We start from the raw sequence: 115,343 nt of genomic DNA, 5'->3' as shown, positions 1-115,343 counted from the left end.
TCGAGGCGGTCTACGCGGCCCGTTTCGGCGAGGGCTCCGGATACCGCGAGGCCGGTGTCCAGGTCATCACCTACCGGGTGCACGGCACGGGGATCCTGCCCTTCGCCCCGAGCATCCCGCACGCCCCCGGTCCCGACGGAAGCTCGTGCGAGGTGGCGATCAGCGGGCGGCGTCCCGTCCTGCTCGACCTGGAGCGCGGCCGGGAGGACACCACGATCTACGACTACCGGCGGCTGCGCGCCGGACACGTGCTGACCGGCCCGGCGATCGTCGAGGTACCGACCACCACCGTCGTCGTCCCGGCCGGGACGACGGCCCGGGTCGACCACCTCGGCAACCTCGTCATCGACCTGGCCTGACGGCCTGGAGGCAAACCCCATGACCCCACCACTCCAGATCACCGGTGCCTCGACGTTCAACAGCCGCCCGATCGCACCGGACGAGCTGCGCCGGAGCATCCCGCCCTCGCTGCCGCTCCACGACGTCCCGCCGGAGGCCGGGGACGAGATCGGCCCCCTGACCTACGAGGTGATCCGCCACCGGATCTGGGCGATCACCGAGGAGATGGGCGACACGCTCAAGCGCATGTCGGGCTCGATCTCGGTCACCGAGGTCAACGACTTCGACTTCACCATCTGCGACGAGATCGGGCAGGAGGTGCAGGTCGGCCTGTACAACACCGGCCTCGTCGCGTCCATGGACCTCGCCATCTACTGGACGCTCCTGCACCGCAGCGAAAGTCCGGGCATCGAGGAAGGCGACATGTTCCTCTGCAACGACCCTTGGGTCGGTGGGGGACTGCACCAGAACGACGTCGCCATCCTCGCGCCGGTCTTCCACGAGGGGAAGCTCTTCGCCTGGACGACGGCGATCTGCCACGTGGACGATCTCGGCGGCAGCGCGCCCGGCTCGTTCTCGCCGACGGCCACCGACGTCTTCTCCGAGTCGCTGCCCACCCCGCCGGTCAAGATCGTCCGCGGCCACCGGCTGCAGCAGGACGTCGTCGATCTCTACCTGCGGCGGTCCCGGGTCCCGGAGATGGTGGGGCTCGACCTGCGCGCCAAGATCGGTGCCAACAACATCGCCCGCGAACGGCTCCTCGCGCTCCTCGACCGCTACGGCGCGGACCAGGTCAAGGCCGTGATGAAGCGGATGATGGACGACGCCGAGCGCCGCCTGCGCGGCAAGCTGAAGGCGCTCCCGGACGGCACCTGGTCCAGCGTCGGCTACCAGGAGCAGTCCCAGCTCGGGGACCGCGGCATGCACAAGATCGTGCTGACCATGACCAAGCGCGATGACCATCTGACCTTCGACTTCACCGGCACCGATCCGCAGACCGGCATGATCAACTGTCCCTACTCCGGCATGCGCGCCGGCGTCATGTTCGCCCTGCTGCCGATCCTGGCCGGCGACATTCCGTGGGCGGCCGGGGGGCTCATGCGCTGCTTCGACATCATCAGCGAGGAAGGCACGATCAACAACGCCACCTTCCCCGCCGCTGTCGCGAAGGCACCGGTCGGTCCGGCCTGGGCGTCGTCGAACCTCGTCGCGGACTGCCTCGCGCGGATGCTCGACACCGACGAGGAGCAGCGGCCGCGCGTCCAGTCGGTGTGCGCCGGAACCTACGACGGGTGCGGCCTGATGGGCGTCGACGCGGAGGGGCGGCCGTTCTTCGGCGGCTTCGCCGACTCGATGGCCTCGGGCTACGGGGCGCAGGTCGACGCCGACGGCGTCGACACCGGCGGCCTGTTCGTGATCCCGATGGGCCGCGCGCCGGACGTGGAGATGACCGAGTTCACCCAGCCGCTGCTGTACCTGTGGCGGCGGGAGGAGCCCGACACCGGCGGGCCGGGACGGCGGCGCGGCGGCGTCAGCGGCTCGATCTGCGCCGTCCCGCACGGGGTCGGCGGGCCGATGCTGGCGATGTTCACCGGGGCGAGCAAGGCGGCGTCGATGAGCCCCGGCCTGGCCGGCGGATACCCGGGCGGGACCCAGCTCGACATCGTCGTGCACGAGAGCCGCGCGCACGAGGCCATGCGCGCCGGCGAGATCCCGCAGAGCCTCGACGCGCTCGCCGGCACCCGGCAGATCGTCCAGGCCCACGACGAGGTACCGGTCGAGCCCGCCGCCGCCATCTACCTGCAGTGGGCCGGCGGCGGCGGGTACGGCGACCCGCTGCGCCGGGAACCGGCCTCGGTCGCCGCCGACCTCGCCGCCGGGAAGATCTCGGCCACCGCCGCGCGCGAGGTGTACGGGGTGGTCCTGGACGAGTCGTCGCTGGAGGCGGACCAACCCGCGACGGCGGCGCGGCGGGCCGAGCTGATCGAGCGGCGCCGGGCCGGCGCGGGATCCCCGGACCGCAAGGCGCGGACGTGCGGCGTCCAGGGAACACGTGCCCTGGACGACAACATCGCGCTGCTACCGGCCGGGAGCGGTGAGCCCGAACGGCTGTGCTGCCGGCACTGCGGCGAACTGCTCGGCGACCGCGACGGCGACCACCTGTCCCGGCTGCCGCGGCAGGTCACCGGACCCGAAGGCGCGGGTCCCGGCGCCTGGCCGGACGCGTCGACGTACGTCGACGACGAGGTCGTGTTCCGCCAGGTCTACTGCCCCGGCTGTTTCACCGCGCTGCTGACCCAGGTCGTGCCCGCGGGGCACCCCCTCTCCGACTGAACGGCGACCACCTACCCGTGTGCGGAGGAATCCGATGACCATCGCTGAGCCGTCCACCCCGTCCACTCCGTCCAGTTCCTCAGCCGGCGATGTCGTGCCGTACCCGGAGGAGTTCGCGCGGCGCTACCGGGAGGCCGGATACTGGCGGGCGCTCACGCTCGCCGAAGAGCTGCACGAGACCGCCGAGCGCTTCGCCGACCACGAGGCGGTCAGCTCCGGCACCGCCCGGCTCACCTACCGCGAGCTCGACCGGGCGGCCGACCGGTTCGCGGTCGCCCTGCGGCGCCTCGGCCTGCGGCCCGGCGATCCGGTGATCTTCCAGCTCGGCAACGAGGTCGGCACGGTCGTGGCCTACTTCGGCGTGCTCCGCGCCGGGCTGGTGCCGATCTGCAGCCTCGCGCAGCACCGGTCCAGGGAGATCGGCTACCTCATCCAGCACACCGGGGCCCGGCTCCATCTCGTCGAGCATCGCTTCCGCGGCCACGACCTGCCGGGCTTCGCCGCCGAGATGGCCGCCGGGAACCCGTCGATCCAGGCCGTCATCGTCTTCGGCGGTCCGGGCCTGGAGGGCCAGCACAGCTACGAGGAGCTGGTCGAGGCGGTGGACGCCGACGAGGCCGCGGCGACCGTGCGCACCTGGCGGATCGACCCCGAGTCGGTCGGTGTCTTCCAGCTGTCCGGCGGCACCACCGGCGTGCCGAAGCTGATCCCGAGGCTGCACTGCGAATACGCCTACAACGCCAGGGCCTGGGCCGAGACCTGGGGCTTCGGGCCGGGCACGGTCGCCCTCCAGGCGACCCCGATCATGCACAACGCCGGCATCACCTGCGCGGTGAACGCCGTGCTGCTGAGCGGCGGGCGGCTGGCGCTCGCACCGCGCGCACGCCTGGAGGACATGACGCGGATCATCGCCGAGGAGGGCGTGACCGACACGCTCATGGGCACCGGGCTGGCCACCGAGATCAGCGAGCATCCGGGCCTCGCCGGCATGGAGTTCGGGTCGGTCCGGCGGATGTTCTTCGCGCCGTCGATCCCGTCGCTCGCGCGGCAGGCCGAGGAGCTGTTCGGCTGCCCGATGGTGCCGCTGTACGGCACCGGCGAGGGCATCTTCCTCACGGCGGCCGAGTCCGAGCCCGAGGAGGCCCGGCACGGCACGTGCGGCCGTCCCCTCTCGCCCGGGGACGAGGTGCGGCTGCTGCGTCCGGGCACCGAGGAGGAGGTCCCGGTCGGCGAGATCGGCGAGCTCACCGCGCGCGGCCCGTACACGATCCGCGGCTACTACCGGGCCGCCGAGCGCAACCGGACGGCGTTCACGAGCGACGGGTTCTACCGGACGGGCGACCTGGCCCGGGCGCACCTCATCGACGGCACCCTGTACTACTCGCACGAGGGCCGGATCACCGACAACATCAGCCGCGGCGGCGAGAAGATCCACGCCGACGAGCTGGAGGCGCTGCTGGTCGAGCATCCGGCCGTCGCGGAGGTCGCGGTCGTCGGCATGCCGGACCGGATCCTCGGCGAGCGCGTGTGCGCGTTCGTCGTGCTCTCGGCGGGCGCGGCCGCTCCCACGGTGGCGGACTTCGCCGAACTGCTGCTGGCGAAGGGGCTGGCGAAGTTCAAGCTGCCCGAGCGGGTCGAGGTGATCCAGGACTTCCCGCGCACCGACGTCGGCAAGATCTCCAAGAAGGATCTGCGCGAGCTCATCGCCAGGCGGCTGCAGGAGGAGCAGGCCCAGACCGGCTAGGGCGGCCTCTTGAGCCGGCCGCGCCCGGCCGGCGGGGTCACGCCTGTTCGACAATTTGACGCTTACGTAGAATAATCGACAAGCACGACGAGAGGGGAGCGCAGTGACCGGAACGCTGCAGACACGGCTCCGCGGAGTCGACCACGCGGCATACGTCACCACCGACGCGGCGGGGACGATCCGCTTCTACCGCGACGTGATGGGGCTCGGAACGCCGCACATCATCACCGCGAAGGGCTGGGGCCCGAAGGACCACCCGGACTTCGTGCACTTCTTCTTCGACATCGGCGACGGCGACCGGCTCGCGTTCTTCTACTACTTCGGCGTCGACCCCGATCCCGCGATGCCCCGCCCTGACTACCACCTGGCGATCCACGTCCGCACCGAGCAGGACCTGCTCGACTGGCGCGCGCGGTTCGAGGAGCACGGGATCCGCGTCATCGCGCAGATCGCCCACGAGACCATCGAGTCGATCTACGTACGCGACCCCAACGGCATGATCTTCGAGGTCACCCGGCCGTTGCGCGAGCTGGACGAGCGTGACGAGCACGACGCCCGGCTGTCGCTCGAAGCGCTGCTCGACGTGCTCGGCGAGGACGACCCGACGCTGGAGAAGGTCTGGCGCCGCAAGGCCGAACTCATCGAGAAGGACCACGAGAACGGAAACGAGAACGAGAACAAGGACGAGAAGGCCGAGGGCTGACATGACCGCGCTCTACGTACTCGACGTACCCGAGTTCGCCCCGCTGGCCGACGCCGCGACGGCCGAAACCCCGATCACCCGCACGCGGGTGGGCCCCTACCTCAAGGTGGCGGCGGACGGCGAGATCGTGATCGGCCGCGCCGCCACGAGCTTCCGCGACGCCGTCTGGTTCAGCGTGCTCGGCGGCGGCTACGACGGCGACCTACTGCGCTACGACGCGGACGAGATCCGCATCGCGCCCGCACACCGATGACGGCATCGGCTCCGGCATCGGCGACGGCGTCCCGCCGCCCGGTGCTCAACGGCGACTGGTACCCGAGCACGCCGCCCGCGCACGCCACGCAGAGCAGCCACGTGCTGTTCACCGCGGACGGCGCGGCCGTGACCGGCACCCTGTACGAGGTCCCGGGCGCCCGGACGGTCGTCACGATCATGCATCCGAGAGCGGACGCGTCCCGGCACTACCTGATCCCGTCGCTGCTGGACCGCGGGTTCTCGGTGTGGACGCAGCTCGGCCGGGCCGGTGGGGGAGACCTGCGGCTCGTGCACGAGAACGCGCTGCTCGACATCGCCGCCGGCATGGCCTTCCTCCGGGAGCGGGACTACCGGCACATCGTGTGCCTGGCGAACTCCGGCGGGGCGAGCCTGTACACGTTCTACCTGGACCAGGCCGCGCGGGAACCCTCTGAACGGATCGCCGTGACGCCGGGCGGGCGCCCGGTCGGGCTTCCCGGCGCCGACCTGCCCGGGGTGGACGGCATCGTCTACGTCGCTCCGCACCCCGGTCAGGGGGCGCTGCTGCTCGAATGCGTCGACCCGTCCGTCACCGACGAGAGCGACCCGCTCTCGGTCGACGGTTCGCTGGACCTCTTCGACCCGGCCAACGGGTTCGCTCCGCCCCCGGAGAGTTCCCGCTACGACCCGTCGTTCCTCCAGCGGTACCGCGAGGCGCAGCGCGCGCGGGTCGCCCGCATCGACGCATACGCCCGGGAGTGCATCGCCCGCCGTCAGGAGGCCAGGGCCCGCTTCAAGAAGGGCGGCACGGCGGCCGACGAGCGGCTCGGCACCCATCAGCCCGTCGTGCTCGTCCACCGGACGGACGCCGACCCGAGGACGGTCGACCTGAGTTTGGACCCGTCCGACCGCCGCTACGGCTCGGTCTGGGGACGCCGACCGCACGTGACCAACTACGGGCTGCTCGGCTTCGGCCGGATGACCACGCCCGAGGCATGGCTGTCGACGTGGTCCGGCCTGTCCAGCAACGCGGACATGGCCCGGACGGCGCCGGCCGTGACCTGCCCGGCCCTCGTCGTCGAGTACACCGGCGACAACTGCGTCTTCCCGAGCCAGACCAAGCGGATCGTGGACGACCTCGGCTCGCGCGACAAGACCCACGTGCGCGTGCGCGCCGACCACTTCGGGCAGCCGATCGGCCCCGGGATCGCCTTCGAGAAGGCCGACCCGATCGTGTGCGAGTGGCTCTCGGCCCGCTTCGCCACCTGACCACCGACGAACTCTGGAGACCCCTGTGACCACGCTTGACGGCCGTGTCGTCATCATCACCGGCGCCGGGCGCGGCCTGGGCCGGGCCCACGCCCTGCTGGCCGGCGAGCTCGGCGCGCGCGTCGTCGTGAACGACCTGGGCGCCGACCTGCGCGGCGAGGGCGCCGACCCCTCGCCCGCGGCCGAGGTCGCCGCGCTGATCCGCGCCCGCGGCGGCGAGGCGGTGCTCAGCGGCCACGACGTCGCCGACTGGGCGCAGGCCGGAGAGCTGATCGAGCTCGCGCTGGACACCTACGGCCGCCTCGACGCGCTGGTCAACAACGCGGGGATCCTGCGCGACCGGACGCTGGCCGCGCTCAGCGAGGCCGAATGGGACGCGGTCGTCCGCGTGCATCTCAAGGGACACGCCGCCCCCACCCATCACGCGCTCGCCTACTGGCGGCGGCGGGCGAAGGGCGGTGAGGTGGCGGACGCGAGCGTCGTGCACACCACGTCCATCGCGGGATTCGCCGGGAACGTCGGCCAGGCCAACTACGCCGCCGCCAAGCTGGGCGTCCTCGCGCTGTCGAGGTGCGTCTCGCTGGAAGGCGGGCGGTACGGCGTGCGGTCCAACGCGGTGTCCCCAGGGGCGAGGACCCGGATCACGGCGGGCATCGACGATGACGCCGCCCCGGCCGAGGGCTTCGACGCCGCCGCGCCGGAGAACGTCTCCCCGCTGATCTGCTGGCTGGCATCGGCCGGCTGCCCGGCGGACGGCCAGGTGTTCCACTGCTCGGGCGGCGAGGTCGCCGTGGTGTCGATGCCGCGCGTCACGTCCCGGGTCCGGGCCGAGGGGCGCTGGACCGTCGAGGCCCTGGCCGCCGAGCTGCCGGGGCACCTGCTGACCCCGCCGGACATCGACCACTACGCCGGCCCGGTGAGCCTGCCATGAGGACCCTCTACCACGGCGCGCAGATCTTCGACGGGACCGGCCCCGCCCCCGGTGCGGGCGACGTCGTCGTCGAGGACGGAAGGATCATCGCCGTCGGCGCCGGGCTCGACGGCGACACGGGCGTCGACCTGACCGGGCACGCGCTGCTCCCCGGCCTGATCGACTGCCACGTCCACGTCATGGTCAGCGAGTACGACGTGCTGCGGCAGCTGGAGGCGCCGCACTCGCTCCAGTACTACTCGGCCGCCCGCAACCTGGGGCTGCTGCTCGACTGCGGGCTCACGACCGTGCGGGACGCCGCCGGCGCCGACCTCGGCACCAAACGGGCCGTCGACCTCGGCCTGGTGCGCGGTCCAAGGCTGCGGATCGCCGTCACCATGCTGAGCCAGACCGGCGGTCACGCCGACCCGTGGCTGCCGTCGGGACACTGCGTCCCCGTCCTTCCGGGGAGCCCGGCGCTGCCCGGCGGGGTGGTCGACGGCGTCGACCAGATGCGCGTCCGGGTGCGCGAGCTGGTCCGGGCCGGCGCCGACTGGGTGAAGGTCGCGGCTTCGGGGGGCGTCATGTCCCCGGGCACCGACCCCCGGCGCCCGCAGTTCAGCCCCGAGGAGCTGCGGACGGCCGTCACCGAGGCGTCGGTGGCCGGGCTCGGCGTGATGGCGCACGCCCAGGCCACGGCGGGCGTCCGCAACGCGGTGCTGGCCGGGGTGCGGTCCGTCGAGCACGGCATCTACCTCGACGACGACGTCGTCTCGATGATGCTGGAGCGCGGCACGGTGCTGGTCCCGACGCTGACCGCGCCCTACAGCGTGCTCCACGCCGCCCAGAACGGCGCCGCGGTCGGCGAGTCGGCGCTGCTGAAGGTCCAGGAGGTGATCGAGGCGCACCGCGACTCGTTCCGCCGGGCCGTCGCCGCCGGGGTGCCGGTCGCCATGGGCACGGACGCCATCGGCTACCCCCACGGCCGGAACCTGGAGGAGCTCGCGCTGATGCGGGACGGCGGGATGCCGCCCGCCGAGGTCCTGGTGTCGGCCACCGCGACCGCCGCGTCCCTCCTGGGGATGCGCGACGAGCTCGGGACCCTGGAACCCGGCAAGCGGGCCGATCTGGTGGTGGTCCAAGGCGACCCGCTGGAGCTGGACACGCTGCGGGAACGGGTGCGGGCGGTCGTCAAGGACGGAGTGCTCGCCGCCGGGCGCCTGCCCGGCGACGAAGCCTGACCAGACAGACCTGACCAGACAGACCTGACCAGTGAGACCTGATCAGTGAGGGAGGACAACGTGAGCAGGAAGGCATGGGGCCGGCGTCCCGTGTACGTGGCCGGGGTCGCCGAGACGGCGCTCGGCGAGGTCCACGACCAGACCGAGCTGTCGATGTTCGCCCTCGCCGCGCGCGAGGCGCTCGCCGAGGCCGGCCTGGCGCTCCGCGACGTCGACGGCGTCTTCGTCAACTACATGGGCGAAGAGGGGTCGGTGCGGGTCGGGGAGTATCTCGGGATCACCGCGCCGCGGTACGCCGACTCCTCCGACCTCGGCGGCGCGGCGTTCGAGGCGTTCGTCCACCACGCGATGCTGGCCGTGTCGGAGGGACGCTGCGAGGTGGCCCTGATCGGCTTCGCGTCCAGGCAGCGGACGCGCAGGCAGCGGACGATTGCCGGCAACGCGGACTCGGCCGATCTGGGCGCGCAGTTCGAGGCCCCCTTCGGGCTCCCGGCGCCCATCGGCCACTACGCGATGATGGCCGCCCGGCACATGCACCGGTACGGCACGAAGCCGGAGCACCTCGCCGAGGTGGCGGTCGCGGCGCGCGCCTGGGCCCGGCGCAACCCCAAGGCGTGGTCCCGCGCCCCCCTCACGATCGACGACGTGCTCGCCTCGCGGATGATCTCCACCCCGCTGCGCCGGAACGACTGCTGCCTGGTCACCGACGGGGGCGCCGCCGTGGTCGTCACGCACGAGGCCCGGGCCCGCGACGCCGCCAAGCGGGCCGTCAAGGTGCTCGGCGCCGGCGAGAGCCACACCCACTGGCACCTGGCGTCGATGCCGGATCTCACCGCCTCCGCCGGTGTGGTGTCCGGACGCGAGGCGTTCGGCATGGCCGGGATCACCGCCGCCGACGTGGACGTGCTCGAACCGTACGACTCGTTCACCATCACAGTGCTGATGGCGCTGGAAGATCTCGGGTTCTGCGCCAAGGGGGAGGCGGGAGCGTTCGTCGAAGGCGGGGCCCTCGCACCCGGAGGGCGGCTTCCGGCGCTGACGTCCGGCGGCGGCCTGTCCTACAACCATCCGGGTGCCCTCGGCGCGCTGCTGCTGGTCGAGGCGGTCCGGCAGCTGCGCGGCGAGGCCGGAGACCGGCAGGTGGCGGGCGCGGAGATCGCGGTGGCGCACGGCGTGGGCGGCTACAACTCGACCGCCTCCACGGTGGTGCTGGCCCGATGAGCGACGACGAGACCTACGGCGATCCACTCACCGCCCCCTTCTGGGACGGCTGCCGCCAAGGTGAGCTGCGCGTCCAGCAGTGCGCGGCGTGCGGAGCGCACCAGTTCTACCCGCGCCCGTTCTGCCTCTCCTGCGACGGCTCCGACGTGCGCTGGGTCGCCACCGCCGGGACGGGTGCCGTCCATTCGCTGACCGAGGTGCACGTCCGCGTCCTGGAGGGGCTCGACCCGCCGTACCTGGTGGCGGTGATCGAGCTCACCGAGGGGCCCCGCCTGGTCAGCAACATCGTCGGCGGCGCGGCGGCCATCGGGGACCGGGTCCGGGTGGCCTGGCGCGACCGCCGCGACGCCCCGCCCCTCCCCGTCTTCACGACGATTCCGAAAACCGGTGAAAGGCAGGGCCCATGACCGCTCGGACCGGGCGCGCGACGCCCTACCGGCTCGGTCTCATCGTCCCGAGCTCGAACACGACGATGGAGACCGAGATCCCCGCGATGCTCGCACGGCGCCGGTCCCTCGTCCCGGACGAGGAGTTCACCGTCCATTCGAGCCGGATGCGCATGCGGCACGTCACGGCCGAGGAACTCCGGCGGATGGACGCCGACGGCGGCCGGTGCGTGGCGGAGCTGTCCGACGCCCGCTGCGACGCCTACGCCTACGCGTGCCTGGTGGCGATCATGGCGCGGGGCGGCGGCCACCACCGCCGTGCCGAACACGACCTGGCCGAGACGGCCGCCGGGAACGGCTCGCCGGCCCCCGTCATCTCCAGCGCCGGCGCGCTCGTGTCGGCGCTGGGCGTGCTCGGGGCGAAGACGGTCGCGATGGTGACGCCCTACGTCGACTCGCTGACCGGGCTGGTCCGCGACTACCTCGCGGCGGAGGGCATCGCGGTGCGGGACGCGCTGAGCCTCGGTGTCGCGGACAACCTCGCGGTGGGCCGGCTGGACCCGAGGGACCTGGTCGGCCACTACCGGAAGCTCGACCTGACCGGCTGTGACGCGCTCGTCCTGTCCGCCTGCGTGCAGATGCCGTCCCTGCCGGTCGTCCAGCGGATCGAGGACAGCTGCGGCCTCCCCGTCGTGACGGCCGCCACCGCGACGGTGCACCGGCTGCTGACCGGGCTCGGGCTGCGTCCCGTCGTGCCCGGCGCCGGGCGCCTGCTCGGCGGGACGTGACCGCACGCGCCGGGCGGGACGGGCGCACTCGAAGCTCACGAATGGAGAAGAGTTGTCAACGAAAAGCATGGCCTGTCTCGGCGGAGGCCCGGCGGGCCTGTTCTTCGCGCGCCTCGTCCGCCTCATGGATCCGACCTGGGACGTGACCGTCTACGAGCGGAACCCGGCCGACGCGACGGTGGGGTTCGGCATCGGCCTCGGCGATCGCACGATGGCGAATCTCGCCGAAGTCGACCCGGGCACCCACCGCCGCCTCGCCGCGGCCGGGGTCCCCGGCCACGGGATGGAGCTGCGGCATCGCGGGACCACCATCCGCTGGGGCGAGCAGGGCGGCACGGCGATCGCGCGGCAGGCGCTGCTCACGACGCTGCGCGAGCAGGCCGCCGACGCCGGAGCCCGCATCGTCTTCGACCGGCGGATGCGGCTGGCCGAGGTGGAGTCCGCGACCGTGGTCGTCGGCGCAGACGGCGCGCACAGCGGTACGCGCGGCGCGCTGGCCGGCCGGTTCGACGTCCGCGAGGGTTCCGGCAGCGCCATGTACATCTGGCTCGGGGCGAACCTCGATCTCGACGCGATGACGTTCAGCTTCGTGGAGAACGAGCACGGGTCCTGGGCGGCGCACGCCTACCCCTACGCGCCCGGCCTCGCGACGTTCCTGGTCGAGACGGACGAGCGCAGCTGGCGCAACGCGGGCCTGGACGCATTCGACGCGGCCGCCGCAGCGCCCGGTGCCAGCGACGAGGCAAGCCGGCGTTACCTGGAACAGGTGTTCGCCGCCGACCTCGGCGGGGCACGGCTGCAGGCGAACAACTCGCGCTGGGCCCGGTTCCGCACCATCCGGTGCGGGCGCTGGAGCGCGGGCAACGTCGTCCTCATCGGGGACGCCGCGCACACCGCCCACTTCTCGGTCGGGTCGGGCACCACCCTGGCCATGGACGACGCCATCACCCTGGCGACCGAACTCACCTCGCAGCCCCGTCCCGAAGCGGCCTTCCAGCGGTACGAGGAGCGGCGGCGCCCGATCGTCGAGCGGCTCCAGATGCGGGCCGATGCCAGCCGGCTGTGGTGGGAGACCATGAGCCAGCGCCTCGACCGCGACGCCGCCGACCTCGCCTTCCACTACCTGACCCGCACCGGCGCGCTGTCCTTCGACCGCGTCCGGGTCGCCTTTCCCGACCTCGCGCGGACGGTCCGCGCGGGTTTCGACGACGCGGTCGCGGCGGCGACCGGAATCGCCGACCGCGCCGACGACCCGCTGTGCAGCCCCGTCCGCGTCCGCGACGACGTCCTGCCCAGCCGGCTGGTCGTCACCAGGCCGCCGCTCCGGGTCGGCCCGGAGCGCGACGGTGACGCCAAGCTCACGTTCTTCGGCGGCCTGGCGCTCTGCGGCGCCGCCGCGGTCATCGCCGACCTGACCGGTCCGGAGACCGAATTCGACGCCGGGACGTGGCGGGAGGTCAACGGGCGCGTGTCCGCCCTGACACCGGCCATGCTCGGGGTGCGGATCGCCGCCGGCGACCAGGCGGCGCACGACAAGGCCGTCGCGGCCGGGTTCCGGCTCATCGAGTTCGATCTCTCCGGTTCCCCGGCCGCCGATCCGGGCTCGCTGCGCCGCCTCGCCGACGCCGTCAGAGTGCTCCGCAAGGACAGCGCGCTCCTGCGCCTGGTCGCCCTGGACCTGGGCCGGCCCCGGACGACGCCGTACCGAGCGGGCGTCGAAGCGCTCCTCGACGGACTGGCACACCTCGCCGGCGCCGGGCTGGACATCGTCCGCCTCCAGGCGGCCGCACCCGAGGCCACGGAACAGATAGCGACTATGCAACTGGCCGAACAGGTGCGCCGCGCGACGGGCCTGCGCGTCCTCGTCGGCGGTTCCGCGTTCAGTGGAGAACAGCTGCGCACCGAGGTCCTCGCGGGCCGGATCGATCTCGCCGAATCCTGGCCGGCGCCGCTGCCTCGACTCGGGACTCTTTGACCGCACCTTTACTAGCAGGAGCGTCCGGGCCACTTAGAGTGAGCAGGGAAGAAAATGGGAAAGGCGCACTCGTGCGATCCTATAAAGCTCCGCTCGAACCGGCGCAAACGAGACGACCTCCGCGGGAGAATCTTCCGTCCCGGGGGCTGCCACTTGATCGAGGTGTCCGGGAGTCGATGGAGGCTCGCTTCGGACACGACTTCAGGCAAGTGCGCGTACACGCCGATCGTGATGGCGCGACGCAGACGCTTCACCATGGAGTGAGGGCCTTCACAAGCGGTGACGATATTTTGTTCGCCCCTGGCCGCTACGCCCCGCACACGGCGGAAGGGACGGCGCTGCTTGCTCATGAGCTGGCTCATGTCGTGCAGCAACGGCGTACCGGCGGCCCTCCCGGCGCGGAACACGAGGCCGAAGCCTGGAGAGCGGCACGAGCGGTTGTTCGAGGCACAAGCCCAACGGTGCTGCTTGGGAGCACGCCGGGGGCGGTGCAGCATGCGGATCCTCCGGGTAAGGACCCGCTCAAAGCCGTAATCGACGATCCGTCGCTACCCACCGGGGAATTCGGTGGGCAGCCTGGCGAACTGAGTGCGATCGGTAAGGCGGGCGAGCGCCACCACTTCGTCGAAACCGAGGCCGCCCTGAAACGCGAAGGCTACACAGAGATCTACTTCATGGGAAACTTCAAGGGCTGGGTGAAAAAGGCCTTCCCGCACAAGAAGCAAGGTCCCGAGGTGGTCGCGATCCATCCGGATCGCAGGCGCATACTGGTGGAAGACTTCACGGCCGGTCCGTGGAGCACGGCGGAGATGAAATCAGGCGATCCCCGGCGGCTTCCCCAGGACGTGCCCGCGTCGCCGCGCGCGGAGCCGCCCACACAGAAAATAGCGCACCTGGAGAAGACGGTGGATTACGGGCACCAGGTCGCACGGAACCTTCCATCCGAACTAAAAGACTACGAGGTCGTCGCCAGGGACCGTTACTGGAGGACGGATAAGCCGAAACTGTCGGTCGAAGTCAAGATCAAACCGTTGGGTCCGGTGAGACCGCCAGGGCCGACCGGTGCGGGCCTGGGCGGGAAGCCGAGCATCAAGCCGGGCGGTACGCCCGGACTCGGTCTCGTCGGGCCGAAGGCTCCTGAGCCACCGACCGGGGTTCGCGCCGGCGCCGGTGCCCGCGCCGCGGGTCTGGGTGTAAGACTCCTTGCGGCCGCAGCCGAAATGATCATCCTGTTCGCCGTCCAGCTCGCGGTCGAGTGGCTGAAAGGGAAGATCGAGCAGGCGCTCATGGAAAGAGATATGGAGGCGCACCGCGCCAAGATCGAGGCGCAGTTGCAGTCGCTGGATTCCAAGATTACGAGCCTGCGCACGAGCAGCGACGTCTACGCCCGGATTACCATGGACGTCCAGTACAAGTCGACCATGGGAATCGCCAGTGAGGGCGGCGCCGTTGGGGCTTATTATGCCGTGAACTACGAGCGGACCACGTTTCTGGGAATCGACGTGTCCGGGCGGCGTGAGCCGACTGTTACCGCTGCGCCCACGGACGAGGATCTCAGCCGTAACACGGTACGCGAGCACAACGTCATCTCGTACTCGGTGCTGATCGACGACGCGTTCTCCAAGGGACGAGCGGTAGCCCAGCAAGAACGAGCACGCGAGTTGGCACGGATGCAGCGCGCCAGACGCCCCTCGCCTAGCGAGCAGCCAAGCGCCCCAGACCCTGCACTCCTCGCGCCGCCTGGCACGAAGAGTCAGAACAAAGCGTTCACCCCGCTACCCGGCGCTCCGGGGCAGTCTCCATACGACCATGCCATGGCCCTGGTGGCCCGGGCGCGGACCGCTACCGATGCGCTCCGGACACGAGGCGAGGAACTGGAGCGACGGGTGCATTCGAACTCGCCCCCAACACCGGCGGAGCGTGCTTCTTTCCTGGACGACGAAAAGGAATGGCGCCTTACCATCACCTATCTCTGGGAGCATTACAAGGACAATCCCCCAGATGTGGCAAGAGGAGCATTCGACGAGCTTCTCCACAGCGATAAGTACGGCGGCAGGCTTGCACAGATTCGCATCCACTTCGGCGGTCCCTCAGCCCCCGGCGGCTCGGTATAGGACCGCCACTTGTGTCATCGCGGCGACGTCGCCGGGAGCCGGACGCGCAGCCACGTCATTCCGGTGAGGTCGAGCCAGACCGCGTCCGGAGTGCGGACCAGCCGCAGGACGACGTTGTCGCATCCTGAGCACCGGGCGACCATCCCGGGCGCGCGCTCGTAGACCATCAGCGTGGCGATCGGGCCGGTGAGCCCGCAGTTCACGCAGCGGCCCTCGGCGGCCGTGACGTCGACGGCGAACAGCTCGCCCAGCGGGCCGGCGAGCGCGTTGCCGTCCACATGGCCGGGGGAGTCCTGTCGATGGAGCCGGGTCATGGCGATCAGCCTCCGCTCAGCCGAACCGTTCGGTCTTGATCCGCCGCGGGTCGTGGCCGCGGGCGAGCAGCAGGTCGGCGGCCGCCTCCACGAAGCCGGTCGGCCCGCAGACGAAGCAGTCGCGGCCGGCGTCCGCCGGGTCGAGGTCGGCCGCGCTGAGCCGTCCGGGCGGGCGCGGCCAGCCGTCCGGAGTGCCGCGCGTGTAGATGCAGGTCACGTCCAGGCCGGGGTCGGGACGCCGCAGTTCCTCGGCGAAGTACACCTCGGACGGCGTCCGGACGGAATAGAGCAGCGTGAACGGCGTCCCGTCCCCCGACAGCCGGCGGGCGCGGATCATGGCCATCAGCGGCGCGATGCCGGACCCGCCCGCGACGAGCAGGACGGGGCGTCCCGTCCCAGGCCGCCAGACGAACCAGCCGCCGACCGGGCCGCGCACCTCCACCGGGTCGCCGACGCCGAGGACGTCGGTCAGATAGGGGGACACCTCCCCGTCGGCTATCCGCTGGACGGCCAGTTCCACCCGGTCGGGAGCGGAAAGCGAATAGCTCCGCTGCGCGGTGTAGCCGTCCTCGGCGGTGAGCCGCACGTCGACGTGCTGACCGGCCAGATGCCCCGGCCAATCCGGCACGTCGAAGAGCAGCGTGCGCGCCGTCTCGGTCTCCCGGCGCGTCTCGGCCAGCCGAGCCACGCGCCACGTCAGTCGCCCTGGTACCGCTGCTCGCGCCATGGATCCCCGTAGTCGTGGTAGCCGGCGGTCTCCCAGAAACCCGGCTCGTTCTCCCTGAGCAGCGTGATTCCGCGCACCCATTTCGCCGACTTCCAGAAGTACAGGTGCGGCACCAGCAGCCGCGCCGGACCGCCGTGTTCGGGTGCCAGTTCCTCGCCGTCATAGCGGTGGACGACCCACGCCCGCCCGTCCAGCAGGTCCTCAAGCGGAAGATTGGTGGTGTAGCCGCCGTAGGAATGCGCGAGCGCGTAGTCGGCTTCGGTTTCGACATCGGCCAGCAGGACGTCCAGCGACACCCCTTCCCATTCGGTGCCCAGCTTGGACCATTTGGTGACGCAATGGATGTCCACCCGCGGTGTCTCGGACGGCAGCTCCAGGAATTCACGCCACGTCCAGCGGTGCTCCCGCCCGGATTCGGTCGTGACGGTGAATTCCCATTCGTCCTCCGAGATCCGCGGAGTCGGGCCCGCCGACAGGACCGGGAAGTCGTCGGTCAGGTACTGTCCCGGCGGCAGGTCGCCGGCGGACTCCCGCCGCCGCCCGTGGAAGCCGGGCGAAACAATCCCCATCGCAACATTCCTCTCGCCGAGCGAAGCGGACCACTGTTGCGTCCCCGCCGACAGCGGAGTGACGCGGAACCACCGCCCATGAGGCACCAAAAGATTCATTACGGACGGACGGCCGGGCCACCCCGCCGGCAGCGGACCAGAGACGGGCTCAGGATTTCTGCATCGGCCGGAACGCCGCCCGCACTTCACTGGAGAAGAGGTCAGGCTCCTCCCAAGCGGGGAAGTGGCCGCCGCGGCCGACCTCGTTGAAATAGGCGAGGCCGGGATAGACCGTCTCGACCCAGCTGCGCGGGGCGGCCCAGAGCTCGCCGGGGAACGTGGTGAAACCGACCGGAACCGAGACCGGCGGAGGAGCCTGACCGGACGCATGGGCCCGCCCGAACTCCCAGTACCACCGGGCGGCCGAGGCGCCGGTGCCCGTCAGCCAGTACAGCGCGATGTCATCGACGATGCTGTCGCGGGTGAGGCCGCCCACCGGCCGCCCGTCGACGAACGCGCTGGAGAACTTGTAGTAGCTGTCGGTGTCGTGGTCGAGCATCCAGGCCGCCAGCCCGACAGGGGAATCCAGCAGGGAGTAGCCGATCGTCTGCGGGCGCGTGGACTGCTCCAGGAAATAGCCGAAGCCGTCCGTCATGAACGCGGTGACCGCTTCGTGCGCCGCGCGTTCCTGTTCGGACTCCGCCGGTAGCCGGTCCTTGAGCCCGAGCGCCGCGCCGAGCAGGTTGACGTGGATCCCGGCCAGCCCCGGGGGCCCCTGGCGGCCCATCGCGTCCGTGACGTCGGCGCCCACGTCCCCTCCCTGGGCGACGTAGCGCGTGTACCCGAGGCGGTCCATCAGCTCCGCCCACGCGCGGGCGATGCGGCCGGAGTCCCAGCCGAGCTCGGCCGGCTCGCCCGAGAAGCCGTAGCCGGGTAAGGACGGCAGCACCAGGTGGAAGGCGTCCTCGGCCCGTCCGCCGTGCGCGGTCGGGTCGGTGAGCGGGCCGGCGACCTCCAGCAGCTCGACGATCGAGCCCGGCCAGCCGTGCGTCATGATCAGCGGCAGCGCGTTCTCGTGCCGCGACCGCACATGGACGAAGTGGATCTCGACGCCGTCGATGCGGGTCGTGTACTGCGGCAGGGCGTTGAGCCTGGCCTCGAACGCGCGCCAGTCGTAGCCGGTCGTCCAATAGCGGGCTAATTCCTGGACCACCGCCAGCTGCACGCCCTGGGAGCGATCGGTCACCAGCTCCCGGCTGGGCCAGCGCGCGTCTGTGATCCGGCGCCGCATATCGGCGATCGCTTCCTCCGGAATATCGAGCCGGAAGGGACGGATTTCGTTAACGTCGGGCATGTTCTCCACCTGCCGGGTCGAATTGACCGGCACCGGGGCGCCGGCGGGGGCGCCCGCTTGATACCCGTATGACCTGGATGGACACCGACCGGGCGTGGAGTTGGCCTGTCATGGTCATACCGTGAGCGCAGGCATACATTCGGCCCCGGCTCGTTTCAGAACCGGTAGCCTCCATTTGGGGTTACCGGACAAAACACGCCCGGGGATTGCCGCCAGGGCGTCAGGGAGCACCGTGGATTTGCCAGGCTCGTTGCTGGATTTCGATGTGCTCGGACCGGCGCAGCGCGTCGAGGATCTCCCGCCATTGCGGGGCCCACTCGGTCTGCGGCCCGGCGATCTGGACGAGTGCGAGAGCCAGCAGTTCGTCCGTCAGGTAGCCGCGCGCTTGCAACCGGCGGGCGGCGGGGAACAGCAGCGCGGGGCGGGGCCTGCCGTCCCGCCGGGAATGGAGCGGCCGGCTGATCTCCCCGTCCGCGATCTGTACCGCGAGCACCGGGCTGTCGCGCATCATGTCCGCGAGGTCCACCAGGTCGTCGGCGACGTCGGCTTCCGCCGACAGCACACGCGCCCTCATCCGGGCCGCCCCCGCGAGGTGAACGGGATGTCCCGCGAGCAGGTCGGCGGCGCTGCGGGCGAGCTGTTCGCGCCAGCGCACACGGTCCATCCCATCCGACAGCGCCTCGGCGATCTCGGTGACACGGCTGTGGACGCGAGCGTCCAGCGGAGCGGCGACCAGGCGTTCCAGGACGCCGAGGACCTCGTCGCGGATCCGGCCCGTCCGCAGCAGGCCGAGCAGGACCGCCATCTCGGTGCGCGCCGGCGCGGTGGGATCACCGGCCGTGGCGAGGATCTCGTCGACCCCGCCCTCGTACCAGTAGACCCAAGCCCCGAACGCCTTGGCGCCCCGGAACCGCACGCCCGGTCCGTCGGCCGCGCCGAGCAGCCGCCGGACCAGGGCGGCGTAAGCGGGACGGTACGCGGGCGGGTAGTCCTCGGCCCGCGTCTGGAACAGGGTGCGCAGCATCTGCTCGCTCGCGTACGGGCCGGCCGCGGCGTTCAGCGCCTCCAACGCGCCGGGCGCCTCCGGCATGCGGCTGAGCGCGACGGCCACGGCGACCCGCACGTCCTTGTGCAGTTCTGTGTCGTCCCAGGCGCGCAGGAGCGTGTCGGCGGCGCCGGGCGGGCGGTGATGTTCGAGCAGGCGTGCCGCCTGTTTGCGTGCGGTCACCTTGCTTTCCGGCCCTGTCAACGTGGCCGCCAGTTCGGGGCCGAGCCGCGACGGCGGGACCGCCTCGGCGCACCGGGCCAGCGCCGCCACGGCCACCCGGGACGCGGGGCCGCGCGCCTGTGCGAGCAGGATCGCCAGGGATTTGTCCGGCTCGTCGGCTCGGGCGAGCGCGTCCAGCGCCGCCTCGGCCAGCATGATCTGGTCGCTTTCCGCCCAGGACGAAAGCGCGCCCAGACCGCCGGGCAGGCGCCCCAGGGAACCGAGAGCGGCCGTTCTCGTCGCGATGGGCCGCGACTCGTCGTGGACGGCGTCGATCAGCCGTTGCCGCACGCGGTCACGCTGGGACGGCGTCCAGCGGCCCGCCTCCCGGCCGGTGATCTCCGGGATCCAGTCCGGCTGGTCCAGGAGCCGCCCGAGGAGATCTGTGCGGTGCCTGGACACCACGCTCCAGACCCGGGGCAGCTCCACCGTTGATGGGTCGGCCTCCAGCAGGTCGAGGGCACGGTGCTCGCGATCGGCGGCCGGCCACAGCCGGGTGGCGGCGTGTGCGAGCAGCCTGGGGGCCTGGAGGGCGGCCGCGCGCAGGTCGCCCTGGAGCTCGTCCAACCGCCACGCCCTGCGTCCCAGCGAGCAGGCCAGCCCGATGGCCAGGGTGAAGTCCTCGCGGTCACGGGCCGCGCGCAGGTGTGGGCGCAACGCCTCGTACAGCGCGACCTCCTGCCCGCAGCGCAGAATGCGATCGAGCCGCTGGCCCTGGCTGCGCCTGGGACGCCGACGCCTCTCGCGCCGGGAGCGGGCCCTGGGTTGTGCCTCGGTTTGGATGATCAGCGCTGCGCCGCCGAAGCGTGCCACGAGCTTCTCGTACACGCCGATCGCCCAGCCGACCAGCGCGGGCACCGACGCGGGGTCGTGGTCGCGCAGCACCTGTGCCGCCAGCGCGCGCAGCGCCCGCCCCGTAGCCGCCGAGGTGTCCCTCGCCTCGGCCACCGAGACCGCCAGCTCCTCCAGCGGCGCGGCGAAGGCGTCGTCGAACAGCCGCACCGGCCGCACGGCGGCCACGGCGGTGAGGAACGACTCGCGCAGCGGGTCCTGCTCGTTGACGGTGCGACGGGTCAGGTCGGTGACCACGCCGAGCAGGGTCGCCGAGTCGCCGGTGCGGGCGGCGCACGCCACCAGGAGGGCGCGGGCCAGACCGCGCCGCCTCGGATCGCCGCCCAGCGCGGCCTCGGCGAGCCGCCCGGCCGCCTCCTCGTACGGCAGGTGCCCGGTCAGTTTCAGCGGGATCTCGGGATCGTCGAGGTGGGACCGCGACGAATGCCACACGCCGGCGTGCCAGTCCAGCATCCGCCGCGCCTCGGCCGCGGCCCGGTCCGGGGGCAGCAGGCCCAGCAGGTGCATCGCGTTGATCCCCCGGAACCGCCCGCCCGCGCGTTCGGCGGCCGCGTCGAAGGCCTCGACCCGCCGCCGCCCCGGAGGCAGCTCACCGAGGAAGTCCGCCAGGTAGTTGGGGTCGGACGGCGCCGCGGCCAGGACGTCCTCCTCAGGCCAGGAGCGCAGGCGCGCCTGGGGCAGGTGGTACCGCGCCCACCAGCGCGCCCCCTCCAGCGCCGCCCGCAGCACACGGGCGGCACGCGCGGCGTCCACCTGGAAGAACGCCGAAAGGCACGCGGCCGGGAGCTCGAAGGCGCACTCGGCGATCCGATGCCGCTCGAACAGGGCCAGCGCTCGCTCAGGGGCGGCGAGCGACGCCGCCGCGATGGCGGTACGACGGCGGCGCCACCACGGGAAGGGGTAGTGCACATCGGCCAGTTCACCGTCGGCGAGATCAATGAACGGCCCGGGGTGACGACCGGCCAGGGCCCGCCAGGCCGTGACGGCATGACTCAGCTCCGGCAGCCGGCGCGCGACCGTCGGTGCGGTGCAGGCCGACAGGAGCGCGGCGGCGTCCCGGTCGCCCCAGCGGGCCCGCACTTCCGGCAGGAGCCGGTCGGCGAGGGCCGCGCGGCGGCTGTGCAGCAGCGTTCGGTACAACGCCCGCCGCAGGTCGGCCGGAGCGTCGTCCAGGACCGCCGCCACCGCCTCGTCCGGCACCGGCAACGTCCGCACGGCCCGCAACGCCGCCCGGCGCAGCCCCATGTCGGGCCCGGCCAGCATCCGCTGGAGGTACGCGATGTCGCGGGCCGCCATCGCCATGTGCAGCGCGGTCCGGCGTTCGTAGGCGCCTCGCGACGACAGTTCAGTGAGCATGGCGGCCAGCTCGGGCGTTCCGGCCAGCCGCCGAGCATGCAACGCCAGCTGACGCATGCGCTGCAAATACGAGAGTGGTTCGACGTCTGCCAGCAGCCGCGAAACGGCGGCGGGTTCGGCGGCCGGTTCCCGGCCCTGCCCGCGGGAACTCAACGGCCCGGGCGGTGACCGCCCCTTCTGTGAGTCATCATGCCGAAGATCATGACGGATCCACCAACCACGCGGCAAGCCCTATATATCCGCCCGACTCGGCCGCACTAGACGAGGATGCTGCCGGGCTGGGTGGGGGTGGGAGTGGGATGGCCGCTCGGTCCTGGTCCGAGCGTGGCGGGAACGAGACGGTGACGGCGGTGAACCGCGTGGGCGCCGGGAGGTGCTCAGGTGAGACGGGCGGCGCGCAGCATGAGGTAGTCGCGTTCGGGACGGCTTGCGGTCGTCCGGGCCGCGCGCAGGTAGCTTTCGCGTGCCGCGACCCTGTCCCCGGCCTGGTCGAGGAGGTGGGCGCGGACCGCTTCGAGGCGATGGGTGTGTGCCATCCGGTCGTCGCCGTCGAGCGTGCCGAGGAGTGCCAGTCCGGCGCTGGGGCCGTGCACCATCGCGAGCGCGACGGCGCGGCTCAGCGTGACGAGCGGTCCGGGCGCGATGTGTTCCAGGACGTCGTAGAGGGCGAGGATTTGCGGCCAGTCGGTGTCGTCTGCGGTCGCGGCCTCGTCGTGTAGAGCGGCGATGGCGGCCTGGATCTGGTACGGGCCGACCGGCCCGGTCCCCAACGTCCGGGTCACCAGTGCGGCGCCCTCGGTGATCGCGGACGCATCCCACAGGTCGCGTCGTTGCTCGGCCAGGGGCACGATCGCGCCGGCGGCGTCGGTGCGGGCGGCTCGGCGGGCGTCGACGAGCAGCATCAGCGCGAGGAGTCCGGCGACCTCGCCCTCGGCGGGCAGCAGCCGATGCAGCAGGCGGGTCAACCGGATCGCCTCAACGGTGAGGTCGGTGCGGTGCAGGACGGGTCCGGCGCTGGCGGCGTAGCCCTCGTTGAAGATCAGGTAGATCACGTGGAGGACGACATCAAGGCGCGCCTTCCGCTGGTTTGCGGCGGGCAGCTCGAAGCGGGCCCCCCAACGCGTGGATGCGCTGCTTGGCCCGGACGATGCGCTTCGCGATTGCCGTCTCCGGCATGAGGAACGCGGCGGCGATCTCGGCGGTGGTCAGCCCGCCGACGGCGCGCAGCGTCAGGGCGAGCTGGGACGAGGGTGACAGGTCAGGGTGGCAGCAGAGGAACAGCAGGACGAGCGTGTCGTCGACGTCCGCCGTCGCCGTCGCCGTCGCCGTCGCCGCCGTCCCGGTCGGCGCGAGCGCGGCGGATTCCAGTTCGCGTCGCCGCCGGGCGGTGTCGCGCCGCCAGAAGTCGACCAGTCTCCTGGACGCGACGGTCAGCAGCCATGCGTGCGGCTGATCTGGTACGCCGTCGGCCGGCCAGCGCTGGGCCGCCGCGAGCAACGCCTCCTGCAGCGCGTCCTCACACGCATCGAACTGCCCGTGCCGGCGGACCAGCGTGCCGAGGACCCGCGGCGCGAGTTCGCGCAGCAGGTCCCCGACGGGCTGGTCATTCACCGTCGATCACGAGTCGGCCGGCCGGTGGTCCATGAGGCGGCGGACCTCCATCGGGAACTCGATGTAGGCGACCGCCCGCGATGCGATCTCCACGGCCCGCTCCTCGCTCACGTCGACGATCCAGAAGCCCGCCAGGGACTCCTTCACCTCGGCGAACGGCCCGTCCGTCGGCAGCGGCGCGCCGTTGTGGAAGCGCACCGTGGTCGCCTGGGCCGGGTCGACGAGCGCGTCACCGGCCACCAGCTCGCCGTTCTCGCGAAGCTCGCCATCGATGTCCATCATGAGCTTCTGCATGCCGCTGATCCACTCCGGAGACCGGTCCGCAAGCGTCTCACCGATCCCACCGAACATCATGATCATGTACTTCATGCCGCGTCCTCTCCGTCCGGCGCCCGCATCCGGGGCTCGGCTCTTGGTCGAAGCCGGCATCCTGATTTGGACGTCCGGAGCAGAACTTCCTTTTCAGCGGTCGCCCGGCGCGGTTGTGTGTCTCGATTACGAGGCCCCGCCGACGCGTCCACGACAGGGTGAAGGACGGATTGATCGGCGTGCCCGACCGCGCTCAGCGTCAGGCTACGCCGCCTCGGCGGCATCACCGTGGCACTGGCCGGTCGAGCCGCGCCCTTGTCCGCAACACGCTGGATATCGGCCGGCGAGGTGTCGCCGACGTCGATCCACGTGAAGACTACGGAAAGCGATCAGCTGCCAGAGCCATGACCGGCAACTGGGCAACATCGTTCTGCTGGGAAGCGGTCACGCCGCCCAGGTGCTGGCTCCGCGTCAGGTGTCCCGGGTCGTCACCGAGATCCGCGATCGTTCCGATCTGTTGCCTACGGCCGAAATCGGCCGATCATGCTGGGCCGGCATTGGGTTAGCCTGCGGCTGAGACGCCGTTGCGGCTTCCGCACCATCCGCTGCCGGGGGATGGGCGGCGACGCGCAGTTCAGCAGGTCGCGACCTGTCGTCCCGCTCTGCCGCGCCGTCCGGTCATGATCTTCGAGGCGGGTGCGATGCGGCTGAATCGGCAGGATCGACGCCCGGGCGTGGTGGAGGCTTCGTGAAGGCCGTCGTTTACGAACGGTATGGGGGCCTCGACGTTCTGCGGGTCGAAGACGTCCCCGTGCCGTCGCCCGCCGCCGGGCAGGTGCTGGTGAAGGTCGCGGCGACGTCGGTCAATCTCAGCGACTGGGAAGGCTTGCGTGGCTCGCCGTTCTATGCGCGCGTGGGTGGCTTGCGAGCGCCGCGCCGCCCGATCTTGGGCTCGGACATCGCCGGCTGGGTCGAGGCCGTCGGCACCGGCGTCACCCGTTTCCAGCCCGGTGACGAGGTCTACGGAGACAACCTCATGCTCAAGGGAGGGTTCGCCCAGTACGCGGTCGCGCCCGAGTCGGCACTCGCCGTCAAGCCCGCCGGACTGACGTTCGCCGAGGCGTCGACCATTCCGCAGGCCGGTGCGATCGCCGTGCAGGGCACGGCACGCGCCGCGGACGGACGCCGGGTGCTGATCAATGGTGGCGGCGGGGGCACGGGTTCGTTCGCCATCCAGCTGGCCAAACGACTCGGTGCGCACGTGACCGCTGTCGACAACGGCCGCAAGCTCGAGTTCATGCGGTCGCTGGGGGCCGATGCCGTGATCGACTACCAGCGCGACGACTTCACCCGCGATCGCGAGCCGTACGACCTCATCTTGGACCTCGTCGCTCATCGGTCGGTGTTCGCCTATCGTCGAGCGCTCGCTCCGGGCGGCCGGTACCGGTGCGCGGGCGGGTCGGTACGGGCGCTGCTGCGCGTGCTCACGATCGGCGCAATGGCCGGGCGGGTCACCCGCCGCCGGTTGGGGGTGCTCGTCGTCAAGGAAGGTCCGTCCCACTTCGAGCCGCTGACTCGATTGTGCGTCGCCGGTGACGTGAACATTCATATCGATCGCACTTTCGTGCTTGACCAGGCACCACAAGCCCTCGCTCACGTCGGTGAGGGACGGGCCCTCGGCAAGGTCGTAGTCACCCCGCACTGACGGCCGGGGGATGAGAACAAAACGCGAATCGGACTCGCCCTCACGTGCGCAACCGCACAAACTCGCGGCACACCCGATCTGCCACGGGCCACGTACTCCTACCCCGAGAAGAGCGCGACACCGACCAGCCACAAGGCCCTGCCGCACCGCTGCCAACTGCGGGGGGCCGCATGCGGGACAGGCGAATATTCGCTGGGTGAAACACAGGCGCGCTGGCACAGTGCTCGTGTGGACGACTACGTGGCGATCAACAGGGCCAACTGGGACGAACGGGCCCCGGCACATGCCGATTCCCCCGACTACGGATTCGACCGCTTCATCGACGACCCGGGGCACCTCAGTGGCGTCGTCCGGTTCGACCGTCCCCGGCTGGGCGATCTGACCGGGCTGCGTGCCGTGCACTTGCAATGCCACATCGGCACCGACACCGTATCCCTGGCGCGCTTGGGCGCCACGATGAGCGGCCTGGACTTCTCCCCGGCCGCACTGCACCAGGCGCGGCGACTGGCCACCGGCACGGGAAACACCATCGACTTCCGCCAGGCCGAGGTCTACGACGCCGTCGAGGTCTTCGGCCGCGAGAGTTTCGACCTGGTCTACACCGGGATCGGCGCCCTGATCTGGCTGCCGGACGTGGCGCGCTGGGCCCGCGTAGTCGCCGACCTACTCCGACCGGGCGGCCGCCTGTTCATCCGCGAGGGCCACCCCATGCTGTTCGCGCTGGACGAGACCACAAGCCCGCCCTGCCTGCGCTACCCCTACTTCGAAACCACCGAGCCGCTGATCTTCGACGAGCCCGGAACCTACGTGGAAACCAAGACCGAGTTCACCCACGGACTCACCCACGAATGGAACCACGGCCTCGGCGAGACCATCACCGCGCTACTCGATGCCGGGATGCGGCTGACCGGCCTGACCGAACACGACAGCGTCCCCTGGCAGGCCCTGCCCGGACACATGACCATGGACGAGACCGGCGAATGGCGCCTGACCCACCACCCCGAAAGCCTGGCCGCCAGCTACACCCTCCAAGCAGTCAAGCAATAGCCCCCGAAAGACTCACCCAGCATGCCCACAACGCCCTCTTCTGCCGCTGAGCTGGCCATTTGACCTGTTAATAATTGCCGCGCGTAGGCGTGCGTGCCGGGCATGAAGCTCAGCTGGCGCTCCTGGTCTCGGCAGCAGCGGGTACGGCATCGAGTTTCAGGACCTGGAGTATTTCTTGGTGGAAGTGGTCGATGGCTGTGTCGATGCTGCGAACGAAGCCGGCTTCTTCGGTGCCGCGTTTGGTTCCCAGCCCGGTCGCGAGGGTCAGGCGAAAGGTGTCGATTTGTGGCGTGTCCTCGGGGATGAGAAGGCCGGGCTCGGTGAGGAGGTTTTTCAGCAGGTCGCAGGGGCCGGTCTTTTGTTTGGGGGCGAGCGCTTCGATGCGGAGTTCGGCCGGGGCGTTGTTCAGCTGGCGTAGCAGCCATTGGACGCGGGTCAGGGGACGGGCGCGGGCTGCGGCGGGGACTTCGACCGTGGTTTCGATCTGCCCGGTGCGCAGGTCGGCTTCGAGGAGGACCGGGCCGCCCGCGTTGGGGATCCGGATTTCGGCGCTCATGCGACCGGACTCCACCAGGGAGGTCACGGTCTGCAGGCGCCGCACCGAGGCGTCCCCGTCGCGGCGTTTGCGGAGGACGGGGGCGATGGCCAAGCCCGTCTCACCGCTCAGGCGCAGACAAAGTTGCCGGATCAGTTTCTCCCAGCTCTCGGCCACCTGCATCGCGCGCCGGTCACCCAGACGCAATGTGCCGGCGGTGACGGCATTGCGCACCGGGACCCAGGCGGCGCCCATGTCGCGGAAGCCCTGGCAGCCGGCGTTGTCCTGACGCAGATAGTGCAGCAACTCGCTCAGTAGCCAGGCGTGAACAGGGTTGGCCACGCCGTCGTGGAGGCAGAGCATCTCAGCCTCGTGCGCGACCTCGGCCCACGACAGGTGGCGCAGAGCGACCTTGCGCAACAGCTTCTTATCGACCTTCAAGGGATGCTCGTTGTCCAAGGCCAGGTCGTTGGACAACGTGATCACAGTTTCGTAGCCGTGCCGGGCCGCCACCCCCAGATAGGCCTCGACCTGGTCGGCCTTGAGAGGGTTGCCGCCGGTCTTGGTCTCGATCAGCGCGGTCCAGATCCGGCCGGCCCTGGCCACACGCAGGACCCCGTCGGGGCGGACCTTACCGTCGCCGTGCTTGAAGGAAGCTTCGGCGAAGGTCTGGATGGTCCCGGCCGGGGCGTTGAAGCGGGCCGTCAGCCGGCGGCCGAACTCCGGCACCTGCGCCATCACCGACAGCAGTGTGGCGGTCGCACGCACTTCGCGTTCCTGGTCGTTGCGCAGGCCGGTGACGGGGAACAGCCGGGCATGCTGCCAGGACGGATGCTCGGCCAGATTGACCTTGACCGCCTTGGGCACGGTCGTCTTCTTCTTGGACGTCCGGACACGTTTCGGACGGTCACCGTTCTTGGCGGGCGCTGAACCGACAGGCGGGCTTGTGATGACAGGAGGTGGAGGTCCCGGCTCGTCTGGATCGGGTATTACGGACGGCTGTGAAGAGACCCGGCTGTCTTCCTCCTCGTCAGTGTCGTCGACACTAATACCGAAGTCGGCAGCCAAACCCGCGAGCCCGGACGTGTAGCCCTGACCCACTGCCCGGAACTTCCAGGAGTCGCCCCTGCGGTACAGCTCTCCGAAAATGAACGCGGTCTCGGTGTCGGCGTCGTTGATGTCGAAAGTCAGCAGCACCTCTCCGTTACCGTCGGAGACGGCGAGCCGTAGATCGTCCAGCGCTCCGAACGTCGCGCCCGCGTAGCGGCTGGCGGCGATGACCACCCGTTGCACCTCGGGTCGCATCGCGTCCAGGTCGACCAGGATACGGTCCTCGCTGCCGGTGGCCGTGGGCGTCTTACCCAGCAGGCGCACTGATTCGTCGGCGGTGGCGAGTTGGTTGTAGAAGACGAAGTCCGCATCGCTGCCGACCTTGCCATCGGCGTCGACCAAGAGCACGGAAACATCGGCCTCGCCTTCACCAGAAGGGTCGATCCAGCTCAGCGCCACAGTGAACGGCCCCGTCGCCGTGGTCAGGCCGGACAGGTCAATGTTGGCGCCCTTGGCCATCTGATGCACTGCGTTCGCTCCTCTACTCGCACCTGATCTTGTGCGCACAGCCGGGAGCTCTGACAGCCGTAGATTCGTGCAACCACGTAGGGCCATCATTTGCATGCGCAGTGCCAGCGTACGCCGATCACCTGCCGTAACATCCCGGCTCGTCGCCCGGGGCCACACTCGGCCACGCATCGAGACTCGGCAGGCCAAGCTGGATCCACGCCTCAGAAGGAAGGAGAAACGCGCGAATAAACCACGGCAATGGGCTGGTCCGAGCTCACCCCATCACGGTTGGGTTCCGCCGGACCGGCAGCTGGATTACCCGAAACGCGCTGGTCGCAGAGCGTTCTCCTGGGATATTCATGATCAACCAAAGAGGTCGAGCCTGCGCCGAGCTCTCAAGCCGCGAGCGCCATGCGGCCAGGGCGGGCTGAGGTCAATCATCGAACTCGAAGCCGCCGCCTGCGGGCAGTCTGCTGGTTCCGGCCCTCGACCCTGCCGCGGCGGCTTTCGGTGCTGGTCGGCTTCTACCGGACCTCCATGATCGACGGGCTACCCGGGAACTCACCCGCTGACCATGTCCGACGCCCCAATTTGCGCCCGAAGCACCCACGCGCGGGTTGTCACAACTGTGGTTCGAGGTAATGCTGTCGGCCGCGCCTTGGCCAACCCAACGACTTCGCCCCAGTCGCGATGCTCGGTCTGTGCGACCTGTGGATCCTTGAAGCCATCCGCGTCGGCATCACCGACCTGGCGGAGGAACACGGCCGCCGCGTCCATGGGCTCCCGTGATGTCTATTCGTTCAGCCAACCGCGGAGCCCTCGAACCCGACGTTGCCACCAATGCCCTTGTCCGAGGGGGTCAGCACCGTTTGAACTCATGAACACGCGGAGCTGGTCGAAAGTCTGGATCGGTACAGGTTCTTCCGCAGGTTGCTGTTCCAAGCGATTCGCTATCTCCTGCCAGATATCTTTGAACGGGGAACGTCCGAGTTGAGTTCGCATCCCGTCTGCCCAGATGCGCCAGGTTGCATCGCTGATCCAGCCCGACTCCCGCAGGTCCAACTCGTCCTCGCAGAGAAGCAGGTAGGCGAAGATGGCTTTCCCGTCGTTCTCGGAGAGGGGCGAGGTTGCCCGTCCGTACAGTATGTCGAGCGAGAAGTGATCCATGATGTCCCAGTAGCGCTTGACGTAGAAGTCCTCGAACACACGAATGCGTTGGCGCTGACTCTGCCGGAGCCCTACCACCGCGAGGAATACGCCGACTGCTGTCACCGTGGCTGCGATACTTGCGATCATAAGGTGAGAGTAGCGACCAAGGCCACTCGCGTGCTCCCATCCGGTCGATCCGTGTAGGGAGTCGGCTGCTGTAACGCGGGACATGGTCTATCGAGCGCTGCGAATGGCGGTGCGGCTGGCAGCCTCGAGCGACTGGTCGCCTGAATCCTAATGCCACCAGAAAGCCGGACTCAGCGTGCATTACATCACCCGCGGCGGGGGACGCGAGGCTTCGGCTGGGGCCACAGCTACTCGCCTATGTCGAACCGGCTGATTCTCAGATCGCGTGATGTGCCCCCAGATTTAGCGGCATCTGGATGGTCGGAATGAGTGAAGTCTTTCTATTCGATCGGGACCCCTCGACCTGGGTCCGGTTGACCATGCGCGGGTACGCCAGGCCACATCTGGTTGTACCTGGATCCGTATCTAGGGCGGGTGCAGTGTCGGTGGCGCAGGTGCAGGCGCTGTTCGCCGCGATCATCCGCCAGCACCAGGGGCTGGGGGCACCGGTGAGCGCGTCCACGTTGAGTCGGATCCGGGCCACGTCGCGGGTGGCGCTCAACCCATCCGCCATAGCCGATGAGCGGACGTCAGGACTTCCCATGCCCAGGGAACGGGCCGCCGACCGTACAAACATGCTCATCTGCCGCTGAGTGAGCGATGACGGTCACTCCGGCGCGATCATCCCACCGACCGTCGTGCGGGAGCATCGGCCCGGTTGGTTGGTGAGCCCGAACATCGTCCGGCTCCGCCGCTCCCGCGGCAAGGGGGCCTGGTGCTGCCGGAGTACCTCTTCCACCACCTGTGCACTTATTAGACGCCGACGGCAGTCGTCCGGCCGCTCGGCGAAGGCGCGGTCATCGTGCGTCCAGTCGGCTCGTTCGCCAACGCTTCGAGCCTCGAGAGCGCGGACCTGAGGGCGGCCGTGGATGAAGCGGTCACCCGGGCGGGTTGGTAGCGCGCGTTCCTATGTTTCTTGTCGCCGGCGCGCACCCGCCCCCACGGGCTGGTGAGGGCGGGGCCGAATTCGGTGTCGGTGTCCTCGGCCAGGCGGCTTGTTCGGCCGAGTTCGGTGATGGTGCGGCCGATGGCTGCGCTCCACCTGGTCTAGAACCGCGGTCGGCGCGCACCCAGGCTTGGGGTGGGCCTGGGTGCGCGTTCGGCTAGGGGGTAATGAGTGCGGCGGCCGCTTTGGCGGTTTCCGGGTGGGCGCGCAACAGCGAGCCGACCTCGGGTGAGGATGCGGTTGTCGTGGTTTCCGCTGGGTTCGGCCAGGACGGGTCGTGGCCCAGCAGGATCGCTATCGCGGAAACGGGCTCATGGTGCGTGGCCAGGAACGTTGCTATCGCCGTGTTGGTCGGGGTTGCTCGCTCGGGAGATTTCGGGGAAGGAGTCCAGGGGGGTGTCCAGGCGTCCACGGCCGGGAGGGTGGCTGGGAAAGTGCGGTCGGCCTCGCGGATCAGGACGGGGAGCATCTCCGCGGCCTGGTCCTTGAGCGTGGTGATCAGCCTGGGCAGCCAGGGCAGCAGGATCGTGTCGGGCAGGCGGCCGAATGCCTTGGACAGCAGCTCCACGACCAGCGGGGAGAGCGTCGGGACGGCGTCCAGGGCCTGCACGAAGCCGCTCAGGTACTGCGGGAACGCACCGACCAGCATGGGGTTGTCCAGCAGTTCGTCGCAGCGCCGACGCAGGTCGGCGAGCGGGAGCAGGCCCAGCTGGGACTCGGCCGCCCACAGCAGGGCGACCTTGGCCGGGTCCTCGGGATGGGACTGCTTGACCGCCAGTTCCAGCTGGGTGTGGTCGCACCCCAGCGAGATCGCCAGGCTTTCCAGGCTGACCAGGAAGCCCAGCATCGCCGCGACCTGCCGTACGCCGGTGTCGTCGTCGGTGAACGCCGTGGGCAGCAGCGTGCAGTAGTGGGCGTAGCCGGTGGTCACGAAGTCCTCGCACCAGCGGGGAAGAGCCGGTTCCGTCGCCCGGTAGTGGGTGAGGAGCCGGCGGACGCGGCGCAGGACTTCGGGGGCGTCGTCCACGGTGCGTTCGGACGAGAGCAGTTCGACCGCGCGGGCGCCGAGCTCGTTCGTGAAGCGGCGGCTGCGCAGGTAGAGGAGGGATTCCTCGACCGCTTCCAGTGCCGTGGCGGCCGTCGCCTTCGGGTTGTGGACGGATTTGCGCAGGCGCTGCTCCAGGACCTGCTCGACGGTGACGCCCTCGTAGCCGAGTTCGACGAGGTAGCGCTGGTTGCGGCCGATCGCCAGGTCCCAGCTCTCCTGGATCGGGCGTTCGCCCAGGCGGCGCGAGCCCATGATCGGGCGGACGGCGTCGTCGGGCAGGAGGCGGCGCAGGACCCACAGAAGGTCGGAGCAGGGTTCGAGGTCGGGCTCGGTCGCGAAGTCGAGCAGGGCCCGCTGGATCTGGCGTTTGTCCAGGGCGAGGCCCAGCGGACGGAGCCGGTCGAAGACGTCCTTCGCCAGCGGCGGGAGCGCCTCGTAGCCGACCTGGCCGATCCGGTCGCCGCCGAGCAGGATCTCGCACAGCCGCCGGACGTCGCGGCGGCCCGGCACCGAGTCCTTCTCGATACAGGTGATCGCCGCGTCCTGGAAGTCGTACGGAGTGGGACGGGCGCGCCCCCGCAACCCGGCCAGCAGGATCGACGTCTCGAACACCGCGATCGCGTCGGCCGTGCTGGACAGGTAGCCGTTGCGGCGCGCCAGCCGGACGATGTCCACGCACCAGCCGAGCAGCTCGGCCTCGTCCAGGCCGTCCGGCGCGGGCGCGTTCGACAGGAACCCGCTCAGCCGGTCGGCCACCGGAGCCGAGGGGGCGAGCGCCGGTGGCTTCGGCGCGGCGGTCTTGCGCGTGCCGCGCTGCCCCGCCAGGCGGAACGGCTTGACCCGCGTACGCTTGAGCGCCTTTTCCCAGGTCGTCGCGGCGACCGACACCGAGCCCGGCGCCAGCCCGAACTGCGCCTCGATCGCCGAGTGGCTGGACGGGATCAGCCCGTACTGCCACCGGGTCGCGGTGCGCGGCGCGATGTCGAAGCTCGCCGTGGACCGGAGCCCGAACTGCTCCACGCGGCTGGCGGCGTGGAAGGCGCCGCACACGTGCAGGCAGCGGGACGGGTCGGCGCCGGACGAGGCGAGGTGCTCGCGGATCCGCGTCCACATGTACCGCTCGCGGTCCTCGTCGCTGGTCAGGCGCCGGTCGCCGCCGGGCCGCAGCCGCCGGAACAGGCTGCCGATCAGCACCATGACCTGCCGGTAGGTGTCGTAGTCGGCGCCGGTCAGCGGCTGCTCGACGTACTGGTCCCACCATTCGGACCAGTGCCGCACCTTGCCGTGCCGCAGCAGATGCTCCTCCAGCTCGGCGAATCCGGGACGCAGATCGCCGATCTCGATCCCGACCGCGTCACCGTGCAGGGCGCCGTCCTCTTCGTCCTCACCCGCTCGGACGGGCGACTCGTCGGGACGGTCCAGGGGTTCCCACTGGAAGACGTGGTCGGACGAACGGTCGACCAGCACCAGCTCCACGTCCGGAGTGTCGAGGGCGTAGGCGATCGCCTGGTACTCGGCCGACGCCTCGGTGATCGGCGCGACCACGCTCAGCGGCGCCTGGTCCTGCGGGAAGCCGTCCAGTTCGGACGCGAACGCCTGCAACGCCACGGGCAGCCGGCAGTTGCGCAGCTCGTCCAGCAGGGGACGCAGGTCTTCGCACAGCTCCAGGTAGATCACCTGCGGCTGTTTTTCCCGTAGCCGCCGCGCCATCGCCAGCGCCGAGGCGGGCGAGTGATGGCAGACCGGGAAGATCTCCAGCTCCTCGCGCAGGGCCCGGTCGACGTCGTCCACCAGCCCGGCGAGAATGTCCGGCAGCCCGCGCGGCCCACCGGCGAACTCCTCGGCGGCCCCCAGCAACTGCTCCCGCAACGCCCCGAACGGCCCGGTCGAGGCCGCGCCGGCGGCCCGGGTGGTCACGGCGTCCGCCACGTTCTCGACGGATCCGACTTCGCTCACGCCTGCCCCGCTTTCCTCTTGGCGGCCCTGCTCGCGTCGCTCTCGGCCACGACGGGCTTGGTCACGACGGGCTTGGTCATGACGGGCTTGGTCATGACGGGCCTGGTCACGACAGCTTCGCGATCGCTTCGCGGCCGCCTTCCAGGAAGCCCTCCCAGGGGCCGCCCTCGTCCTTGCGGCCACGGGGCTCGACCACGCCGTGCCAGAACTTGTTGAGGATGGCCAGATCTTCGGGGGAGCGGCGGGCGAGCGATCCGACGAGGGAGCTCGCCAGGGTCTCGGCCTTCAGGGCCTGGTCGCCGAAGAACTGGCTGTGCAGGATCGCGTCCTCCAGCACGCCGATCTGCTCGGCCGTGGACAGCGCCGACTCCAGTTTCTCGTCGTCGGTGGTGGCCGACGCGGACGCGGCGCGCAGGTCGGCGAAGCTTTGCAGCAGGATGTCCAGCAGCGTCGGCGGGACGTCCAGCTCGATCGAGTGCCGCCGCATCAGCTCGGCCGTGCGGAACCGGACGATCTCCGCCTCGCTCTTCTTGTTGGTCACCACCGGGATGCGGACGAAGTTGAACCGCCGCTTCAGCGCCGACGACAGGTCGTTGACGCCCCGGTCCCGGCTGTTGGCCGTCGCGATGATCGAGAAACCGGGTTTGGCGAAGGCGATGTTGTCATCGTCCAGCTCCGGGATCGAGACGTACTTCTCCGACAGGATCGAGATCAGGGCGTCCTGGACGTCACTGGTGGAGCGGGTCAGCTCCTCGAACCGGCCGATCACGCCCCGCTCCATCGCGGTCATGATCGGGGACGGGATCAGCGACTCCCGGGACTGCCCCTTGGCGATCACCATCGAGACGTTCCACGAGTACTTGATGTGGTCTTCGGTCGTGCCGGCCGTGCCCTGGACGACCAGGGTGGAGTTGCGGGAGATCGCGGCGGACAGCAGCTCGGCCAGCCAGCTCTTGCCGGTGCCGGGGTCGCCGATCAGCAGCAGGCCGCGGTCGGACGCCAGTGTCACGATGGCGCGCTCGACGAAGCTCCGGTCCCCGAACCACTTCTGGGCGATCTCGCGGTCGAGGCCGTCCGAGCGCTCGGACCCGAGCACGAACAGCCGCACCATCCGGGGGCTGAGCCGCCAGGCGAACGGCTTGGGACCGTCGTCGACCGACTCCAGGTAGTCGAGCTCCTCGGCGTACTTGACCTCGGCGGGCGCGCGCAGCAGTTCGTCGGACATCGCTCTCCTCGTCTCTCGGGACGTCGGGCAGATCTGGCAGATCAGGCTTCCCGGTGCGGCGGCGTTCTCCGGCAGGTCGGGTTTCCGGATGCGGCCGCGTTCTCGGGCGGTCAGAGTTCTGGCAAGGCGGGTTCTTGCTCGGGACGGTTCTTGTCTGGAGGCGCGAGCGCCAGCTCAGGGGCCCGGCCACCAACGGCGGAGGTCACAGGAGGAAGTTCTTCAGCTCGTCCACCAGCTTCTGGATGCGGCCGGAGATCACCGGGGTGCCGAGCCGCTTGAAGCGCTCCCGGAACCACGGGTTCACGATCTGGGTGCCCGAGCTGGTCACCGACCCGACCGGGATGAACTTCACCCCCGACCGGTGCACCGCCTCGATCCCCTCGAACAGTGGCTGCGAGGCCTCGAACTCGTAGAAATCCGAGATCCACGCCATCACCGTGTTGCGCGGATCGGTGATCTTCGGGCGGGCCATGTTCATCGCCACGGGCCCGTCGTTGCCACCGCCGAGTTTGGTGCGCAGCAGCACCTCGAAGGGGTCGTGGACCCACGGCGTCAGGTCCAGCGCACGCGTGTCGTAGGCGATCAGGTGGACGTCCACCTTCGGCAGCCCGGCGAATATCGACGCCAGGATCGTGCAGTTCACCATCGAGTCGACCATCGAGCCCGACTGGTCCACCACCACGATCATCTTCGCGGGCGTGGTGCGCTTGGCGGTCTGCTTGTAGAACAGCCGGTCGACGTACAGCCGCTCGTCCTCGGGGCTCCAGTTGGTGAGGTTCTTCCAGATCGTGCGGTCGATGTCGAGGTTGCGGAACACTCGCTTGGGCGGGACGGAGCGGTCGATGGTCCCCGACGAGGACTTCTCCACCTGCGTGCGCAGCACCTGGGCGACCTCGTCGACATACCGGCGGATCAGCGACTTGGCGTTGGCCAGCGCCACCCCCGACAGGTTGGCCTTGTCCCGCAGCAACTGCTCGATCAGCGACATGCTCGGCGTGAGCTTGCTCGCCAGCTTCGGATCGGCCAGCACCTCGCGCAACGCCATCCGCTTGACGAGGTCACCCTCCATCTCCGACAGGGTCCCCGCGAATTCCTGGGCGCCCTCCTCGCCGAGCGCCGCCTTCAGACAGGAGGCGTCCTTCTGCCAGGCCGCGAGCTGGGTCGCCGTCACGTTGCCGTTGCCGTTGCAGGGCGCGAACACGTTGAGCAGCAACTTCGACACCAGCGCGGCCCGCCGCACCTGCATGGCGGAGCCACCGGAGTCGTCCGCGGGCGCCATCAGGCCGTCGAACTCCGGCTCCAGCTCGGGGAACCGCTGGAGGACGTTGTCCATCGAGACGCCCGGGTCGAGCAGCGCCGGAGGCAACCCGAGATCGTCGACGATCGCGACACTGGCCGATTCGAGCGCGGGCTGCTCGTCGGGCGCGAACAGCCGCGCCATCAGCCGCCAGTAGAGCACCTGCCGCCGATTCGCATCCGGCCCTTGCGCAGCCACGGACGCGCCCTCGACGCCCTCCGCCCCGGCCGCGCCGTCGGTCTGCGCCACCGGCGCGCCGACCCCGTGTGTCTCGGCCTCACTGCCGGCCTGTGGCCCATTCTGCAGCTCGGTCACTTCCGCAGCAGCCTTCCCGCGCGTTCGCGCAGCACGGCCACGGCGTCACCGGCACGGGCCTCAGCCTTCACGGCCTTCGGATCCGTCGGGCCGAGCGCCCAATCCCCTGTGTGCGCCTCGACCGGCTTCTTCTTGACCGTGGCCTGGAGCGCGAGGGGCTGCAGCAGCCACCGGCCGCCGTCCCAGCGCACCAGTCCGATGCAGGCCGTGGACGCCTTCACCAGCGATGGTGTGATCGGTCCGCACGCCGGCAGCCGACCGCTGTCGATCTCCAGAGTCGTCCCGTCCATCGAGACGGCGCCGTCGTCGCACCGATATCCCTCCAGCAGCACCGGCTCGGCGATGCGCACCGGATGCCGATCCAGCGGCGGGACGGAGGGAGCGGTCGCCTCGCCCAGCTGGACCCGGGCCGTGGTGAACGGGTCGGCGGCCTCTCCGGCCTGCGCCGCGTCCTCTCGCCAGAGCAGGTCGCCGCCGGCGGTCAGCGGCATGTCCACCACGTCCAGGACGCGCCGTTCGGCCAGCGCCGCCAGGAGCACGGGATAGGCGTGGAGCAGCCGCCACACCGCTGGACCGACGATCGTGTCGACCTTCGCCGCCGCCACACCAGTCCGCACCAGCCGCGCTTCGCCGCCGTCCGCGGGCTCCAGCACCCCGTGGACCTGCACCTGGACGGCCGTTCCGTGCTCGTGGACGTCCACGCCCAGCACCAGTAGCCGCCCCGACACCGGCTCCGCGCCGCCGCCCGTCCACGATCCGGCGCGGGCGAGCAGGATGGCCCGCGTCCACAGGTCGGCCCAGCGCCGCTCGGGTACGCGCTCCATGGTCGCGACCGGGCAGGACGCACGCAGCTCCGAGGCCAGACCGTCGAGCAACACCGCGAGCCGCCGCAGCGACGGTTCGCCCCACAGCCCCTCGATCGTCTGACCGGCCGCCGAGACCAGGTCGTGGTCGACGCCGCGCCACCCGGCGATCGCCAGCTCGTGCAGCCACGATCGCGCCCCGGCCAGCAGATTCTCCGGCGCCGTACCGGCACCCGGCTTGTCGGCGCGCTCATCCCAGGGCGACCTCGACCTGCCCAGTGCGCTGTCGAGGCGTTCCAGCAGGGCGTCGTGGACGGCGCCGAGCAGCGCGGCCCGTCCGCCCGCCAGCGCCGCGAGCCGGTCATCGCCGATCGACCCGGCGACCACCTTCTCGGCCGCCTCGCCCACCGGCCCGCCGAGCGGCGAGCCGGCCAGCGCGCCCGCGAACGCCGACAGCGCCGCCGCCTGCCGGTCGCCCATCCGTCCCAGGCCGCCGGTGAGCGAGCCGTCGAACCCGGCCACCAGGTCGAGCGCCTCATCGACGGCCTCGGGCGCGCCGCCGACCAGTTCCCGCAACTGCACCGCGAGCATCAGCCCACCGCCCCCGCCGCGGGGAACCAGTGCAGCTCGGGAACCGGCTCGGTGCTTTCCGGTACCTCCAGATAGGCGAGATGCCGCAGGAACCGGCTGAACACCGCCGCCGCGGGCGCCGGATCCTTGTGGGTGTTCAGGCAGTCGATGAGGTCTTTGCCCTCGCCGACCTCGACGCGCAGGTAGCGGGCGACCCGTTCCTGCCCGTACTGGCGGATGCCCTCCGCCACCAGCGCGTCGAGGTGCTTGCACAGATAGAGATCGGTCAGCCCGCCGCACGGCCGGTTGTTGTTGGTGCTGCAGCTGTTGCCGTGCGTTCCGGCCGTGATGGACGAGACGTACACGCGGGACGCGTCAGACCCGCTCGACACCACGCCCTGCAACCGACCGTCCGCCAGTTCGACGAACGGCACCTTCGCAAGCTTCCGTGCCTGGACGGGCGGCACCACCCTCACGGTGCTGCGCCGCTCCCACGAGCCGTCGTCCTCGTCCAAGACCCACGACCTCCAATCGGCCATCCCGATGATGCGCTCGATGATGTCGACCGCCACCGACAGAATCCGCCGTCCACCCGTCATGGATCTTGACCCGATCAGCCGAAGAACGCGCGAAGGCCAACGAGCAGCAGGTCAGCGGCCTCCACCGCCGAGGCGCTGTCCGAGCTACGCACACCCGGCTCAGACCCAGCGATAGTGACTGCGGACAACTGGCTGCGCCGCCGCGAACGCAAGAAGAAGCGCAAGCGCGGCCGTAGACAGCAGCTAGCGGACGGTCGTGGGAGCATCCGGCCCGGCAGATTGGGCACCCGCAACTGCGCTACGCCCGGCAACGGCCCGGATAGCCGCCACGTTCTGCCCCCACGTTGCTAGGGGAATGCGCATTCCAGAGCCACATGGCTCCCTCGCCCATGACCCACCACACGGAAGGCAATAACAGAAGACCTATTCGCGCGTCGGCCCGTGTCCGACGCAGGTTCGGGCATGCCTTGGCTCAGACTGTGACGCCGTCGAATGGCTAACGAAGCACATGGCCTTTGGGGCGGGTCCCAGCGGGGCCACAGGCGGGCCCCATGCAAGATCAATGGGGATCCCGGATGCGGGTGTTGGTGCTGGTGGGGGCGGTGCGCCGTCAGGGACTTGAACCCCGAACCCGCGGATTAAGAGTCCGCTGCTCTGCCAATTGAGCTAACGGCGCGTGTCGGTGGGCCTCCGGCCCTCGCGACAGGAAGAACAGTATCAGGAGCTGTGGACCTGTGCGAATCGGTTTAGTCCCGGGCGGGGAGGACGCTGACCATGCCGCGCCAGAGGGCTATGGCGGTCGCGCGGGAGCTGACGCCGAGCTTGGAGTAGATGCGGTTGACGTGGTTCTTGACCGTCTTCTCGCTGAGGAAGAGCTGGCGTGCGATCTCCCCGTTGGAGCGTCCGGTGGCGATGAGGTCCATGACCTCGGACTCGCGGGCGGAGAGGCCGAGGGACGTGCGGGAGGCGTCGCGGACGCCGCGTATCAGGTCGGGGACGGTGAAGGAGCCGGGGACGAGGTGGCCGCAGGCGCCGGCGCGGAGGGCGTCCTGGACGGCGGGGTCGTCCACACCGGCGAGGACGAACACGCGGGACGTGTGGCTGAGGGGGCTGGCGTGCCGGGCGGCGGCGGCGTCCAGGAGGACGATGTCGGGGCGCAGTCGTTCGGCCAGCGAGAGGGCCGCGGCGGGGTCGGAGGTCTCGGCGACGACGCTGAGCTCATCGCTGGCGTCGAGCAGGGTGGTCACGTCGGCCCGGACCTGAGGGTCTCCGTCCACTACGAGGACGCGCAGCGGGGCCGTTTCATCGACACTCATCCGATGCCCTTGGGGTGTCGTTGGCATGTATAGGGTCGGAGCATAACGGGCCGATCATCCTGAGTCGACGCGTTGTCAATGACCAAGCCCGAGAGGCGTGTCCACCGTGAGGGGTTGTGTGGCATGTCCGTAGCCGATGGGTCTACCCGCCAAGGCGGTCTGACCGGCATCGGCTACCAGGGGCATGATCTTGTGTCCTTTCTCGAACGGCTCTCCATGGACGGCGTGTCGTTGCTGGTGGACGTTCGGCTCAACCCGATCTCACGCAAGCGCGGATTCAGCAAGCGGGCCTTGGCGGAGGCACTGGAGTCCGTGGGGATCGCCTACGAGCACGCTCAGCCGCTCGGCAACCCGAGAGAGAACCGTGCGGGCTTCGGAGGTCTGCCTGGCGAGGTCCAAGAAGCCAGGCGGCGCTTCGCTGAGGAGCTGGCGGCACCGGCCGCGCGTGAGTGGCTGACGGCCATCGCCGACTGGGCCACTGAGCGCAGAGTCGCACTGCTCTGCTTCGAGGCCGATCAGGAGCGCTGCCACCGCGACGTGATCGCCGCTGAGGTTCATCGCCTGAACCCCAGGGCTTCCAGAGCCCGGCGCTGAGGACTTCGCACATCGACGCTTGGACGTGGTCGATGATGAACGGCCTGCGCTTGGCCACCGACCCGCCTTCCGTTCGGGCCGGACGGGATCAAGCAGCGGCCGGTGGAGCCGGATCCGCCTGTGCGGTATCCGGTCGCTCCGGATGCCCGCGACGCACACGGTTTCGCCGTGCCCTGCCCGGCGTTGGAGTCGCTGGGCAGGGCCCTTGATCTGTGCACTGGGTTGTCCGCGGGGCACTCATGTGCGCGCAGGGGTGGGCCAGCGTCAGCGGATCATCTTGGCCTGTGGCTTCCTGGCCGGTCCGTGTTTCTCTGCGGATTCGACCTGGTCGTTTGGGCGGCGGTGTTTCCTGGGGTCCAGGAGAGGACGTCTATGGCGCCGTTGCTGCCGTAGGTGCCTAGGCCGCTGATCTTCTTGGCGAAGATGTAGTTGTGGACGGTGGTGATGGGCACGAACCAGGCCTGGTCGAGGACGGTTTTGTTCAGGTTCTGGGCGGCGGTCTTCTGGCGGTCGGCGGGGGCCGCGGCGAGGCCGGTGAAGGCGCCGGCTATTTCGGGGCTCCGGCTTTGGTAGGGGTTGAGCGGTGACGCGGCCCCGGCGAAGTTGAACAGGGCGCTGGCGAACATCGGGTTGGCGAGGCGGAACGTGGTGGCCCCGTACTTGCGGGAGCCGAGTTCGGCGACGTATTTGTTCAGGTCGTTGCCGACGTTGGTGATGGTGGCGCGGACGCCGACCTTGGCGAGCTGGGCGACGATGGCCTGGGAGACCACGTTGAGTCCGAAGGTCGACAGGTCGACGATCTTCAGGTCGAAGCCGTCCGGGTAGCCGGCGTCGGCCAGCATCTTCTTGGCCTTGGCGGGGTCGTAGGGGTAGGTCTTCTCGAGTGCGGGGTCGTGGCCGTCGGTGCCTTGCGGCGCGAGCTGGCCGGTGGGGTCGTAGCCGGTGCCGAGGGCCTTGGCGAGGGCGTTGCGGTCGATCGCGTGGTTGAGCGCCTGCCGGACCTTCTGCTCGCCGAGGGCGGGGACGGTCTTGCCGTCCCGGTCCAGGAGGTAGAGGGAGATGACGCCGGGGTCTCCGCTGAGGACGGTGGCGCCCATGCCCTTGGCCTGGGAGCTCAGGGTCGCGGTGGCGTTCAGGTCGACGTCGATCTGGCCGCTGTTCAGGGCCTGGAGGGCGGAGTTCGGGTCGCTGATGACCTTGATGACGACCTTGTCCCAGCGCTGGGCGGACGGGTCGTGGTAGTTCCGGTTCTTGACGAGGGTGTAGTGGTCGCCGGCGACGGTGGCGGAGGTGTCGAGGGTGTAGGGGCCGGCGCCGAACGTCCTGGTGGTGAGCTGCCCGGGGTTCTTCAGCCCGGCGGGGCTGATGACGTCGCCCCAGTTGACGAGCTGGCTGAACACGTAGGGCAGCATCGGGTTCGGGGAGGACAGGTCGACGCGGACGGTCTGCTCGCCGGTCGCCTTCGCGCCGGTGATGCCGGTGAGGAACGGGCTCATCGAGCCGGGGGTCTTCAGGTAGTAGTTGATGGTGGCGGCGACGGCGGCGGGGTCGACGGCCGTGCCGTCGGCGAACTTCACGCCGGGGCGGAGGGTCAGCTCGAATCTCGTGTTGCCCTTGCCGACGTACTTCCAGGACGTGGCGAGCGCTGGAGCGAAGGTCCCGTCGGACTTCGCGCGGATCAGGGGTTCGTACGTCAGCCAGTGCACGATGCCCTGGGCGCCGGAGCCGTTCTGGCCGGGGTTGAGGCTTTCGGGCGGTGCGGGCAGCGCGACGGTGAGGGTGCGGTCGGTGGGGGTGCCGCCGGCCGATGAGCATGCGGTGAGGCCGAGGGCGGCGATGGCGAGTGCCGAGACGGCGCGTTTCATGGCGTGGTCCTTTCGGGGGTCCGCAGTTCCCGCCGCAGCCTTCTGCGGCGGGCCTGTTCCTGCGGGTCGGCGACGGGTGCGGCGGCCAGCAGCGCCTGGGTGTAGGGGTGGGTGGGGTTCTCGCAGATCTCGGTGACGTCGCCGGTCTCGACCAGGCGTCCTCGGCGGAGGACGGCGACGCGGTCGGCGAGGTGGCGGACGACGGCGAGGTCGTGGGTGATGAACAGGTAGGCCAGGTCGTGGCCGGCCTTGAGGTCGGTGAGCAGGTTGAGCACCTGCGCCTGGACGGACAGGTCCAGCGCGCTGGCCGCCTCGTCGCAGATGATGAGCCGGGGCTCGGGCATCAGCGCGCGTGCGATGGCGATGCGCTGGAGTTGCCCACCGGAGAACTGGCTCGGGTAGCGGGCGGCGGCCGATCCGTCCAGGCCGACCGCTTCGAGCTTCTCCCTGACCCGGGCCGCGTCGTGCTTGCCGGGGAGCGTCTCGGCGACGGTCTGCCCGATCGTCCTGCTGGGGTTGAACGACAGGTACGGGTTCTGGAAGACGACCTGGACGTGCCGGGCGAGTTCGCGGCGCGACAGCAGGCCGATGTCGCGGCCGTCCAGCCGGATCGTGCCTTCGCTGACCGGTACCAGCCGCAGGATGGCCCGGCCGAGCGTCGTCTTGCCGGATCCGGACTCGCCGACCAGGCCGACGGTCTCGCCGGGGCGGATGTCGAGCGATACCTCCGACAGCGCGGGCGTGGCACGCAGCCGCCGCCGTCCGGCGTAGCGGACGCTGACGCCGCTCACCTCGATGAGTGGTTCGGGCATCGGTCAGCCTCCGGGGGTGGGGTGCAGGCACCGGTAGGCGGCGGCCCCGTCCGGGGTCAGCGGCACCGGCGCCGCGGCGCAGTCGGTTTCGGCGCGGAGGCAGCGGGACGCGAAACGGCAGCCGTCCGGCCGGTGTCCCGGTGCGGGGACGGAGCCGGGCAGGACGGGCAGGTGCCGCCCGGGGGTCCCGGCGGTGGGGTCGGCGGACAGGAGCGCGCCGGTGTAGGGGTGGCGCGGGCCGGTGAAGATCCGGTCGACGGTGGTCTGCTCGACGACCTGGCCCGCGTACATGACCACGGCGCGGTCGCAGGAGTCGGCGACGACGCCCCAGTCGTGGGTCACCAGGACGAGCCCCATCCCGGTGTTCTCGCGCAGGTCGCGCAGCAGGTCGAGGATCTCGGCCTGGACGGTGACGTCCAGGGCCGTGGTCGGTTCGTCCGCGATGAGCAGGGCGGGTTCGCCGGCCAGCGCGCGGGCGATCGAGACGCGCTGCGCCATCCCGCCGGACAGTTCGTGCGGGTACTGGCGCATGACCGCGCCGGCGCGCGGTAGCCGTACCCGCTCCAGCAGTTCTGCGGCCCGGCGGCGGGCGGCGCGGCGGCTCAGGCCGGTGTGGTGCCGGACGACCTCGCTGAGCTGGGCGCCGACGGTGAACAGCGGGTCGAGACCGGCGACCGGGTCCTGCCCGATGTAGGCGATGGCGTTCCCGCGCAGCCGCTCCATCTCGCGCTCGGTCAGGGCGAGGAGGTCCCGGCCGTCGAAGCGCAGGGCGGAGGCGGTGACGGTCCCGCCCGCGGGCAGCAGCCGCATCAGCCCGGACACCGCCATGGTCTTGCCGCAGCCGGACTCGCCGACGAGCCCCACCGCCTCGCCCGGCTGGACGTCGAAGCTCACGTCCTCGACGATCGTCAGCGGGCCTGCCGCGTCGTGGAGCCGCACCGACAGGCCCCGGACCGACAGCAGGGCGTCTCCGTCCGGCTGCCGGGTTTCCGCTTCCGGCTTTCCCGTGGAGACGCGGGTCCGCATCCGCCGCCACGACAGCGGTTCGGCGGACGTGCGGTCGGCGGCGGCGTCCCGGACGGCGTCGCCGAGGACACCGAGCGCGAGCGCGGTCAGCACGATCACGCCGCCGGCCGGCACCAGCATCCAGGTCTGGCGGAAGATCGCCTGGGACGCCTCGGCGATGAGCCCGCCCCAGCTCGGCCGTGGCGGCTGCACGCCGAGGCCGAGGTAGCCGAGGGACGTCTCGACCAGCAGCGCCGCACCGGCGATCAGCGAGGTGATCGAGATCGCGGGGCCCGCGACGCGGGGCAGCACGTGCCGCCACAGGATCTGCGGGGCGGACAGGCCGGCGACGCGTGCGGCGATGACGTACGGCTCGTCCCGGACGTCCCGGGTCCCGGCCCGGACGACGCGGGTGAGGCCCGCCGAGCTGAGGAACCCCAGCGTCACCATCGCGGCCGACTCGTTGTGGCTGAAGATCGCCAGGATGGCCAGCAGGATCACCACGGACGGCACCGACAGCAGCAGGTCGCAGAACCGCATGACGATCCGGTCGACGACCCCCTGACCGTACCCGGCGACCAGCCCGAACAGCATGCCGAGGACGGCGTAGACGGCGACCGCCTCGGCCACCACGAGCAGGCTGACCCGGCCGCCGTGCAGGATGCGGCTGAGCAGGTCGCGTCCGAGCTGGTCCGTGCCGAGCCAGTGGTCCGGCGTGGGTCCGCTGTAGACGGCGGTCAGGTCCTGCTCCTGCGGATCGTAAGGCGCGACCAGGCCCGCCAGTGCGCAGGCGAGGACGATCAGCACGAGCCACCCGGCGGTCAGGTATCCGGCGGGACGGCGCAGCACGCGGGAGATCACGAGGCCACCGCCCTCGGCATGAGCCGGCCGGACACGAGGTCGGTCAGCAGGTTGACCACCACGACCAGGACCGTGAAGTACAGGACGACGCCCTGCAGGACCGGAAGGTCGTGCTGTGCCGTCGCGGACACGGCGAGCGGGCCCAGGCCGGGCAGCGCGAACAGCTGCTCGACGACGATGGAGCCGCCGAGCATCCCGATCAGCACGACGCCGAAGACGTTGACGACGGGCAGCGCCGCGTTCTTCGCCGCGTGCCTGAAGATGATCGACCGGGCGGGCAGGCCGTTGGCGCGGAGCGCGCGGATGTAGGGGCGGCCGAGGACGTCCACCAGCGCGCCCCGGACCTGCTTGGCGATCATCGCGATCCCGCCCACCGCCAGGCACACGGCCGGAAGGACCAGGGACCGCGCCCAATCACCCGGCGACTGGACGAAGGGCACGTACCCGGTGACCGGGAACAGGCCGAGATTCACCGCGAACACGACCACGAGCACCAGGCCGAACCATGGCTGCGGCACGCTCATCCCGATCACGGACGCGCCGTCCAGGAGCCGCCCGACGATGCCGCCGAACAGCGCGCCGGCCATACCGACGGCGACGCCCGCGACGGCTATCACCAGGGCCGCCCCGACGAGCAGGCAGAGGCTGACGCCCAGCCGCGCGTTCAGCGCGGACGCCACTGGCTCCCCGGTGAACAGCGAGTTCCCGAGGTCGCCGCGGACCGCGCGCGCCAGCCACGACCAGTACTGCTCGGTCAGCGGACGGTCGAGGCCGAGCTGCTCCCTGACCTGCCGGTAGGCGGCGGGGTCGGTGTTGGTGCCGAGGATCGTCCGGGCGGCGTCGCCCGGCGTCAGCCATGACAGCGTGAACGTCAGCGCCGACAGGACGAGCAGGAGCGGGACCGACCAGAGCAGCCGCCCGCCGATCATGCGCAGCACGGCCGTCACCCGTCCCGTCCGGCGGACCGCGCGGACACGGCGGACACGGCGGGCACGGCGGACACAGCGGGCGCGGCGGGCAGCGAGACGGTCGTGTCCGGCAGCAGGACGGCCTGCGCCGGGGCCGCCGACTCGTCCGCCCGGACGAGCGTGAGCCCGACGCGGAGCCGGTCCCCTCCCGCGAGCCGCAGATGCACCGGGTAGATCTCCACGTGCAGCGTGACGGGGACACCGGGTTCGACCGGGTCGGCGTGGGTGTGCGCGTGCCAGGGCACGACGATGCCGCCGGCCTCGTCGCGGGCGCTCCGGCCGTCGTCCACGGCGCGGTGGGACGCGCGGAGCCGGCCCTCGGTGACCGGGACGACCTGCCCGTCCGGGCGGACGATCGACAGCCGCGCGTGCGCGTCGAAGTCCTCGCAGCCGCCCTCTCCGTCGTCCGCGCGCACGACCGCCCGCAGCCCGACCGGGCCGAGAAGCCGCGCCGGCGCCTCCGCCGCGGGAAGCTCGAACACCGTGGTCTCGCCCCACATGCGCATGCCGGACTCGGTGACCAGGTCGACCATCGGATCGACGTTCGACGGCGGCGGCATCGGCGTCGCCGCCAGCGCCGGAACGATCGGAACCGGGAGTTCCGCCTCGGCGGGGCGCCACCGGAACCAGGCGATGTCACCGGCCTCCGGGAAGTCGCCGCGGGTCTCCCAGCCGTCGGTGCCGACGCACGACAGCCGCACGTTGGACCCTTCGGCGGACGGGTCGGGGCCTTCGCCGCGCAGCCAGTGGTTCAGCCACGCGGCGAGTTCGCCGCGCTGCTCGTCCGACAGGAACGGATCGTGGCTCCAGGGGCCGACGACGAGCCGCTTGGGGCAGGTCACCTGCTGGAACCCGCGGACGGTGCCGCGCAGGAAGTAGTCGTACCAGCCGCCGAGGAACAGCGCCGGAACCTCGATCGCGGACAGGTCCGGGGTGCTGCGGTGGAAAACGTCGCCGTCGAAGTCCTCGCCGACGATCTCGCCGTAGAAGTTCCGCAGGCCGCGCCGCCGCGTCTCGGCCCGCTGCGACGCCAGGAAGGCGCGGGCACCCCATGCGGTGTGGGACGGGATGCCGCCGCGTTTCCACATGTCGCGGTAGAAGTCGATGGGCGCGATCCAGGGCGCGATGCAGCGCAGGCTTTCGGGGCGGCGCGCGGCGATGAGCAGCTGGTTGAGGCCCGAGTACGAGCCGCCGATCAGCGCGGTCCGGCCGTCGCAGAACGGCTGACTGGCCGCCCATGCGAGCAGCTCCACCCCGTCGTCCACCTCGCGGGGCGCGAGGATCCCGTGGTAGGGGCCGGACGAGCCGCCGATCCCGCGCACGTCCGCGATGAGCACCTCGTACCCCTCGCGGATCGGGACCTGGAGCAGTTCCGCGTGCATGAGGGCTTCCTTGCGGTACGGCGTCATGACGACGACCGCCGGGGCCGGACCGCCGCCGGAGGCCGCGTACCGCAGCACCGACAGGGTCGCCCCGTCGCTCATCGGCACGTCGACGTGCTCCGGGCTTGGCATCGGGAAGTTGATCGAGGGCATGGTGAACTCCTCGCATGGCCCCTGGAACGGGCAGGTGGGAATGGCGCCGTGACCCTCAGGGCGGGTGGCGCCGGGAATGGCGTGAGGTCAGGTGTCGAGCGGAACGGATGCGGGCGGCGGCCGTCCGGAAGAACGGCGGCCGGTCAGAAGAACCAGGATTGGGGCTGGTGGCCGCGTCCGGTGAAATCACCGAAACGGCCGCCGAGGAAGGCCAGCGGCGGGCCGTCCCGGTCGCAGGTGCGCCGCACGGCACCGAACACGACGACATGGTCGCCCGCTTCGACACGGCGATCGACGGTGCATTCCAGGTGTGCGAGCGCGTCCGGGACGACCGGGACGTCGTGCTCGCCGTAGGTCAGCGGCAGGCCGGCGAAGTGGTCCTCGCCGCGTCCGGCGAACCGCAGCGCGATGGGCTCCTGGCGGGCGGCGAGGATCGAGACGGCGAACCGTCCGGACTCGGCGACCGCGACGGCGGTGCGGGCGTGCGCGCCGAAGCAGACCAGCAGCAGTGGCGGCTCCAGGGAGACCGAGGTCAGCGAGTTGACGGTCATCCCGTGCGGGTCGCCGCGCCCGTCCAGCGTGGTGATGACGGCGACCCCGGTGGCGAAGCGTCCCATCACCCGGCGCATCGTCGCCGGATCTGCGGCACGGCCCATCGGACCGGCGATAGCGGACATGGCGTTTCCTCGGTTTCAGAGGCGGTAGCGGACTTCGAAGGTGAGGCAGCCGCCGTCGCTGCGCCACGGCCCGTGCTCCATGCCGGGCGGGCGGCAGGCGTACATCCCGGCGGTGAACGTCTCCCCGAGCCGCAGGTCGGTCATCGAGCCTTCGAGGATGTAGACCTCCTCCCAGAAGTCATGCGCCTGGACGCCGTTCGGCGTGGTGTCGGTGCCGGGCTCGAAGCGCAGCATCCGGGTCGCGACACCGGACGCGGCGTCCGCCGCGAGGATCCGCTCGGTGAGCTGCGGGACGTCCCCCTCGCACGGCGTGAAGCCGATCTGGCCGGCGGGGAAGAACTCGTGCTCGGGCTTGGCCATGTCCTTCCTCCCTTTCAGGCGGCGGTGTCGGTGTAGGCGGCGAGGAAGGCGTCCACGTCGGCGATGGCGCGGTCGTAGCCGAAGTTGCGGTACGCGTAGCCCTTCGCGACGAACGGCGCACCGGCGTAGAACATCTCGTACTGGTGGTGGCGGCCCGCGAACTCCGATCCGATCGCGTCCCAGACGAGCTTGAACAGCTTCACCCGTTCGACGGCCGGGACGCCGGGCGACTGCACGTACCGGTCGATGTCCGCGCGCGTCTCCGGGTCGTGCAGGTCGGCGACGCTGGACGGCAGTTGCAGCACCCCGCCGCCCGCCAGGTCGCGCAGGATCGCCAGGACGCGCGGGTACAGCTCGGCCTGCAGCCCCATCGCCCCGTAGACGGCGCGGGCGTCCGGCCGCCACATCCCGTTCGCGTCCGGCGCGGCCCGGTACTCGGCCGCGTACACCGCCGACTCGACCAGCGACGCCAGCCCGGCCAGCTCGCCGAGCTTCTCCTGCACGCCCGGGATCCGGCCGACCCCGTTGACGTCGGCGACCTTCCCGGCGAGCCCGGCGATGAAGCGCAGCTTCACCGTGAACCGGATCTGCGCCTGCCAGTTGCCCAGGACGTGCGCGCCCGTCGCGAAGAACTGGCGCCGCAGGCCGTCCACGTCCCGGTCGACGAAGACCCGCTCCCAGGGGACGAACACGTCGTCCAGGACGACGAGGGCGTCGGTCTCGTCGTAGCGCGTGGACAGCGGGTAGTCGTAGGGTGCGCCGGCCGTCGCGTACGGGCGGCGGCAGTACAGCTTCAGGCCCTCGGCGGAGACGGGCACGGTGAACCCGACCGCGAAGTCCCGGTCGTCCGGGGTCAGCGGCTTGATGCACGAGATGAAGATCTCGTCGGCGACGGCCGCGCCGGTGGCGAGCATCTGCGCGCCGCGCACCACGATGCCGTCCGGCCGCTCCTCCACCACGCCCGCCTGGACGAACTCGCCCTCCCAGGCGTGCGCCGTCGTCGCCCGCGACACCTGCGGCGGGATGATCGCGTACGAGACGTAGAGGCTCTTCTCCAGCAGCCGCCGGTGGTAGCCGGTCACGCTGCCCGACAGGTCGCGGCGCTCGGTGACGAACGACTCCGGCGACGAGGCGAACGCCGCGAGGAACGACCCGACGTGGTCCGGGCTGCGGCCGACCCAGCCGTGGGTGTGCCGCGCCCACGTCTCGATCGCGTGCCGCCGGGCGGCCAGGTCGTCGCGGCTGCGCGGGATCGTGAACACCAGGTTCGCCTCCGCGCCCGTCTCCGGCGCGTGGGCGGTCATCTTGGCGGCCGGGTCGGCGGCCAGGTCGAACAGCTCCGCCATCGTCGCGGCGATCGGCGCGAAGGCGGGGTGGACGGTCACGTCGGCGACGCGCTCGCCGTCCAGGTGGACGTGGCGCGCGTCCTTCAGCGCGGTGAGGTAGTCGGCTCCGGTGCGCATCACTGCGCCCTCCGTTCGGTCTCGTAGTCACAGGACAGGGTGGTGCCTCCGGCGGTGAGCGAGAGCCGCCACCGCCGGCCGGGCACGAACCCGCCGTTGAGCAGCGGCAGCGTCCCGGCGAAGATCACCAGGTCGCCGTCCAGGTGGCCGAACGCGTCGGCGAGCCGCACCAGCAGGTCGGTCGGCGTGCGCAGCTCGGTGAGCGAGCCGGACTGGTAGGGGCGTCCATCCACACGGCACTCGACGCGGATGCCGTCCCAGGTGTCGTCGGCGGGCAGTTCCACGAACCGGTCGCCGACGGGTTTCGGGCAGGCGGCCTTCGCGGCGGCGACGTCGGTGCGTTCGATGTCGCGGTCGGTGTGGTCGGAGCCGACACCGAGGTAGTGCCGCCCGGCGTGCCGGACCAGGACCGGCTCCACCTCGCCGGAGGTGTTCCCGCCGGCCACCGTGATCGTGGGCCGGCTGGTCAGCAGCCCCGGATCGAGCGGGTAGAACGCGGGAACGGTCGCGGGCTCCGGGACGCCGATCGCCGCCAGCTCCTCGATGTGCGCGCGGATCGCGGCCTCGTCGCGTCCGGTGTACCCGGCGACGATCAGATGCTCGGGCGCGCAGCGCAGCTCGCCGTCGCCGACCCGCAATGTCAGCTCGCTCATGTCAGGGCCGCCTGAGCGACACGCACGGGCCGCCGATCGCTCAGGACGGGGAACTCCGCCCGAGTCCGCGCGACCACACCCGGGTCGACCTCGCAGTACAGGATCTCCTCGACGTCGCCCGCCTCCGCCAGGACCGTCCCCCACGGATCGGTCACGCGAGACGCGCCGCCGAGAGCCACGTCCCCCTGCACCCCGGCCGCGTTGCAGGCCAGAACCAGGACCTGCTGCTCGACCGCACGGGCCTCGGTGAACAGCCGCCAGTGCGCACGGCGCCGCGCGGGCCACGCGGCCGGGACCGCCACCGCCTCCGCGCCCGCGTCCACCAGCGCCCGCCAGACCTCGGGGAAGCGCAGGTCATAGCAGGTAGTAGCGCCCATCGGCCCGAGCGGGGACGCGACCGTGCCGACCGTCTCACCGGGCGTCAGCAACTCCGCCTCTCGGGACCGGTACCCGAACACATGGATCTTCCGGTACGTGTGGACGACCGTCCCGGACGGGTCGATCAGCACGGCGGTGTTGTGCAGTCTCCCTCCAGCGGACCGTTCCAAGACGCTCCCGAGATGCAGGAAGCCCCCCAGCTCGCGGGCCCACTCCCGGCCGGCCTCGACGGTGTCGCCGTCCAGCGGCTCGGCCAGCTCCGCGTACCGGTCGAACGCGAAGTAACCCGGAACCCACAGCTCGGGCAGCAGCACCAGATCGGCGCCGCGGGCGTCCGCGACCATCCGCCCGACCCGCTCCATGCGCCGCGCGGGCGGTTCCGACGCGGGGCTCTCGACCTGGACGAGCGCGACGCGGGTCATCGCCCGTCCCAGTTCGCCACCGAGGGCAGGCGCAGCACACTGAGCGTCCCGTCCAGGTGCGCGGCGAGCGCCCGCGCCGCGCGCAGCGGATCACCCGACCGGATCGCCTCCACGATCGCGCCGTGCTCGGCGAGCACGACCCGCGCCCGGTCCTCGGCCGCCGCGATGGCCCGCAGCCCCATCCGGACCTGCCGGTCGCGCAGCGACTCGTAGAACTCCGCCAGCACCGGGTTGCCCGCCGTCCGGACGATCGCACGGTGGAACGCCCGGTCGCACTCGATGAACGCGACGGGATCGTCCAGCAGCCCCTCCTGGCGGCCGACGAGCTCGGCCAGCTCGGGCGCCAGCCCATCCGCCAGCGGGGCGGCCCGGCGCACGCACCAGTCCTCGACCAGCTCGCGGGCCTGCATGACCGCCTCGATCTCGGCGTCCGACACCGGCGGGACGAACGCGCCCTTCTTCGGCATGATCTTCAGGAAGCCCTCGGTCTCCAGCCGGAGCAGCGCCTCCCGCACCGGAGTCCGCGACATCCCCGTCGCCTCGCACACCTCCGCCTCGGTGAGGAACGTCCCCTCCTGCCGCGGCAGCGACCCGATATGCCGTTTCAGCCACCGGTACGTGGTGTCCTGCGCGCTCTCTCGACGCCCTTGTGTCCGACTCATAGGCGTAATGTATACAACACGCCTACATGGAGGCAAGGGCATCTTTCCGCAGCACATGCGGGCAACGACGCCTCCGCCAAAGCGGTCCTCGCGCGTCACCCCACCCGATGGATACTCGGGCCTGCGGTTCGGCTCGATGGGGGAGTGGGCTCACTCCCCGGGGGGAGGATGCGGCGGGGCGGCCGTCGTGATGATGTCGGCATGACCACGATCTGTGCCCCCCGGTACGCCGCTCGAACGGAGACCTGGCCTGTTACGGCTGTGACCTGGGCGGTTGGGGCGTTCATCGCCCTCGTCGCCGTGCTGGTCGCGAGCAAGCCGCTGCGCGGTGAGAGTTTCGGCGGCACCGACGGTGTGATCGTGCTCGCCTGCGGGCTGCGCGCCCTGACCGTCGCGATGGCGCAGGCGACGATTCGCCCGTGGGGGCGCCGGGTGCCCGGCTGGCTGCTGCTCGGCGGCCTGGCGGGCGCGGCAGGCCTCCAGGTCTTCTACCCGCTCGCCGAACTGGTGCTCAAGCTGGCGGTCGTGGCGGGCTTGCTGGAGGAGACCGGTCTGGGCGCGACCCACACCGACGCCACGGCCTGGTTCAACCTGGTGATGACCATGCTGATCTGAGGCGTCCCCGGCGCGTTGCTGGCCCGGATCGCGGTGCGGTACCGCAGCCGGGCGGGCGTGTCGTTGCGCTGGGTCTTCCTGGGGGTCATCGGCGGCGTGGCCTTCCTCCTGGGGCTCGGCCTCCTGATCGGCTGACGCCTTCTACCATGAGGAATCACTCGTCTAGGGAAGGTACGACCTGGATGGGCCTGGACTTTGAGCATCGTCCGTCCGGCTCGCCGTTCATCGAGCGGGTGTGGCGGAGCCGCAGCCATGACGTCGACCGGATGACGTCGATCGCGACCTCGCGTTGGAACCTGGTGTTCTGGGAGCAGTCCGGTCAGGTCGGTGTGGCCGTCCAGGGCCCGGAGTCCAGAGCCGGTACCGCCCCGGTCCCCGAGGACGCCACGTTCCTCGGCATCGGCTTCTCGCTCGGCACGACGATGCCGCATCTTCCGATCAACCGGCTCGTCGACGGCTTCGTCGAGCTCCCTGATGCGACGCGCAGATCGTTCTGGCTGAAGGGCTCGTCCTGGCACCTTCCCGGCTACGACAACGCCGAGGAGTTCGTGCGGCGGATGGTGCGCGAGGATGTGCTGGTCCGCGACCCGGTCGTCGCCGCGGTGCTCGATGGACGGTCGCCGAAGGTGTCCGAGCGCACCATTCAGCGGCGCTTCATCGCGATGACCGGGCTGTCCCGCGGCGCCGTCCGGCAGATCGAGCGTGCCAGACATGCCGCCGTCCTGATCCAGGACGGGTTGCCGTTCTCCGAAGTGGTCCACCGGCTCGGATACTTCGACCAGCCGCACCTGGCGCGGTCGCTGACCCGCTACATAGGGCGGACCGCCACCTGGTTGCGCGAGCGTCCCCAGGGGGAGCCGCTGTCGATTCTGTACAAGACCGGAACGAGCATGCCCGCTAACTTTCCAGGTCAGCCCATCGGTTGACACCGCCCGCGCTCGTCCGGGCAACAGGAAGGTCATCATCGTGCGGAAGATCGTCAGCTACTCGTTCATCTCGGCGGACGGTGTCGTCGAAGACCCTTCGGTGTTCGTCCACGACTTCGACGAGGTCATGAGAGAGCACCTCGGGACCGTCATCGGCACCCAGGACACCGTGCTGCTCGGCCGCCGAGGCTACGACTACTGGGCCCCCTACTGGCCGACCGCGAGCGAGGAGCCGTTCGCGAGCTTCATCAACGGCGTGCGGAAGGTGGTGGTCACCTCCAAGCCGCTGGAGACGCCGTGGGCCGGAGCCGAGGTCCTCGCCGGCGACCCCCGGGCACCCCTCGCGGAGCGGCTCGCACCGATCCGGAGCGCCCCAGGCGGCGACATCGGTGTCCATGGCAGCATCACCTTGGCCCAGTCCCTCCTGGCCGAAGGGCTCGTGGACGAGTTGCGGCTGGTGATGACGCCGTACCTCGCCGGCGCGGGCCGACGCCTGTTCGACGGCGCACCGGCAGGAGCGCTGGAACTCGTAGGGTCGAGAAACACCCCGACCGGCACCGTGCTCCTCCACTACCGGATCCGCCACTAGCCGGAGCGGTACCCCAGAGAGTGCCGCGCCCCGTCCAGGTACGGGACGAGGTCTGGGCACGCCATTACCCACCTCACCCCCTGAACGACCCCATCACGCGAGCGACGACGCGGTCCCGCGTGCGCCGACGCCCGGCAGCAGAAACCGCCCGACCCGGCCTCCGAAAATCTGTAGTGGGCGCGGTAGATATTCGCGCGGATGTGGGGTAGTGTTCCTGTCATCGACGAGGAACAAGTCCATGAGACGTGGCAGATGACGAACTGCCCGGTGAAGTGGATGGCGCAGGCCGGGCGTGCCGGGGTCAACGCAGTGCAAGGGACTCCGGCAGCCGGTCGCGCGCCCGGCGGCCAACGGGCCGCCGACAGCAAGAGTGCAAGTGAAGGAAAGAACGCAGGTAGGAGAACACGGAAGGAGGGCCTCGGCACCGTCGGGATCGCCCGCAGCGGGCTCCAGTCACGCCGCGCGGGAACCGCAGCCACAGATCCGATCGTGGCTCGCGGTCATGCATCCGCGATCCCCGCGCCCCTCGCCCCAGGCGGGTGGTGCGCACGACAACCGGCCTTCGCGCCGGACAGATGGTGTTGTACCTCAATGGCCCCGGCGCCCGCGGTTTGGCGCCGGGGCCCCGTCATGTTCCCACCCCGCACACCAAGCCCTGAAACGGGCATAGCGCAGTACGGAAGGTCTTGTGAACCCAACCCGGCCGGCTCAGACCGGCAGTCACACCGAACACCAGGATCCGCAGCCCACGCCAACCGGCGCAGCGCCAGGTACCCCTAGCGGTGCCGGGGCCCCGTCCGACAACGCGCGCGCCGAGGCCCCCGACGACGGGCTCGACCACGACCTGGAAGACAAGCTGGACGACGAGGACTACGCCGCCTACAGCATGGGTCGCGCCGCCGATATCCTCGGCGTCACCCCCGCGTTCCTGCGCAGCCTGGACACCGCGAGATTGTTCGTCCCGCAACGCTCGTCCGGTGGCCACCGCCGCTACTCGCGCTACCAGCTGCGCCTGGCCCAGCGCGCCCGCGACCTGGTCAACCAGGGCACCGCCTTGGACGCCGCCTGCCGCATCATCATCCTGGAAGACCAGCTCGCCGAGGCGCAGCGCATCAACGCCCAACTCCAGCAGCGCGGCGACTCACCACCTGCCTGACATCACTCCCAGATCGCGCCCAGAACCGGGCATCCGGGAGCGGGAACCGACGCAAGACACAGAGAAGCCCTGGTCATCCTTGCGGTGACCAGGGCTTTCGCTTGGGGTGAGTGAGGGGACTTGAACCCCCGACATCTTGGACCACAACCAAGTGCTCTGCCAGCTGAGCTACACCCACCGTGGCCGGGATCGTTGTCCGGCTCTCAGTAGTGTAGCGGCTCCGGGCGGGTGGGTCAGCCGGAGGCGACCCTGGCGGCGACGGCGCGGGCGGTTTCGGAGTCGGGGCCCGGCTGGGGGACGAAGACGGCGGCGCGGTAGTAGCGCAGTTCCTGGATGCTCTCGGTGATGTCGGCGAGGGCCCGGTGGCCGCCCTTCTTCTCGGGGCTGGCGAAGTAGACGCGCGGGTACCAGCGGCGGGCGAGTTCCTTGATGGACGACACGTCCACCATGCGGTAGTGGAGGTGGGCGTCGAGGGCCGGCATGTCGCGGGCGAGGAACGAGCGGTCGGTGGCGATGGAGTTGCCGCAGAGGGGCGCCCGGTTGGCCTCTTTGACATGGGACCGGACGTACTTGAGGACGGTGTCCTCCGCCTCGGCGAGGGTGACGCCGGACGGCAGTGCTTCGAGCAGGCCGGATGTGGTGTGCATATCTCGGACGACCTGCGTCATCTGGGCCAGCGACTCCGGCGGGGGCTTGATCACCACGTCGACGCCCTCGTCGAGGATGTTGAGTTCGCTGTCGGTGACCAGTGCGGCTATCTCGATGAGCGCGTCGTCGCGCAGGTCGAGGCCCGTCATCTCGCAATCCACCCAGACTAGCCTTGTGTCCGTCATGTGCCCTCTCACCTGCGGAGATCCTCTGGAACCTCGACCGAAACCCCGAGGAAATTCCAGCGGATTCCAAGCCTGTCGCAGCCGTGCCGTGGCACGGCCGACTCCACCATCAGGCCAGGTTACGCCAGGTCGAGGCAACTTCTTCCATAGAGCAACGGCCCATATCGGCGAGGCGGCAGGAGTTCACCGAGGACTGGCGGCGCGGTCGGCTATGTGGTGCGGGACGGGAATGCCTGGGCGTAGGGCCGGGTCAGGGGACGGTTCACCGAACGTCTGGTGGACTGGGACGACGCCCGCCCACACGTCGAGTGCGTAGTCCTCGTCCTCGTCGCCTGGGCCACCCTGGCGGATTTTGACGGACGCCTCGTCCAGGGAGAGGGCCAGTACGGAGACGGCGGCCATTTCCTTGCGGGTGGGCTTTCGTGCCACGTCCCATTGGCCGGGGCTGAGGTTCTCTGTGATGGCGCGCAGGCCGGCCAGTTTCTCGTCCGGGTCGTCCACGAGGCGGGGCGTGCCGTAGATGACGGCGCTGCGGTAGTTGATGGAGTGATGGAAAAGGGACCGCGCGATGACGATTCCGTCGAGGTGGGTGACGGTGACGCAGACGTCCTGGGACGGACCCGCCCGGAGGCTGCTCGCGCCGGTGGAGCCGTGGACGTAGAGGGTGTCGTCCAGGCGGCCGTAGCCGGTGGGGATGACGCGCGGGGAGCCGTCCACGATGACGCCGAGGTGGCAGATCATGCCGTCGTCCAGGACGCGGTAGAGCGCGGAGCGGTCGCCGGCGGCGCGCTCGGGGAGCCTGCCGACGCGGGTACGGGCGGTCGGTGAGAGTTGCGTCATGGCGTTTACGCTAGGAAGAGAGTGGCCTGGTCGGTAGGGCCACTTGACGCGGATAGCGGGAGACCACTTGTCGATCGACCTGCCCCTCGCCGTCGACCGGGGCAAGAGCGAGCCGCTGAGCGCGCAGCTGGTCGGCCAGCTCCGCGCGGCGATGGGGGAGGGACGGCTGGCCGCGGGCGAGCGGCTTCCCGCCAGCCGGGCGCTGGCCGGGCTGCTCGGGGTGAGCCGGACGGTGGTGACGGAGGCGTACGAGCAGCTGTACGCGGAGGGCTGGCTGGAAGGCCGCCATGGGTCGGGCACCTTCGTGACGGAGGGCGTCGCCGCGCCGCGCCTGCCGAAGCCGCAGCCGGCTGCGCCGCGGACGGTGCACCGGACGGCGGCCCCGCACGAGATCGACCTGCGGCCCGGGCTGCCGTGGGTCGGGGCGCTCGACACCCCCGCGTGGCGGCGGGCGTGGCGGCTGGCGTCCGGGATGGCGCCCCAGCAGCGCCAGGACCCGCACGGCTTGCCGGGGCTGCGCGTCGCGCTGGCCGACTACATCAGGCGCAGCCGTGGCGTGGCGTGTCCGGTGGACGGGCTGCTCGTCACGCGGGGCGCGACGAACGGGCTGGATCTGCTGGCGGCGACCGTCCTGCGGCCCGGTGACCGGGTCGGGGTGGAGGAGCCCGGGTACCGGCGCGCGGGGGCCGTTCTGGCGGGACGCGGCGCCGAGCTGGTGCCCTGCCCGGTCGACGAGCACGGGCTCATCGTCGAGGGCCTTCCCGAGGATCTGCGCCTCGTCTACACGACGCCGTCGCACCAGTTCCCGATGGGCGGCGTCCTGCCCGTCCCGCGCCGGCAGGCCCTTCTCGCGTGGGCGCGGCGCGCGGGGGCGATCGTCGCCGAGGACGACTACGACGGCGAGTTCCGCTACGACGTCGCGCCGCTGCCCGCGCTCTACGGGCTCGACCCGGAACTCGTCGTCTACCTCGGCACGACCACCAAGATCCTCACCGCGGACATGGGGGTCGGCTGGCTGGTGGCCCGTCCCGGCCTGGTCGGGGAGATCGCGCGGCGCCGCACGGAGCTGAACGACCGGACGGCCGTCGTCCCGCAGGACGCGCTCCGGCTGCTGCTCGAACGCGGCGACCTCGACCGGCACGTGCGGCGGATGCGCGGGGAGTACGCGCGCCGGCGGGACGTGGTCGTCCGGACGCTGGACGGGCTGCCCCTGCGCGGCGACACGGCCGGGCTGCACCTCGTTGTGGACGTCCCGGCGCCGCTGGCCGGACGGGTCGTCCGCGAGGCCGCGGGACGGGGCGTTCTGGTGGAAACGCTGGAACGCCACCACACGGGCCCGCAGCGGGCGTCCGGGCTGGTCATCGGGTACGGCTCGGCGGCCGGGCCGGCGGAGCTCCGCAAGGCGTGCGAGATCGTCCACGAACTGGTGCGGGAAGGGCGCCGAGCGGAGCTTGACGATTGATCGGCGGTGGGCGGGGCTGGAGGGCGGCCGGTAGGAGCGCTCGCGCCGGTGGTTGCGGGGCCGGGGGCCGGTGGCGGCGGGTTGTCAGTTGGACATGGCGGATTGGGCTACCGGGACCGGCTCGGAGGCCGGGGGCAGCCGCCCCGGAGGCTGCGGGTCGTTCTGTGGCGGGCGGCCGGGCTCGGGCGGGCGCGCGCTCCGGGGCATGAGCCGGGGGGCGGGCGTGGCGTCCGTGCGGGGCGCGTCCGTGCGGGGCGCGCCGGGCCGGGACACGGCGTCCGGCAGGGGCGCGGAGTCAGGGAGGGGCGTGCGGGGCTTCGGGATGGGGGCGACCGGGGTTTCCGGTCCGGTGATGCGGCGGATGTCGATGCCGCCCGGGTCGGGACGGTCGACGAGCGGGACCTGGGACGCCCCGTAGTGCCCGCCGCGCGCCCAGTCCTTGCGGCTGCGGTGCGCGTGGTAGGACTGCGGCGACGGCAGCGGGGGACCGGCGGGCCAGCGCCGCGCGACGCCCCACGCGTCCAGCCACTGGACGATCGCGTCCAGGCCGGTGAGCAGCGCCCCGGTGAACGGCGCCCGGGACTGGCCGACCACCATGATCTGCAGGCAGACGCGGCCTTCGCGGCCGACCCGTCCGCCGAGCAGCCGGGCGGCGCGGGTGGCGGGCAGGAGCTGGACGATCTCGCCGGTGCCGGGGTGCCACACCAGGTGCGGCGGCCGATCCTCCTTGATCAGGTCCGCGGCCACCGAGCGGGCGGAGACGGTCCGCGGATCATGCTCGCCGGCGCACCAGACGACGCGGGGCGCCCCTCCTCGCAAAGCTCCGCCGTCCTGTCGCGCCGGCATGCGGCCGGCTCCCGGCAGCCATGCGTCTGCCACAGTGCGTCCCCCCAATCGGGCGGCCTAGTCCCGAATGGTCTAGTCCATTACGTCTGCCCGGCAGGACGTTCGTAGTCCAACCCGCCGCCATGGGCCGGATATGACGGCTATTGACCTCCGTGCCGGGTAGAGCCCGCTCTGCTCGGGTGTCGTCGCAGATGCGTACCCCACGTGTCCCTCGAATCCACCTGACGTCCTCTTTTTCCTGTGAGAGTCTCGCCAAATCGCCCGGCCGATTGTGGCCGTCCCAATGTTTGTGCAGGTCAGAGCGAACTCTGGAGGCCAGGTGAAGCCTTCCTGGAAGTCGGCCGGAAGTGGCCGGAGGATCAGGGCCCGCGGGGAAGCGGCCGGGCGCCGGTTCACAGCCGGACCGAGCCGCGTTCTAATAGGTCGTCATGAGCGTTGACGCAGAGCAGGCGGGCCGGCCGCCGTCCGAGGTCCCCGGGATCGACGTCCCCCGGCTCGCCGGCTGGCTGGCCCGTGAGCTGCCCGGATCGGGACGCATCGCGGCGATCGACCTGATCGCGGGCGGCCGCTCCAACCTCACCTACGCGATCACCCTGGATGGCGGCCGCCGCATCGTGCTGCGCAGGCCGCCGCTCGGGCACGTCCAGCCGACCGCCCACGACATGCGCCGCGAATACCGGGTGCTGTCCGCGCTCAGCGGCGAGGCGGCTCTCGGCGGCGGGACGGCTGTGCGGGCGCCGGTGCGGGTGCCGGTGCCCAGGACGCTGGCGTTCTGCGACGACGAGGACGTCATCGGCGCGCGCTTCTACCTCATGGACCACGTTGAAGGCCGCGTCCTGCGCAGCCGCGAGGACGCCGCCGACATCACCCCGGAGCAGGCCGCCGGTCTCAGCGAGGCGCTCGCCGGGGCGCTCGCGGCGATCCACACCGTCGATGTGACGGCGGCCGGGCTGGCCGACTTCGGACGGCCGAGCGGCTACATGGCGCGCCAGCTCGCCCGCTGGAGGCGGCAGTGGGACGGCTCGCAGGAGGCAATCCGCGCCACCGGAACCGTTCGCGACCTGCCTGAATACGACCGGCTCGGGGTGCGGCTCGCCGAGCGGCTACCCGCGGAGGCCCCGCCCGGCCGCGCCGGGGACACCGGCGAGGGGCGGCCGCGGCTCGTCCACGGCGACTTCCGGCTCGACAACGCGCTCGTCCGGCTGGAGCCGCGGCCCGAGATCGCGGCCGTGGTCGACTGGGAGATGTCGACGCTCGGCGACCCGCTGTCCGACCTCGGGCTCACGCTCGTCTACTGGACGGAGGCCGCCGACGCCGACGAGCTCCCGGTCGGCGCCAAGATCACCACGGCGCCCGGGTTCTACAGCCGCCGCGAGTTCACCGGCCGGTACGCGGCGCTGACCGGCTTCGACCTCGCCGACCTCGACTTCTATGTGGCGTTCGCGTGCTTCAAACTCGCCGTCATCCTGGAGGGCATCCACGCCCGCTACCTGCAGAAGGCGACCGTCGGCGAGGGCTTCGACCAGATCGGCGACGGCGTCCCGGTGCTCCTGCGGCGAGCCCACCGCACCCTCGACACCGGCTCGATCTGACCGGAACGGCCGGAACGCCGTTGGACGAACGCCTGACGGACCTACCGCCTGCCGCCGATCGGCAAGGACGCCGCAGGGCGCGCATCCGCACTCCCAAGCGGATGCGCGCCCGCGGCACTCCGGAAAGGTCGAGGCCGTCAGCAGTACGAGACGGAGGCGGAACCGCCCGGCGAGAACGAGACCGAGCCGGTCCGCCTTCCGCCGAGGCAGAGGAAGTTCGTCCGGCTCACGGTCACGGAGGTGGACTGGCCGGCCGACAGATGGCCGGCGCCGCCCGCGCTCAGATCGCCGCGCGTGCCCGTCACCCGCCAGTTCACCACGCCTCCGACGGCGGTGATGCGGACGGTGCACGAGTCCCTGCCGCCCATGTTGCAGCCCGACACCGACAGGTGGCCCGGGCTCGGCGGATCGGGGGTGTCGTTGTCCGGGGGACGCGGCGGCTTGGTGGTCGGGGACTTCGACGGCGACTTGGACGGGGACTTCGACGGCGACTTGCTCGGTGACGCCGAGGTGTCCGTCGGGGTCGGTCCGGTCGGCGCCGCCGGACCGGTGCCAGTGCTGGATCCGCCGCCCGGTACCGCCGGGTCGCTCGCCGACGCGTTCGTCTTGTCGCCGCCGCCGAGCCACGACATCGCGCCGACGAACAGCACCACGGCGCCGATGGCCACGGCGACCGCGGCGATGATCGGGGCGCGGCGGCGCGGGGCCCGGTCGCGGGCGCGGGCGGGCGACGGCTCGTAGGGGAGCGGCCAGCCGTACTCGTCGAACGGCTCCGTCCAGGCGGCGATGGCGCGGCGGTTCCCGGCGCGGTCCTCGGCGGTCGCGGCGGTCAGCACGTCCAGCCGCAACTCGGCGGGGATCGCCGCGATCGGCAGCACGGACAGCAGCCGGTCGGTCGGCAGCGGCGGCGTCTCGCGCTCGCCGCACACCGGGCAGCTCGCCACATGCCGGACCAGCGACGCCGACGCCTGCGGCGACAGCGGCCACGACTCGGTCAGCGCCGAGACGCTGGGGCAGTCCTTCCAGTGGTTCTGCGCGATGAGGGACGCGTGCAGAGCGGTCGCGAGGTCCTCGCGGGACTTCTCAACGAGCGCGAGCGTCTCCTCCAGCGGCATGCCGAAGATGCCGGACAGGTCGACCTCGTCCAGCTCGTGCCGGACCGACAGGTCGATCGCCTCGCGCTGCCGCCCGTTGAGCGCGGCGAGGGCGCTGTGCGCGAGCAGCCTGCGCTCCTCGCGCCGGGCGAGCTGGTCGTCGGTGAGGTCGTCGTCGGCCTCCGGCGCCTCCTGCCCGGTGTGCCGGTTCGGGCTGTCGCGGCGGCGCATGCACTCCTTGCGGGCGATCGAGTACAGCCAGCCGCGCAGCCGGTCCGGCTCGGTGAGCCGGTCGATGTGCTCCCGGGCGGCGATGACGACGTTGCGCAGTGCGCCCGCCGCCTCGACGCGGTCGCGGAGCAGCCCATGGCAGTAGTCGTAGAGGAACGGCGCGTAGGTGTCGTAGACCTCGGTCAGCGCGATGACGTCCCCGGCTCGCAGCGAGTTCGCGAGCCTGAGGTCGTCGTCCCGCCCGGGCCCTGGCTCACCGGCCACGGGAATCCTCCCAGTCGAATTCGGTGTTCTTGATCATGCTTCCGTGAGCGGCGACGCCCGCCGGCCCGCTCCGGGTGCCTGATCTTGCCACCAAGTTGCTGAGATTTCTCCCCTATGAACGGATTTCAGTGACGGCAGCGGTACACCCCGTGGCCGTCTGGCCTAGTGGGCAGGGCTCTCACGCCACATAATGTGATCTACGTCACGTTTAGTCCCAGCGTCCTCCGCCGCCACCCCCGCCATCCGTCTCCGGGCATTCCAGCTCGACCGTCGCCGTCCCCCCGGGGAAGAAGCTGATCGTGCCGGTTCCACCGGGTGGATTACAGGTGCCGGTGACAGTGACCCAATCTGTTGCGCCGCTGCGGAGCGTCCCGCCGCCCGAGGCGCTGACCCCCGACGCACTCGTGACCCCCCACGTGACCTGGCCGCCCACGGCACGCACCGGCAATCGACAGCCGCCGTCGCCAGGGCCTCGGATCGTGCAGCTACCGACCTCGAGTCGTCCGTTTCTGGGCCTGGTGCGGGTGGGCGTGGGGGTGGGGGTCCGGCGCGTGCGGGTCGGGGTTGGGGTCGCGCTGGTAGGGGTCGGGGTCGGGGTGTCGCTCTCGGTGGGCGTCGGGGAGTCCGACGGGTCCCCGGAATCGGTCGGGAGGGCCGAGTCGTTTGTGGACGCCGATGGGCCGCCGGGCTTGCCCTGGGCGCTCGTCCCCTCGCCGGGGTCGGACATGACGTAGAAGGCGCTCGCCACGACGAGGACCACGGCCGCGACGGCGGCGAGTACCGGCCAGAGCGTGCGCGGGGTGCTCTTGCGTGCCGTGGGGGGCGGGGCGGTGCGTTCGATGCTGACGGGCCAGCCCCAGGTGTCGAACGGCTCGGCCCGGTGCGCGATCGCGGCGAGGTCTGGGGCGAGGGCCGGGTCCGTCGCGGTGGCCATGACGAGGCCGCGCAGGTCGGTCGGCATCGTCGCGACGGGCAGCACCTGCAGGTACCGGGCCGCCGAGATCGTCCGGTCGCGCCGCGCGATGCAGGTCGGGCACGTGTCGATGTGGTGGACGAGCTGCCGGACGATCGGCGGCGGCAGCGGCCACCCGCCGTCGTCGGCGAGCGCGGCGACGCTGGGGCAGTCGCGCCCGTTGCGGGCGATGGACGCCGCGGCGAGCGCGTCCTCCAGGCGGGCGCGGGCCTCGCCGGTCAGGTCCGTGGCGGCCTCGGCGTCGATGTCGAGCACGCCGCCGATCTCCACGACGTCCAGGCCGTGCCGGAGCATGAGGTCGAGCGACTCGCGTTCGCGCCCGCGCAGCCCGGACATGGCGCCGTGGACGAACTGGCGGGCCTCCTGCCGCTGTGCCAGCTCGGCGTCGTTCAGGAAGCCCTCCTCGACCTCGGGCGCCTCGCGGCGCTCGGCGGGCCGGTGCGGGTCGCGCAGCCGCCGCATGCATTCGTTCCGGACGAGCGCGTACAGCCAGCCGCGGAAGCGGTCCGGCTCGCGGACGAGGGGAACGTGCGCGTAGGCGGCGATGAGCGCGTCGTGCAGCGCGCCCGCCGCCTGGTCCTGGTCGCGCAGCAGAGCGTGACAGTAGTCGTACAGGCGTGCCGCGTAACGATCCATGACCTGGATGAGGGCGCTTGGATCGCCTGCGGCCAGCGACCGCGCCAGGCGCTCGTCGTCGGCGCGGTCGAGAGTGGGCCATCCGGACACAAGGTCCTCCTGCGGGTTCAGTCAGAATCCTCGTCCGCATCATGAGGGACGGATTTTGAAGATCTGATGGGGAGCGAATGCGCTCTCCCTGCCCTGGCCTTCCGCCTAGCGGCTTCGGGAGCCGTTCCAGCCGGCTTGCCAGGGAGGTCGCACCCGCCGGCCCCGCCGGGAATGAGGTCGGCTCACTCATCCTGGACGCGGGCCAGGGGGAAAGCGGGTCGGAGGCCCGACGGCCCCGCTCCCCGTCGGGCCTCCACTTGAATTGACGAGCGACACCCGCGCGCGGTTGACACGGATCGAAGGAAAAAAATCCAGAACTACCTGGCGCAATCGCATGATCACTACTGATCACCGAATGGCGATGGGCGGCTGCGGTCAGCCGGATGGGACCGGCCGCAAGGATCGGCGGATCGGATCAGCGGATGGCGATCATTGGATGCGGCGGGACAGCATCTTCAGGAAGATCTTCTGAATCTCTTCCGGCGTCGTCGCGATCTGGACGCTGCCGTTCGTCACCCGCGCGATCTGCTCCAGCTCGTTGCGGTCCACGCCCCGGCCGAACCCGATCATGTTGACCTGGATCGGCTTGTTCGGGTCCTGCATGTTCTTGAGCTGGTTCAGCGCCACTTGCAGCGTGGGGCCGCCGGGGTCGTCGTTCTTCCCGTCCGTCAGCAGCAGGATGGAGTTGCCGAACTCCGGCTTGTAGGTCCTGTTCATCCCGCTGTAGGCGGCGAGCAGCGTCCGGTAGAGGCCGGTGTCGCCGTCCGGCTTCGGCCGCATCTGCTGGAGCGTGGACAGGAACCGCCCGCGCCGCGTCGTGGACCCGATCCGCTCGTTGAGCGGGCCGATCGGGATCATCTCCTTGTACGGCTTGTCGCCGTTCATGTTCGTCGAGAACAGCCACTGGCCGAGTTCGGTGTCGTCCGACATCATGCTCAGCCCGCCCTGCGAGACCTGCGCGATGGCCTGCAGCCGGTTGCGGTTCGGGCCGACCTGCTCGGCCATCGAGCCGGACACGTCGATCAGCACGAGCATGCGCAGCCCGAGCGTCAGCTTCGACCACGCCTGCATGACCTGCGCCACCTCGGCGCTCTTCGGCGCGGGCAGCTGCCGCGGCCGGGCGGGGCTGACGCCGGTCTTCTGGTCGAAGCCGTTCGGCGCCTTGCCGTCCGGGGTGCGGAACCCCGCCGCGTGGACGTCGCGGCGCGTGGCCTCGGTGCCCATCGCCTTCTCCAGCAGGCGGGCGCCCTCCTGCTTGGCGGCGTCCGTGCTGGTGACGGTGAACGGGTAGTCCATCGACAGCGTGCCTTCGAGCGGGTACAGCGCGACCGCCGGCTCCTCCGGCCCGGTCCTGTTGTACTTCCACAGCGCCTGCTCGGACGACAGCGAGATCGGCTGCTTGCCGCTGCGGCCCTTGCGGAAGTGCGTGAACTCGGTGGGCACGTCCGGGACGGTGCTCTCCCGGACGGTCCGGACGATGCCGGTGAAGATCGAGTCCCGGTTCGGGTCGTTGGCCAGCAGCGTGCTGGTGATCATCAGCGAGCCCATGCCCGCCGCGTTCTTCAGCGGGTCCGGCACGACCAGCCGCACCGAGCCCGCCGGGATCATCTGGTTCTTGGTCACCGCGCCGCCCGCGACACCGCCCGCGGCCTTGAGCAGGTTGTCCCAGGACGGGCTCGCGGTGATGCCCTGCTGCTTCAGGTTCGCCGCCAGCGACTGCGGCAGCCCGACGACGATCGGGCTCGTCGCGACCGACGTCCTCGTCTTGGCGGACGCCGCTTCGCCCTGCTCGCCGCCCGCGCCGCCGCTGGACTGCGCCAGCGACACCCACAGCGAGGAGTCGGGGATCCACACGTCCGGACGCTCGTTGGACGGGCTCGCCACGCCCTGCCCGGACAGCAGCGTCGACACCGACGACGGCTCGGCCTTCTTCACGGTGGCCACGACGCATTTGCCGCCGGCCTTCTGCTTGGAGTCGTTGAACCGCCCGGCGGCCTTCTCCACGACCGGCGCGATGTCGGGCGCCACCGCGACGGTCAGGTTCATCGCCTGGTCGCCGGTGCAGCCGGTGCCGCTCTCCGCGAACGCGTACACGCCGACGCCCAGCAGCAGCGCCAGGCCCACCGCCCCGGCCATCGGCCCGATCAGCGCGGACGCGCTCCGCTTGCGCCTGCGCCCGCCGTACTCGTAGCCGCCCGAATCGCTGCCGTAACCGCCGGATTCGCCGTAACCGCCCGATCCGCCGACGTAGCCGCCCGATCCGCCGGACACGCCATAGTCACCGGAGCCGCCGTAGTCGCCCGAGACGCCGTAGTCACTCGATCCGCCGCCGTAACCGCCGACGTCATCGCCATAACCCCCGGATCCGCCGGGGCCGCCGGATCCGCCGCCGAAGAATCCCGCCCGGCCTCCCTCGGCGCTGCGGGCGGAGTCGTATTCGCTGTATCCGGTCCCGGCGAGCGGGGAGGGGCTGCCGGACGGCGGTCCCTGCCGGCTCCCGGCGGCCGGTTCATCGAAGCCGTAGTCGCCGCCGCCCCCGGACCCGTAGCCGCCACCGCTCCCCGAGCCGTAGCCGCCGCCTCCTGGGCCGTAGCCACCGGCCTCTGCCGGGGTGCCGCCATAGCCGCCGGGCCTGTAGGTGGGCTGCTCGCCCGACTGGCGCGGCGTGAACCATTCCGGCGTCTCGCCCGAGGCCCCGGGCGCCCCGGGCACGGCGGGCGGAGGCCCCGCCGGGTTTCCGGTCGGGGGTCCCTGCGGGTGTCCGGGCGGCTGGCCGCCGATGGGGCGGCCCTGGCTGTCCCGCGACCCGAACCAGTCGCCGGACCCGTCGTTGGCCGGGCCGAAGACGGGCGTGGACGGGTCGTACCCGCCCTCGCCCGCCCCCTCGGGGAAGTCATTGCCATGACGTCCGCTCATGCCCTGCCCTCGATTCACCAGAAACCCACCGATGTTCCCCGGCACTGTAGTAGTACGAACTAGAGGTTACAAAGAACTCAAAAGTGATAATGACGCAGGTCATGCGCGTATGTCTCATCGCTGTCGGAGTCGCCCACGGCCGTCACGCGCAGCGAGCACGGCGCTACACCCGCCCCCTCGATCGCCTGCGGCGCAACGCCTCCGGGACCTGCCGTTCGTCCAGTTCCGGCCTGGTGTCGGGCGCCCGCCCCGCCGCGTCCCTCGGGTCCGCCGCGGCGGCACGGAGAGAACCGTCACAGCCGCCGCCGGAATCATGGAGAAGATCCACCCGGACCGAACCAGATTCCGGCAAATTCTCGCGATCTTGATCGTTTCGTGCCGTCCCGCAACGGCTCCCCGGCTCCCCGGTCCCGCATATTCGACCCTGGGAGTTGATGCATGTCGAGAAACCGGTGACGCGCGCCGGAGGCGGCGCGGCGCGCGTCCGTTCCCGGCTTTTCTCGATCACCGGCCGCCGTTCTCCCGCCCGAGGAGGCCGCTCGGGAACGGTGCATACCAAGGTCATCACGCTGCCGCTTCTAACAGGGGAGATGCGGGGGGCGGACAGGCCGGGTCCATTGCGCCGACAGGCCGCGTCCTTCGCGTCCGGCCCGCTGCGGGAGACTTGGGGGATGGCCAGCCTGGTTCCCGTCTCCGACCCCGCAGACCCGCGCCTCGCCGACTACGTGCGGCTCCGCGACGTGAACCTCCGCAAGAGCCTGGAGGCCGAGCACGGCCTGTTCGTCGCCGAGGGTGAGAAGGTGATCCGCCGCGCGGTCGCCGCCGGGCACCCCGTCCGGTCCCTGCTGATGGCCCGCCGCTGGTTCGAGCCGCTCGCCGACGTCCTCGACGGCCTGGACGCCCCCGTCTACGTCGCCGACGACGCCACCATGGAATCGGTCACCGGCTTCCAGGTCCACCGCGGCGCCCTGGCGTCCCTCGAACGGCTCCCGCTCCCCACCGTGGACGACGTCGTCGCCGGCGCACGCCGCATCATCGTCTGCGAGGACATCGTCGACCACACCAACATCGGCGCCATCTTCAGATGCGCGGCGGCCCTCGGCGTCGACGCCGCCGTGCTGGCGCCGCGCTGCGCCGACCCGCTCTACCGCCGCTCGGTCAAGGTCTCCATGGGCGCGGTGTTCGCGCTCCCGTACGCCCGCATGACCGACTGGCACAACGGGCTCTCGACACTGCGCGAACACGGGTTCCGGCTACTGGCCCTGACCCCCGCGCCCGACGCGCTGCCCATAGACGACGTGCCCATCGGCGATGTGAGAACGGCCGAACGCAGGGCGCTGCTGCTGGGGTCCGAGGGGGACGGGCTGTCGTCCCGCTGGCTGCACGAGGCCGACCATCGCGTCCGCATCCCGATGAGCGAGGCCGCACTGGACCGCGGCGTCGACTCGCTCAACGTCGTGGCGGCCGCCGCGATCGCCTGCTACGGCCTCACGCGCTGATCAATCGCTGATCAGTCGCCGATCAGTCGCCGGTCACTTGCCGAAGCTGCCGCGGCGGGGCCGCCGGTGCTCGCCCTTCGTCCGCTTCGGGGCCGCGGCCGACATGCGCTTGCGGCCCAGCCGCGCCTGCGTCAGCAGCAGCGAGAACGCCACCATCAGCGCGGCCAGCCACGCGATCTGCGTGCTCGCCATCCGCTCGAACGTGAGATCCTGCGCGACGGGCGCCTTGTTGCCCTGCAACCGGCTCTCCGGCGTCGCGACCTGCCCCGGCGCCACCGACGGGTTCGGCGCGTTCGGGCTCGTGATCGGAGGCAGCGCCACCTGCGGGTTCCGCGGATCGAACGAGGAGTTCGGCGCCGGCGGGATGACCCCGCCCGTCGTCCCGGAACCGGACGAACCGCTGCTACTGGAGCCGCTGGAACCACCGGAACCGCTGCTGTTGCTCCCGCCTCCGGACGACGAGGTCGCCGGCTTGGATGACTTCGTCGGCTTCGTCGGCTTCTTTGTGCCCTGGGTAGGCTTGCCCGACCCTGGGCTCGACGTCCCCGGCGAGGGCGAGGTGGGGCCCGGGGAGACCTTGGCGAACGTGATGATCGCGTCCCTGGACTGCTCGATCGGCTCATCGTTCACCGTGGCGGTGACCGTGATCGTGACCTTCAGCTTCACCGGGTCCTTGATCTCGCGGTTCTCAAGGGAGATGACGGTCTCGGCGACCCGTAGCTTGCCGTCCGTGAGCAGGATGCACGCCACAGGCTCCGCGTCGCAGCCCTTCGTGACCTTCGGGCTGCCGGCGTTGTCCGGCGCCGCCAGCACGACCTTGCTGATCTTGAGTTCTGTCGGCGTGCCGTTCTCGACATCGGCGCTGGTGGTAACGGTGACGGTCTGGTCCGCGAGGGGAGTGGTGGTGCTGGGCTGGACCGTCACGTTCAAGGTCGCTTCCCCGGGCGCACCGGCGACGGCGGTCGCGCCGCCGGCGGCGACCACGGCGGCCGCGCCGAGTCCGATGATGGTGGGTATGACCGCTGATCGGCAGATCACTGCCGCAGCACCTCCGTTGCGTCGCCGTTGAGCGCATGTGTCATCGCTTCGAGGGATCGCCTCGGGACACAAGCGAACACGGAACTATGCCGCAAATCAACCCCATCCGAAATCATGTGAACTCTTCACGAACGTCTTCAACTTCCGATCTGGGGGCCCAGGTCTGCCAGATTCCCAGGTCGATGCGGTCCAGCCCGAGACTTTCGGCGACCGGGGCCCGTCCCCCTGAATATTCGACCCGCAGCCAGGTTTCGTGTTCGCCCACAACGACGAAGCGTTCACCGCGCCAACGGCACGTCGTCCGGACGTAGCGGAGGTCCTCGATCTCGGACGCCGGGACGACGCGGCGGTACCGGCCGGGACGCAGCTCCTCGAACCCGTCCGTCGGGGCGGGCGCGTACAGCCTGACCTCGCCGTCCGCGCCGGGCGCCGCCTCGAAGTCGCGGCCGAGCCAGCGTGCGACGTATCCGTCCCTGATCACTGCGCGGCCTCCGTCCGCCCGCCGGACGCGTCCCGTCCGCCCGCCGCGTCGGCGCTCGCGTCGGGCCGGAGCCAGGCGAGCCGGTCGGGGTCGTACATGGCCACGAACCGCTCGGAGCGGTCGCCGGCGAGGTAGTACATTTCCGCCCCGAACGGGAGCCGGACGCTGTCCACCTTGTATTCGCGGATCGAACCGGCGCTGCCGGGCGCGAAGCCGCCGCCCGTGAACGGCGGACGTTCGATGACCCATCCGGCGTCGCCCCACGCGGACAGCTCTTCCTCGTCCCGCCCGCCGAACGGGATGCGGTACAGGGCGGGACAGTAGGCGGGCCACCGGATGACGTACACGCCTTCGTCGGCGGGGGAGAACGGCGACCCCTCGTACAGGAGACCCAGCGCCTCGTACAGCTGGACGGGAGCCTGCAGTTCGCCCACGTCGCTCGTCAGGTGGACGAAGCCGCCCACCCGGTCGTAGCCCTGCTCCAGGTACCAGGCGACATGCCCGTGCGGCACGACCTTCTGCATGATGGACGGCGCCGCACCGCGATCGTCGAGATCGGGCACAGGCATCGGCTCGGGCCGCGGCTCCAGCTCGGGTCGCGACACCGGCTCCGGCCGCGACACCGGCTCCGGCCGCGACACGGGCTCGGGCCGCGACACGGGCTCGGGCCGCGACGCGGGCTCGGGCCGCGGTGCCGGTTCGGTCTGCTGTTCCAGGTGGGCGGCCTGCGGTTCCGGTTCGGGCAGTGCCTCTGGTTCGGGCAGTGGTTCCGGTTCGGGGCGCGGCCGGGGCGCGGTCTGCCGGACGGGCGGCACCTCGGGCCGCGCCGGGACGAGCCCGACCCGCGCCGCCCACTCGCTCAGCTCCCGCACCTGGTCGCCGCGCAGCGACGCGCCGATGCGCGTGCCCGGGTTGAGCAGCATCGCCCACCCGTCCTGCGGCCACGCGCCGATCAGCTCCCGGAAGTCGGCGTACACGAACCGCGACTCCGGCAGCACCTCGCGAAGGCGCACCAGCGAGGTGAACACCTGCACCGCCGCCTCGGTGCGCAGCGCCGCGTCCCACCGGAACTCGCGCTGCACCGGCGTGACCTCCAGCGGCGCGTCCGCCGGGATCGGGACCAGCACGTTCGCGTTCAGCAGCACCCGCAGGAACGCGTCGGAGTCGCCGGTGGCCGCCGCCTCGAACAGCTCCTGGTCGATCCGGTTCCCGGCCTCGAACTCGGGCTCGGGTTCGGGAACGGCCCGCAACGGCCGTCCACCCGGCACCGTCTCCTCGGGCCCGGGGGCGTCCTCCTCGCCGGGAAGGTTCGGGACGCCGGCCGCTTCCGCATGTTCCGCGACCGCCTCCGCCGTCGGCTCCGGATGCTGCGCGGCTTCCGGTGTTTCCTGGACGTCCGGCAGGGGGCGACCGTCGCCGTCCCCGGTCGACGGTTCCGGAGAAGCGTGCACATCTCCGGGATCGACCGGCGGCGGCGCCGGGGCGACGGCGTGCCTGCCCGTCGCCTCGTTCGTGTCCGCGATCTCGGACGGGGCCGCGTGGCCTTCCACCGCTCCGCCCGGCCCGGCGACGGCGCCCGCGCTCTGCGGATCCGGCGCGCTCAGCACGGTTTCAGCAGGTTGAGGGGCCGCAGGCGGCGGGACAGGGGCGCTGGGCTGCGAGGCCTCGTCAATGGCTTCGGGCGGTCCGGCGTGCCGGCCGCGCGGACGATCCGGCACCGGATCGGCGGCGAAGCCCTCGCCAGGGCTTTGCGCGGCCGGTGCTTCGGGCTCGGCGGAGACGGCGGGGACGGGCGGCGCGACGGGCACGGCCGGCGTCTCCGGCGGCGGGGGCGTGGCCGCGGACGGAGGCGTCGCCGCGGTGTCCGGCCCGCGCAGCGAACGGACCTGGTCGCCGGGCATGGTCGCGTCGATGGGGGTGCCGGGGTTGAGGACGAGCGTCCACCCGGTGTCCGGCCAGGCGGCGACCATGTCGGCGAGGCTCGGCATGACGAACCTGGACGAGCCGATGGCCTCGTTCATCCACTTCAGCGACGTGAAGATCTGGATGGACGTGCGCCCGTGGACGGGCACGGGCCGCCACGGGAACCCGGGGTCACCGGGGTCGATGCCCCACGGGGTTTCGGGATCGGCGGACACGAGGACCTGCGCGTTCAGCAGGATCGAGAAGAAGGTGTCGGTGTCGCGGCGGCGGGCGGCGTCGAAGAGGCGCTGCTCGATGTCGTTCTGCGGGTCGAAGCCGTCGGTCATGCGCTGCGCGGCGCGCTGGTCGGCCCAGGTCGCGAGGCCGGGCAGCTGCTGGGCGAGGATGGTGCCGCCGGCGGGGGAGCCGGAGTTGATGGCGAGCAGCCACTCGTGGTTCGGCCAGTAGCGCAGCGCGACGGTGAACGGCAGCTTGATGTACTCGGTGCCGGTCCCGGCGGCGTGGGCGGCCTCGATGAGCCGTTCCGGGGACGTGAAGACGGGCACCACGGTGGAGCCGTCCACCTCCCGCGTCTGCCAGGGGAAGCCGGGACGGCCCGGACGCAGCGTGTAGTCGGTGTCGTCCGGGACGGGGAGCAGCACGTCCGTGGCGGCCAGGGTCTGCAGGAAGAGATCGTGGTCGTTGGTGGCCGCGGCGCGGAGCAGATCGCGTTCAACGTCGTTGGCGGGCTGGAACTCCTGCCGGGACGACTCGACGGCCGACTCGGCGGCCAGACCCGGCTCCGCTTCCCGGGCCGGTTCGCGGGCCGGTTCGCGGGCCGGCTCAGGGGACGCTGCTTGGGCCGATTCGCGGGGTAGGCCGCGATGCTGGTCGTGGAGCTCCTCCCAGGGCGCGGACGCGCGGCCGACCTGCGGCGGGCGCCCGTCGCCCCCGGCGACCTGGCGGACGAACCAGGCCGGCAGCCGCGCCTCGATGGGCAGGACGGCCGGAACGCCCTGGGCCGGGACGTCGACGGCGAGCCACCAGCGGTCGTCCGGCCACGACTCGGCGATCTCGCCGAACCTGAGCGTCATGAAGTGCTGGTAGGACGGGCCGAGGCAGGTGCGCATCGCCGACGCCGAGGTGTAGACGAGCACGTGGACCCGGCCGTCCTCCTCCTGCGTCGGCCAGGACGGCTGCGTCTCGTTGGCGAGGACGCCGTCCACCACGTCCGGCGGGACGGGGACGACGAGCTCGCTCTCCGCGAGGATCCGGAAGTAACTCTCCTGGTCTCCGGCTCGTACGGTCTCCTGCAGCCGGTGTTCGAGATCCGACGTGGGTCGCCACGCGTCGGCCACGGTCGCCACCCCCTGTTTCCTCCGTGCTCGTCCCCGCGCGACTGCCTACGCTACATGGGCGAACAGGACCAAAGAGCATCATCACTCGGCAGCGCCGGAGTTTGCGCAGTTCAGCGAACCGCCGCCCGGCGGGTGCCCGCACCCGGCGGGCCGCCGGCTCAGCGGGCCGCCAGCTCGGCGAGGGCGGTGAGGAGGCGGTCGATGTGCTCCTCGCTCGTCCCGATGCCGAGGCTGGCGCGGACGGCGGTGTCCCGGCCCGCCGTGCAGTCCCCGTCGTCTCGGCCCAGCAGGTGACCGACGAAGGGGTGGGCGCAGAACTTTCCGTCCCGGACGCCGATGCCGTATTCCTCGGACAGGGTAAGCGCCACGTCCCGCGCGTTCCAGCCGTCCACGACGAACGACACGATCCCGACCCGCGGCGCCCGGTCGCCCCACAGGTTCAGCTCGCGGACGGACGGCAGTGCCGCCAGCCCCGACCGCAGCCGCTTCACCAGCGCCTCCTCGCGTGCGGCGAGCGAGTCCCAGGCGTCCGACAGGGTTTCGCAGGCGGCGGCGAGCGCGATGACGCCCAGCACGTTCGGGGACCCGGCCTCGTGCCGCTGCTCGGCGGACGCCGCCCACCGGGTCGTCCGCCCGACGGACGCGCTGGCGCCGCCGCCCTTCAGGTAGGGGCCGGCGGCGCGGAGCCAGTCGGCGCGCCCGGCGAGCACGCCCGCGCCGAACGGCGCGTACAGCTTGTGCCCGGAGAATGCGACGTAGTCGAGCCCCAGCGCCGTCATGTCGATCGGCCGGTGCGGGACGAGCTGCGCGGCGTCCACCGCGATGCGGGCGCCGTTGCGGCGGGCGACCTGCGCGAGCTCCTCGATCGGCCACAGCTCGCCGGTGACGTTGGACGCGGCGGTGACGACCAGCAGCCGCGCCCCGACGGGGGACTCGCGCAGCGCCCGGTCGGCGGCGGAGATCGCCTCGGCCGGGGTGGCGGGCGCGGGCAGCCGCACGGCCCGCCGCCACGGCAGCAGGCTCGCGTGATGCTCGGTCTCGAAGACGACGACGCTCGTCCCGGCGGGGACGGCGTGCGCGAGCAGGTTCATCGCGTCGGTGGTGTTGCGGGTGAACACCACCGCCGAACGCCGCCAGGCCCCCACGAACGAGCGGACGGTCTCCCGCGCCTCCTCGTACGCCCCGGTCGTGACCTGCGACGCGTAGCCCGCCCCGCGGTGCACGCTGCTGTAGTACGGCAGCGCACGGGTGACCGCCTCGTGCACCGCCTCCAGACAGGGCGCGCTGGCGGCGTAGTCGAGGTTCGCGTACGGGACGTGGCGCCCGTCCCGCACCGGCACCGGGACGTCCGCGCCGATGACGCGCGGACCCGCCGGAAGAACCTGAACCCCGGCCCCCTCGGCGGGCGTCACAGCAGGCGTGAAAGCGGAGCGGGCGGGCGGGACGGGGAGCGTCGAGCGGGTGAGCAGCGTCGGCATGCCGGAACCTTCCGGGTCGGGGACCCCGGAAATCCGCCGGGATCCGCGCTTGCCGGGACGCGATCGTCGCGTCCGGCCAGGTCTTCACCCGGGGCACCCCATCGCGGACGAAGGGTTGCCGGCCAGCAAGCCGGGGCTTTGCGCTGGCGCTCATGACCTCATGCGCAATTATATGCGGGGCCGGACGGGGATCAACCGGGAGGATGCGATGGGATACGGGGCGGACAGGGCGGTTCGGACGCTGGCCGCGGGCGTGGCGGCGCTCGCCGTGTCCGGCCTGCTGGGCGGGTGCGGGTCGCTGGGCGGCAGCGACACCGCCCAGGTGTGCGCCGACACCAAGAAGGCGTTCCAGCAGTACATCACCCAGGTGCGGAGCATCCCGGCGGCCGAGCCCGCGCAGTGGCGGCAGGCGACGGAGACGCTCGCCGGACGCCTCGACGCGCTGGCGAAGAAGACCGGCGACGACGACCTGAAGAAGGCGCTCAACGCCGAGGCGGCCAAGCTCCGCGCCGCCGCCCCGGCCGTCGGCACCGGCGACGTCGCCCAGCTCGACGCCGTCATGGGCCAGACCCCTGCCAGCATCGGCAAGGCATGTAAGTAGGGACCTGCAAGCCGACCCGGCGGGAGGCCACCGAGGCCACCGAGGCCACCGAGGCCACCGAGCGCGCCCGGTGGCCCGGCGGGAGGTCAGCCGATGCCGCCGGGGCGGCCTCCGCCGCCTCCGCCCCCGCCACCTGGATCATCGGGGTCGTCGGGGTTGCCGTCGCCCGGGTCGTCGGGGTCGGGCGGGAAGATGGTCGGCAGGTCGGTGGGCGGAGCCGGGATGCTCGGCAGGTCGTCGGGCGGCGGCTCGGACGGCTCGCCGGTGTCCGGCGGCTCCGTGCGGCCGGGGCCGAGGCCGTCCGGCGGGCCGGTCCAGCCGCCGCCCGGACGGCTCGACGGCTCCCCGAACGACTCATGCTCGTAGCCCTTGATGTTCACGGCGTCGCTCATGTACGTCCGCCACATCTGCGCGGGCAGCTGCCCGCCGTACGCGCCGTACCCGGGGATGTCCAGCGGTTTGCCGTCGCTGCGGAACATCGCCACGGACGTCGCCATCTGCGGGATGAAGCCGTTGAACCAGATCGCGCGGCCCTCGTCGGTGGTGCCGGTCTTGCCTGCGACGTCGCGGCCGTCGGGCAGCTGCGCGGCCGTCCCGGTGCCGCCGCGGACGACCTGCTGCATGGCGTACGTGGCGTCCCGCGCGTTCTGCTGGCTGAGCGCCCGCTCGCCCTTCTCGGTGAAGGTGCGCTCGTGGTCCTCGTTGTCGGTGACGGACTTCACCACGAACGGCGTCCGGTGCACGCCCTCGGACGCGAACGTCGCGTACACGCCCGCCTGCTGGACGGGATGCAGCGACACGATCCCGAGCGGGAGCGTCGCGGCGGTGCGCTGCTCCGGCTTCATCTGCTCCTCGGGGATGCCCATCTTCTCGGCCATCTCAACGATCTTCTTGTTGCCGATGTCCTTGGCGAGGTTCACGTACGCGGTGTTGACGGAGCGCTGCGTGGCGGTGACGAGGTTCACCGACCCGAAGCTCTCGTTCTCGTTGTTCTCGATGGAGGCGCCGCCGAAGTACTGCGGGGAACTCCCGTCGTAGGTGGTGTTGAGGGACTTGCCGTCCTCCAGCGCGGCGGCCAGCGCGATCGGCTTGAACCCGGACCCGGCCTGCGCCCAGTCGCCGAAGGAGCTGCTCAGCGCCTCCTCCAGGTAGCCGCGGCCGCCGTAGAACGCGAGGACCTGCCCGGTGCGCGGGTCGACCGACACGGCGCCCGTCCGGATCTTCTTGTTCATCCCGTCGGGGACGTTCTGGTTCACCGACCGGCGCATCGCGTCCATCAGCCGCTTGTCGAACGTCGTGGTGATCTTCAGCCCGCTGCGGTTGATCTCGTCCTCGCTGTAGCCGCGGCGCTCGGTGAGCTCCTTCTTGGCCACGTTGACCATGTAGCCCCGCTGGCCCTTGAGGACGTCGGTGATGTGCGCCTTCCGCGGCACCGGGAACTTCATCGACACCGCCTCGGCGGGCTGCACCGCCCCGTCCCGCACCATGTTGTCGACGACGGAACGCCAGCGCTGCTCGGCGGAGGCGCGCTGCGCCCCGCTCGGGTCGGCGAAGTTGCTGGGCTGCTGGATCGCGGCGGCGAGGTAGGCGCCCTCGGCGGGGGTCAGCTGCGAGACGTCCTTGCCGTAGTAGGCCCTGGCGGCGGCCTGCACCCCGTACGCGTCGCGGCCGAAGTAGATGGTGTTGAGGTACTGCTCGAGGATCCAGTCCTTGGACTTCTCCCGGCCGACCTTCAGCGACACCATCACCTCCTTGAGCTTGCGGGTGACGGAGACCTCCTTGCCGATGCCGCCGTAGTAGTTCCGGACCATCTGCTGCGTGATCGTCGACCCGCCCTGGAGCTGCCGGCCGCTCACCGTGGACCACAGGGCCCGCGTCGTGCCCGACACGGACACGCCGGGGTCGTCGTAGAAGCTGCGGTTCTCCGCGGCGATCACCGCGTCGCGGGTGCTCTTCGGGATCCGGTCGAGCTTGACCGCGTCGCGGTTGACGCCGGTCTTCGCGATCTGCGTCTTGCCGTCGGAGTAGTAGAACGTCGGGCCCTGCGCGATCGCCTCCTCCTGCGGCGACGGCACCGGCGTGAGCACGTAGGCGATGCCGAACGCGGCGATGAAGAACCCGATCAACCCGAGCAGGACGAACAGGGCCCGCCGCAGGTAGCGCGACCGCCGGCTGCGCGGCTCGCGCGGCCCCTTGCCGCCGTTGCGACCCCTGCCGGCACCGCCGGCTCCCGGGCCAGGCCCGCGCTCGGGCGGTCCTCCCTGCTTGGACGACGCGGCGGCGGGCATGGTCTTGGTATCACCGTTCCCGGGCTCTCCGACACCCGCGGCCCCCGCCGCGGGCTCGGTTCCGGCGACCGTGCCGGTCACCGTCTCATCGGTGTCGTCGGTGTTTTCGGCGCGCGGGGATTCCGCCCCGTCCGTCGCCGGGACGGCGGCGCCGTCGCTCTTGTCGCCGTTCTGAGATATGTCGTCTCTGCGGGCGAATTCGGAGTCTTGGGCGGTTTCTCCGGTGTGTTCGGCCGGCGTGGCGGTCGTGGGACCGTCCTCGCCGACCGGTGGCGCGACCTCGGTGTCGACCGGATCCGCGTCGCTCGGCCCGGTGCGCTCCTTGCCCTCCGGGCCCTTTCTGCCGTTGCTCACAAGCCCCCCGTGAATAATGCGTTACCGACGATACCTGAGGGGATCGATGGGATGGGCCGCCCAATGCACAGTCCCGTGTTCCCAATAGGAGGACGGGTAATGCGCCGCCCTGGTTGTCGTGGCGCATGCCGCATCATGAACTTTTCCCCGGAAACGCCGAAGGGCGGGGACCCGGCCGGGTCCCCGCCCCTCTCACAGCGCGGCAGAGCCGCGCGACGTCACTTGTGGATCTTGGCGATGATGTCCACCACGAACACCAGGGTGTCGTCGCCCTTGATGTTCGGCGGGCTGCCCTTCTTGCCGTAGCCCTCCGCCGGCGGCAGGACCAGCAGCACCCGGCTGCCGATCTTCGCGCCGGTGAGGCCCTTGTCGAAGCCCGGGACGGTGCCGCCGGTGCCGATCGGGAACTTGGCCGGCGCGCCGCCCTGGCCCCAGGTGGAGTCGAACTCCTTGCCGGTCTTCCAGATCTTGCCCTGGTAGTTGACGACCGCCTCGTCGCCCTTGGCGAGCGCCGGGCCGGTGCCCTCGACGAGCGTCTTGATCTGGAGCTTGTCCGGCGCGTCCTCGCCCTTGGGGATCGTGACCTTGGGCGCCTTGCCGGCCCCCTGGTCCTCGACCTTCGGCAGCGCCTTGTCGGCGAGTTCCTTCTTCGTCCCCTGCGGGGCGGGGTTCTTCGGCACGACGGCCTGGACGTCCACGACGAAGACGACCCAGTCGGTGCCGCTGAGCCCGAGCTGCTCGCCGTCCTTGCCGAAGCCGTCCTTCGGCGGGATCCGCAGGATGACCCGGCTGCCGGCCGTCTGGCCGATCATGCCCTTGTCGAAGCCCTTGATGCCGCTCTTGCCGACGACGAGCGGCCGCGTCTGCTGGCCCTGCGCCTCCTGCTTGTAGGACGACCCGAGCTGCTTGTTCGTGCTCTTCTTGGAGCTGTCCTCTTCGTCCTTGTCCTTGGACCACTGGTAGAAGGCGTACTGGACGTACAGCGTGTCACCGTCGGCGATCTTGGGACCGGTACCGCGGATCGGGACGGTCGCCACCGTGCGCTTGCCTTCCGGCGCGAGATTGGTGGGGATGTCCACCTTCGGCTCGGACGCGAACTTCCCGGACACCTTGATCTCGGGCCCGGGCCGGTTCACCCACCAGACGACACCGCCGGAGATCGCCACCGCGACCACCACCAGCCCCGCGATCATCATCATCCGCCGCTTGCGCGCCTGCTTGGCGGTCAGCGCGGACGGCGCGGAGGGCCGGTTGAGCCCGCTGCCGCGCCCGGCGCTGATGCCGTGCGGGGTGAACTCCGGGCTCCGGATGTTCTTGGCGTTCGGGATCTTCGCCTTCGCCTTGATCGCCGGCTTGCCCCCGGGCTTGTCATCCTCGGACATGATTCCTCACTCGCTCCGGGCTCGACGACATCACGGAAAAGACCACCCTTCCAGGGTCGGTCTAAGCACAGCGTGAAAACCGTGCAAAGTAGGCCGACCCGCAACCTACCGGTCACACGGGCCGCTGTGCGGCCCCCGGTGACGGGGACGGGCCAACCCGCAACCTATCGGTCACGCGGCCTCGCGTGGCGCCGAGCGACCGCGACGGGCCGACCCGCAATGTACCGGTCATACGGCGTGGATGGGCGCCGCGTGACAGGGACGGGGCCGACTCGCAATCTTCCGGTCACCCGGCCCCCGTAGGGCCGTGCGCCTATGGCAGGGGGGACCGCCAGGATACCGCTCAGCCCGCGCCGCTCAAGCCCGCGCGCCACGACGCTCAAGCCCGTGCGCCGTGACGCTCAAGCCCGTGCGCCGTGACGCTCAAACCCGTGCGCCGCGACGCCGCCACCCCGCGTGCCGCCGCGGGGTGGCAGGCTGGGGTGATGCGCCTCGCGACGTGGAACGTCAACTCCGTCAAGGCCCGCCTGCCCCGCCTCCTCGCCTGGCTGGAGGAGACCGCGCCGGACGTCGTCTGCCTCCAGGAGACCAAATGCCGCGCGGACCAGTTCCCGTCCGCCGAGGTCGAGGAACTCGGCTACGCCACCGCCGCGCACGGCGACGGCCGGTGGAACGGCGTGGCCATCCTCTCCAGGATCGGCATCGAGGACGTCTCGAACGGCTTCCCCGGCGCACCGTCGTACGAGGGCGAGCCCGAGGCCGACGGCGTCCAGATCACGCTGACCGAGCCCGTCCTGCGGCGGGAGCCGGAGGCCCGCGCGGTCGGCGCCACGTGCGGCGGTGTCCGGGTCTGGTCGCTGTACGCGCCCAACGGCCGCACGCCCGAGTCGGCGCACTACGCCTACAAGCTCGAATGGTTCGCGGCGCTCCGCGAGGCGCTCGCCACCGAACTGGCCGCCGGGACGCCCCTCGTCGCGTGCGGCGACTACAACGTCGCCCCCACGGACGAGGACGTGTGGGACCCGTCCGTGTTCATCGGCTCCACGCACGTCACCCCGTCCGAACGCCAGGCGCTCACCGACCTCCAGGCCCTGGGCCTCCACGACGTGATCCCGACCCCCATGAAGGGCCCGCACCCTTATACCTACTGGGATTACCGGGCCGGCATGTTCCACAAGAACATGGGGATGCGGATCGACCTTTTCTATGCGAGCGACGACGTCGCCGGGCGTGTCCGCTCCGCCTACGTCGACCGGGAGGCGCGGAAGGGGAAGGGCCCGTCCGACCACGCTCCCGTCGTCGTGGACCTCGACTAGCCCGCCCTGCGGGCGAGGAAGCGGCGCTTGCCCGCGCCCGGGACGTCTTCCTGGTGGAGGACGGTGAAGCCGCGGGGGAGAAGTGAGGCGGGCTCTCCGGCGGCCAGGCACCATTCGGCGGGCAGGTGCGGCCGGTCGCGGCGGGCGTCCTCGGTGAACGCCTCCCAGGCGAGCGCACCGCCGTCGAGGACGGCCTGAACCGCGCGGCCGAACACGGAGCGGTCCCAGAAGCCGGTGCACAGCACCAGTGCATATCCGGACGTATCGGGCTGCCAGGCGCCCAGATCCGCCTGGACGAGCGTGATCAGCGAGCCGAGCCCTTGGCGCGACGCCTCGGCGCCGAGCCGGTCCAGCGCGATCTCCGAGACGTCCACGGCCGTGACGGCCCGCCCGGACCCGGCGGCGTGCAGTGCGCTGCCGGACGGCCCGGACGCCAGATCGAGCACGCCGCCCGCGGGCAGCCCGAGCGCCAGCGCCCGCTCCGCCAGCGGATGGACGGCCGTCAGCGCCGGAGCGTCCCCGTATTTGGCGTTCCACCGGAGCCTGTCCGGATGCCCGGCCAGGTCCGGTGGCACATCGTCCATGCGGCCGACTCTACGCGCGGCGGCCCGCTCCGGTGGCTAGCGGGACTCCGCGATCAGGAGGAGGAAGATCGCCGTCGGGAAGCCACGGCGCCACCACGGGTCCTCGCGCATCTGCTCTTCCGTCGGATGCGGCTCGCGCAGGTCGGCGATGACGAATCCGGAGTCTCGGAGCGTTCCAGCATAGAACTCCAGCGGCCGGAGCCACGATGTCACCATCGACGGCGATTCGAGCCCGTCCACCAGGAACCGCTGGTCGATCCCCCGGGACGCGAAGTACTCCTCCGCCGGGATGCTGGCCGTCGCGCCGCGCTCGGAATGCTCCACGTAGAAGCAGGGGTGCAGAGTCAGCAGGATCAGCCGCCCGCCGCTCTTCAGCACCCGGCCGATCTCGCGGAGCGCGTCGGTCGGGTCCGGCAGGTGGCTGAACAGGTGGTTGCACACGACCAGGTCGAACGTCCCGTCCTCGAAGGGCAGGTCGTCGACGCTGGCGTAGGTGAACCTGGCCGTGCCCTCCGGCGACGGGTACGAGGCCGCCGCGTCCACCAGGCTCTGGCAGGCGTCGATGCCGTCGACGTCCGCGCCGGCGGCGGCCAGCGTGCGGGAGAGGTATCCCTCGCCGCAGCCCGCGTCCAGGACGCGCAGGCCCCCGGCGGGCCCGATGGCGTCGAGGACGGCGGCGTCGGTCAGCTCCGTCCGGTACCGGTCGCGGCGCTCCCTGATGACCTTGACCCAGTACTCCGCGTTGGCCTCCCATCGTTCCTGCGTCAGATTCGCGATGGCCTGCGCCGTGTCCTCCACCGGCTCCCCATTCTCCAAAAGCTGGTTCAGATTGTGCCCTTGAGCTTCCGAACCAGCGCGTTGCACGTCTGTCTGATCCTTCTGTCCCGGCAGTCGACTCCGCGCAGTTCCAGTGCCTGGATCAGTTCGACGATCTTCCCCCCGAACGCGGGGTCGCGTTTCAGCGCGAGCGGTATGTACGTCGACACCAGGTAGTAGAAATAGGCGTCGTTGTACACGGCGATCTCGCGTAACACCTCGGTGGCCGTATTGCGCAGCGACAGGGAGCTCGGCAGGGTGAAGTCGCTGCTCAGCCGGCTGTCCCGGGCGTAGGTCGGGAACGCCCATTCCTCCAGCGCCGCGTACACGGGCGTCGTCTCCAGCTCCCTGCGGTACCGCTCCGCCAGCTCGACGTCGTCGGAGTTGATCAGGAAGCCCATGATGACGCCGCGCGTCGTGAACGCCGTCTGCCGGGCGGGCACGTCGAAGCCGAGATCGGCCTCGATCGCGTCGGTCACCTTGCTGACCTGATGCGCGATGACGTTGACCGCCAGGATCGAATGGAACGAGTAGTTCTTGCGGTTCAGCCGGGGAGCCAGCTCGACCGAGGAATCGCAGAGGATCTTCGGGTCCTGCAGGATGCCCCGGCCGGGCTCGTCGGAGAAGACGAGTTCGAGGGCGCGGTCCGGCTCGCTTCCCCAGAAGCGGGCGATGAAGGACGACGTCTTCTGGGTCGACTCCCCACGGACGATGCACAGCGCCGCCTCAAGCGCGTTCAGCAGGTGCTGCTGCGGGACGGGCGCGTTCTCCAGGGCGTTCAGGTCGACGGAGAGCCCGACGTCTTCCAGGTCCCCGATGAGGATGTCGCGCCTTCTGTGGACGGCATGCGACATCGAGTACTCGGCGATTCCCGGGATGGAGGCCATGAGGCTCTGCAGGGACCGTCCGCTGACCCGGTCGAGCCATTCGACGTTGTCCCACAGCCGGAACACGGTGCTCTCGTCGAGCCCGGAGAAGGCCGCGACGTCGGACATGTTGAGGCCCATGTCCTTGGTGATCTCGGAGAGTGACTTCGGCTCGCCGTCGGCGGTCATCGCTCGCCCTAGATGTGGCACTTGTTGGCACTTTGATCGTACCGAAGCGCCGGGCATACCGGGCGAGGTGATCGCGGTTGTGTTCGTTCTGTCATCGAGGGCGGTGAGCATGGCGGGCGGTCACTCCGCCCGCGCGGCGTCGCCGCCGAGGTCAGAGAGGTGGCCGTGGTGTGCGGGCGCGGGGAGCCCGCAACCAGGGTCCGGGAACCGCCGCGGCCCGGTGTGCTGGGCGTGCGGCGCGGCGGCGATGTCCAGGATGCCCCTGTACGCCTGGACAAGCCGGCCCGCGCTGGCGCACCTGCGCAGCGCCCTTTCGGCGAGTTCCCGGCCGGCGGCGTAGGTGCCTTCGCCGCCGGAGAATGTGTCGACCGAACGGCTCTCGCTCGGACGGATCGTGTTCGGACGGATGTCGCGCGCACGAACGTCGCGCGCACGGGTCCTGTAGCGGTGGGCGACGCCGGGGGCCGACGCGTTGAGCAGCGGCCCGCGGGCGTCCGCCTCGTCCTCCCGCGGGCCGGGCGCTGACCGTTCGGTCAGGCTCGGCGTCGGCCCCAGCATCACGGCAGTCGCCACCCTTCCCGGACGCCCACCCCGAACCAGAACGTCGCCCCGTTCTTGCTCCGGTGGGTGCCGAAATCGGTGGCGAGCGCCTTCATGAGAAGGAGCCCCCGCCCGTGCACCGGCAGGGGTTCCTTGGGCGCACGCGGCTGGCCGGGCGCGGCGCCGCCGTCGGTCACCTCGACACGGACGTACCGGTCGAGATGCATGACGGACAGCGTGATCGTCCCGTCCGGGCGCGGCCTCGCGTGCAGCACCGAATTGGTCATGGCCTCGCTGGTGAGGAGTTCCAGGTCGCCGAGCTCGGACCGGTTGGCGCCGAAATGCTGCCCCACGAGTTCCCGGACATAGGATCTCGCGAGCCGCACGGCGGCCGGGGTCGCGGCGAGATCGATCTCGCCGATCAGCCGCCCGCAGGATTTGCCGTTGTTCCAGGCGGATGGGATTCCGAGCTCCAGCGAAGGGGCGGGCGCCGGGACCAGAACCGGCGTCCCTGTCCACGCGTCAGATGCGTTCATGGCGGCGTTGGCTTCACGTCTCCGTGTCGGGCTGTATGCGAACATGTGTTCTTCGGCCTGGAGGAAGTGAACTTTTCTCATCCGGTGCGCGGAAGCCGTGGTCGGCCCCGGTCGCCCTGGATGAAAAGCGTTCAGTGGACGTGGGAGTGAAACAACACACACTCTGACGTACCGCACCCGCGCCAGTCACCGCCTCTTGCACGCATGCAAGAGCCTTGCCACACGCTGCGAACGGTCACCTTCCGTCCTTGATCCGCCACGCACTGGAAGACGAACTCCAGTGACCGCGCGTACGGCCCGATGATCACGACTCGGTTCGGGATTAAGCCTGCACAAGAACAAGACGCACAACCGGGTCAGGGACCGGATCTCGCTGCGGTCCCTGCTCCGCTGGTGGGCGTGAACCTCACGCCCACCAGCGCATGTCCTAGCCGGAGTTTTTGAATACGCCCACAATGAAGGCGATGATTTCGAAGGTCATCAAGGCCCCCATGACGTACGCCGCGAACCGAAGTGGTCCTCTGCGACCCGGTACCTGCTGCGGAGGCGGTCCCAGATTGGGGCGTACGGAGACGCTCGGTGAGGCGGCGTAATCCAGCCGGGTCACCTCGCCCTCCCGGATTTCCAGTTTCACGGTCACGGAGTCGCCCAGGTCACCCAGGCTGGCCTGGAGAGCCTCGGAACCCTTCGACTGCATGGTGAGCTCATACTGCCCGGGGAGCAGTGGGTAGTGCCAAACCCCCCAGCCACAGGGAACCATCTCTCCGTCGATGGTCGCGCGGGGCTCTCGATTGTCGATCACGTTCCCGGGTTGTTTGCTCACGAGACCGATCAGAATGGACCGTGTGGTGTCCAGTTCCAGTGCACCATACCCTGGCTGAGTGGCGACGGAGATCGCATTCATCGGATTGCCCTTCCCAGTAAGATCAGGCCACCCGCCAGCAGGACAGGCGGTATGATAATGCCGATCATATAGAGAAACGACAGGAAGTTGAGGTAAATGAGTCGACGTGGCTGACGAGTGAGCTGAACGGCGTATGGGACTGGTCCGAGGTCATAGTATTCGACAGTGAGGTCGGAGAGTGAACCTCTTTTTAGGTCGACGTCGATGTTTACCGGTGGGGTGGAGTTCAGTGTTATCCGGTGGGGGGCGACTTCCGTCCGGTAGTACCAGTTTCCCCAGCCGCCAGGAACGGTCTCTCCGTCGATGGAGCAGCCGGGGAAAGCGGTGTCCTGGCCACTGCTGGTGAGTCGAAGCACGACCGCGCCTTGCCGCTGTCCGAGTCTGTACGGCCTGATCCGGCGGAACGATTTTGCTTCGACTGTCATGGCTTCCCATCGATCGGCGTCTCAGGATTAAGGAGTTCGCTGAGACTCTTTCCACCGGAACTCTGCTCTTCTGAATCGTCGCCGGCCATCCCGATTCCCTGATCGATGGCCCAACCGGCGTTCTTGAATGTCCCGTCCTGAGCGCTCGCGCCGGCGATTCCCCCGATTCTCCCTGCGCTCAGCGGGTAACTGGTGCCGGGCACATGCTTTATCGCATCGCTGCCTTTTGTGATCATCTTTCTGCCAGGAGTTGAGCGGGCGAAGCTAGCTCCAGCCTTGCCGATGGCCTGCTGTACGCGGCGAAGCAACTGGATGAGGCGCTGCATGATCTGTCGAACCTGGTTGATGAAGCGTGTCACCCTGCTGACGGCGACGGCGCTTTCCGCCGCGGTGGCGCCGACGGCCGCGGCCTCCGACGCGCCCAGTGTGGCGGGAGCCGCGGCCTGGGCTGTCAGCCAGGTGATGATGAGCCATTCCACGAACTGAGCGATGATGCCCAACACAACGCCTTGGGCCACGTCCATGAGCGATTTGCTGACATCGAAAAACCGCTTGAGGTTCGTGACCTCTCCGGCGACCTGATTGACGCCCTGGGCGAACTCGGTGAGCCGTTTATGGGCCGCCGCGCCCGCGGTCCCCGACCACTGGGCCAGTTCGGCGTCGGTGGCCTTCTGGATCTCAGTCGCCAGCTTGGCGAGGTCCTGTCCGGCTTCGGCCCATTTGTCGGCGTCGGCGCCCAGCCGTTCGCCGTTGCCGGTAACGAGCCCGAGGGCGTCCTCCAGCGGCTGGACGACGTCGACCAGGAACCCGAGCCCCGCACCGATCAGCCAACCCAGCGGGTCGATCCCAATGGCGACACCGTGGATGCCCAACTCGGTCAGGGATCCGGTGACGTCGTTCCATTGCCCCTCGGTTATGGAGCTGCCGATCTTGATGGCGGGCTCGGCTAGAGGGATGTCCTTGCCGGGGTCGAACTTGACGGGTCCGCCAGAGAAGGGGGTGTTCTCGGACACGGATCCGTCACCCGTTCTCGATCGCGTCAAGGTCCTTGGCGACCTTGGACAGATGCTTGATGATGGCCTGGTCAGCGGCGTCGTAGTGCTCTGCGGACTTGTCGAGTGCCTGGCTGCTCTTCCCTAGGAACTCGGCGATCGAGTCCAAGGAGAGGTAGACGGACTCGGACAGTTCCTGGTACTTCCCGGGCAGCCCGACGGCGTGGCCGAGCAGGCCCCAGAGGCGGTCGTCCACGTCGGCCTGATGGGCGGCGGCCCGAATGCTCGACGCGGCGTCGGAGAGGGCGTCCATCCGCTTGGCGGCGTTGCGAAGCGCGTTCTTGTCGACCCCGAATTCCGTCACCGGCTGCGCTCCGGTCCAGCAGCGTCCCCGTCGAGCGAAATCTCCGGGAGCCGTGCATTGACCATGCCGACCACATCGAACTCGTCGCCGACGGTGTCCTGCACTCGTTCGGCGAGCTGCAGTGCCGCCTTTGCGGCGGCCTGCCGGATGGTCTCCATCAGCAGGTGCTCGAGCTCTCCGCTGCTCCTGCGCACCGCGCGGGCCGAGAGCTCGATGTTCTTGACGGCGCCGCTCGGCAGCACCGTCACCTTCACGGTCTCGTCATCGGATGTCACCGTGCATTCGAGATCGGCAATGTCCGCTCTGAGCTGCCGATACTTCCTGATTCTTTCCCCGGCTCGCCCTTCCAGCTTCGAGATGAACTCGTCGGGCTCGGTGCCATTGGACGTCACGATGTTTCTCCGTAGAGGCAACGGGTGGGGGCGGGGTTCATCAAAGCGTATTGGTTTTAGTCAAAATCGGTCAACAGAACCGCAAGATGATCAGTCGACCTGCGATCTTTTGGGTGAAGGGTGGTGCAATGAAGGGATGTGTCCCGATTTGGCGAGGGGTGATTCTCTAAATCGGTGGACCGAAACCTGGGTCGATGGCAGCTGGTGTGCGCCGTCGCTGGTCAGGCGGTTGGTGTGGGAATCAGGGCGGGGAGGAGCGTGTCGCGGAGGGCCGCGAGGGTTCTGTTCTCGATGGTGGCGGCGCCGACGCGTTGGGCCAGGGAGGTGGTGAGCTGGTTGAAGGCGCGCACGCGGTCGTCGCCCGGCCACGGAACCTCGTAGGCCGCGAGGTCAGGCCACCCGGCGCGCGGCATGCGGGTGCCGTCGCCGACGGCGGATGCGTGTGCCACGACCTCGTCGCTCGACAGTGCTGCGAGCAGCCAGCCCCGATGGATCCGCTGGTTCGGACGGACGACGAGGATGTCCGTCGACGCGACGCCGCCGACAAAGGCGAGGCCGACCTTGTGGAAATGGGGGCGGAGTCGTCCGAACAGGACGTCGCCGGGGTCGAATCGTCGCTTCGCGCTGATCACGTTGGAGGAGTCCGTCCACGACGTGAGCCACATGTGGCGTTTCGGCATGTGTTCGAGCGCGACGTAATGCTCGTCCCGGCCGATCCGCCCCGCTGGGGTGTTCGACCGCACCAGTGACCCCAGCCGGTCGATCCTGGCCGAGGCCGTGGCCGTGGCTGCGAATTCCTCATAGCGGGCGCGGACGAGTTCGTCGGCCAGTCCCGCGATGCGCTCGTTGGTGGCGATCTTGTCGTCGAGGGCGGCGAGGACGGCCGCCGCCGAATCCTGCTCCGCGCGGGTCATCCGAGTCACGGTGAGCCGGCTCAGAATGGCCTGCGTGAGCAGCGGCTGGCCCGAGCCGATCCGGAACCGGTTCAGGTCGAGCCTTTTCAGCAGGTAGTAAATGTAGCGGGGGTTCACGCCGTTCTTCGCCGTGGCGATGATGGCGTTGTCGGTGACCCAGCAGGGCTCCCGGCTGTAATGGACGGCGCCGCAGTAGGAGCCGACGCGTCCGACAATGCTCGCGTGGGCTTGGGCGTTGAAATGGCCGGACGCGCCGATGACGCCATTGGCGCCGTAGGTCCGGTAGGCCGTGCCGTTCCCGCCGGCGTGTGACTTTCCGTTCGAGAACGCGACGATCTCGCCGAGCGTTGCCTGCCCGTCACGCATCCGGGAGCCCGCCCAGCCGCCCCAGCTCCGTCCGGACGACCTGGTCGAGCCGAGCCGACTCCTCGAACTGCGCGAACAACTCTTTGGTGAGGCGCTCGACCTTGTCGGTGATGGGCTCGTCGCCCGTGGCCGCCTTCGCGGTCCCGACATAGCGTCCTGGGCTGAGGACGTGGTCACGGGAGCGGATCTCGTCCAGCCCGGCCGCGTAGCAGAAGCCCGGTACATCGGCGTAGGCGCCGTCCCGCCATGAGCGGTAAGTGCCGGCGATGCTGGCAATATCGGCGTCGGTGAAGACGCGTTCGGTGCGGTCGATCATCGTGCCCATGGCGCGCGCGTCGATGAACAACACCTGGTTCCGCGTGTCCTCGCGTTTGTCGAGGAACCAGAGGCACGCCGGAATGGGCGTGCTCCGGAAAAGCCGTCCCGGCAACGCGACGATGCACGACACCAGGCCCGCCTCCACCATCGCGGCGCGGATGCCGAGTTCGGCCGACTGCCTGGACGACATCGACCCGTTCGCCATCACCACGCCCGCGGTGCCCCGCGGGCCCAGCTTGGCGACGATGTGCTGTATCCACGCGAAATTGGCGTTCGTCGCGGGCGGGACCCCGAAGCGCCAGCGCGGATCGGCGGTGTCCCGGTACCAGTCCGACATGTTGAACGGCGGATTGGCGAGCACGTAATCGGCCTGGAGTTCCGGGTGCGCGTCCTCGTAGAAGGTGTCGCCCCATCGCGCGGAAAGGTCGCCGGAGATGCCGTGCACGGCCAGGTTCATCTTCGCCAGGCGCCATGTCCGCTCGTTCGCCTCCTGACCGTGGACGGCGATGTCGTCCAGCCGTCCCCGATGGCTCCGGACGAACTTCTCCGCCTGCACGAACATTCCGCCCGACCCGCAGCACGGGTCGTAAACGCGTCCTTTGAACGGCTCCAGGATCTCGACCAGGACCTTCACCACGCTGGAGGGCGTGTAGAATTCCCCGCCGCGCTTCCCCTCCGCCCGAGCGAATTTCTCTAGAAAGTACTCATAAACTTCACCGAGCACGTCGCGTGCCGACTTCCCGCCGTGCCCGCTGAATCGCACGTCGCCGATCAGATCGACCAGCTCGCCGAGGCGGCGCTGGTCGACCCCGTCCCGCCCGAAATGCTTCGGAAGGACGCCCGCGAGCATGGGATCGGCGCACATGACCGCGTCCATGGCCGCGTCGATCGCGGTACCGATCGTCCCCGAACGGGTCTGCGCGGCGAGGTCCGCCCACCGCGCCCCGCGCGGGACCCGGAAGCCGCTCTCGCCTGACGAGTCGGACACATATTTGAGGAACACGAGTCCCAGCACGAAATCCCGGTAATGCGCCGCGTCAACGGATCCCCGCAGCTTGTCGGCGGCCTTCCAGAGAACCTCCTTGAGGTCCGGCTCGGTGCTCATGGACCGATTCTCCCGCGCCGGGCGCGCCCGCCACGCCATGCCGCGCCTATTGGACGGGCGCCACGCTCCGGTGCGAGGCTGCCCGGCGTGGTGGTCCTCGGCGTTCTGGCAATGGCCGCGCTGGTGGGCTGGCTGTACCTGGCCTTCGGCCACGGCGGTTTCTGGAAGGCCGGCCCGCCGCTCCCGCCGGGCACGGACCCGCCCGGTTGGCCGGACGTGGTTGCCGTCGTCCCGGCCCGGGACGAGGCGGCCGTGCTCCCGGACACCCTGCCGACCCTGCTGGAACAGCACTATCCAGGCGATTTCCGCGTGATCCTGGTCGACGACGGGAGCAGCGACGGCACCGCCGAAACAGCGAAGCGCCTAGCAGGCGAGCGTCCCAATTTCCGCATCGTTGGCGCGCGGAACCGTCCCGATGGCTGGGCGGGGAAGGTATGGGCGATGTCGGAAGGCGTCCGCGCGGCGGGCGAACCGGAATTCCTCCTCTTCACCGACGCCGACATCGCCTACGCGCCCGGAACCGTGACGAACCTCGTCCGCGCCGCCACGTCCGAAGAACGCACTCTCGTGTCGCAGATGGCGACCCTGAGCACCCGCACCGGCTGGGAGCGCCTGCTCGTCCCCGCCTTCGTGTACTTTTTCGCGCAGCTCTACCCGTTCCGCCGCGTCACCCGCGACGGGACGCGCACCGCCGCCGCGGCGGGCGGCTGCATGCTCGTCCGCCGCACCGCCCTCGCGCACGCGGGCGGCCTCACCGCGATCAAGGGCGCGCTCATCGACGACGTCGCACTCGGACGCCTCATCAAGCGCAACGGCGGACGATGCCGCCTGGACCTGAGCCGCGACGTCGTCAGCCGCCGCCCCTACCCGAACTTCTCCGGCCTGTGGGCGATGGTCGCCCGCAGCGCCTACCACCAGCTCCGCTACTCACCGGCCCTGCTGGCGGGCACCGTCCTGACCCTGCTCCTGATGTACGCGGCCCCACCCGCCGCGACCCTGGCAGGCCTCACGGGCCTGGCCCTGGGCACGGACAACGCCGCGCTGACCGCCGCAACAGGCGCCCTCGCCTGGACGATCATGACCGCCACCTACACCCCCATGCTCCGCTTCTACGGCCTCGCACCCCTGCGCGCCCTGACCCTGCCCCTCGTGGCCCTGATGTACGCGGCCATGACCATCGACTCGGCCCGCAGGCACCGCACCGGCAAGGGCGGCGCCTGGAAGGGCCGGACGGCCCCGTAAAAGGGACTGTCGCCCGGCAATCATTGTTGCTATGTGTAGTACTCCGTACCTTTTTGACAGGGGTGGGCGATGGCGGCCGGCGGATCGGCGGGGGAACGGGCACGCCGCATCCGCGAGGAGGCGATGCGGCTGCAGCGCCTGGCCCGGGAGGCGCACCGGCAGGCCGCCCGCTGGGAGGCCGCGAGCGAGGCCGAGCAGCAGGTCGCCGCCACGCTGATGTCCCTCACCGCCACCGGCTGGCACCTGCTCGTCGACCGGGAGTGGCCCGGGACGTCCGCCGCGAACGTCGACATGATCCTGATCGGGCCGCCCGGCGTGTTCGTCATCGACGTCAAACGGTGGCGCGACCCGCCCGCCGTCATCCGCGGCCGCCTGCACCGGGGCGAGGAGCCCTGCGACGACGAGGCCCGCAAGCTCCTGAACCTGACCCGGACGGTCGAGGATCGCGCGGCCGACCTGGGCCTGTCGCCCGTCGCGCTGAAGCCCACGATGATCTTCGCTGGGCACCGGCTCGACGCGCGGGCGGGCGGCGTCCGCCTGCTGGGCCAGATGGACGCCATCCCGGCGCTGCTCGGGGAGCCGGACCAGCTCCAGCCGGCGATGATCCGCGCGATGTCCCGCCACCTGGCCGAGCACTTCCGCGAACACGCGTTGACGTCCCTCGACCAGCCTTCCGCGTCCGCGCCGCCAGGCCGGTCCGAGGCGGACGGCGACGCGCTGTTCGACGTCGAGGACGTGGAGCGCGCCGCGTCGGAAGCGGTTCTCCAGGCGCCGATCGAGCGGTGGATGACGTTCCTGCATCCGGAGCAGGTGTCGATCGTCCGGCGCGACTGGAGCGGACCGGCCCGCATCAGCGGCCCCGCCGGCACCGGCAAGACCGTCGTGGGCCTGCACCGGGCCGCCCACCTGGCCGGACGCACGACCGGCCGCATCCTGTACGTCACCTTCGCCAACAACCTGCCGCGCGTGCAGTGCCGCCTGTTCGCGACGATGGCGTCGGCGTTCGCCGAACGCGTCGACTTCACCAGCCTGCACACCTGGGCCCGGACGTTCCTGGACGCCCGCGGCGTCCGCCTCCACCTCGACGGGAGCCGCGCGGACGACGCCTTCTCCCGCGCCTGGGTGAGCGCGGGCCGCGACAGCGTCCTGCCGGAGATCGACGCCACGCCCGGCTACTGGCGCGAGGAGATCGACTACGTGATCAAGGGGCGTGGCCTGACGTCCCTGGAGGAGTACCGCACGGTCGCGCGGCCGGGCCGCCGCACCGCCCTGCGGACCGCGCATCGCGAGGCCGTCTGGCTGCTGTACGAGGAGTACGAGCTGCTGCTCGCCGAACGCGGCGTCTGCGACTTCAACGACGTCCTGCTGGCGGCGCTCGCCGAACTGACCGAACGTCCCGCCGAACTCCCCTACGCGGCGGTGATCGTGGACGAGGTCCAGGACCTCACGCTCACCGGCGTCCGGCTGCTGCACGCCCTCGTCGGGGACGGCCCCAACGGGCTGCTGCTCATCGGCGACGGCCAGCAGGCGGTGTATCCGGGCGGGTTCAGGCTCGCCGACGCCGGTATCCGGATCAAGGGCCGCGGGGCGGTGCTGCGGACCAACTACCGCAACGGCGCGGCGATCCTGGACACCGCGCTGGAGCTGGTGTCCGGCGACCCGTTCGACGACCTGGAGGGGCCGAGCCCGAACGGCCGCCGGGCGGTGGACGCGACCTACCGCGACGGCCGGGTCCTGCGGGTGGACGCCGCCGACGCCGCCGACCACGACCGCCGCCTCATCGCCGCGATCAACGACCTGACCGCCCCGGACGGGACGTCCTCGCTGGCCGGTGCGGCGGTCCTGTGCCGGTCGCGCCGCGACATCGACCACTACCACCGCTGCCTGCGCCGCGCCGGGATCCCCGTCCTGCGGCTGGAGCGCTACGACGGGCGTCCCGTCGAGGCCGTCAAGCTCGGCACCTACCGTCGCGCCAAGGGCCTTGAGTTCAAGCAGGTGTTCCTGCCGCACCATGACGCCGACGTCGCCGCCGCGATTCCGGCCGACCCGGACGATCCCGCCGGTCAGGAGCGCTCGGAGCTGGCACGGCGGCAGCTGTTCGTCGCGATGACCCGGGCCCGCGACCTGCTCTGGCTCGGCTCGGTCGCGGCTCCTCGCTGACGTTCGTCCCTCGCAGCGGGCAGGATGGCCCCATGGACTTGGTGGAGTTCCTCCGCGATCGCCTGGCCAGGGACGAGCAGATCGCCCAGGCGTGCGCGGGCGCCCCCTGGAAGGCCGCGCCGTCTGGGACGGTCAACACCGACATCTCCGAAGGCGAGGACGAGGCCGAGCCCGCGTTCGTGGCGACGGCGGAGAACGGGGCGTACGCCGAGCACATCGCGCGGCATGACCCGTCCCGGACGCTGCGTGTGGTCGCCGCCGCGCGCCAGATCGTCGACGACTACGAGAAAGAGACCTGGATCCTCACCCAGGGCAACCGGGCTCCTGAGGTCGAGGCGGCCCATGCCGCGCGAGAGTCCGTGCTGCGTCTGCTCGCCCTCCCGTACGCCGCCCACCCCGCTTACCAGGAGGAATGGCGTCCGTGACGCGGCGTCCTGACGCCGGAGCGATGATCAATAGGGGACGCGCCTGACACATCGGACCGATGGCCTGTAACCTCGATGGGGAGCCGAGAGGCGCTGCAACGGGCGAAGGCCCGCCACGCTCGGCTCCGGACCACCGGATCAACAAGGGCGCCTCCCATCTGAACTGGGAGGTGCTTGGAAATGACCGAGAACACACTTCGCGAGCTTCTGGACCAGCGGATCGTCGTCATCGACGGCGCGCTCGGCACGATGCTCCAGGGCGTTGGCCTTGGGCCGGACGACTACCGCGGCGACCTCATCGGCGGCGACCATCCGAAGGACGTCACCGGCGACCCCGACCTGCTGAACCTGACCCGCCCCGACGTGATCCTGGACATCCACCGGCAGTACCTCGACGCCGGTGCCGACATCGCCACCACCAACACGTTCACGGCGACGAGCATCGGCCAGGCCGACTACGGGCTGGAGAGCCTCGTCCACGACATGAACGTCCAGGGCGCCCGGCTGGCCCGCCAGGCCGCCGACGAGGCGGGCGGACGCTTCGTCGCAGGCTCCGTCGGCCCCCTGAACGTCACCCTGTCCATCTCGCCCAACGTCGATGACCCGGCCTTCCGCGCCGTCACGTTCGACCAGGTCAAGGCCGCCTACGCGGAGCAGATCCGCGGGCTCGCCGAGGGCGGCGTCGACCTCCTGCTCATCGAGACGATCTTCGACACGCTGAACGCGAAGGCCGCGATCGCCGCGGCCCGCGAGGTCGCCCCGCACCTGCCACTGTGGATCTCGCTGTTCGTCGACGTGTCCCGGCGGACGCTCTCCGGCCAGACCGTCGAGGCGTTCTGGCGTTCCGTCCAGCACGCCGAGCCGCTCGTCATCGGCCTGAACTGCTCGCTCGGCGCCGACGAGATGCGTCCCCACGTCGAGGAACTGGCCCGCATCGCCGGCACCTACACCGCGAGCTATCCGAACGCGGGCCTGCCGAACGCGTTCGGCGGCTACGACCAGACGCCCGACGAGACCGGCGAGAAGCTCGGCGAGTTCGCCGCGTCCGGCCTGGTCAACGCGGTCGGCGGCTGCTGCGGGACGACCCCCGATCACATCGCCAGCGTCGCCGCGGCCGTCCAGGGGAAGGCGCCCCGCGAGCGGGCGAAGCCCGGCCGCGCGCCCCGCTTCAGCGGGCTCGAGCCGTTCGAGATCGGCGCCGACACCGGCTTCGTCATGATCGGCGAGCGCACCAACGTCACCGGGTCCAAGCGGTTCCGCAAACTCATCGAGGCGGGCGACCACCAGGGCGCGGTCGACGTCGCGCTCGAACAGGTCCGCGGCGGCGCGAACCTCCTCGACGTCAACATGGACGCCGACCTGCTCGACAGCGAGCGGGAGATGACCACGTTCCTGAACCTGATCGCGACCGAGCCCGAGGTGGCCCGCATCCCGATCATGGTGGACAGCTCGCGGTGGAGCGTGCTGGAGGCGGGGCTGAAGACCGTCCAGGGCAAGGGCGTCGTCAACTCGATCAGCCTGAAAGAGGGCGAGGGCCCGTTCCTGGAGCAGGCCCGCCGCATCCGCGACTTCGGCGCCGGCGTCGTCGTCATGGCCTTCGACGAGAGAGGCCAGGCCGACACGACCGAGCGCAAGGTCGAGATCTGCGGGCGCGCCTACGACCTGCTCACCCAGAAGGCCGGTTTCCCCGCCGAGGACATCATCTTCGACCCGAACGTCCTCGCCGTCGCGACCGGCATCTCCGAGCACAACGGCTACGCGAAGGCCTTCATCGACGCGCTGCCGCTCATCAAGGAGCGCTGCCCCGGCGCCCGCACCAGCGGCGGCATCTCCAACCTGTCGTTCTCCTTCCGCGGCAACGAGATCGTCCGCGAGGCGATGCACTCGGCGTTCCTGCTGCACGCCGTCCGCGCCGGGCTCGACATGGGCATCGTCAACGCGGGCCAGCTCGCCGTCTACGAGGACATCCCCGCCGACCTGCTCGAACTCGTCGAGGACGTGCTGTTCGACCGCCGTCCCGACGCGACCGACCGGCTCGTGTCGTTCGCCGAGAACGTCAAGGGCAAGGGCACCAAGCGCGAGGTCGACCTCTCCTGGCGGGAGGCGCCCGTCGCCGAGCGCCTCTCGCACGCGCTCGTCCACGGCATCATCGACTTCATCGAGGAGGACACCGAGGAGGCCCGCGCGCAGGCCGCCCGCCCCCTCGACGTCATCGAGGGCCCGCTGATGGACGGCATGAAGGTCGTCGGCGACCTGTTCGGCTCCGGCAAGATGTTCCTGCCCCAGGTGGTCAAGAGCGCCCGCGTCATGAAGCGCTCCGTCGCCTACCTGGAGCCCTTCATGGAGAAGGAGAAGCAGGATGCGCTCCGCGCCGGCCGGATCCTGTCCGAGCGCGGCCAGGGCAAGATCGTCCTCGCGACGGTCAAGGGCGACGTGCACGACATCGGCAAGAACATCGTCGGCGTCGTCCTCGGCTGCAACAACTACGACGTGGTCGACCTCGGCGTGATGGTCCCCGCCGCCAAGATCCTCGACACGGCCGTCGAGGAGGGCGCCGACGCCGTCGGCCTGTCCGGCCTGATCACCCCGTCGCTGGACGAGATGGTCTCCGTGGCCTCCGAGATGGAGCGCCGCGGCCTGCGGCTGCCGCTGCTGATCGGCGGCGCGACGACGTCCCGGCAGCACACCGCCGTGAAGATCGCGCCCGCCTACGAGGCGACGACGGTCCACGTCCTGGACGCCTCCCGTGTCGTCGGCGTCGTCTCCGACCTCCTCGACGAGGGTCGCGCCGAGACGCTCGCCGCCGCCAACCGCGCCGAGCAGGCCAGGCTCCGCGAGCTGCACGAGAACAAGCAGCGCACCCCGCTCCTCACCATCGCGAAGGCGCGCGCGAACCCCGAGAAGGTCGACTTCACCGACCTGCCGACCCCCGACTTCACGGGCGTCCGGGTCGTCCAGCCCGACCTGGCCACGATCCGCGAGATGATCGACTGGCAGTTCTTCTTCCTCGCGTGGGAGCTGAAGGGCAAGTACCCGGCGATCCTCGACCAGCCCGTCGCCCGCGAGCTGTTCGACGAGGGCAACGAGCTGCTCGACCAGATCGTCGCCAACAAGTCGTTCGAGGCCCACGGCGCCTACGGTTTCTGGCCCGCGCACTCCGACGGCGACGACATCGTCCTGCCGCAGGCCCGCTTCCCGATGCTGCGCCAGCAGACCGCCAAGCCGGCGGGCCGCCCGAACCGCTGCCTCGCCGACTACATCGCCCCGTCCGGCGACCACCTCGGCGGCTTCGCCGTGACGATCCTCGGCGCCGAAGACCTCGCCGCCAAGTACGAGGAAGACAACGACGACTACAAGGCCATCATGGTCAAGGCCCTCGCCGACCGGCTCGCCGAGGCGTTCGCCGAGTACATCCACCTGGAGGCGCGCCGCGCCTGGTTCGAGCCCGGCGCCGACCCCGCCCTGGAAGACCTGCACGCCGAACGCTTCCGCGGCATCCGCCCCGCCCTCGGCTACCCGGCGAGCCCCGACCACAGCCTGAAGGAAACCCTCTTCGACCTGCTGGACGCCAACCGCCTCGGCATGAAGCTCACCGAGTCGTTCGCGATGACCCCCGCCGCCAGCGTCAGCGGCCTGATCTTCGCGCACCCGTCGTCCCGCTACTTCACGGTCGGCCGCGTCGGCAAGGACCAGATCGAGGACTACGCCGCCCGCTGCGGCCTCCCGGTCCCCGAGGTCGAACGCTGGCTGGCCCCCAACCTCGCCTACGACCCGTCCTGACATGTCCTAAATAAGACCCATATAAATAGGTCGCTGTTCGAATTTTCTTCCGTCGCGTTCGATAAAACGGCGCGTAATGCTCCGGTCACGGATAGTCTTCAGTCATGCCCACGAAAGAGCATGAGCTGCCGCTGGAGATGGTCCGGAACCGGCCGCAGCTCGCCCCCACGATCCTGCGGACCATCTTCGGCATAGACCTGCCCCAGGAGGCGCCGGCGTCGCTGGCTTCCGAGGCCGCTGCAGGGATGAACCCCGCCGAGCTGCGCTGTGACGCCACCGTTCTCCTGAACGGCCCTGAGGCCCCGACCTGGGGAATCATCGTCGAATCGCAGCTGCGCCACGACAAGGAGAAGTCCTTCAGCTGGCCCGGGTACCTGGCCTTGCTGCGGGGCCGACACAAGTGCCCGGTGATCCTGCTGGTGTTCTGCCCCGACAGCGCCACCGCCCGCGCCTGCGCCAAGCCGATCGACATGGGACACCCCGAATGGGTGCTCAAGCCCCTGACCTTCCACCCCGGCATGCTGCCCCCGGTCACCGACGTCGACGAGGCCCGCCGACTCCCCGAACTCTCGGTCCTCAGCACCCCCGTCCACTCCGACGGACCACACGCCAAGGCCGTCCTGACCAGCGTCGCCGCGGCAATCGACGCCCTCAACAGGGACAGCGGTGAGTTGTACGATGACTACTTGAAGGGGCGGCTTTCCGAAGCCGCCCGCGAGATCCTGGAGGAGATCGTGAAGACCGCCGGCTACGAGTGGCAGTCCGACTTCGCCAAATCCCACATCGCCCGGGGCCGCGCCGAAGGCCGCGCCGAGGGCCGCGCCGAGGGCGAGGCGGAGATGCTTTTGCGCGTGTTGGCGGGGCGCGGCATCGCCGTCTCGGACGAGATCCGTGAGCGCATCGTCGGCTGCACCGACATCGAGCAGCTGCTGCATTGGGGCGAGCGCGCCGGCGTCATCGACTCCGCCGAGGAGCTCTTCGACTGACACCCGTCGGGGCCTGAGAATCGTGGACCTCAAGAATTACGAGCGGCGGTCGGAATTCGCCAAGTCCTACGCAGAGGCCTATGCAGAGGGTTACGCGCGGGGCGTGAGGGAGGGCATGGTGAAGGTGGTTCTGATCGTGCTGGAGGCGCGTGGTGTGGCCGTGTCCGATGACGTTCGGGCGCGTGTCAAGGGCTGCACTGACATTGAGCAGTTGGAGCGCTGGGTCAAGCTGGCCGCCGTCATCGATCCCGCTGAGGAGTTCGTCGGCTGACCTCTTAGCAGCTAGACCTCATCGTCTGGGTGGTCGGGTTACCGGCCGCCCAGACTGCGTTCCAGGGGAGTCGCGCCTTTCATGTGGCCCGCGAGGGCGCCGGGGCAGTGGCATCATCCAGCTTGTGGAGATTCAGACTCTTATCGAGCAGTTGGCGGGGGCTGATCACAAGGCTGCGAGTGATGCCTTGGTCGGCATTGGGGCCCCGGCCGTAGCGCCCGTTCTGGACGTTCTGTGCGACGAGGACTCGCCGGTCGACTGGGGGACCAGCGCCATGGTGCTGCGCCATATCGGCCTGCCCGCACTCGAACCGCTGGTCGAGGCCATGGTGACGGCGTCCAGCGCCGAGGTGGGGCGCCGCGCCCGGTGGGCGCACTGCGGCCTCAAGATCGATGACCTGTCGGTGTTCGTGCCCTACCTGCGGCATCCCAGTCCCATGGTGCGCGGCAGCACCGCTTACTTCCTGCAGCTCAGGGGGGAGGCCGCGGAACCGTACGTCTCCGATCTGGTCGCGCTGCTGGACGACCCGGACGCTGGCGTCCGGCAACGCGTGATCTCGGCGCTCGACGAACTCGCCCCCGAGCTGGTGGTGCCGCTCCTGCACGAGATGCGCCGCTCCCGAGGCAACGGCCGGATGCGCAGGCAGGCGCTGGTGGCGCTCGCCGAGATCGCCGGTCCGGCGGCGCTGGACGCCCGCGACCAGCTGATCGTCCGGCGCCTCATCCGCGCCAAGCTCGCGACCGAGACGCCCGAGCCGATGCACCTGTGCGGGATGTGGCACGCCGTCCCGACCGGCGACCAGGCGGCCGTCCTCGACGCGTTCGGCCTGTCCGACGCCGAGCCGGTCACGATGCGGCTGGGCGGGTCCGCGTGGAACCACGACCACCACGTCGGGGGCGGGGAGCACGGCGAGTGCTCGCGCGTCTACGTCACCCCGGAACTGGACGGCTGGACGCTCCTCTTCGGCCGGCCCTTCGACGGCGACGAGGACTTCGACGCCGACCGCGTCTTCGCGCACCTCCGCGAGCTGAGCCTCCGCTTCGGCGCCGCGCATTGGTACGGCGCCAGCTGCGGCGACGAATGGACGGCCTGGTGCGTCGCCGAGAAGGGCGAGATCGTCCGCTACTACGACGTCTTCGAGCCGGACGACCAGGTCGGCACCGGCCACCCCGCCGAGGACGGCTACCTGCTTCCGCACATCGACGGGTTCCCCGACGACGCCTTCGACGGCATCGACATCGGCGACAGCAAGGCGTTCCAGGCCCGATATCTGCAGGTCAAGGAGGAACTCGGCATTCCCGACGAGTGCCATTCGACCTCTTTCGCGGCCCGCGCCTCCGTCGACCCGGCCGCGCTCGGCCCGCACACCCGCGTCCGGGGCCACGGCGTCCTGGCCCTCACCGCCTGCGGCCGGGAGCACGGCCACCCCTGCGGCGCCCTGGACATCTGAACGTCGTCGGCGCGCCCTCCGCGAACACCGTGGCGGGTCAAGCGCCCGGTCCCAGGACGACGTGCCCGTCCTGCGCGTCGCGCGGTGTCGTGCTTGAGGTTGAGGGGTCTCCCGCGGCAACGGGAGACCCCTCTGCCAATCGGTCCCGCCCGAGCCATCAGACGGACGCATCGATTGGGGTCATGCGGCACAGACGTGGGCCGTTCGATGTGCCGAAGCGCATCTCAAGGTAAGTGCGCGGGGGCGCCGTCCGGCAAGCCCTTCGGCGGCCGGTTGCCCGGTCCGCCCCGGCAAGCTATCGCAAGAAGGTTTGCTGACCTGGGAGATTGTGGGGCCATCCGGGCACCGTCATTGTTCCAACTTCGCTTTCGTTCGTGCGGCTGCATGAGCGTATGCGCGGGACAGGGGAATTTCCGAACAATCGGGCCTTGACGGCGATGCCGCCGAGGCGGTATTCGGCCCGGCGTCCAGATCTTCGAACAACCCATCGTGCAGAACACTTCCCGACGCTGAACGTCGTGCGCAACGATGAGCGTGCACGAGGACAGTGCCGGGCCTTTCGCGGCGGCAACTGCGGGAGGTGAATCCCCGGCCTGTGCTCGTTTCCACCGCCCGAGCCATCAACGAGAGCCTGAAAGGCAGGCGCAACGATGCGCCCATTCCCTCTTTGCATTCCCTGGCACGGCACCTGGCGGTCAATGATCGCGGTCGTGCTCGTCCTCGCGATCATACTTCTCATGCTTCGGGTGTTCGACCCGTACCGCGTCTTCGTGGCGGTTTACTGCGCGTCGGTGGCCGTTGACCTCGTCGTCCTGCGGGGACGCACCCGCCGCCCGCCGGCCACGCCGCCGGCGGGTCAGTGAAGCGCCGGGCTCGGCCCCCGAGCCTTTTCTGACACGGAGATCGGTCATGCCGAGACCAGAGAATTGGTTGGACCCGGAGGACGGCCCCGTTCCGGCGTTCGCGGTAGAGCTGCGACGGCTCCGCGCCGACGCCGGCCGGCCGACCTATCGGGCAATGGCGAAGCGTTGCCATTACGGGCACACCACGCTGTCGGAGGCCGCCGCGGGACGCCGATTTCCGAGCTGGGAGGTCACCCAGGCGTACGTGACGGCCTGCAACGGCGACCTGGAGGAGTGGCGGAGCCGATGGCGCGACACGGCCGACCACATCGGTGATGAGAACGGCGGGAGGTCACCGTCCCGCCCGATATCCCGGAATTCCACGCGCGCCTCGGGCACCCGTCCCGTCCCGGTGGATCCGGAGCGGGCCGGGACGTTGCCTGAGCTGATGGCCATGCTCGACGAACTGCGCCGCCAGGCGGGCCTGAGCCTGCGCCAGCTCGTCAAGCGTTCGTGGGACGAAGCGGACCGGGGGGCCGGGACGGTGCTGCCGAATTTCCACGGCTCCGAGTATCTGCAGGGGAGGCGGTCCCCCCGCGCGGCGGACGTCCTGCGGATCGTGGAGCTGTGCGGCGGCACCGCGGCCGATCGCCGGCGTTGGGAGGCCGCCTGCGATCGGCTCCTGCCGGCGTCCGATGACCGCGAGGCGACGCCCACCGCGATGCGGCCGGTGGCGGGTGGTCCGGGTGCGGGGACCGCCGAGGCCTCCTCGAAGGCCGCGGGCGGGACGCCTGGCGTTCCGGCTGGGGAGCGTGCGGCGAGGCCGGACGCGGACGGCTCGGGCCGTCCGGACGGTTCCGGTCGTCCAGCCGGCTCGGGGCCTCCGGACGGCTCCGGTCCGCCGCCGGACGGTTCCGGAGGTCGGGACAACACGTATCCGCCCGGTGGGCCGAGGGAGCTGCGCCTGATGCTGGGCACGCGGCTGCGTTCGCTGCGGGAGGCCAAGGGGATCTCCACCGAGAAGGCGGGCCACGAGATCCGCGCTTCGCACTCGAAGATCAGCCGGATGGAGCTCGGCCGGGTCAGTTTCAAGGAACGTGACGTCGCCGATCTGCTCACCCTGTACGGGATCAGCGACCCCGACGAGCGGGCTTCGCTTCTGAAACTGGCCACCCGGGCCAAGGTGCCCAACTGGTGGCAGCGGTACGGCGACGTGCTGCCGGCCTGGTTCCAGGTCTACCTCGGCATGGAGGAGGCGGCCTCCCTGCTGCGTACCTATGAGGTGCAGCTCGTCCCCGGGCTGTTGCAGACCGAGGACTACGCGCGCGCGGTGGCCCAGTGCGGTTACCCGCGTGCCTCCGAGGAGGAGGTCGAGCGGCGCCTTCAGGTTCGCGCGATCAGGCAGCGGAGGGTTATCACGGACCGGCGGCTGGCCGGAGCGGATTCACCAAGGGTGTGGGTCGTCCTGGACGAGGCCATCTTCTACCGCCCGATCGGTACCCGGGCGGTGATGCGCGGCCAGATCGAGCACTTGATCGAAATGTGCGGGCAGCCCGGGTTCAGCGTGCAGGTCCTGCCGCGTGACGCGGGCCTGTACCCGACGGGCGGTTCGTTCACGATCCTGCGGTTCGCCGACCAGAGCGTGCCGGACGTGGTCTACCTGGAGCAGCTGGCGGCCGCGATGTTCATCGACAGGCCGGCCGACGTCGAGCTCTACAAGTGCGCGATGGACAACGTCGGAGCCGTCGCGTCGGAACCCGACGAAACCGAGGAGGTGTTGACCCGCATCCTGCGTGACCTCTGACGGCCGTTCCACATCGCGGCGCCGTCCGCACCGGGTGGTGGGGGGCCGGATCGCGCCGACCGGCTCGAATGAGGAGCGCCTGCAGTGCCTCTCGGACGAGCGAGACCTGGAAGTTCAGCAGATCCAGGCCGGCTTTGCGAGCTCCGAACCGGACTCCGTCCTCGTGGCGGTCGAGTTCGTCGTCCCGAAGCGGGAGGCTGTCTGGCATGGACCGGTTTCCGCGCCACAAGGACGGCTTCGACCACGCCGGCTGGCTCGGCCTGATCGACGTCTCCGGACCGTTCCTCAGCGTCCCCGTCCTGCGCCGCGTCTGGCCCGCTCTCGACGCGATCGGCGAGGGCACCCGCGAACGGCTCCGCCAGGAACACGCCGCCCTGCCGGGGCGCTCCTGGATCGACTACGTCCTCACCGAACTCCTCGGCTGGGACGAGCTTCTGCACGTCACCGGCCTGGACGCGCTGTCCATGGACGTCCCCGAGCACGACACCACCGTCACCCCAAGCTTTGCGCTCCTCGAACCGGGCACGGCCCCTGGAGCGGCGCGTGGCGCGGCGCCTGGCGCGGCGCCTGGCGCGGCGCCTGGCGCGGACGCGAAGAACGTCCGGCTCCTCGGTCTGATCAGCGACGACCGTCCCACCCAGCGGATCACGGACTCCGGCTGGGCCGCCACCCCCGCCGACCGCCTCGCCCAGCTCTGCCGCCACCACGACGTCCCGCTCGGCCTCGCCACCGACGGACGCTGGTGGACGCTCATCTGGGCCCCGCGCGGCGGCGTCACCACCACCGCCGTGTTCGACGCGGTCAACTGGCACGAAGCCGCCGAACGCGACGTCGTCCGCGCCTTCGTGTCGATCCTTCACCGGTCGCGCTTCTTCGCCGTCCCCGACGACGAGACCCTCGTCAGCCTCCTGGATCAGAGCAAGGACAACCAGGAAGACATCACCGAGGCCCTCGGGGTGCAGGTGCGCCAGGCCGTCGAGTTGCTGGTCGCCGCCATCGGACGCGCCCACACCGCTGACGTCGCCCAGGGCGGGCGCGGGATCGGCGAAGTCACCGCCCACGACGTCTACCGCGGTGCCGTCGCCGTCATGATGCGCGTGGTATTCCTGCTGTTCGCGGAGGAGAAGAGGCTACTCCCGTCCGATAAGGAGCTTTACTGGACGGCCTATTCCGCCGGACTCCTCGGCGAGGAACTCAAGCAGCGCGCCGACCTCGGCGGCGAAGAGGACCTGGAGCACACCTACACCGGCTGGCCCCGCCTCCTCGCGCTGTTCAACGCCGTCTACTACGGCGTCGACCACCCCGACATGTCGATGCACGCCCACGACGGATCCATCTTCAACCCGGAGACCTATGCGTGGCTTCCGCTCACCATCGATGACCGGACCGTCCTGCACATGCTCAAGGCCGTCCAGTACGTCAAGATCGGCACCGGGAAGAACACGGAGCTCCGCAAACTCTCCTTCCGCGACCTGGACGTTGAACAGATCGGATACGTCTACGAAGGCCTCCTCTCCTTCGAGGGCTTCCGTGCCACGGAGACCTGCGTCGGCCTGATCGGCAAGGCCGGACTCGAAGAGGAGGTCGCCCTCAGCACCCTTGAGGAATTCGCCGCGTCCTGCCCGGACATCCCGTCCCTGGCCGCCAAACTCGCCACCGAATACAAGGACTCCCGCATCGGCTCCGCCAAGGCATTGGAGAAGGCTCTCGCCCCCCTCCCGGACGGCGAAAAGCAGGAGGCCCGCCGCAAACTCCTCGCCGTCACTCGGGGCGGCTACCCACTCACCGAACGACTCCTGCCGTTCTTCAGACTCATCCGCACGGACCTCCGCGGACTCCCGGTCGTGATCCTGACTGACGCCCTGTACGTCACCGAATCGTCCCTGCGGAACAACACCGGCACCCACTACACGCCCAAGTTCCTCGCCGAACAGGTCGTCGAAGGAGCCTTGGAACCGCTCGTCTACTCGCCCGGCCCACTCCAGACCGCGGACAAGAGCGGCTGGAAGCCCAAATCGTCCGACGAGATCCTCTCACTGAAGGTCGCCGACATCGCCATGGGCTCGGCGGCATTCCTGGTGGCCGCCTGCCGTTACCTCGCCGGCCACCTCGTGAACGCCTGGGTCCGCGAAGGCGACGACCGCGCCAAGGATTTCAAGGCCACTTTCACCGACCAGGCGTCCGACGCAGACACCGACCCGGTGACCATCAACGCCCGCCGTCACATCATCGAGCACTGCCTCTACGGCGCGGACATCAACGAGATGGCCGTGGAAATGGCGAAGCTGTCCCTCTGGCTCGTCTCCATGGACTCGGACAAGCCCTTCACCTTCCTGGACGACCGCCTCATCGCCGGCGACTCCCTCCTCGGCATCACGTCCCTCGACCAGCTCGAATTCATGCACATGGACGCCCGCCGCGGCCGGAAGCTGCATGAGGACGAGGGCACAGTCGTCGACCTGACCAACGGGATCCGCGAACTGGTCGAACGCGTCGCCGGCAAGCGCCGTCGGCTGGCCCAGATCGAGGGGACCGACCTGGGCAGACTCGCCGGCAAGCGCGCCATGCTCGACGAGATCCAGATCGAAACGGCACGCGCCTCGCTGCTCGCCGACCTCACCACCGCCGCGGCCCTGCATTACGCCAAACGAGGCCAGGCCGGTCTGGACACCGCCTCCAACCAGGCGATGGAGGTCGCCCAGGAGGTCATCTCGGGGGACGGGCAAAAGGAGCTGGAAGCCCGCGACCAAATCCAGAGCTGGTTGAACACCGACCTGCCGCCAGGAAGCTTCCCTCGCCAACCCATCCACTGGCCCCTGGTGTTCCCGGAGGTCTTCGAAAACGGCGGCTTCGACGCCGTCATCGGTAACCCGCCCTTTCTTGGCGGAACCAAAATATCCCCGGTCTGCGGCGAGAGCTATAGAGAGTGGCTGGTCCACGGTTTGTCGGGAGGCGCCGTAGGCAAGATCGACTTGGTGGCCTACTTCGTCCTGCGTGCCGCTTCCGTGGTAAACGACGAAGCCAAGATGGGTATTATCGCCACCAACTCCCTCGCTCAGATGGCCACGAAAGATGCGAGTCTTGTTCGGCTGGTCGAGAGCGGTGCCGAGATCTACGCGGCGGTTAAGACCGCACCGTGGCCGTCCAAGAGCGCCACCCTTGAGTACTGTGCGGTCTGGATCTCCAAGGGCGCTGTGTCAGCGGCGGCAGCTCGCCTATGTGACGGAATTCGCGTCTCCCGAATTTCCCCGTCACTGGAAAGGGAGTCCAGGGTCACGGGTGCCGCCCACAGGCTCAGAGAAAACGGGGAAATGGCCTTCTTGGGGTCAAAGGTAACGGGTATCGAAGCCTTCGAACTCTCCCAAGAAGAGGTTGCGTCCCTGCTTGAAGTAGAAGACAAGAGCTGCGAAGTCATATCCCCATTTATTGGTGGCCGAGAGCTGAACTCGAGCCATGACATGTCCCCGAGTCGCTGGGTGTTCAACTTCCGGGAGATGGACTTTGAACAAGCATCTAGCTATACAGCCTGTTTCGAATTGCTCACCTCCCGTCTGAGGGAGCGTGCTGCGGGCAAGGGGGAGGAGCTATCGGGAAAATGGTGGCTCTATGAACACAGGGCTCCTGGCTTGTATGCAAGAATCCGCGAGGCTCAACTGGAGCGGGTGATCGTTCTAGCCGAGGTGAGCAGCACCATCAAGCCGGTAATCGTTCCCTCCGACATGGTTTACAGTCACAAAACCATAGTCATCGCAAGCTCTGACCCCGCAGAGTTCGCTTTTCTTTCCAGCTCCCTTCACTACCTATGGGTGCTTTCCAAGGCGGGAACCATGAGAACGGACCCGAGTTACTCGCCGTCCAAGGTTTATGAGACCCTTCCTCAGCCGAAGTCCCCGCAGGAGCTCCACCCCTTGGGCGCGCGCCTTGAGGCTTTCCGAAACGACCTCATGCTGGCGCATCGGGCCGGGCTCACAAAGACATACAACATGGTGAACGACCCGAGATGCGCCGACGCGGACATCGTTGAACTGCGGGAGACCCACAAGGCGATCGATGAGGCCGCCTGCCGGGCGTACGGGTGGGACGACCTGATCCCGCAGCTCGATCACGGCCACCACCCGCTCGGACGCGAGACGCGGTACACCGTCGGACCGGCCGTCCAGCGGGAACTCATGGATCGGCTACTGGAGCTGAATCATGAGCGGTATGCGGCCGAGGTCGCGGCCGGGCTGCACGACAAGAAGGGGAAGAAGGGAGGCTGACCTCGAGCGTCCGAGCAAGGAGGCCTCTTCTGAACGACGCACGAGTCCGCCTCGTGGCTCGCCGTGCCGACGTCGGGCGGCGTGGTTCTCACGGCGATCGTGGTGACGGAGGCTTGTCGGTGGCCGTCGCTACGCTCGGCCCCGAACGGCAAGGGGGCGAGCAGACGGATGATCGTCGAACGAACCGGTGATCTTCTCCAGGACGACGCGCAGGCGCTCGTCAACCCCGTCAACACCGCCGGGGTCATGGGCAAGGGGCTGGCCCTCCAGTTCAAGCGCGCCTTTCCGGCGGCCTTCACCGCCTACGCCGAGGCGTGCGCGGACGGCAGGGTGCGTCCCGGGACGATCCTCCCCGTCCCGCTCGACGGCGGCCGCTGGATACTTCACTTCCCGACCAAGCGGCACTGGCGGAGCCGCTCCCGCTTGGACGACATCGAGTCCGGCCTGGGCGACCTGGCCCGCGTGCTCGCCGACCTGAAGATCGTCAGCGTCGCCGTCCCGCCCCTCGGTTGCGGGCACGGCGGGCTCGACTGGGAAGCCGTCCACCCTCTGATCACGGCGAAACTCGGCCCACCGGACGTGGAAGTCCGCCTTTACGTCCCCGAACAGGGGCTCTGATCAGCAGAAGACTAGAGTCATAAACCCTTAGGCCCCTCCTGAGAAGAACCGGAACCGTGGCATTACTTCTCGCGCGAGCCGAAGACACCGACGTGCTCATCGAACGGCACGTTTTCAGCCTTTATCACGTCCTGGAGCTGGAGTCCGCCGCCACCCAGGCGAGGCCGCTGCTGCGACTACTGGACGAGCAGCTCCTCATCCGCAGCCCAGGCGAGGATCACATCGCCACCGTCGAGCTTCAGCTATGGGACGGCCCACCCGAACCCAGCAGCCAGACCGACGACCACCCGTGGGAAGCCGACGAATTCTGCCGGTTCCGCATCCACCACGACCAGCTCAGCATCTGGCAGCTGACCAGCGGCCCGACCGCCATCGGCGTCGACGTCCAGCCCGGCTGGTACCGGATGCGCGTCAGATCAGCCGGCGGCTCCGCCGTCGCCCGAGCCATCGAGGTCTACGACCCCGACGAGGACGTGGAAGAGAACTTCGAAGGCATTCTCCGGGGTTTCGAGACCTTCCTCCTCCAGGTCTGGCCCGCCGAGAAATAGAGGTTCCGATGGACGACGAGGTACACCTGCAAATCTCCGCACCCGTGGAAACCGACGAAGAAGCGGCCTTCCTCGTGGTGGTCCGCACGCTCCAGGGAACCGTAAGACCGGGCGCCAGACTGCACGCGGTACGAGACCTCACCGGTAAGGATCGTCCAGCCGATCTGACGGTCCGCCGTATCTGGCTTTTCCAACGCGAGACCGACCTGCTCAGCCCCGGCTCGACAGCCAAACTCCACATCACCGGAGACCCAGGCGGCGCCGCCCTCCTCGAAAACTGCCTACTCATAGGCAGATCAAACAGCAGCCCCACCCAGACCTAAGCCAGTCCGACCCCGGATTTCCCCCTCATGAATTGTTGGTAGGGCGTCTGCGTCATCGGCCCGGTACCTGTGCGGGGTCGCGGCGGTGCAGGAGCAGACCGCCGCCCGGGTGGAGTCGGTGTGGAGCGGGCCGACCGGCCACGCGGTGCCCGTCCGGTCGACCGCGCGGGTGCTGTCGGGCTGGTGATGCGCGGCGGTGGGTCCTAGGTCTATGGGACCTTGTGGGTTGGGTCCGGTGGCCGACGCGGGGGGCGGGGCCACGAAGGCACGCTTGGGAGCATGACCACGACCTATGAGCCCGCAGTCGCCGGCAGAGGCACGCCACGTTTCTCGACACCCGGGTGGGCGGCGCTGCTCGCCGCGTCCATCGGGCAGTTCCTCGTCGTCCTGGACGTCTCCGTCGTCAACGTCGCGCTGCCCGACATGCGCGCCGGGCTCGGGCTCGGGGCGACCGGGCTGCAATGGGTCGTCAACGCCTACTCGCTGACGTTCGCCGGGTTCCTGCTGCTTGGCGGGCGCGCCGCCGACCTGTTCGGGCGCAAGCGGGTCTTCGTCGCGGGGCTCGGGCTGTTCACCGTGGCCAGCCTCGCGGGCGGGTTCGCGCAGGACGCGAGCATGCTCATCGGCGCGCGTGCGGTGCAGGGGCTCGGCGCCGCGATCCTCGCGCCGGTCACGCTGTCGCTGGTCACCGCCACGTTCCCGGAGGGGCCCGCGCGGACCCGGGCGATCGCCATGTGGACCGCCGTCGGCACCGCGGGCGGCGCCACGGGCGGGCTGGTCGGCGGGCTGCTCACCGACTATCTGAACTGGCGCTGGGTGTTCCTGATCAACGTCCCGGTCGGGTTGGTCGTGGGGTTCGTCGCCGTCCGGTGGCTGCGGGCGGAGCGCCTGGCGGGCGGGCGGCAGCGGCTCGACCTGCCGGGGGCGGTGCTCGTCACGGCGGGCGTGGGGCTGGTGGCGTTCGGCATCGGCGAGACCGAGCGGCACGGGTGGACGGCGCTGTTCCCGCTGGTGGCGGGGCTCGCGCTGCTGGCGGCGTTCGTCGCGGTGGAGGCGCGGACCGCGCAGCCGCTGGTGCGGCTGGGGCTGTTCCGGCTGCGCAGCGTGGCGGTCGGGAACCTCGCCACGCTCGTCGGCACGATGGCGGGCTTCGCGCTCTGGTACTTCCTGTCGCTCTACATGCAGAACGTCCTGCATTACAGCGCGGTGCGGACCGGCCTGTCGTTCCTGCCGCACACGGCGGGCATCATCATCGGCTCCCGGCTCGCGCCGACGCTGATGGCGCGCATGGACGCCCGGCTCCTCGCGGGCGCGGGCGGGCTGCTGGCCGCGGCGGGGTTCGCGTGGCAGAGCGTGGTGCTGGACGCCGACGGGACGTTCCTCGGCTCGATCCTCGGCCCCGGCGCAACGATGGCGCTCGGGTTCGGGCTGCTGATGACGCCGCTGGTGCAGGCGTCCACGGCGGGCGTGCCGTCGGCGGAGGCGGGGGCGGTGGCGGGCGTCGTCAACACCTCCCGGGTCATCGGGGGCGCGATCGGCCTGACGCTGCTCGGGACGGCCGCGGCACGCTCCGGCGCCGACCTGGTGGACGGGTACTCGGCGGCGTTCGTGGTCGCCGCCGTCATCACCACCGCGGGCACGGCGCTCGTCGCGTTCCTGCCGCGTGCCGAGAAGCGAACCGGCTGAAGAGAAAGCGAACCTGAGGGCGTCTGCCGGAAGGAACGGACGCCCTCAGGTCGCTTGAGGAGCGGCGGGGAATCAGTGAACCTCTCTCATCCGGCCTTTCCGCACGTGCAGGGTTTTGTGCGGGCTAGCCGAGACGGAGGGGGTTCAGTGGCGGGCCAGGGCCGGCGCCTCCGTCAGGAGGGAACCGGCCTTGATGCCCATGCGGCCGAACTGGAAGTTCCGCTCGACCTCGGCCATCTCCGCCGCGTTGGGGTTCGGGTTCTTGCAGGTGGTGCCGGCGCTGGCGCCGGACATCAGGTCCGTGCACAGGCCGGTGCGCCGGTCCGGCAGGCCGAGGATGTGCCCCAGCTCGTGGGACGCGATCCGGATCACGTAGTGACCCTCGTTGGTGGCCTGGCGGCCCATCCAGACGGTGCCGCGGCCCAGGCTCGTCACCTGTGCGCGGGGCCAGCCGTTGTCGGCGAGGATGCGGACGTCACCGGGCGTGGCCGGAACGAACTGGACGTTCTTGACGCGCTCGTTCCAGATCTTCGCGCCCTCGTCCCACGCCTCCTTGAACTCGGCGGCCTGGCTGGTGTCGTACCGGACGGTGCGGACGTTGGTCTGCGGCGCCTCGGGCGCCGCGGACGCGGGCACGCCGGTGCCGACCAGGAAGGCGAGGCCGAGCAGCAGCGCGGCGCACACCCTTACGAACTTGCTTGCGACCATGGATACCTCACAGTTTGGGAGCGGATGAGGCGCCCTCCGCCGGGCACCGCGCTCCGGCGGAGGGCACGTTCATTCCTTGGCGGTCAGCGAGTCGCGCTCGAGGCGCCGCCGATGATCTGGAGGATCTGGCTGCGGTAGGCAGCCGTGTCGCTGTAGATGGCCGGGCCCTGCGCGCAGGTCTGGCCGCCACGGCTGGTGGCGCCGACGAGCTCCCACGCACCGGGTCCGCCGGTCACGGCCGGTCCGCCGGAGTCGCCGTAGCAGGCGCCCTTGCCGTTACCGCCGTCGGTGCAGATCTCGGTGGATCCGGTGATACCGGAGCACCGGCTGTCCGCGACGATGGTCGTGTCGAGCTGCTGGAGGTTGATGGGCGCGCCGCCGCAGCCGCGCGTCGGGCAGGTCTGGCCCCAGCCGATCAGGCGGGTGGCCGCGCCGACCGGCGCGGACTGCGCGATCGGGATGGGCTTGGACGTGGCCGCGCTGGCCAGGCGGAGAATGGCGAGGTCGCCACCGATGACCTGACGGCTCGCGACGCGGACGACTTCGCCGCCCGCGTTGTAGGTCTTCGTGCCGATCCTGACCTGGGCGGGCTGGCCGCAGTGCGTCGCGGTGATGACCCACTGCGGTGCGACGAGGGAGCCGCCGCAGCTGTGGGAGCCGCTGGTGCCTTGCAGCGAGGCCATGAACGTGTAGGTCTCGGTGGCGGGCACGCCGCCGACGATGTTGGTCTTCGGGGGAGCAGGCGGCGTGTCCGCGTTGGCGGTCGTGCTCGCGACGGACGTACCGACAAGCGTCAGAACCGCGAGCGGTACCGCGGTCAGCACTCTGCGCTTCCTCATGAGCGGGGGGTCCTTTCATGGGGGTGGAAGAAGAAACGTGGTGACCGCCTGGCCTTGTCGGTCCCCGGCCGGTGCCACGGAAGCACCGTGACGCCGACCACACACCCCTCGACTATTTACCACCCGTGCAGAAATGACCAATGACGGAATGCGCATCCGACCCCCGGATAGAACGCCTTCTACGGGAAAAGCGGGGACGACCTGCGAATCTTCTAGCTCCACGCCGCGCGACTGAACGCAGACCCATTTTTTCAATCCGGCCGCTGAGCTGTGAAAACGGCGTCTTCGGGCGGTCGTGCCGGGTCGCGGCTGTGAACGCGGCGCGCACGTCCGGCCACGCCCGTGAGTTGTACCGGTCCATGCGCGTGGGTTGCACCGGTCCACGCGGCCGGCGCCCCGCCGGCCCGGCGGGCGCGGGTCAGGGCGCGGGTCAGGGGATGAGGACCGGCGGCTGGACGGGCTCGCGCGGGCGTGCCGGGCGGGTGAAGCGGCGCCCGAACCGCTGCGCGGGCGCCTCGATCCAGCGCTGCGACGCCCAGCTCGCCGCCAGCAGCGCCAGGACGAAGAACGCCAGGCCGACGACGTCCTCGCGGCCGGACACGTCCAGGAACTGGGCCGCCACCATCAGCAGCAGCGGATGCAGCAGGTAGACCGAGAAGCTGATGGTGCCGAGCCCGGTGGCCCAGCGGGGGAAGCGCCGGTGCCGCCAGCGCCACGCCGCCGCGAACGTCGCCGCGGCGGCCAGCACCGTGGTGGACCAGGCGAGCTGCGCCTGCCAGCCGTAGGGCGCCGCGTGCCAGATCCCGGTGCCGAGCGCGCCCGCCAGGACGGCGGCGCCTGCGGCCGCGCCCGTACGCCGGCCGATCTGGCCGTGCTCGGCGCGGTACACGGCCGTCCCGGCGAACATGACCCCCAGGAGGATCAGGCCCTCCCAGGCGTCGGCGCGCCCGTTCGCGGTGACCAGGAGGAGGGCCAGCAGCCCGCCGAGCACCCCTCCGGCGACGCGCAGTGCGGGACGCTTCGACATCGCCGCCGCGATCGCCGCGACCACGCCCGCGGTTGCGACGGCGACGACCGGGCCGGTCCCGGCGGTGCGCGACAGCAGCGTCGTGGGAGCGTACGTGCCGGTCAGCAGGCCGCCGGTGGTGAGCGCGATGGCGACGACCGCGGCGACGGCGAGACCGGCCGCCACCGGGGCGGAGCGGCGGTGCCCGCCCACCACGAACAGCGCGACGATCAGCAGGTAGAAGGCCATCTCGTAGGACAGCGTCCACAGGACGTTCATCACGTTGGGGACGTTCAGGACGTCCTGCAGCATCGTGAGGTGCGCCAGGACGGCCGTCGCGGGGGAGTACTGCTCCAGCCCCGCCCGGAGCCCGAGCACGCCCAGGAGGAACGGCAGGATCGCGAGGAAGCACGCCACCGCGAGGAGGGGGTAGATGCGGAAGAACCGGCCGATCCAGAAGCCCCGCACGCTCCCGCGACGCTCCAGGGATGCGGGCACGATGTACCCGCTGACCAGGAAGAACACCAGAACCCCCGCCATGCCGGGATCGAACCAGTCGCGCGTCCAGGCCCGCACGGACGGCAGGTAGACGTAGCTGGCGTGGTGCAGGGCCACCGCCATGGCCGCCCCGCCGCGCAGCGCGTCCAGCCACCCAAGCCGGGACGTCACGGGGAAATCACCCGAAGCGGGAATCATTACGACAGAGTAGACGGCCTTGCGGTGGGCGCCAGGGAATGGAGCGGAATGGTTTCCGCAGCCACCCCTTCACCGCCGAGTCAGGGGGAGTGAACCTCCGGTCACGCACCGGTCGGCCATCGGCCCCTTGATCAGGTCGCGTTTCCCTTTTCCGGCCGGCAGAAGATCACGGATGTGACCGGCCGACCGTGCGCGGACTCCATCGGTCGTGGTGGAGACCCGGGAACCTTCCTGAGCAGGGCCTCGACGCGGAGTGACCTGGTGTGACAGTGAGCTAGGGTCTGCACGTGGGATCTGAAAAGGCCGTGCTGCCGCCGGAGCGGCGCCGCGAACTGCTCGACACGGCGATGCGCGAATTCGTCCGCCATGGGTTCGGCGGCGCGTCGCTGAACCGCATCATCCGGTCCTGCGGAATGAGCAAGAGCTCGTTCTACCACTACTACGCGTCGAAAGAGGCGCTGTTCGACGCGGTCGTGACCGCCGTCGCGGACGGCCTGCGCGACTCGGTGAAGATCCCCGAGCCGGACGAGTTCGCCGTCCCCGGATTCTGGGACGCGGCGGCGCGGCTCTCCGACGAGCTGATGCGCGCCGCCGGACGGGACCGCCGCCTCATCGACCTCTGGCGGCTGTTCTACGTCCCCGACGCGCCCGCCGCCGAGGACGGGCCGCTGGGCCGGGTCAGGGCCGGGATCGACGGCTGGCTCGGCGGGGTGCTGGCGGCGGGCCGCTCGGCCGGCGCCGTCCGCGACGACCTGCCGCCGTCCCTGCAGAGCGAGATCACGCTGGCCGTGCTGTGGACGATCGACGCGTGGGCCCTGAAGAACCTCAAGGACCTCGACGTCGCCGAGGGCCGCCGCCTGGCCGCCGTCCAGCTCGACCTGCTCCGCAGGCTCCTCGCCCCACCGGTCACCCCCTGAGCCGGCCGCTGCGCTGGTCTACAGGTTGATCTTCGACGGGTGCCGGTGCGGGAGGGCGCCCGCTTCCAGTTCGGCGATCTCGGCCTTGCGGTCGGCGCCGAGCGTGGTGTTCTGGATCTTGTCGTGCAGCTTGAGGATCGTGTCCAGCAGCATCTCGGGCCGGGGCGGGCAGCCGGGGAGGTAGAAGTCCACGGGGACGATGTGGTCGGCGCCCTGCACGATCGCGTAATTGTTGAACATTCCGCCAGATGACGCGCAGACGCCCATGGCGATGACCCACTTCGGCTCGGTCATCTGGTCGTAGAGGCGCCGCAGCACCGGGGCCATCTTCTGGCTGACCCGGCCCGCGACGATCATCAGGTCGGCCTGCCGGGGCGTGGCCGAGGCGCGCTCCATGCCCCAGCGGGCGAAGTCGTGCCGGGCCATGCCGACGTCCATCAGCTCGATCGAGCAGCAGGCCAGCCCGAAGGTCATCGGCCAGAGCGAGCTGGAGCGCGCCCACCCGGCGACCTTCTCCACCGTGGTCAGCAGGAAACCGCTGGGAAGCTGTTCCTCAAGTCCCATGGGAACGACGATACCCAAGAGTGGACCAGGTGGTCCAAAGTCCGGCACGTGAACTGGACCACGTGGTCCACACCGCATGCCGCGCCACATGCCACGCCGT

Annotated in this window: 96 protein-coding genes, 2 tRNA genes and 2 riboswitches (1 of these 100 running past the window's edge); of the genes, 40 read left to right on the top strand and 58 right to left on the bottom strand. The window is 70.5% G+C overall.

Annotation, left to right across the window (positions count from 1 at the left end):
* From ACH34S_RS00490 to ACH34S_RS00430, 13 genes are all read left to right on the top strand, one after another.
* Positions 1-359, top strand: the end of a protein-coding gene (locus ACH34S_RS00490; RefSeq protein WP_395950324.1) for a hydantoinase/oxoprolinase family protein. The gene continues 1,744 nt to the left of window position 1, outside the view; the window shows 359 of its 2,103 coding nt (coding positions 1,745-2,103); its start codon lies beyond the left edge, outside the window; it ends in the stop codon at positions 357-359.
* A 19-nt stretch (positions 360-378) separates the two neighbouring features.
* Entirely contained in the window at positions 379-2,673 is a 2,295-nt protein-coding gene (locus ACH34S_RS00485) for a hydantoinase B/oxoprolinase family protein (protein WP_395950323.1), read from the top strand.
* A 34-nt stretch (positions 2,674-2,707) separates the two neighbouring features.
* Entirely contained in the window at positions 2,708-4,417 is a 1,710-nt protein-coding gene (locus ACH34S_RS00480) for a (2,3-dihydroxybenzoyl)adenylate synthase (RefSeq protein WP_395950322.1), read from the top strand.
* A 103-nt stretch (positions 4,418-4,520) separates the two neighbouring features.
* Complete coding sequence (locus ACH34S_RS00475) at positions 4,521-5,120, top strand: VOC family protein (RefSeq protein WP_395950321.1); 600 nt, start codon at positions 4,521-4,523, stop codon at positions 5,118-5,120.
* Position 5,121: 1 nt separating this feature from the next.
* Positions 5,122-5,373 (top strand): hypothetical protein, encoded by a 252-nt coding sequence (locus tag ACH34S_RS00470; protein ID WP_395950320.1) that lies wholly within the window; start codon positions 5,122-5,124, stop codon positions 5,371-5,373.
* Positions 5,370-6,623: a hypothetical protein gene (locus ACH34S_RS00465; RefSeq protein WP_395950319.1), complete on the top strand. Its 1,254-nt coding sequence runs from the start codon at positions 5,370-5,372 to the stop codon at positions 6,621-6,623. The genes ACH34S_RS00470 and ACH34S_RS00465 overlap by 4 nt, the downstream gene beginning before the upstream one ends.
* A 25-nt stretch (positions 6,624-6,648) precedes the next feature.
* Entirely contained in the window at positions 6,649-7,554 is a 906-nt protein-coding gene (locus tag ACH34S_RS00460) for an SDR family NAD(P)-dependent oxidoreductase (RefSeq protein WP_395950318.1), read from the top strand.
* Positions 7,551-8,774, top strand: a complete 1,224-nt coding sequence (locus ACH34S_RS00455; RefSeq protein ID WP_395950317.1) for an amidohydrolase family protein — start codon at positions 7,551-7,553, stop codon at positions 8,772-8,774. The genes ACH34S_RS00460 and ACH34S_RS00455 overlap by 4 nt, the downstream gene beginning before the upstream one ends.
* Before the next feature lie 60 nt (positions 8,775-8,834).
* Positions 8,835-9,995, top strand: a complete 1,161-nt coding sequence (locus tag ACH34S_RS00450) for an acetyl-CoA acetyltransferase (protein WP_395950316.1) — start codon at positions 8,835-8,837, stop codon at positions 9,993-9,995.
* Entirely contained in the window at positions 9,992-10,402 is a 411-nt protein-coding gene (locus ACH34S_RS00445) for a Zn-ribbon domain-containing OB-fold protein (RefSeq protein WP_395950315.1), read from the top strand. The genes ACH34S_RS00450 and ACH34S_RS00445 overlap by 4 nt, the downstream gene beginning before the upstream one ends.
* A complete protein-coding gene (locus tag ACH34S_RS00440; RefSeq protein ID WP_395950314.1) occupies positions 10,399-11,169 on the top strand; it encodes an Asp/Glu racemase in 771 nt (256 codons plus the stop codon). The genes ACH34S_RS00445 and ACH34S_RS00440 overlap by 4 nt, the downstream gene beginning before the upstream one ends.
* Before the next feature lie 52 nt (positions 11,170-11,221).
* Positions 11,222-13,144 (top strand): FAD-dependent monooxygenase, encoded by a 1,923-nt coding sequence (locus ACH34S_RS00435; RefSeq protein WP_395950313.1) that lies wholly within the window; start codon positions 11,222-11,224, stop codon positions 13,142-13,144.
* Positions 13,145-13,182: 38 nt separating this feature from the next.
* A complete protein-coding gene (locus ACH34S_RS00430; protein ID WP_395950312.1) occupies positions 13,183-15,258 on the top strand; it encodes a DUF4157 domain-containing protein in 2,076 nt (691 codons plus the stop codon).
* 14 nt (positions 15,259-15,272) lie between these two features.
* Here the strand turns inward: ACH34S_RS00430 and ACH34S_RS00425 are convergent, their stop codons facing one another.
* The 8 genes from ACH34S_RS00425 to ACH34S_RS00390 form a co-directional block, all read right to left on the bottom strand.
* On the bottom strand, positions 15,273-15,572 hold the full coding sequence (locus tag ACH34S_RS00425; RefSeq protein ID WP_395950311.1) for a DUF6510 family protein: 300 nt from the start codon (positions 15,570-15,572) through the stop codon (positions 15,273-15,275).
* 16 nt (positions 15,573-15,588) lie between these two features.
* Positions 15,589-16,260, bottom strand: coding sequence for a ferredoxin reductase (locus ACH34S_RS00420; RefSeq protein ID WP_395950310.1), 672 nt, complete (start codon positions 16,258-16,260; stop codon positions 15,589-15,591).
* An 8-nt stretch (positions 16,261-16,268) separates the two neighbouring features.
* Positions 16,269-16,868 carry a sulfite oxidase-like oxidoreductase gene (locus ACH34S_RS00415; protein WP_395950309.1) on the bottom strand — a complete coding sequence of 200 codons (600 nt, stop codon included), beginning with the start codon at positions 16,866-16,868 and terminating at the stop codon, positions 16,269-16,271.
* A gap of 148 nt (positions 16,869-17,016) precedes the next feature.
* On the bottom strand, positions 17,017-18,201 hold the full coding sequence (locus ACH34S_RS00410) for an epoxide hydrolase family protein (RefSeq protein ID WP_395950308.1): 1,185 nt from the start codon (positions 18,199-18,201) through the stop codon (positions 17,017-17,019).
* Positions 18,202-18,421: 220 nt separating this feature from the next.
* The gene (locus ACH34S_RS00405) at positions 18,422-21,733 is read right to left on the bottom strand and encodes a hypothetical protein (protein ID WP_395950307.1); all 3,312 of its coding nucleotides are present in this window, start codon (positions 21,731-21,733) and stop codon (positions 18,422-18,424) included.
* A gap of 320 nt (positions 21,734-22,053) precedes the next feature.
* Entirely contained in the window at positions 22,054-22,728 is a 675-nt protein-coding gene (locus ACH34S_RS00400) for an RNA polymerase sigma factor (protein WP_395950306.1), read from the bottom strand.
* 13 nt (positions 22,729-22,741) lie between these two features.
* Positions 22,742-23,287, bottom strand: coding sequence for a sigma factor (locus ACH34S_RS00395; RefSeq protein ID WP_395950305.1), 546 nt, complete (start codon positions 23,285-23,287; stop codon positions 22,742-22,744).
* 6 nt (positions 23,288-23,293) lie between these two features.
* Entirely contained in the window at positions 23,294-23,656 is a 363-nt protein-coding gene (locus ACH34S_RS00390; RefSeq protein ID WP_395950304.1) for a YciI family protein, read from the bottom strand.
* A 688-nt stretch (positions 23,657-24,344) separates the two neighbouring features.
* Between ACH34S_RS00390 and ACH34S_RS00385 the strand changes: the two genes are divergently transcribed.
* Entirely contained in the window at positions 24,345-25,301 is a 957-nt protein-coding gene (locus ACH34S_RS00385) for an NAD(P)-dependent alcohol dehydrogenase (protein WP_395950303.1), read from the top strand.
* 228 nt (positions 25,302-25,529) lie between these two features.
* Positions 25,530-26,348 carry a class I SAM-dependent methyltransferase gene (locus ACH34S_RS00380; RefSeq protein WP_395950302.1) on the top strand — a complete coding sequence of 273 codons (819 nt, stop codon included), beginning with the start codon at positions 25,530-25,532 and terminating at the stop codon, positions 26,346-26,348.
* Between the two features lie 109 nt (positions 26,349-26,457).
* On the opposite strand, the gene ACH34S_RS00375 is transcribed toward ACH34S_RS00380, so the two are convergent.
* The 10 genes from ACH34S_RS00375 to ACH34S_RS00330 form a co-directional block, all read right to left on the bottom strand.
* Positions 26,458-28,452, bottom strand: a complete 1,995-nt coding sequence (locus ACH34S_RS00375) for a TerD family protein (protein ID WP_395951408.1) — start codon at positions 28,450-28,452, stop codon at positions 26,458-26,460.
* A 552-nt stretch (positions 28,453-29,004) separates the two neighbouring features.
* Positions 29,005-29,220 carry a hypothetical protein gene (locus ACH34S_RS00370; RefSeq protein ID WP_395950301.1) on the bottom strand — a complete coding sequence of 72 codons (216 nt, stop codon included), beginning with the start codon at positions 29,218-29,220 and terminating at the stop codon, positions 29,005-29,007.
* A gap of 15 nt (positions 29,221-29,235) precedes the next feature.
* Positions 29,236-29,739: a hypothetical protein gene (locus tag ACH34S_RS00365; RefSeq protein ID WP_395950300.1), complete on the bottom strand. Its 504-nt coding sequence runs from the start codon at positions 29,737-29,739 to the stop codon at positions 29,236-29,238.
* A 1,142-nt stretch (positions 29,740-30,881) separates the two neighbouring features.
* Positions 30,882-33,689: a DUF5682 family protein gene (locus ACH34S_RS00360; RefSeq protein ID WP_395951407.1), complete on the bottom strand. Its 2,808-nt coding sequence runs from the start codon at positions 33,687-33,689 to the stop codon at positions 30,882-30,884.
* A gap of 145 nt (positions 33,690-33,834) precedes the next feature.
* Entirely contained in the window at positions 33,835-34,953 is a 1,119-nt protein-coding gene (locus tag ACH34S_RS00355; protein ID WP_395950299.1) for an AAA family ATPase, read from the bottom strand.
* Between the two features lie 202 nt (positions 34,954-35,155).
* Complete coding sequence (locus ACH34S_RS00350) at positions 35,156-36,394, bottom strand: VWA domain-containing protein (RefSeq protein WP_395951406.1); 1,239 nt, start codon at positions 36,392-36,394, stop codon at positions 35,156-35,158.
* Positions 36,395-36,561: 167 nt separating this feature from the next.
* The gene (locus ACH34S_RS00345; RefSeq protein WP_395950298.1) at positions 36,562-37,959 is read right to left on the bottom strand and encodes a hypothetical protein; all 1,398 of its coding nucleotides are present in this window, start codon (positions 37,957-37,959) and stop codon (positions 36,562-36,564) included.
* On the bottom strand, positions 37,959-38,537 hold the full coding sequence (locus ACH34S_RS00340) for a hypothetical protein (RefSeq protein WP_395950297.1): 579 nt from the start codon (positions 38,535-38,537) through the stop codon (positions 37,959-37,961). Before ACH34S_RS00340 ends, ACH34S_RS00345 begins: the two co-directional genes overlap by 1 nt.
* Before the next feature lie 543 nt (positions 38,538-39,080).
* A tRNA-Lys gene (locus tag ACH34S_RS00335) sits at positions 39,081-39,153 on the bottom strand.
* Positions 39,154-39,223: 70 nt separating this feature from the next.
* Positions 39,224-39,793, bottom strand: coding sequence for a response regulator transcription factor (locus tag ACH34S_RS00330; RefSeq protein ID WP_395950296.1), 570 nt, complete (start codon positions 39,791-39,793; stop codon positions 39,224-39,226).
* Positions 39,794-39,916: 123 nt separating this feature from the next.
* Here ACH34S_RS00330 and ACH34S_RS00325 point away from each other — a divergent pair, with 123 nt between their 5' ends.
* A complete protein-coding gene (locus ACH34S_RS00325; protein ID WP_395950295.1) occupies positions 39,917-40,387 on the top strand; it encodes a DUF488 family protein in 471 nt (156 codons plus the stop codon).
* Between the two features lie 272 nt (positions 40,388-40,659).
* Here ACH34S_RS00325 and ACH34S_RS00320 read toward each other — a convergent pair whose 3' ends face one another.
* From ACH34S_RS00320 to ACH34S_RS00270, 11 genes are all read right to left on the bottom strand, one after another.
* A complete protein-coding gene (locus ACH34S_RS00320; protein WP_395950294.1) occupies positions 40,660-42,252 on the bottom strand; it encodes an ABC transporter substrate-binding protein in 1,593 nt (530 codons plus the stop codon).
* Positions 42,249-43,064, bottom strand: a complete 816-nt coding sequence (locus tag ACH34S_RS00315) for an ATP-binding cassette domain-containing protein (RefSeq protein WP_395950293.1) — start codon at positions 43,062-43,064, stop codon at positions 42,249-42,251. The genes ACH34S_RS00320 and ACH34S_RS00315 overlap by 4 nt, the downstream gene beginning before the upstream one ends.
* Before the next feature lie 3 nt (positions 43,065-43,067).
* Positions 43,068-44,930 carry a dipeptide/oligopeptide/nickel ABC transporter permease/ATP-binding protein gene (locus ACH34S_RS00310; protein WP_395950292.1) on the bottom strand — a complete coding sequence of 621 codons (1,863 nt, stop codon included), beginning with the start codon at positions 44,928-44,930 and terminating at the stop codon, positions 43,068-43,070.
* Positions 44,927-45,877 (bottom strand): ABC transporter permease, encoded by a 951-nt coding sequence (locus ACH34S_RS00305; protein ID WP_395950291.1) that lies wholly within the window; start codon positions 45,875-45,877, stop codon positions 44,927-44,929. The genes ACH34S_RS00310 and ACH34S_RS00305 overlap by 4 nt, the downstream gene beginning before the upstream one ends.
* Positions 45,874-47,433 (bottom strand): CocE/NonD family hydrolase, encoded by a 1,560-nt coding sequence (locus ACH34S_RS00300; protein ID WP_395950290.1) that lies wholly within the window; start codon positions 47,431-47,433, stop codon positions 45,874-45,876. The genes ACH34S_RS00305 and ACH34S_RS00300 overlap by 4 nt, the downstream gene beginning before the upstream one ends.
* Before the next feature lie 143 nt (positions 47,434-47,576).
* Complete coding sequence (locus ACH34S_RS00295; RefSeq protein ID WP_395950289.1) at positions 47,577-48,110, bottom strand: flavin reductase family protein; 534 nt, start codon at positions 48,108-48,110, stop codon at positions 47,577-47,579.
* 15 nt (positions 48,111-48,125) lie between these two features.
* Complete coding sequence (locus tag ACH34S_RS00290; RefSeq protein WP_395950288.1) at positions 48,126-48,470, bottom strand: cupin domain-containing protein; 345 nt, start codon at positions 48,468-48,470, stop codon at positions 48,126-48,128.
* Between the two features lie 14 nt (positions 48,471-48,484).
* On the bottom strand, positions 48,485-49,933 hold the full coding sequence (locus tag ACH34S_RS00285; RefSeq protein WP_395950287.1) for a 4-hydroxyphenylacetate 3-hydroxylase family protein: 1,449 nt from the start codon (positions 49,931-49,933) through the stop codon (positions 48,485-48,487).
* Positions 49,933-50,586 carry a DUF2848 family protein gene (locus tag ACH34S_RS00280; protein WP_395950286.1) on the bottom strand — a complete coding sequence of 218 codons (654 nt, stop codon included), beginning with the start codon at positions 50,584-50,586 and terminating at the stop codon, positions 49,933-49,935. The genes ACH34S_RS00285 and ACH34S_RS00280 overlap by 1 nt, the downstream gene beginning before the upstream one ends.
* Positions 50,583-51,386, bottom strand: coding sequence for a nitrilase-related carbon-nitrogen hydrolase (locus ACH34S_RS00275; RefSeq protein WP_395950285.1), 804 nt, complete (start codon positions 51,384-51,386; stop codon positions 50,583-50,585). Before ACH34S_RS00275 ends, ACH34S_RS00280 begins: the two co-directional genes overlap by 4 nt.
* Positions 51,383-52,048, bottom strand: coding sequence for a GntR family transcriptional regulator (locus tag ACH34S_RS00270; protein WP_395950284.1), 666 nt, complete (start codon positions 52,046-52,048; stop codon positions 51,383-51,385). The genes ACH34S_RS00275 and ACH34S_RS00270 overlap by 4 nt, the downstream gene beginning before the upstream one ends.
* A gap of 261 nt (positions 52,049-52,309) precedes the next feature.
* Here ACH34S_RS00270 and ACH34S_RS00265 point away from each other — a divergent pair, with 261 nt between their 5' ends.
* The 4 genes from ACH34S_RS00265 (at position 52,310) to ACH34S_RS00250 (ending at position 55,334) form a co-directional block, all read left to right on the top strand.
* Complete coding sequence (locus ACH34S_RS00265) at positions 52,310-52,663, top strand: hypothetical protein (RefSeq protein WP_395950283.1); 354 nt, start codon at positions 52,310-52,312, stop codon at positions 52,661-52,663.
* Between the two features lie 182 nt (positions 52,664-52,845).
* Positions 52,846-53,589 (top strand): helix-turn-helix domain-containing protein, encoded by a 744-nt coding sequence (locus ACH34S_RS00260; RefSeq protein WP_395950282.1) that lies wholly within the window; start codon positions 52,846-52,848, stop codon positions 53,587-53,589.
* Between the two features lie 40 nt (positions 53,590-53,629).
* Entirely contained in the window at positions 53,630-54,178 is a 549-nt protein-coding gene (locus ACH34S_RS00255; RefSeq protein ID WP_395950281.1) for a dihydrofolate reductase family protein, read from the top strand.
* Positions 54,179-55,064: 886 nt separating this feature from the next.
* Positions 55,065-55,334 (top strand): MerR family transcriptional regulator, encoded by a 270-nt coding sequence (locus ACH34S_RS00250; protein WP_395951405.1) that lies wholly within the window; start codon positions 55,065-55,067, stop codon positions 55,332-55,334.
* Positions 55,335-55,436: 102 nt separating this feature from the next.
* Here ACH34S_RS00250 and ACH34S_RS00245 read toward each other — a convergent pair.
* The 3 genes from ACH34S_RS00245 to ACH34S_RS00235 form a co-directional block, all read right to left on the bottom strand.
* Positions 55,437-55,512 (bottom strand) — tRNA-His (locus tag ACH34S_RS00245).
* 55 nt (positions 55,513-55,567) lie between these two features.
* Positions 55,568-56,167 (bottom strand): oligoribonuclease, encoded by a 600-nt coding sequence (gene orn, locus ACH34S_RS00240; protein WP_138650617.1) that lies wholly within the window; start codon positions 56,165-56,167, stop codon positions 55,568-55,570.
* A gap of 183 nt (positions 56,168-56,350) precedes the next feature.
* The gene (locus tag ACH34S_RS00235; protein ID WP_395950280.1) at positions 56,351-57,007 is read right to left on the bottom strand and encodes a pyridoxamine 5'-phosphate oxidase family protein; all 657 of its coding nucleotides are present in this window, start codon (positions 57,005-57,007) and stop codon (positions 56,351-56,353) included.
* A gap of 67 nt (positions 57,008-57,074) precedes the next feature.
* Between ACH34S_RS00235 and ACH34S_RS00230 the strand changes: the two genes are divergently transcribed.
* Complete coding sequence (locus tag ACH34S_RS00230; RefSeq protein ID WP_395950279.1) at positions 57,075-58,469, top strand: PLP-dependent aminotransferase family protein; 1,395 nt, start codon at positions 57,075-57,077, stop codon at positions 58,467-58,469.
* An 84-nt stretch (positions 58,470-58,553) separates the two neighbouring features.
* Here the strand turns inward: ACH34S_RS00230 and ACH34S_RS00225 are convergent, their stop codons facing one another.
* Entirely contained in the window at positions 58,554-59,315 is a 762-nt protein-coding gene (locus ACH34S_RS00225; RefSeq protein WP_395950278.1) for a hypothetical protein, read from the bottom strand.
* Between the two features lie 428 nt (positions 59,316-59,743).
* On the opposite strand from ACH34S_RS00225, the gene ACH34S_RS00220 reads away from it, so the two are divergent.
* Positions 59,744-60,907: a phosphotransferase family protein gene (locus tag ACH34S_RS00220; protein WP_395950277.1), complete on the top strand. Its 1,164-nt coding sequence runs from the start codon at positions 59,744-59,746 to the stop codon at positions 60,905-60,907.
* Positions 60,908-61,044: 137 nt separating this feature from the next.
* Here ACH34S_RS00220 and ACH34S_RS00215 read toward each other — a convergent pair whose 3' ends face one another.
* The 3 genes from ACH34S_RS00215 to ACH34S_RS00205 form a co-directional block, all read right to left on the bottom strand.
* Complete coding sequence (locus tag ACH34S_RS00215; protein ID WP_395950276.1) at positions 61,045-62,496, bottom strand: RNA polymerase sigma factor; 1,452 nt, start codon at positions 62,494-62,496, stop codon at positions 61,045-61,047.
* Between the two features lie 208 nt (positions 62,497-62,704).
* A complete protein-coding gene (locus ACH34S_RS00210) occupies positions 62,705-64,195 on the bottom strand; it encodes an RNA polymerase sigma factor (protein ID WP_395950275.1) in 1,491 nt (496 codons plus the stop codon).
* Positions 64,196-64,624: 429 nt separating this feature from the next.
* The gene (locus tag ACH34S_RS00205) at positions 64,625-67,111 is read right to left on the bottom strand and encodes a substrate-binding domain-containing protein (RefSeq protein WP_395950274.1); all 2,487 of its coding nucleotides are present in this window, start codon (positions 67,109-67,111) and stop codon (positions 64,625-64,627) included.
* A gap of 671 nt (positions 67,112-67,782) precedes the next feature.
* Here ACH34S_RS00205 and ACH34S_RS00200 point away from each other — a divergent pair.
* Complete coding sequence (locus tag ACH34S_RS00200; protein ID WP_395950273.1) at positions 67,783-68,610, top strand: TrmH family RNA methyltransferase; 828 nt, start codon at positions 67,783-67,785, stop codon at positions 68,608-68,610.
* A 33-nt stretch (positions 68,611-68,643) separates the two neighbouring features.
* Here the strand turns inward: ACH34S_RS00200 and ACH34S_RS00195 are convergent, their stop codons facing one another.
* The 4 genes from ACH34S_RS00195 to ACH34S_RS00180 form a co-directional block, all read right to left on the bottom strand.
* Positions 68,644-69,648 carry a hypothetical protein gene (locus ACH34S_RS00195; RefSeq protein WP_395950272.1) on the bottom strand — a complete coding sequence of 335 codons (1,005 nt, stop codon included), beginning with the start codon at positions 69,646-69,648 and terminating at the stop codon, positions 68,644-68,646.
* A 112-nt stretch (positions 69,649-69,760) separates the two neighbouring features.
* A complete protein-coding gene (locus tag ACH34S_RS00190) occupies positions 69,761-70,129 on the bottom strand; it encodes a hypothetical protein (RefSeq protein WP_395950271.1) in 369 nt (122 codons plus the stop codon).
* Positions 70,126-73,398 carry an SseB family protein gene (locus tag ACH34S_RS00185; RefSeq protein WP_395950270.1) on the bottom strand — a complete coding sequence of 1,091 codons (3,273 nt, stop codon included), beginning with the start codon at positions 73,396-73,398 and terminating at the stop codon, positions 70,126-70,128. The genes ACH34S_RS00190 and ACH34S_RS00185 overlap by 4 nt, the downstream gene beginning before the upstream one ends.
* Before the next feature lie 149 nt (positions 73,399-73,547).
* Complete coding sequence (locus tag ACH34S_RS00180) at positions 73,548-74,867, bottom strand: aminotransferase class V-fold PLP-dependent enzyme (protein ID WP_395950269.1); 1,320 nt, start codon at positions 74,865-74,867, stop codon at positions 73,548-73,550.
* A gap of 40 nt (positions 74,868-74,907) precedes the next feature.
* Positions 74,908-75,025, bottom strand: a riboswitch (SAM riboswitch).
* Positions 75,026-75,075: 50 nt separating this feature from the next.
* On the opposite strand from ACH34S_RS00180, the gene ACH34S_RS00175 reads away from it, so the two are divergent.
* A complete protein-coding gene (locus ACH34S_RS00175; RefSeq protein ID WP_395950268.1) occupies positions 75,076-75,468 on the top strand; it encodes a hypothetical protein in 393 nt (130 codons plus the stop codon).
* A gap of 86 nt (positions 75,469-75,554) precedes the next feature.
* On the opposite strand, the gene ACH34S_RS00170 is transcribed toward ACH34S_RS00175, so the two are convergent.
* Both ACH34S_RS00170 and ACH34S_RS00165 read right to left on the bottom strand, forming a co-directional pair.
* Complete coding sequence (locus ACH34S_RS00170; RefSeq protein ID WP_395950267.1) at positions 75,555-78,110, bottom strand: transglycosylase domain-containing protein; 2,556 nt, start codon at positions 78,108-78,110, stop codon at positions 75,555-75,557.
* A gap of 218 nt (positions 78,111-78,328) precedes the next feature.
* Positions 78,329-79,492 carry an FKBP-type peptidyl-prolyl cis-trans isomerase gene (locus ACH34S_RS00165; RefSeq protein WP_395950266.1) on the bottom strand — a complete coding sequence of 388 codons (1,164 nt, stop codon included), beginning with the start codon at positions 79,490-79,492 and terminating at the stop codon, positions 78,329-78,331.
* Positions 79,493-79,908: 416 nt separating this feature from the next.
* Between ACH34S_RS00165 and ACH34S_RS00160 the strand changes: the two genes are divergently transcribed.
* Complete coding sequence (locus ACH34S_RS00160; protein WP_395950265.1) at positions 79,909-80,808, top strand: exodeoxyribonuclease III; 900 nt, start codon at positions 79,909-79,911, stop codon at positions 80,806-80,808.
* On the opposite strand, the gene ACH34S_RS00155 is transcribed toward ACH34S_RS00160, so the two are convergent.
* From ACH34S_RS00155 to ACH34S_RS00100, 12 genes are all read right to left on the bottom strand, one after another.
* On the bottom strand, positions 80,805-81,392 hold the full coding sequence (locus ACH34S_RS00155; protein ID WP_395950264.1) for an SAM-dependent methyltransferase: 588 nt from the start codon (positions 81,390-81,392) through the stop codon (positions 80,805-80,807). The genes ACH34S_RS00160 and ACH34S_RS00155 overlap by 4 nt on opposite strands.
* Positions 81,393-81,428: 36 nt before the next feature.
* Positions 81,429-82,190, bottom strand: coding sequence for a class I SAM-dependent methyltransferase (locus ACH34S_RS00150; protein ID WP_395950263.1), 762 nt, complete (start codon positions 82,188-82,190; stop codon positions 81,429-81,431).
* A gap of 26 nt (positions 82,191-82,216) precedes the next feature.
* Complete coding sequence (locus ACH34S_RS00145) at positions 82,217-83,263, bottom strand: hypothetical protein (protein ID WP_395950262.1); 1,047 nt, start codon at positions 83,261-83,263, stop codon at positions 82,217-82,219.
* 120 nt (positions 83,264-83,383) lie between these two features.
* The gene (locus ACH34S_RS00140; RefSeq protein WP_395951404.1) at positions 83,384-83,821 is read right to left on the bottom strand and encodes an SAM-dependent methyltransferase; all 438 of its coding nucleotides are present in this window, start codon (positions 83,819-83,821) and stop codon (positions 83,384-83,386) included.
* Positions 83,821-84,339 carry an ATP-binding protein gene (locus ACH34S_RS00135; RefSeq protein WP_395950261.1) on the bottom strand — a complete coding sequence of 173 codons (519 nt, stop codon included), beginning with the start codon at positions 84,337-84,339 and terminating at the stop codon, positions 83,821-83,823. Before ACH34S_RS00135 ends, ACH34S_RS00140 begins: the two co-directional genes overlap by 1 nt.
* 427 nt (positions 84,340-84,766) lie before the next feature.
* Positions 84,767-85,243, bottom strand: a complete 477-nt coding sequence (locus tag ACH34S_RS00130) for a hypothetical protein (protein ID WP_395950260.1) — start codon at positions 85,241-85,243, stop codon at positions 84,767-84,769.
* A complete protein-coding gene (locus ACH34S_RS00125; RefSeq protein ID WP_395950259.1) occupies positions 85,240-85,668 on the bottom strand; it encodes a hypothetical protein in 429 nt (142 codons plus the stop codon). Before ACH34S_RS00125 ends, ACH34S_RS00130 begins: the two co-directional genes overlap by 4 nt.
* Positions 85,665-86,681: a hypothetical protein gene (locus ACH34S_RS00120; protein ID WP_395950258.1), complete on the bottom strand. Its 1,017-nt coding sequence runs from the start codon at positions 86,679-86,681 to the stop codon at positions 85,665-85,667. Before ACH34S_RS00120 ends, ACH34S_RS00125 begins: the two co-directional genes overlap by 4 nt.
* Positions 86,682-86,688: 7 nt before the next feature.
* Positions 86,689-87,024, bottom strand: a complete 336-nt coding sequence (locus ACH34S_RS00115) for a hypothetical protein (RefSeq protein ID WP_395950257.1) — start codon at positions 87,022-87,024, stop codon at positions 86,689-86,691.
* Positions 87,021-87,416, bottom strand: a complete 396-nt coding sequence (locus tag ACH34S_RS00110; protein WP_395950256.1) for a YbaB/EbfC family nucleoid-associated protein — start codon at positions 87,414-87,416, stop codon at positions 87,021-87,023. The genes ACH34S_RS00115 and ACH34S_RS00110 overlap by 4 nt, the downstream gene beginning before the upstream one ends.
* A 221-nt stretch (positions 87,417-87,637) precedes the next feature.
* Positions 87,638-88,696: a restriction endonuclease subunit S gene (locus ACH34S_RS00105; protein ID WP_395950255.1), complete on the bottom strand. Its 1,059-nt coding sequence runs from the start codon at positions 88,694-88,696 to the stop codon at positions 87,638-87,640.
* Positions 88,689-90,119 (bottom strand): N-6 DNA methylase, encoded by a 1,431-nt coding sequence (locus ACH34S_RS00100; protein ID WP_395950254.1) that lies wholly within the window; start codon positions 90,117-90,119, stop codon positions 88,689-88,691. The genes ACH34S_RS00105 and ACH34S_RS00100 overlap by 8 nt, the downstream gene beginning before the upstream one ends.
* An 87-nt stretch (positions 90,120-90,206) precedes the next feature.
* Between ACH34S_RS00100 and ACH34S_RS00095 the strand changes: the two genes are divergently transcribed.
* The 14 genes from ACH34S_RS00095 to ACH34S_RS00030 all read left to right on the top strand — a co-directional run bounded on the left by ACH34S_RS00095 (position 90,207) and on the right by ACH34S_RS00030 (position 110,513).
* Positions 90,207-91,361 (top strand): glycosyltransferase, encoded by a 1,155-nt coding sequence (locus ACH34S_RS00095; RefSeq protein ID WP_395950253.1) that lies wholly within the window; start codon positions 90,207-90,209, stop codon positions 91,359-91,361.
* A gap of 69 nt (positions 91,362-91,430) precedes the next feature.
* Entirely contained in the window at positions 91,431-93,521 is a 2,091-nt protein-coding gene (locus ACH34S_RS00090) for a UvrD-helicase domain-containing protein (protein WP_395950252.1), read from the top strand.
* A gap of 32 nt (positions 93,522-93,553) precedes the next feature.
* A complete protein-coding gene (locus ACH34S_RS00085) occupies positions 93,554-93,946 on the top strand; it encodes a DUF6221 family protein (protein WP_395950251.1) in 393 nt (130 codons plus the stop codon).
* A 79-nt stretch (positions 93,947-94,025) separates the two neighbouring features.
* Positions 94,026-94,106, top strand: a riboswitch (S-adenosyl-L-homocysteine riboswitch).
* Between the two features lie 20 nt (positions 94,107-94,126).
* Positions 94,127-97,726 carry a methionine synthase gene (gene metH, locus ACH34S_RS00080; protein ID WP_395950250.1) on the top strand — a complete coding sequence of 1,200 codons (3,600 nt, stop codon included), beginning with the start codon at positions 94,127-94,129 and terminating at the stop codon, positions 97,724-97,726.
* Between the two features lie 104 nt (positions 97,727-97,830).
* A complete protein-coding gene (locus tag ACH34S_RS00075; RefSeq protein WP_395950249.1) occupies positions 97,831-98,712 on the top strand; it encodes a hypothetical protein in 882 nt (293 codons plus the stop codon).
* 22 nt (positions 98,713-98,734) lie between these two features.
* Positions 98,735-98,983, top strand: a complete 249-nt coding sequence (locus tag ACH34S_RS00070; protein ID WP_395950248.1) for a hypothetical protein — start codon at positions 98,735-98,737, stop codon at positions 98,981-98,983.
* A 187-nt stretch (positions 98,984-99,170) separates the two neighbouring features.
* Positions 99,171-100,433 carry a HEAT repeat domain-containing protein gene (locus ACH34S_RS00065; RefSeq protein WP_395950247.1) on the top strand — a complete coding sequence of 421 codons (1,263 nt, stop codon included), beginning with the start codon at positions 99,171-99,173 and terminating at the stop codon, positions 100,431-100,433.
* 737 nt (positions 100,434-101,170) lie between these two features.
* The gene (locus tag ACH34S_RS00060) at positions 101,171-101,296 is read left to right on the top strand and encodes a hypothetical protein (RefSeq protein ID WP_395950246.1); all 126 of its coding nucleotides are present in this window, start codon (positions 101,171-101,173) and stop codon (positions 101,294-101,296) included.
* 46 nt (positions 101,297-101,342) lie between these two features.
* Positions 101,343-103,079 (top strand): helix-turn-helix domain-containing protein, encoded by a 1,737-nt coding sequence (locus ACH34S_RS00055; RefSeq protein ID WP_395950245.1) that lies wholly within the window; start codon positions 101,343-101,345, stop codon positions 103,077-103,079.
* A gap of 206 nt (positions 103,080-103,285) precedes the next feature.
* A complete protein-coding gene (locus ACH34S_RS00050) occupies positions 103,286-107,338 on the top strand; it encodes an Eco57I restriction-modification methylase domain-containing protein (RefSeq protein ID WP_395950244.1) in 4,053 nt (1,350 codons plus the stop codon).
* Positions 107,339-107,506: 168 nt separating this feature from the next.
* Complete coding sequence (locus tag ACH34S_RS00045) at positions 107,507-107,956, top strand: macro domain-containing protein (RefSeq protein ID WP_395950243.1); 450 nt, start codon at positions 107,507-107,509, stop codon at positions 107,954-107,956.
* 56 nt (positions 107,957-108,012) lie between these two features.
* Positions 108,013-108,504, top strand: a complete 492-nt coding sequence (locus tag ACH34S_RS00040) for a hypothetical protein (RefSeq protein ID WP_395950242.1) — start codon at positions 108,013-108,015, stop codon at positions 108,502-108,504.
* A gap of 8 nt (positions 108,505-108,512) precedes the next feature.
* On the top strand, positions 108,513-108,827 hold the full coding sequence (locus ACH34S_RS00035) for a hypothetical protein (protein ID WP_395950241.1): 315 nt from the start codon (positions 108,513-108,515) through the stop codon (positions 108,825-108,827).
* 279 nt (positions 108,828-109,106) lie between these two features.
* On the top strand, positions 109,107-110,513 hold the full coding sequence (locus tag ACH34S_RS00030) for an MFS transporter (RefSeq protein WP_395950240.1): 1,407 nt from the start codon (positions 109,107-109,109) through the stop codon (positions 110,511-110,513).
* A gap of 144 nt (positions 110,514-110,657) precedes the next feature.
* Here ACH34S_RS00030 and ACH34S_RS00025 read toward each other — a convergent pair whose 3' ends face one another.
* From ACH34S_RS00025 to ACH34S_RS00015, 3 genes are all read right to left on the bottom strand, one after another.
* Positions 110,658-111,221: a snapalysin family zinc-dependent metalloprotease gene (locus tag ACH34S_RS00025; RefSeq protein ID WP_395950239.1), complete on the bottom strand. Its 564-nt coding sequence runs from the start codon at positions 111,219-111,221 to the stop codon at positions 110,658-110,660.
* 83 nt (positions 111,222-111,304) lie between these two features.
* Positions 111,305-112,060, bottom strand: a complete 756-nt coding sequence (locus ACH34S_RS00020; protein ID WP_395950238.1) for a S1 family peptidase — start codon at positions 112,058-112,060, stop codon at positions 111,305-111,307.
* A 430-nt stretch (positions 112,061-112,490) separates the two neighbouring features.
* Positions 112,491-113,762, bottom strand: coding sequence for an acyltransferase family protein (locus ACH34S_RS00015; protein ID WP_395950237.1), 1,272 nt, complete (start codon positions 113,760-113,762; stop codon positions 112,491-112,493).
* A gap of 287 nt (positions 113,763-114,049) precedes the next feature.
* On the opposite strand from ACH34S_RS00015, the gene ACH34S_RS00010 reads away from it, so the two are divergent.
* Positions 114,050-114,679: a TetR/AcrR family transcriptional regulator gene (locus ACH34S_RS00010; protein ID WP_395950236.1), complete on the top strand. Its 630-nt coding sequence runs from the start codon at positions 114,050-114,052 to the stop codon at positions 114,677-114,679.
* 18 nt (positions 114,680-114,697) lie between these two features.
* On the opposite strand, the gene ACH34S_RS00005 is transcribed toward ACH34S_RS00010, so the two are convergent.
* On the bottom strand, positions 114,698-115,243 hold the full coding sequence (locus ACH34S_RS00005) for a NuoB/complex I 20 kDa subunit family protein (RefSeq protein WP_395950235.1): 546 nt from the start codon (positions 115,241-115,243) through the stop codon (positions 114,698-114,700).
* Positions 115,244-115,343 lie beyond the last annotated feature (100 nt).

The organism is Actinomadura sp. 3N508 (assembly GCF_044326375.1).
GTDB lineage: Bacteria > Actinomycetota > Actinomycetes > Streptosporangiales > Streptosporangiaceae > Spirillospora.
The sequence above is the reverse complement of the archived record's forward strand: the minus strand, read 5'-3'. Positions and strand labels throughout refer to the sequence as shown.

What these genes read in the sequence shown, in the direction of transcription:
- ACH34S_RS00485 (WP_395950323.1), top strand. Translation starts at nt 379, where the DNA reads ATGACCCCACCACTCCAGATCACCGGTGCCTCGACGTTCAACAGCCGC.
- ACH34S_RS00480 (WP_395950322.1), top strand. Translation starts at nt 2,708, where the DNA reads ATGACCATCGCTGAGCCGTCCACCCCGTCCACTCCGTCCAGTTCCTCA.
- ACH34S_RS00470 (WP_395950320.1), top strand. Translation starts at nt 5,122, where the DNA reads ATGACCGCGCTCTACGTACTCGACGTACCCGAGTTCGCCCCGCTGGCC.
- ACH34S_RS00465 (WP_395950319.1), top strand. Translation starts at nt 5,370, where the DNA reads ATGACGGCATCGGCTCCGGCATCGGCGACGGCGTCCCGCCGCCCGGTG.
- ACH34S_RS00455 (WP_395950317.1), top strand. Translation starts at nt 7,551, where the DNA reads ATGAGGACCCTCTACCACGGCGCGCAGATCTTCGACGGGACCGGCCCC.
- ACH34S_RS00445 (WP_395950315.1), top strand. Translation starts at nt 9,992, where the DNA reads ATGAGCGACGACGAGACCTACGGCGATCCACTCACCGCCCCCTTCTGG.
- ACH34S_RS00440 (WP_395950314.1), top strand. Translation starts at nt 10,399, where the DNA reads ATGACCGCTCGGACCGGGCGCGCGACGCCCTACCGGCTCGGTCTCATC.
- ACH34S_RS00425 (WP_395950311.1), bottom strand. Translation starts at nt 15,572, where the DNA reads ATGACCCGGCTCCATCGACAGGACTCCCCCGGCCATGTGGACGGCAAC.
- ACH34S_RS00415 (WP_395950309.1), bottom strand. Translation starts at nt 16,868, where the DNA reads ATGGGGATTGTTTCGCCCGGCTTCCACGGGCGGCGGCGGGAGTCCGCC.
- ACH34S_RS00410 (WP_395950308.1), bottom strand. Translation starts at nt 18,201, where the DNA reads ATGCCCGACGTTAACGAAATCCGTCCCTTCCGGCTCGATATTCCGGAG.
- ACH34S_RS00405 (WP_395950307.1), bottom strand. Translation starts at nt 21,733, where the DNA reads ATGCGTCAGCTGGCGTTGCATGCTCGGCGGCTGGCCGGAACGCCCGAG.
- ACH34S_RS00390 (WP_395950304.1), bottom strand. Translation starts at nt 23,656, where the DNA reads ATGAAGTACATGATCATGATGTTCGGTGGGATCGGTGAGACGCTTGCG.
- ACH34S_RS00375 (WP_395951408.1), bottom strand. Translation starts at nt 28,452, where the DNA reads ATGGCCAAGGGCGCCAACATTGACCTGTCCGGCCTGACCACGGCGACG.
- ACH34S_RS00370 (WP_395950301.1), bottom strand. Translation starts at nt 29,220, where the DNA reads ATGGACGCGGCGGCCGTGTTCCTCCGCCAGGTCGGTGATGCCGACGCG.
- ACH34S_RS00365 (WP_395950300.1), bottom strand. Translation starts at nt 29,739, where the DNA reads ATGATCGCAAGTATCGCAGCCACGGTGACAGCAGTCGGCGTATTCCTC.
- ACH34S_RS00355 (WP_395950299.1), bottom strand. Translation starts at nt 34,953, where the DNA reads ATGTCCGACGAACTGCTGCGCGCGCCCGCCGAGGTCAAGTACGCCGAG.
- ACH34S_RS00350 (WP_395951406.1), bottom strand. Translation starts at nt 36,394, where the DNA reads ATGGCGCGGCTGTTCGCGCCCGACGAGCAGCCCGCGCTCGAATCGGCC.
- ACH34S_RS00345 (WP_395950298.1), bottom strand. Translation starts at nt 37,959, where the DNA reads ATGCTCGCGGTGCAGTTGCGGGAACTGGTCGGCGGCGCGCCCGAGGCC.
- ACH34S_RS00340 (WP_395950297.1), bottom strand. Translation starts at nt 38,537, where the DNA reads ATGACGGGTGGACGGCGGATTCTGTCGGTGGCGGTCGACATCATCGAG.
- ACH34S_RS00330 (WP_395950296.1), bottom strand. Translation starts at nt 39,793, where the DNA reads ATGAGTGTCGATGAAACGGCCCCGCTGCGCGTCCTCGTAGTGGACGGA.
- ACH34S_RS00325 (WP_395950295.1), top strand. Translation starts at nt 39,917, where the DNA reads ATGTCCGTAGCCGATGGGTCTACCCGCCAAGGCGGTCTGACCGGCATC.
- ACH34S_RS00320 (WP_395950294.1), bottom strand. Translation starts at nt 42,252, where the DNA reads ATGAAACGCGCCGTCTCGGCACTCGCCATCGCCGCCCTCGGCCTCACC.
- ACH34S_RS00315 (WP_395950293.1), bottom strand. Translation starts at nt 43,064, where the DNA reads ATGCCCGAACCACTCATCGAGGTGAGCGGCGTCAGCGTCCGCTACGCC.
- ACH34S_RS00300 (WP_395950290.1), bottom strand. Translation starts at nt 47,433, where the DNA reads ATGCCCTCGATCAACTTCCCGATGCCAAGCCCGGAGCACGTCGACGTG.
- ACH34S_RS00295 (WP_395950289.1), bottom strand. Translation starts at nt 48,110, where the DNA reads ATGTCCGCTATCGCCGGTCCGATGGGCCGTGCCGCAGATCCGGCGACG.
- ACH34S_RS00290 (WP_395950288.1), bottom strand. Translation starts at nt 48,470, where the DNA reads ATGGCCAAGCCCGAGCACGAGTTCTTCCCCGCCGGCCAGATCGGCTTC.
- ACH34S_RS00285 (WP_395950287.1), bottom strand. Translation starts at nt 49,933, where the DNA reads ATGCGCACCGGAGCCGACTACCTCACCGCGCTGAAGGACGCGCGCCAC.
- ACH34S_RS00280 (WP_395950286.1), bottom strand. Translation starts at nt 50,586, where the DNA reads ATGAGCGAGCTGACATTGCGGGTCGGCGACGGCGAGCTGCGCTGCGCG.
- ACH34S_RS00275 (WP_395950285.1), bottom strand. Translation starts at nt 51,386, where the DNA reads ATGACCCGCGTCGCGCTCGTCCAGGTCGAGAGCCCCGCGTCGGAACCG.
- ACH34S_RS00270 (WP_395950284.1), bottom strand. Translation starts at nt 52,048, where the DNA reads ATGAGTCGGACACAAGGGCGTCGAGAGAGCGCGCAGGACACCACGTAC.
- ACH34S_RS00260 (WP_395950282.1), top strand. Translation starts at nt 52,846, where the DNA reads ATGGGCCTGGACTTTGAGCATCGTCCGTCCGGCTCGCCGTTCATCGAG.
- ACH34S_RS00250 (WP_395951405.1), top strand. Translation starts at nt 55,065, where the DNA reads ATGGGTCGCGCCGCCGATATCCTCGGCGTCACCCCCGCGTTCCTGCGC.
- orn (WP_138650617.1), bottom strand. Translation starts at nt 56,167, where the DNA reads ATGACGGACACAAGGCTAGTCTGGGTGGATTGCGAGATGACGGGCCTC.
- ACH34S_RS00235 (WP_395950280.1), bottom strand. Translation starts at nt 57,007, where the DNA reads ATGACGCAACTCTCACCGACCGCCCGTACCCGCGTCGGCAGGCTCCCC.
- ACH34S_RS00225 (WP_395950278.1), bottom strand. Translation starts at nt 59,315, where the DNA reads ATGCCGGCGCGACAGGACGGCGGAGCTTTGCGAGGAGGGGCGCCCCGC.
- ACH34S_RS00220 (WP_395950277.1), top strand. Translation starts at nt 59,744, where the DNA reads ATGAGCGTTGACGCAGAGCAGGCGGGCCGGCCGCCGTCCGAGGTCCCC.
- ACH34S_RS00205 (WP_395950274.1), bottom strand. Translation starts at nt 67,111, where the DNA reads ATGAGCGGACGTCATGGCAATGACTTCCCCGAGGGGGCGGGCGAGGGC.
- ACH34S_RS00200 (WP_395950273.1), top strand. Translation starts at nt 67,783, where the DNA reads ATGGCCAGCCTGGTTCCCGTCTCCGACCCCGCAGACCCGCGCCTCGCC.
- ACH34S_RS00180 (WP_395950269.1), bottom strand. Translation starts at nt 74,867, where the DNA reads ATGCCGACGCTGCTCACCCGCTCGACGCTCCCCGTCCCGCCCGCCCGC.
- ACH34S_RS00175 (WP_395950268.1), top strand. Translation starts at nt 75,076, where the DNA reads ATGGGATACGGGGCGGACAGGGCGGTTCGGACGCTGGCCGCGGGCGTG.
- ACH34S_RS00165 (WP_395950266.1), bottom strand. Translation starts at nt 79,492, where the DNA reads ATGTCCGAGGATGACAAGCCCGGGGGCAAGCCGGCGATCAAGGCGAAG.
- ACH34S_RS00155 (WP_395950264.1), bottom strand. Translation starts at nt 81,392, where the DNA reads ATGGACGATGTGCCACCGGACCTGGCCGGGCATCCGGACAGGCTCCGG.
- ACH34S_RS00145 (WP_395950262.1), bottom strand. Translation starts at nt 83,263, where the DNA reads ATGACCGCCGACGGCGAGCCGAAGTCACTCTCCGAGATCACCAAGGAC.
- ACH34S_RS00140 (WP_395951404.1), bottom strand. Translation starts at nt 83,821, where the DNA reads ATGCTGGGGCCGACGCCGAGCCTGACCGAACGGTCAGCGCCCGGCCCG.
- ACH34S_RS00135 (WP_395950261.1), bottom strand. Translation starts at nt 84,339, where the DNA reads ATGAACGCATCTGACGCGTGGACAGGGACGCCGGTTCTGGTCCCGGCG.
- ACH34S_RS00130 (WP_395950260.1), bottom strand. Translation starts at nt 85,243, where the DNA reads ATGAATGCGATCTCCGTCGCCACTCAGCCAGGGTATGGTGCACTGGAA.
- ACH34S_RS00125 (WP_395950259.1), bottom strand. Translation starts at nt 85,668, where the DNA reads ATGACAGTCGAAGCAAAATCGTTCCGCCGGATCAGGCCGTACAGACTC.
- ACH34S_RS00105 (WP_395950255.1), bottom strand. Translation starts at nt 88,696, where the DNA reads ATGCGTGACGGGCAGGCAACGCTCGGCGAGATCGTCGCGTTCTCGAAC.
- ACH34S_RS00100 (WP_395950254.1), bottom strand. Translation starts at nt 90,119, where the DNA reads ATGAGCACCGAGCCGGACCTCAAGGAGGTTCTCTGGAAGGCCGCCGAC.
- ACH34S_RS00090 (WP_395950252.1), top strand. Translation starts at nt 91,431, where the DNA reads ATGGCGGCCGGCGGATCGGCGGGGGAACGGGCACGCCGCATCCGCGAG.
- ACH34S_RS00085 (WP_395950251.1), top strand. Translation starts at nt 93,554, where the DNA reads ATGGACTTGGTGGAGTTCCTCCGCGATCGCCTGGCCAGGGACGAGCAG.
- metH (WP_395950250.1), top strand. Translation starts at nt 94,127, where the DNA reads ATGACCGAGAACACACTTCGCGAGCTTCTGGACCAGCGGATCGTCGTC.
- ACH34S_RS00075 (WP_395950249.1), top strand. Translation starts at nt 97,831, where the DNA reads ATGCCCACGAAAGAGCATGAGCTGCCGCTGGAGATGGTCCGGAACCGG.
- ACH34S_RS00060 (WP_395950246.1), top strand. Translation starts at nt 101,171, where the DNA reads ATGCTTCGGGTGTTCGACCCGTACCGCGTCTTCGTGGCGGTTTACTGC.
- ACH34S_RS00055 (WP_395950245.1), top strand. Translation starts at nt 101,343, where the DNA reads ATGCCGAGACCAGAGAATTGGTTGGACCCGGAGGACGGCCCCGTTCCG.
- ACH34S_RS00050 (WP_395950244.1), top strand. Translation starts at nt 103,286, where the DNA reads ATGGACCGGTTTCCGCGCCACAAGGACGGCTTCGACCACGCCGGCTGG.
- ACH34S_RS00045 (WP_395950243.1), top strand. Translation starts at nt 107,507, where the DNA reads ATGATCGTCGAACGAACCGGTGATCTTCTCCAGGACGACGCGCAGGCG.
- ACH34S_RS00035 (WP_395950241.1), top strand. Translation starts at nt 108,513, where the DNA reads ATGGACGACGAGGTACACCTGCAAATCTCCGCACCCGTGGAAACCGAC.
- ACH34S_RS00030 (WP_395950240.1), top strand. Translation starts at nt 109,107, where the DNA reads ATGACCACGACCTATGAGCCCGCAGTCGCCGGCAGAGGCACGCCACGT.
- ACH34S_RS00025 (WP_395950239.1), bottom strand. Translation starts at nt 111,221, where the DNA reads ATGGTCGCAAGCAAGTTCGTAAGGGTGTGCGCCGCGCTGCTGCTCGGC.
- ACH34S_RS00020 (WP_395950238.1), bottom strand. Translation starts at nt 112,060, where the DNA reads ATGAGGAAGCGCAGAGTGCTGACCGCGGTACCGCTCGCGGTTCTGACG.
- ACH34S_RS00015 (WP_395950237.1), bottom strand. Translation starts at nt 113,762, where the DNA reads ATGATTCCCGCTTCGGGTGATTTCCCCGTGACGTCCCGGCTTGGGTGG.
- ACH34S_RS00005 (WP_395950235.1), bottom strand. Translation starts at nt 115,243, where the DNA reads ATGGGACTTGAGGAACAGCTTCCCAGCGGTTTCCTGCTGACCACGGTG.